The organism is Ruegeria sp. BHSC029, from assembly GCF_059613085.1.
Genome location: NZ_JBXWRU010000006.1, coordinates 52,429 through 163,283, shown reverse-complemented (window position 1 = coordinate 163,283; position 110,855 = coordinate 52,429). Strand labels below are relative to the sequence as shown.

Annotated in this window: 114 protein-coding genes (2 of these 114 only partly in view); 54 read left to right on the top strand and 60 right to left on the bottom strand. The window is 61.9% G+C overall.

The window, feature by feature from the left end:
- The 6 genes from AC2FML_RS15770 to AC2FML_RS15745 form a co-directional block, all read right to left on the bottom strand.
- On the bottom strand, positions 1–401 hold the 5' end (the start) of the coding sequence (locus AC2FML_RS15770; protein ID WP_170360083.1) for an EAL domain-containing protein. Its footprint begins 433 nt before the window's first position; only the first 401 of its 834 coding nucleotides appear in the window; it begins with the start codon at positions 399–401; the stop codon falls past the left edge of the window.
- A gap of 101 nt (positions 402–502) precedes the next feature.
- Positions 503–694, bottom strand: coding sequence for a hypothetical protein (locus tag AC2FML_RS15765; RefSeq protein WP_093963509.1), 192 nt, complete (start codon positions 692–694; stop codon positions 503–505).
- Positions 695–786: 92 nt separating this feature from the next.
- Positions 787–1,758, bottom strand: coding sequence for a sterol desaturase family protein (locus AC2FML_RS15760; RefSeq protein ID WP_170360087.1), 972 nt, complete (start codon positions 1,756–1,758; stop codon positions 787–789).
- Entirely contained in the window at positions 1,755–2,141 is a 387-nt protein-coding gene (locus AC2FML_RS15755) for a hypothetical protein (RefSeq protein WP_170391838.1), read from the bottom strand. The genes AC2FML_RS15760 and AC2FML_RS15755 overlap by 4 nt, the downstream gene beginning before the upstream one ends.
- A 59-nt stretch (positions 2,142–2,200) precedes the next feature.
- Entirely contained in the window at positions 2,201–2,530 is a 330-nt protein-coding gene (locus AC2FML_RS15750) for a hypothetical protein (protein ID WP_170360091.1), read from the bottom strand.
- A gap of 81 nt (positions 2,531–2,611) precedes the next feature.
- On the bottom strand, positions 2,612–3,178 hold the full coding sequence (locus AC2FML_RS15745) for a TlpA disulfide reductase family protein (RefSeq protein ID WP_170360092.1): 567 nt from the start codon (positions 3,176–3,178) through the stop codon (positions 2,612–2,614).
- 21 nt (positions 3,179–3,199) lie between these two features.
- Here AC2FML_RS15745 and argH point away from each other — a divergent pair, with 21 nt between their 5' ends.
- Positions 3,200–4,591: an argininosuccinate lyase gene (argH, locus tag AC2FML_RS15740; protein WP_496783821.1), complete on the top strand. Its 1,392-nt coding sequence runs from the start codon at positions 3,200–3,202 to the stop codon at positions 4,589–4,591.
- The gene (locus tag AC2FML_RS15735; protein WP_170360096.1) at positions 4,588–4,770 is read left to right on the top strand and encodes a hypothetical protein; all 183 of its coding nucleotides are present in this window, start codon (positions 4,588–4,590) and stop codon (positions 4,768–4,770) included. Before argH ends, AC2FML_RS15735 begins: the two co-directional genes overlap by 4 nt.
- Positions 4,771–5,012: 242 nt before the next feature.
- On the opposite strand, the gene AC2FML_RS15730 is transcribed toward AC2FML_RS15735, so the two are convergent.
- Both AC2FML_RS15730 and AC2FML_RS15725 read right to left on the bottom strand, forming a co-directional pair.
- Positions 5,013–5,399 carry a glycine zipper family protein gene (locus AC2FML_RS15730; protein ID WP_496783820.1) on the bottom strand — a complete coding sequence of 129 codons (387 nt, stop codon included), beginning with the start codon at positions 5,397–5,399 and terminating at the stop codon, positions 5,013–5,015.
- A 93-nt stretch (positions 5,400–5,492) separates the two neighbouring features.
- Positions 5,493–5,924, bottom strand: coding sequence for a DUF8051 family protein (locus AC2FML_RS15725; RefSeq protein WP_480771291.1), 432 nt, complete (start codon positions 5,922–5,924; stop codon positions 5,493–5,495).
- Positions 5,925–6,064: 140 nt separating this feature from the next.
- Between AC2FML_RS15725 and AC2FML_RS15720 the strand changes: the two genes are divergently transcribed.
- The 3 genes from AC2FML_RS15720 to AC2FML_RS15710 all read left to right on the top strand — a co-directional run bounded on the left by AC2FML_RS15720 (position 6,065) and on the right by AC2FML_RS15710 (position 10,596).
- Positions 6,065–6,652: a TetR/AcrR family transcriptional regulator gene (locus AC2FML_RS15720; protein ID WP_170342937.1), complete on the top strand. Its 588-nt coding sequence runs from the start codon at positions 6,065–6,067 to the stop codon at positions 6,650–6,652.
- Positions 6,653–6,750: 98 nt separating this feature from the next.
- A complete protein-coding gene (gene lysA / locus AC2FML_RS15715) occupies positions 6,751–8,016 on the top strand; it encodes a diaminopimelate decarboxylase (RefSeq protein WP_496783819.1) in 1,266 nt (421 codons plus the stop codon).
- A gap of 36 nt (positions 8,017–8,052) precedes the next feature.
- Entirely contained in the window at positions 8,053–10,596 is a 2,544-nt protein-coding gene (locus AC2FML_RS15710; protein ID WP_367646323.1) for a TIGR02302 family protein, read from the top strand.
- A gap of 9 nt (positions 10,597–10,605) precedes the next feature.
- Here AC2FML_RS15710 and AC2FML_RS15705 read toward each other — a convergent pair whose 3' ends face one another.
- Positions 10,606–11,379 (bottom strand): zinc-ribbon domain-containing protein, encoded by a 774-nt coding sequence (locus AC2FML_RS15705; protein WP_170391846.1) that lies wholly within the window; start codon positions 11,377–11,379, stop codon positions 10,606–10,608.
- Positions 11,380–11,560: 181 nt separating this feature from the next.
- Here AC2FML_RS15705 and AC2FML_RS15700 point away from each other — a divergent pair, with 181 nt between their 5' ends.
- The 4 genes from AC2FML_RS15700 to AC2FML_RS15685 are packed head-to-tail and all read left to right on the top strand — an operon-like array spanning position 11,561 to position 14,466.
- Positions 11,561–12,238: a cell division ATP-binding protein FtsE gene (locus tag AC2FML_RS15700; protein ID WP_170342228.1), complete on the top strand. Its 678-nt coding sequence runs from the start codon at positions 11,561–11,563 to the stop codon at positions 12,236–12,238.
- Positions 12,235–13,134: a cell division protein FtsX gene (locus AC2FML_RS15695; RefSeq protein ID WP_496734264.1), complete on the top strand. Its 900-nt coding sequence runs from the start codon at positions 12,235–12,237 to the stop codon at positions 13,132–13,134. Before AC2FML_RS15700 ends, AC2FML_RS15695 begins: the two co-directional genes overlap by 4 nt.
- The gene (locus AC2FML_RS15690) at positions 13,134–13,877 is read left to right on the top strand and encodes a lysophospholipid acyltransferase family protein (RefSeq protein WP_496783818.1); all 744 of its coding nucleotides are present in this window, start codon (positions 13,134–13,136) and stop codon (positions 13,875–13,877) included. The genes AC2FML_RS15695 and AC2FML_RS15690 overlap by 1 nt, the downstream gene beginning before the upstream one ends.
- The gene (locus AC2FML_RS15685) at positions 13,861–14,466 is read left to right on the top strand and encodes a pyridoxamine 5'-phosphate oxidase family protein (RefSeq protein WP_496783817.1); all 606 of its coding nucleotides are present in this window, start codon (positions 13,861–13,863) and stop codon (positions 14,464–14,466) included. The genes AC2FML_RS15690 and AC2FML_RS15685 overlap by 17 nt, the downstream gene beginning before the upstream one ends.
- Here AC2FML_RS15685 and AC2FML_RS15680 read toward each other — a convergent pair whose 3' ends face one another.
- The gene (locus tag AC2FML_RS15680) at positions 14,467–15,060 is read right to left on the bottom strand and encodes an NAD(P)H-dependent oxidoreductase (RefSeq protein ID WP_496783816.1); all 594 of its coding nucleotides are present in this window, start codon (positions 15,058–15,060) and stop codon (positions 14,467–14,469) included.
- A 102-nt stretch (positions 15,061–15,162) separates the two neighbouring features.
- Here AC2FML_RS15680 and AC2FML_RS15675 point away from each other — a divergent pair, with 102 nt between their 5' ends.
- The gene (locus tag AC2FML_RS15675; RefSeq protein WP_170436054.1) at positions 15,163–15,741 is read left to right on the top strand and encodes a TetR/AcrR family transcriptional regulator; all 579 of its coding nucleotides are present in this window, start codon (positions 15,163–15,165) and stop codon (positions 15,739–15,741) included.
- Positions 15,742–15,759: 18 nt separating this feature from the next.
- On the opposite strand, the gene lpdA is transcribed toward AC2FML_RS15675, so the two are convergent.
- From lpdA to sucC, 7 genes are all read right to left on the bottom strand, one after another.
- On the bottom strand, positions 15,760–17,148 hold the full coding sequence (gene lpdA / locus AC2FML_RS15670) for a dihydrolipoyl dehydrogenase (RefSeq protein WP_496783815.1): 1,389 nt from the start codon (positions 17,146–17,148) through the stop codon (positions 15,760–15,762).
- A 72-nt stretch (positions 17,149–17,220) separates the two neighbouring features.
- On the bottom strand, positions 17,221–17,490 hold the full coding sequence (locus AC2FML_RS15665) for a hypothetical protein (RefSeq protein WP_170342212.1): 270 nt from the start codon (positions 17,488–17,490) through the stop codon (positions 17,221–17,223).
- 2 nt (positions 17,491–17,492) lie between these two features.
- A complete protein-coding gene (gene odhB / locus AC2FML_RS15660) occupies positions 17,493–18,995 on the bottom strand; it encodes a 2-oxoglutarate dehydrogenase complex dihydrolipoyllysine-residue succinyltransferase (protein ID WP_496783814.1) in 1,503 nt (500 codons plus the stop codon).
- Between the two features lie 6 nt (positions 18,996–19,001).
- Entirely contained in the window at positions 19,002–21,956 is a 2,955-nt protein-coding gene (locus AC2FML_RS15655; protein ID WP_496783813.1) for a 2-oxoglutarate dehydrogenase E1 component, read from the bottom strand.
- On the bottom strand, positions 21,953–22,495 hold the full coding sequence (locus AC2FML_RS15650; protein WP_496783812.1) for a DUF805 domain-containing protein: 543 nt from the start codon (positions 22,493–22,495) through the stop codon (positions 21,953–21,955). The genes AC2FML_RS15655 and AC2FML_RS15650 overlap by 4 nt, the downstream gene beginning before the upstream one ends.
- Positions 22,496–22,539: 44 nt before the next feature.
- Complete coding sequence (gene sucD, locus AC2FML_RS15645; RefSeq protein ID WP_170360120.1) at positions 22,540–23,424, bottom strand: succinate--CoA ligase subunit alpha; 885 nt, start codon at positions 23,422–23,424, stop codon at positions 22,540–22,542.
- A gap of 84 nt (positions 23,425–23,508) precedes the next feature.
- On the bottom strand, positions 23,509–24,702 hold the full coding sequence (gene sucC / locus AC2FML_RS15640) for an ADP-forming succinate--CoA ligase subunit beta (protein ID WP_093963486.1): 1,194 nt from the start codon (positions 24,700–24,702) through the stop codon (positions 23,509–23,511).
- A 372-nt stretch (positions 24,703–25,074) separates the two neighbouring features.
- Between sucC and AC2FML_RS15635 the strand changes: the two genes are divergently transcribed.
- The gene (locus tag AC2FML_RS15635; RefSeq protein WP_496783811.1) at positions 25,075–26,067 is read left to right on the top strand and encodes a zinc transporter ZntB; all 993 of its coding nucleotides are present in this window, start codon (positions 25,075–25,077) and stop codon (positions 26,065–26,067) included.
- Between the two features lie 104 nt (positions 26,068–26,171).
- Here the strand turns inward: AC2FML_RS15635 and mdh are convergent, their stop codons facing one another.
- Positions 26,172–27,134 carry a malate dehydrogenase gene (mdh, locus tag AC2FML_RS15630; RefSeq protein ID WP_170342201.1) on the bottom strand — a complete coding sequence of 321 codons (963 nt, stop codon included), beginning with the start codon at positions 27,132–27,134 and terminating at the stop codon, positions 26,172–26,174.
- A gap of 160 nt (positions 27,135–27,294) precedes the next feature.
- On the opposite strand from mdh, the gene AC2FML_RS15625 reads away from it, so the two are divergent.
- Positions 27,295–28,050 (top strand): sulfite exporter TauE/SafE family protein, encoded by a 756-nt coding sequence (locus tag AC2FML_RS15625; protein WP_170342199.1) that lies wholly within the window; start codon positions 27,295–27,297, stop codon positions 28,048–28,050.
- 3 nt (positions 28,051–28,053) lie between these two features.
- On the opposite strand, the gene AC2FML_RS15620 is transcribed toward AC2FML_RS15625, so the two are convergent.
- Positions 28,054–28,359, bottom strand: a complete 306-nt coding sequence (locus tag AC2FML_RS15620) for a hypothetical protein (protein ID WP_496783810.1) — start codon at positions 28,357–28,359, stop codon at positions 28,054–28,056.
- 169 nt (positions 28,360–28,528) lie between these two features.
- Between AC2FML_RS15620 and AC2FML_RS15615 the strand changes: the two genes are divergently transcribed.
- The 12 genes from AC2FML_RS15615 to AC2FML_RS15560 all read left to right on the top strand — a co-directional run bounded on the left by AC2FML_RS15615 (position 28,529) and on the right by AC2FML_RS15560 (position 38,646).
- Positions 28,529–29,386 carry an HpcH/HpaI aldolase/citrate lyase family protein gene (locus tag AC2FML_RS15615; protein WP_496783809.1) on the top strand — a complete coding sequence of 286 codons (858 nt, stop codon included), beginning with the start codon at positions 28,529–28,531 and terminating at the stop codon, positions 29,384–29,386.
- A 6-nt stretch (positions 29,387–29,392) separates the two neighbouring features.
- The gene (locus AC2FML_RS15610; protein ID WP_496783808.1) at positions 29,393–29,947 is read left to right on the top strand and encodes an NnrU family protein; all 555 of its coding nucleotides are present in this window, start codon (positions 29,393–29,395) and stop codon (positions 29,945–29,947) included.
- Between the two features lie 12 nt (positions 29,948–29,959).
- The gene (locus AC2FML_RS15605) at positions 29,960–30,166 is read left to right on the top strand and encodes a DUF1737 domain-containing protein (RefSeq protein WP_170343327.1); all 207 of its coding nucleotides are present in this window, start codon (positions 29,960–29,962) and stop codon (positions 30,164–30,166) included.
- On the top strand, positions 30,166–31,194 hold the full coding sequence (locus tag AC2FML_RS15600) for a MaoC family dehydratase (protein WP_496783807.1): 1,029 nt from the start codon (positions 30,166–30,168) through the stop codon (positions 31,192–31,194). The genes AC2FML_RS15605 and AC2FML_RS15600 overlap by 1 nt, the downstream gene beginning before the upstream one ends.
- 60 nt (positions 31,195–31,254) lie before the next feature.
- Positions 31,255–31,917 (top strand): DUF1194 domain-containing protein, encoded by a 663-nt coding sequence (locus AC2FML_RS15595; RefSeq protein ID WP_496783806.1) that lies wholly within the window; start codon positions 31,255–31,257, stop codon positions 31,915–31,917.
- Positions 31,918–32,132: 215 nt separating this feature from the next.
- The gene (gene sdhC / locus AC2FML_RS15590; RefSeq protein ID WP_170343324.1) at positions 32,133–32,519 is read left to right on the top strand and encodes a succinate dehydrogenase, cytochrome b556 subunit; all 387 of its coding nucleotides are present in this window, start codon (positions 32,133–32,135) and stop codon (positions 32,517–32,519) included.
- An 11-nt stretch (positions 32,520–32,530) separates the two neighbouring features.
- Complete coding sequence (sdhD, locus tag AC2FML_RS15585; protein ID WP_093963475.1) at positions 32,531–32,902, top strand: succinate dehydrogenase, hydrophobic membrane anchor protein; 372 nt, start codon at positions 32,531–32,533, stop codon at positions 32,900–32,902.
- Between the two features lie 19 nt (positions 32,903–32,921).
- Complete coding sequence (gene sdhA, locus AC2FML_RS15580) at positions 32,922–34,727, top strand: succinate dehydrogenase flavoprotein subunit (protein ID WP_170391872.1); 1,806 nt, start codon at positions 32,922–32,924, stop codon at positions 34,725–34,727.
- A gap of 159 nt (positions 34,728–34,886) precedes the next feature.
- Positions 34,887–36,440 (top strand): sulfotransferase, encoded by a 1,554-nt coding sequence (locus tag AC2FML_RS15575; protein ID WP_496783805.1) that lies wholly within the window; start codon positions 34,887–34,889, stop codon positions 36,438–36,440.
- Positions 36,428–37,207 (top strand): succinate dehydrogenase iron-sulfur subunit, encoded by a 780-nt coding sequence (locus AC2FML_RS15570; RefSeq protein WP_170343321.1) that lies wholly within the window; start codon positions 36,428–36,430, stop codon positions 37,205–37,207. Before AC2FML_RS15575 ends, AC2FML_RS15570 begins: the two co-directional genes overlap by 13 nt.
- A gap of 136 nt (positions 37,208–37,343) precedes the next feature.
- Positions 37,344–37,484 carry a hypothetical protein gene (locus AC2FML_RS15565; RefSeq protein ID WP_170343320.1) on the top strand — a complete coding sequence of 47 codons (141 nt, stop codon included), beginning with the start codon at positions 37,344–37,346 and terminating at the stop codon, positions 37,482–37,484.
- Between the two features lie 316 nt (positions 37,485–37,800).
- Positions 37,801–38,646, top strand: coding sequence for an urea carboxylase-associated family protein (locus AC2FML_RS15560; RefSeq protein WP_496783804.1), 846 nt, complete (start codon positions 37,801–37,803; stop codon positions 38,644–38,646).
- A gap of 29 nt (positions 38,647–38,675) precedes the next feature.
- Here the strand turns inward: AC2FML_RS15560 and deoD are convergent, their stop codons facing one another.
- From deoD to AC2FML_RS15545, 3 genes are all read right to left on the bottom strand, one after another.
- Entirely contained in the window at positions 38,676–39,386 is a 711-nt protein-coding gene (deoD, locus tag AC2FML_RS15555) for a purine-nucleoside phosphorylase (RefSeq protein ID WP_496783803.1), read from the bottom strand.
- A gap of 17 nt (positions 39,387–39,403) precedes the next feature.
- Complete coding sequence (locus AC2FML_RS15550) at positions 39,404–39,721, bottom strand: H-NS histone family protein (protein ID WP_170342178.1); 318 nt, start codon at positions 39,719–39,721, stop codon at positions 39,404–39,406.
- A gap of 114 nt (positions 39,722–39,835) precedes the next feature.
- The gene (locus AC2FML_RS15545; protein WP_496783802.1) at positions 39,836–41,803 is read right to left on the bottom strand and encodes a protein meaA; all 1,968 of its coding nucleotides are present in this window, start codon (positions 41,801–41,803) and stop codon (positions 39,836–39,838) included.
- A 146-nt stretch (positions 41,804–41,949) separates the two neighbouring features.
- Between AC2FML_RS15545 and AC2FML_RS15540 the strand changes: the two genes are divergently transcribed.
- The 6 genes from AC2FML_RS15540 to AC2FML_RS15515 all read left to right on the top strand — a co-directional run bounded on the left by AC2FML_RS15540 (position 41,950) and on the right by AC2FML_RS15515 (position 48,846).
- Entirely contained in the window at positions 41,950–43,335 is a 1,386-nt protein-coding gene (locus tag AC2FML_RS15540; RefSeq protein ID WP_480637537.1) for a 1-acyl-sn-glycerol-3-phosphate acyltransferase, read from the top strand.
- Between the two features lie 112 nt (positions 43,336–43,447).
- Complete coding sequence (gene ccrA, locus AC2FML_RS15535) at positions 43,448–44,734, top strand: crotonyl-CoA carboxylase/reductase (RefSeq protein WP_170343314.1); 1,287 nt, start codon at positions 43,448–43,450, stop codon at positions 44,732–44,734.
- A 362-nt stretch (positions 44,735–45,096) separates the two neighbouring features.
- Positions 45,097–45,816 carry a helix-turn-helix transcriptional regulator gene (locus AC2FML_RS15530; protein ID WP_170436086.1) on the top strand — a complete coding sequence of 240 codons (720 nt, stop codon included), beginning with the start codon at positions 45,097–45,099 and terminating at the stop codon, positions 45,814–45,816.
- An 82-nt stretch (positions 45,817–45,898) separates the two neighbouring features.
- On the top strand, positions 45,899–46,537 hold the full coding sequence (locus tag AC2FML_RS15525; protein ID WP_170436089.1) for an acyl-homoserine-lactone synthase: 639 nt from the start codon (positions 45,899–45,901) through the stop codon (positions 46,535–46,537).
- A 51-nt stretch (positions 46,538–46,588) separates the two neighbouring features.
- Entirely contained in the window at positions 46,589–48,121 is a 1,533-nt protein-coding gene (locus AC2FML_RS15520) for an ATP-dependent DNA helicase (protein WP_496783801.1), read from the top strand.
- On the top strand, positions 48,118–48,846 hold the full coding sequence (locus AC2FML_RS15515) for an SDR family oxidoreductase (RefSeq protein WP_496783800.1): 729 nt from the start codon (positions 48,118–48,120) through the stop codon (positions 48,844–48,846). Before AC2FML_RS15520 ends, AC2FML_RS15515 begins: the two co-directional genes overlap by 4 nt.
- Before the next feature lie 3 nt (positions 48,847–48,849).
- Here AC2FML_RS15515 and AC2FML_RS15510 read toward each other — a convergent pair whose 3' ends face one another.
- From AC2FML_RS15510 to AC2FML_RS15445, 14 genes are all read right to left on the bottom strand, one after another.
- Positions 48,850–49,614, bottom strand: coding sequence for a TIGR02186 family protein (locus tag AC2FML_RS15510; protein WP_170360158.1), 765 nt, complete (start codon positions 49,612–49,614; stop codon positions 48,850–48,852).
- 1 nt (position 49,615) lies between these two features.
- On the bottom strand, positions 49,616–50,536 hold the full coding sequence (locus AC2FML_RS15505) for a sulfite exporter TauE/SafE family protein (RefSeq protein ID WP_170343309.1): 921 nt from the start codon (positions 50,534–50,536) through the stop codon (positions 49,616–49,618).
- A gap of 121 nt (positions 50,537–50,657) precedes the next feature.
- Complete coding sequence (locus AC2FML_RS15500) at positions 50,658–51,581, bottom strand: sulfite exporter TauE/SafE family protein (protein WP_170452267.1); 924 nt, start codon at positions 51,579–51,581, stop codon at positions 50,658–50,660.
- A gap of 90 nt (positions 51,582–51,671) precedes the next feature.
- A complete protein-coding gene (locus AC2FML_RS15495) occupies positions 51,672–52,640 on the bottom strand; it encodes an ABC transporter permease (RefSeq protein WP_170367643.1) in 969 nt (322 codons plus the stop codon).
- Complete coding sequence (locus AC2FML_RS15490) at positions 52,640–53,734, bottom strand: ABC transporter permease (protein WP_170365357.1); 1,095 nt, start codon at positions 53,732–53,734, stop codon at positions 52,640–52,642. Before AC2FML_RS15490 ends, AC2FML_RS15495 begins: the two co-directional genes overlap by 1 nt.
- A 1-nt stretch (position 53,735) precedes the next feature.
- Positions 53,736–55,265, bottom strand: coding sequence for an ABC transporter ATP-binding protein (locus tag AC2FML_RS15485; RefSeq protein ID WP_170391888.1), 1,530 nt, complete (start codon positions 55,263–55,265; stop codon positions 53,736–53,738).
- 112 nt (positions 55,266–55,377) lie between these two features.
- The gene (locus AC2FML_RS15480; RefSeq protein ID WP_093963454.1) at positions 55,378–56,376 is read right to left on the bottom strand and encodes a BMP family lipoprotein; all 999 of its coding nucleotides are present in this window, start codon (positions 56,374–56,376) and stop codon (positions 55,378–55,380) included.
- Between the two features lie 159 nt (positions 56,377–56,535).
- The gene (gene rimI, locus AC2FML_RS15475; protein WP_170360164.1) at positions 56,536–56,949 is read right to left on the bottom strand and encodes a ribosomal protein S18-alanine N-acetyltransferase; all 414 of its coding nucleotides are present in this window, start codon (positions 56,947–56,949) and stop codon (positions 56,536–56,538) included.
- The gene (gene tsaB, locus AC2FML_RS15470) at positions 56,946–57,536 is read right to left on the bottom strand and encodes a tRNA (adenosine(37)-N6)-threonylcarbamoyltransferase complex dimerization subunit type 1 TsaB (RefSeq protein WP_170360167.1); all 591 of its coding nucleotides are present in this window, start codon (positions 57,534–57,536) and stop codon (positions 56,946–56,948) included. Before tsaB ends, rimI begins: the two co-directional genes overlap by 4 nt.
- Positions 57,526–58,089, bottom strand: coding sequence for a NifU family protein (locus tag AC2FML_RS15465; protein WP_093963451.1), 564 nt, complete (start codon positions 58,087–58,089; stop codon positions 57,526–57,528). Before AC2FML_RS15465 ends, tsaB begins: the two co-directional genes overlap by 11 nt.
- A gap of 68 nt (positions 58,090–58,157) precedes the next feature.
- Positions 58,158–58,751: a 2-hydroxychromene-2-carboxylate isomerase gene (locus AC2FML_RS15460; protein ID WP_170360169.1), complete on the bottom strand. Its 594-nt coding sequence runs from the start codon at positions 58,749–58,751 to the stop codon at positions 58,158–58,160.
- Entirely contained in the window at positions 58,751–59,206 is a 456-nt protein-coding gene (locus tag AC2FML_RS15455) for a universal stress protein (protein ID WP_170342153.1), read from the bottom strand. Before AC2FML_RS15455 ends, AC2FML_RS15460 begins: the two co-directional genes overlap by 1 nt.
- A gap of 75 nt (positions 59,207–59,281) precedes the next feature.
- Positions 59,282–60,145: a branched-chain amino acid aminotransferase gene (locus tag AC2FML_RS15450; RefSeq protein WP_170360171.1), complete on the bottom strand. Its 864-nt coding sequence runs from the start codon at positions 60,143–60,145 to the stop codon at positions 59,282–59,284.
- A 58-nt stretch (positions 60,146–60,203) separates the two neighbouring features.
- Entirely contained in the window at positions 60,204–60,665 is a 462-nt protein-coding gene (locus AC2FML_RS15445; protein ID WP_170360173.1) for an Lrp/AsnC family transcriptional regulator, read from the bottom strand.
- Between the two features lie 129 nt (positions 60,666–60,794).
- Here AC2FML_RS15445 and AC2FML_RS15440 point away from each other — a divergent pair, with 129 nt between their 5' ends.
- Entirely contained in the window at positions 60,795–61,844 is a 1,050-nt protein-coding gene (locus tag AC2FML_RS15440) for a Glu/Leu/Phe/Val family dehydrogenase (protein WP_496783799.1), read from the top strand.
- 58 nt (positions 61,845–61,902) lie between these two features.
- Here AC2FML_RS15440 and trpS read toward each other — a convergent pair whose 3' ends face one another.
- Positions 61,903–62,931, bottom strand: a complete 1,029-nt coding sequence (gene trpS / locus AC2FML_RS15435) for a tryptophan--tRNA ligase (protein WP_496736759.1) — start codon at positions 62,929–62,931, stop codon at positions 61,903–61,905.
- Positions 62,932–63,017: 86 nt separating this feature from the next.
- Between trpS and AC2FML_RS15430 the strand changes: the two genes are divergently transcribed.
- Complete coding sequence (locus AC2FML_RS15430; protein WP_496783798.1) at positions 63,018–63,704, top strand: rhomboid family intramembrane serine protease; 687 nt, start codon at positions 63,018–63,020, stop codon at positions 63,702–63,704.
- A 5-nt stretch (positions 63,705–63,709) separates the two neighbouring features.
- Here AC2FML_RS15430 and murJ read toward each other — a convergent pair whose 3' ends face one another.
- The 3 genes from murJ to AC2FML_RS15415 are packed head-to-tail and all read right to left on the bottom strand — an operon-like array spanning position 63,710 to position 69,187.
- The gene (gene murJ, locus AC2FML_RS15425; protein WP_496783797.1) at positions 63,710–65,251 is read right to left on the bottom strand and encodes a murein biosynthesis integral membrane protein MurJ; all 1,542 of its coding nucleotides are present in this window, start codon (positions 65,249–65,251) and stop codon (positions 63,710–63,712) included.
- Positions 65,248–68,067, bottom strand: a complete 2,820-nt coding sequence (locus AC2FML_RS15420; protein ID WP_222457924.1) for a [protein-PII] uridylyltransferase — start codon at positions 68,065–68,067, stop codon at positions 65,248–65,250. Before AC2FML_RS15420 ends, murJ begins: the two co-directional genes overlap by 4 nt.
- Positions 68,027–69,187: a penicillin-binding protein activator gene (locus AC2FML_RS15415; RefSeq protein WP_170360183.1), complete on the bottom strand. Its 1,161-nt coding sequence runs from the start codon at positions 69,185–69,187 to the stop codon at positions 68,027–68,029. Before AC2FML_RS15415 ends, AC2FML_RS15420 begins: the two co-directional genes overlap by 41 nt.
- An 88-nt stretch (positions 69,188–69,275) precedes the next feature.
- Here AC2FML_RS15415 and rsmI point away from each other — a divergent pair, with 88 nt between their 5' ends.
- The 3 genes from rsmI (at position 69,276) to gshB (ending at position 71,500) form a co-directional block, all read left to right on the top strand.
- The gene (gene rsmI / locus AC2FML_RS15410) at positions 69,276–70,133 is read left to right on the top strand and encodes a 16S rRNA (cytidine(1402)-2'-O)-methyltransferase (protein ID WP_496736756.1); all 858 of its coding nucleotides are present in this window, start codon (positions 69,276–69,278) and stop codon (positions 70,131–70,133) included.
- Position 70,134: 1 nt separating this feature from the next.
- Positions 70,135–70,506 carry a YraN family protein gene (locus AC2FML_RS15405; RefSeq protein WP_496736754.1) on the top strand — a complete coding sequence of 124 codons (372 nt, stop codon included), beginning with the start codon at positions 70,135–70,137 and terminating at the stop codon, positions 70,504–70,506.
- 61 nt (positions 70,507–70,567) lie between these two features.
- Positions 70,568–71,500, top strand: a complete 933-nt coding sequence (gene gshB / locus AC2FML_RS15400; protein ID WP_170360189.1) for a glutathione synthase — start codon at positions 70,568–70,570, stop codon at positions 71,498–71,500.
- Here the strand turns inward: gshB and AC2FML_RS15395 are convergent.
- The 4 genes from AC2FML_RS15395 to cobU all read right to left on the bottom strand — a co-directional run bounded on the left by AC2FML_RS15395 (position 71,497) and on the right by cobU (position 75,109).
- The gene (locus tag AC2FML_RS15395) at positions 71,497–73,011 is read right to left on the bottom strand and encodes a YifB family Mg chelatase-like AAA ATPase (protein WP_496783796.1); all 1,515 of its coding nucleotides are present in this window, start codon (positions 73,009–73,011) and stop codon (positions 71,497–71,499) included. The two genes, gshB and AC2FML_RS15395, sit on opposite strands and share 4 nt — an antisense overlap.
- Positions 73,012–73,075: 64 nt before the next feature.
- On the bottom strand, positions 73,076–73,954 hold the full coding sequence (locus tag AC2FML_RS15390; protein WP_170460926.1) for a glutathione S-transferase: 879 nt from the start codon (positions 73,952–73,954) through the stop codon (positions 73,076–73,078).
- A gap of 58 nt (positions 73,955–74,012) precedes the next feature.
- Entirely contained in the window at positions 74,013–74,591 is a 579-nt protein-coding gene (locus tag AC2FML_RS15385) for a histidine phosphatase family protein (RefSeq protein WP_496783795.1), read from the bottom strand.
- Positions 74,588–75,109, bottom strand: coding sequence for a bifunctional adenosylcobinamide kinase/adenosylcobinamide-phosphate guanylyltransferase (cobU, locus tag AC2FML_RS15380; RefSeq protein ID WP_170360197.1), 522 nt, complete (start codon positions 75,107–75,109; stop codon positions 74,588–74,590). The genes AC2FML_RS15385 and cobU overlap by 4 nt, the downstream gene beginning before the upstream one ends.
- 101 nt (positions 75,110–75,210) lie before the next feature.
- Between cobU and AC2FML_RS15375 the strand changes: the two genes are divergently transcribed.
- The 6 genes from AC2FML_RS15375 to AC2FML_RS15350 all read left to right on the top strand — a co-directional run bounded on the left by AC2FML_RS15375 (position 75,211) and on the right by AC2FML_RS15350 (position 81,787).
- Positions 75,211–76,089 carry an RNA polymerase factor sigma-32 gene (locus AC2FML_RS15375; RefSeq protein WP_496783794.1) on the top strand — a complete coding sequence of 293 codons (879 nt, stop codon included), beginning with the start codon at positions 75,211–75,213 and terminating at the stop codon, positions 76,087–76,089.
- Positions 76,086–76,910, top strand: coding sequence for a ChaN family lipoprotein (locus tag AC2FML_RS15370; protein ID WP_170445625.1), 825 nt, complete (start codon positions 76,086–76,088; stop codon positions 76,908–76,910). Before AC2FML_RS15375 ends, AC2FML_RS15370 begins: the two co-directional genes overlap by 4 nt.
- A gap of 64 nt (positions 76,911–76,974) precedes the next feature.
- Positions 76,975–78,171 (top strand): bifunctional phosphopantothenoylcysteine decarboxylase/phosphopantothenate--cysteine ligase CoaBC, encoded by a 1,197-nt coding sequence (coaBC, locus tag AC2FML_RS15365; RefSeq protein ID WP_170342599.1) that lies wholly within the window; start codon positions 76,975–76,977, stop codon positions 78,169–78,171.
- A gap of 39 nt (positions 78,172–78,210) precedes the next feature.
- Positions 78,211–78,666, top strand: coding sequence for a dUTP diphosphatase (gene dut / locus AC2FML_RS15360; protein ID WP_170342597.1), 456 nt, complete (start codon positions 78,211–78,213; stop codon positions 78,664–78,666).
- Positions 78,666–79,712 (top strand): HesA/MoeB/ThiF family protein, encoded by a 1,047-nt coding sequence (locus AC2FML_RS15355; RefSeq protein ID WP_170438457.1) that lies wholly within the window; start codon positions 78,666–78,668, stop codon positions 79,710–79,712. Before dut ends, AC2FML_RS15355 begins: the two co-directional genes overlap by 1 nt.
- Before the next feature lie 59 nt (positions 79,713–79,771).
- Positions 79,772–81,787 (top strand): M3 family metallopeptidase, encoded by a 2,016-nt coding sequence (locus AC2FML_RS15350; protein WP_496783793.1) that lies wholly within the window; start codon positions 79,772–79,774, stop codon positions 81,785–81,787.
- Between the two features lie 47 nt (positions 81,788–81,834).
- Here the strand turns inward: AC2FML_RS15350 and AC2FML_RS15345 are convergent, their stop codons facing one another.
- From AC2FML_RS15345 to AC2FML_RS15320, 6 genes are all read right to left on the bottom strand, one after another.
- Entirely contained in the window at positions 81,835–82,767 is a 933-nt protein-coding gene (locus tag AC2FML_RS15345; RefSeq protein WP_496783792.1) for a 2-hydroxyacid dehydrogenase, read from the bottom strand.
- 15 nt (positions 82,768–82,782) lie between these two features.
- Positions 82,783–83,922, bottom strand: a complete 1,140-nt coding sequence (gene rodA, locus AC2FML_RS15340) for a rod shape-determining protein RodA (RefSeq protein WP_170460916.1) — start codon at positions 83,920–83,922, stop codon at positions 82,783–82,785.
- Entirely contained in the window at positions 83,919–85,865 is a 1,947-nt protein-coding gene (gene mrdA, locus AC2FML_RS15335; RefSeq protein ID WP_170360207.1) for a penicillin-binding protein 2, read from the bottom strand. The genes rodA and mrdA overlap by 4 nt, the downstream gene beginning before the upstream one ends.
- Complete coding sequence (locus AC2FML_RS15330) at positions 85,862–86,398, bottom strand: rod shape-determining protein MreD (protein WP_496783791.1); 537 nt, start codon at positions 86,396–86,398, stop codon at positions 85,862–85,864. Before AC2FML_RS15330 ends, mrdA begins: the two co-directional genes overlap by 4 nt.
- Positions 86,391–87,293 (bottom strand): rod shape-determining protein MreC, encoded by a 903-nt coding sequence (gene mreC, locus AC2FML_RS15325; RefSeq protein ID WP_170365324.1) that lies wholly within the window; start codon positions 87,291–87,293, stop codon positions 86,391–86,393. The genes AC2FML_RS15330 and mreC overlap by 8 nt, the downstream gene beginning before the upstream one ends.
- Positions 87,294–87,354: 61 nt before the next feature.
- On the bottom strand, positions 87,355–88,401 hold the full coding sequence (locus tag AC2FML_RS15320; RefSeq protein WP_093963423.1) for a rod shape-determining protein: 1,047 nt from the start codon (positions 88,399–88,401) through the stop codon (positions 87,355–87,357).
- Positions 88,402–88,557: 156 nt separating this feature from the next.
- Between AC2FML_RS15320 and AC2FML_RS15315 the strand changes: the two genes are divergently transcribed.
- Positions 88,558–89,343, top strand: coding sequence for a 23S rRNA (adenine(2030)-N(6))-methyltransferase RlmJ (locus AC2FML_RS15315; protein WP_496783790.1), 786 nt, complete (start codon positions 88,558–88,560; stop codon positions 89,341–89,343).
- A 170-nt stretch (positions 89,344–89,513) separates the two neighbouring features.
- Here the strand turns inward: AC2FML_RS15315 and AC2FML_RS15310 are convergent, their stop codons facing one another.
- Positions 89,514–91,085, bottom strand: a complete 1,572-nt coding sequence (locus tag AC2FML_RS15310; protein WP_480637492.1) for a 2-isopropylmalate synthase — start codon at positions 91,083–91,085, stop codon at positions 89,514–89,516.
- A 287-nt stretch (positions 91,086–91,372) separates the two neighbouring features.
- Here AC2FML_RS15310 and AC2FML_RS15305 point away from each other — a divergent pair, with 287 nt between their 5' ends.
- Positions 91,373–92,038, top strand: a complete 666-nt coding sequence (locus AC2FML_RS15305) for an SDR family NAD(P)-dependent oxidoreductase (RefSeq protein WP_496783789.1) — start codon at positions 91,373–91,375, stop codon at positions 92,036–92,038.
- Positions 92,039–92,042: 4 nt separating this feature from the next.
- Here AC2FML_RS15305 and AC2FML_RS15300 read toward each other — a convergent pair whose 3' ends face one another.
- Complete coding sequence (locus tag AC2FML_RS15300) at positions 92,043–93,515, bottom strand: MORN repeat-containing protein (protein WP_496783788.1); 1,473 nt, start codon at positions 93,513–93,515, stop codon at positions 92,043–92,045.
- A 156-nt stretch (positions 93,516–93,671) separates the two neighbouring features.
- Between AC2FML_RS15300 and AC2FML_RS15295 the strand changes: the two genes are divergently transcribed.
- The 3 genes from AC2FML_RS15295 to AC2FML_RS15285 all read left to right on the top strand — a co-directional run bounded on the left by AC2FML_RS15295 (position 93,672) and on the right by AC2FML_RS15285 (position 97,381).
- The gene (locus AC2FML_RS15295) at positions 93,672–95,330 is read left to right on the top strand and encodes an NAD+ synthase (protein ID WP_496783787.1); all 1,659 of its coding nucleotides are present in this window, start codon (positions 93,672–93,674) and stop codon (positions 95,328–95,330) included.
- Positions 95,331–95,629: 299 nt separating this feature from the next.
- On the top strand, positions 95,630–95,905 hold the full coding sequence (locus AC2FML_RS15290) for a hypothetical protein (protein WP_170343276.1): 276 nt from the start codon (positions 95,630–95,632) through the stop codon (positions 95,903–95,905).
- A gap of 144 nt (positions 95,906–96,049) precedes the next feature.
- Positions 96,050–97,381 carry an NAD(P)/FAD-dependent oxidoreductase gene (locus AC2FML_RS15285; RefSeq protein WP_496783786.1) on the top strand — a complete coding sequence of 444 codons (1,332 nt, stop codon included), beginning with the start codon at positions 96,050–96,052 and terminating at the stop codon, positions 97,379–97,381.
- Here AC2FML_RS15285 and AC2FML_RS15280 read toward each other — a convergent pair whose 3' ends face one another.
- Positions 97,382–98,314, bottom strand: a complete 933-nt coding sequence (locus AC2FML_RS15280; protein WP_170360223.1) for an MBL fold metallo-hydrolase — start codon at positions 98,312–98,314, stop codon at positions 97,382–97,384.
- A 115-nt stretch (positions 98,315–98,429) separates the two neighbouring features.
- On the opposite strand from AC2FML_RS15280, the gene AC2FML_RS15275 reads away from it, so the two are divergent.
- Both AC2FML_RS15275 and gltX read left to right on the top strand, forming a co-directional pair.
- On the top strand, positions 98,430–98,864 hold the full coding sequence (locus AC2FML_RS15275; protein ID WP_170343273.1) for a DUF1801 domain-containing protein: 435 nt from the start codon (positions 98,430–98,432) through the stop codon (positions 98,862–98,864).
- Between the two features lie 74 nt (positions 98,865–98,938).
- Positions 98,939–100,264, top strand: a complete 1,326-nt coding sequence (gltX, locus tag AC2FML_RS15270; protein ID WP_496783785.1) for a glutamate--tRNA ligase — start codon at positions 98,939–98,941, stop codon at positions 100,262–100,264.
- A 71-nt stretch (positions 100,265–100,335) separates the two neighbouring features.
- Here the strand turns inward: gltX and AC2FML_RS15265 are convergent, their stop codons facing one another.
- Positions 100,336–100,905, bottom strand: a complete 570-nt coding sequence (locus AC2FML_RS15265) for a gamma-glutamylcyclotransferase family protein (protein ID WP_496783784.1) — start codon at positions 100,903–100,905, stop codon at positions 100,336–100,338.
- A 97-nt stretch (positions 100,906–101,002) separates the two neighbouring features.
- Between AC2FML_RS15265 and AC2FML_RS15260 the strand changes: the two genes are divergently transcribed.
- Positions 101,003–101,449 carry an RrF2 family transcriptional regulator gene (locus tag AC2FML_RS15260; RefSeq protein ID WP_170360231.1) on the top strand — a complete coding sequence of 149 codons (447 nt, stop codon included), beginning with the start codon at positions 101,003–101,005 and terminating at the stop codon, positions 101,447–101,449.
- 2 nt (positions 101,450–101,451) lie between these two features.
- Here AC2FML_RS15260 and AC2FML_RS15255 read toward each other — a convergent pair whose 3' ends face one another.
- The gene (locus AC2FML_RS15255) at positions 101,452–103,977 is read right to left on the bottom strand and encodes an ABC transporter permease (RefSeq protein ID WP_496783783.1); all 2,526 of its coding nucleotides are present in this window, start codon (positions 103,975–103,977) and stop codon (positions 101,452–101,454) included.
- On the bottom strand, positions 103,974–104,669 hold the full coding sequence (locus tag AC2FML_RS15250; RefSeq protein WP_170360235.1) for an ABC transporter ATP-binding protein: 696 nt from the start codon (positions 104,667–104,669) through the stop codon (positions 103,974–103,976). Before AC2FML_RS15250 ends, AC2FML_RS15255 begins: the two co-directional genes overlap by 4 nt.
- Before the next feature lie 49 nt (positions 104,670–104,718).
- Between AC2FML_RS15250 and AC2FML_RS15245 the strand changes: the two genes are divergently transcribed.
- Both AC2FML_RS15245 and AC2FML_RS15240 read left to right on the top strand, forming a co-directional pair.
- The gene (locus AC2FML_RS15245; protein WP_254437125.1) at positions 104,719–105,360 is read left to right on the top strand and encodes an arylesterase; all 642 of its coding nucleotides are present in this window, start codon (positions 104,719–104,721) and stop codon (positions 105,358–105,360) included.
- A gap of 3 nt (positions 105,361–105,363) precedes the next feature.
- On the top strand, positions 105,364–105,978 hold the full coding sequence (locus AC2FML_RS15240) for an SOS response-associated peptidase (protein ID WP_170526039.1): 615 nt from the start codon (positions 105,364–105,366) through the stop codon (positions 105,976–105,978).
- A gap of 8 nt (positions 105,979–105,986) precedes the next feature.
- Here the strand turns inward: AC2FML_RS15240 and AC2FML_RS15235 are convergent, their stop codons facing one another.
- The 4 genes from AC2FML_RS15235 to ettA all read right to left on the bottom strand — a co-directional run bounded on the left by AC2FML_RS15235 (position 105,987) and on the right by ettA (position 109,486).
- Positions 105,987–106,547 (bottom strand): L,D-transpeptidase, encoded by a 561-nt coding sequence (locus AC2FML_RS15235; protein WP_496783782.1) that lies wholly within the window; start codon positions 106,545–106,547, stop codon positions 105,987–105,989.
- Positions 106,548–106,738: 191 nt separating this feature from the next.
- Positions 106,739–106,945, bottom strand: coding sequence for a cold-shock protein (locus AC2FML_RS15230; RefSeq protein WP_170360243.1), 207 nt, complete (start codon positions 106,943–106,945; stop codon positions 106,739–106,741).
- A 480-nt stretch (positions 106,946–107,425) separates the two neighbouring features.
- Entirely contained in the window at positions 107,426–107,734 is a 309-nt protein-coding gene (locus AC2FML_RS15225; RefSeq protein ID WP_496783781.1) for a hypothetical protein, read from the bottom strand.
- Positions 107,735–107,818: 84 nt separating this feature from the next.
- Complete coding sequence (ettA, locus tag AC2FML_RS15220; protein ID WP_480728289.1) at positions 107,819–109,486, bottom strand: energy-dependent translational throttle protein EttA; 1,668 nt, start codon at positions 109,484–109,486, stop codon at positions 107,819–107,821.
- A gap of 136 nt (positions 109,487–109,622) precedes the next feature.
- On the opposite strand from ettA, the gene AC2FML_RS15215 reads away from it, so the two are divergent.
- From AC2FML_RS15215 to dacB, 3 genes are all read left to right on the top strand, one after another.
- Positions 109,623–110,093 carry an MOSC domain-containing protein gene (locus tag AC2FML_RS15215; RefSeq protein ID WP_170365291.1) on the top strand — a complete coding sequence of 157 codons (471 nt, stop codon included), beginning with the start codon at positions 109,623–109,625 and terminating at the stop codon, positions 110,091–110,093.
- A 32-nt stretch (positions 110,094–110,125) separates the two neighbouring features.
- Entirely contained in the window at positions 110,126–110,728 is a 603-nt protein-coding gene (locus AC2FML_RS15210) for a nicotinate-nucleotide adenylyltransferase (RefSeq protein WP_170460865.1), read from the top strand.
- Positions 110,729–110,812: 84 nt separating this feature from the next.
- A protein-coding gene (gene dacB / locus AC2FML_RS15205) for a D-alanyl-D-alanine carboxypeptidase/D-alanyl-D-alanine endopeptidase (protein ID WP_496783780.1) crosses the window boundary here: on the top strand, positions 110,813–110,855 show its 5' end (the start). Its footprint extends 1,436 nt past the window's final position; the window shows 43 of its 1,479 coding nt (coding positions 1–43); it begins with the start codon at positions 110,813–110,815; the stop codon falls past the right edge of the window.

Sequence of the window (110,855 nt, the reverse complement as noted above, 5' to 3'; positions counted from 1 at the left end):
AGAAACCGGTCCAGGATCCGCGACCAGCGCGCGTATCCGATCGAGCGTGCGGACATGTTGACCGAAAGCCGGATTTCCGGATTGCGAGACAGGGCGCGCAATCCTTTTTCCAATGCTATGCAGTCCAATTCCCGGCCGATTGGTGTGTTTTCCACCTGCGGCATGAACTCCCGCGCGGGGATCACACGGCCGGTTTCGTCCAGCACGCGGATGAATGCCTCATAGAAGGCAACGCCGTGCGGGTCTCGTGCTTGCATGACGGGCTGGAACGCCAGGCGGCATTGCTGATGCTTGACAGCCTCGGTCGCCATTTGAACGGTCGAAGTATCTCGCGCGGCGACGGCCGAATTCAACGGGCTGTCCCCACCCTCTGGCAGATCTGCAAAGTCCTTTTTCCGCATCGACGCCGAATCCCCGTACGTGTCCGAAACCGGTCAGCACGTAGTTTCGGGTCGTACCGGTGAATTTGCGGTTAATGCGCGTCGGGAATCAGTCGGCGGGATCAGCGGGTCGTCTGGGCTGCGTGGCGCAATTCGACTACGGCGCCAATCACGGCGCCCAGGAAGCCTGTGCCCACCATAGCAACTCCAAGCATCATCACCGCCGGCGCAGGCTGCTGGCCAAGGGCGCTGAGCATCGCGATTACCAGGCCCAACAGACCGGTTGCGGTGAAGATGGCTGTAACGCGGGACATGGTGGAACTCCGAGCGAACAAACTTGTCACTTGTCCGGATATGGAGCACGCGCGCCGGAATTCAAGCGCCCGCCCGGCAGACGCCGCCAGTCTCAGGCCTGTTTTGCCTGTTGGTTGGGCAGGTTTTCGTCAAATTGCTCGAAACCGGGCGTTCCGCGATCTTCGGGGTGGCGGGCCAGGTGCTTGGACTTGATCTGCTCGGAGCTGTCGCGGCTGCCGTCATGGCTGTAGCCCGGCGGGGCAAAGCAATAGGCCAGCCGCTGTTTCAGGGTCAGGCCCGGCTGGGTCGCGTCGCGCCAGATGGCCACCCATTCGTGAAAGGCCACCCGCAGCGGGTTGAAGGTGCCGATATTGTGCACCAGGCCATAGTCGACCCGGTCGTGCTCCTGCTCGGGGACGAAGGTGCCGAACAGCTTGTCCCAGATGATGAACACCCCGGCATAGTTGCAATCCAGATAGCGCGCGTTGCGGCCGTGGTGGGCGCGGTGATGGCTGGGGGTGTTCATGACCGCCTCGAACCAGCGGGGCATCTTGCCGATGGCTTCGGTGTGGATCCAGAACTGGTAGATCAGGTTCAAGCCGCCGCAGAACAGCACCATCGCCGGGTGGAAGCCCAGCAGGATCAACGGCGCGCGCACAACCATCATGAAGGTGAAGGTATAGGTCCAGGTTTGCCGCAGGGCGGTTGTCAGGTTGTAGTGCTGCGAGCTGTGGTGGTTTACATGGCTGGCCCAGACCCAGCGGATGCGATGCCCGAACCGGTGCACCCAGTAGTATCGCAGGTCATCCAGCACAAAGCACAGGATGATCACCGGGATCGATGTGCCCAGATCCAATGGCGTAATCTTCCACAGCCACATGAAGAACCCATAGGCGATGAAGCCCAGCAGGAATCCGGACGCGATGTTGCCCGCTCCCATGATCAGCGAGGTCACGGCGTCGCGGGTTTCATACCGCCCGCCACGGCCCTTCATGGCGATCCACAGAAATTCGGCCAGGATTGCGGCGATAAAGAACGGCACGGCCCATTGGACGACATCGGGAAAGCTGATCTGGTCGGTCATGCGGGCTCCAGCAGGTGGCGCCAGTGGCGGCGCTCAGTTTCATCAAGGCGGACGGTGACGCCGGGGGTGGCGAAGTCGTGGAACTGGACCTCGATGCCCTCGGGGTGGTCGATCCAGTCGAAATCGCGCAGGTGGCGGGCCACTGTATCGGCGCCAAAGGACCACAACAGGCCCGGCCCGGTCTCGGTGCGCAGCAATGCGGCGTGTCCGTCATGGGCCAGGGTGACGTCGATGATGGTGTCGTCGGGGAAATGGCGCAGCCATTCGGCGCGCGCGACATCGGCGCTCAGCACGCGCTGGCGCGATTTGCCCGTCAGATGCAGCAGTGCGGTGATGCCGGCAATGCCACCGACCACCAGAACCAGCAGGATTTCCAGCGGCATGATGTCCTCCCGCGGTCAGAGTGCAAGCGGGGTCAGGCCCTGTCAAAGGTGGCGTTGCGTCAGGGGGTGTTGTGCGGCTCAAGCACTTCGTGCCGGACAACGCGCTCGACGAAGGGCACCAGCCCTTCGGGTCCCGAGGCGCGATCCTTGAGGTGAATGCAGATATCCGGCCGCCGCGCCGCGATGATGCCCACCAGTTCGCCGCGCACCTTGTCATCGAGGCCCGCGCCCATAATCGCGCAGGCGATGCGCGGTTCGGCGTCCAGTTGCCGCCGCACCTCGTCGGGATCATGCGCGCCCAGCCACCGGATCGGAAGATGCTCCAGTTGCCGCGCCACGTCGCCGATCACGTTGGGCAGCCGACCGATCAGTAAAACCACCGGTTTCATCTCAGCCTCCTGTCTGTTGCCAATGAAAAACCGGCCCTGTTCAGGCCGGTTCCAGTCTAGCACAAAAGGCCCGTCAGGTGGTCAGCTTTCGGGGTTCAGCAGGGCCGCGATGATCGCCTTGGCACTGTCCGAGTTCCATTCGGCATCGCCGATCAGCCGCGCGATTTCCTGGCCGTCGGGGTCGATGATTATGGTGATCGGAAGGCCGACGATGCCCATCTCGCGGGCGACGGCCTGCTTCGGGTCTTGGTGGCGGGGCAGGTTGGTGATGCCGTTTTCATCAAAGAACTTCTTGATCCCCGCGGGCGAGTTGCGCCCGGTGGCCAGCGTCAGAACCTCGAACTGGTCTCCGCCGAATTCCTCCTGCAACTCGGCGATCTGGGGCATCTCTTTTCGGCAGGGCGCGCACCAGGTGGCCCAAAAGTTCAGCAGAACGTATTTGCCGCGATAATCTGCCAGCGTGGCGGTGCCGCCGTCATCTTCCAGCAGGAATTCCGCGTCCGAGACCGGTTTCGGCTCGGAATGCAGGATCAGGCGTTTCAGGCTGCCGTCGCGCAGGTCGGCCAGGGCCTGCGTGTCGGCGGCCAAAGCGGCATTTGCACCCAGCGCAAGGGCCATATAAAGGGGGATCAGACGAAACAGGCGCATATCAACTCCGGGTTTTCCAGCATGACCGAACAATCCTCGAACCAGATGTGGGGCGGCCGCTTTGCCGCCGGACCAGACGCGATCATGGAGGCGATCAATGCCTCGATCGGGTTCGACCGACGGATGGCGGCCCAGGACATCGCGGGCTCGCGTGCCCATGCCGCCATGCTGGCCGCCACGGGCGTGATTAGTGATAGTGATGCCGAGGCCATTCGGGAAGGGCTGCTCACCGTTTTGTCAGAGATTGAACGTGGCGAGTTCCAGTTCTCGACCGCGCTGGAAGACATCCACATGAATGTCGAGGCGCGGCTGAAAGAGATCATCGGCGCGCCCGCAGGCCGCCTGCACACGGGCCGCAGCCGCAATGACCAGGTGGCGACCGATTTCAAACTGTGGGTCCGCGATCAGCTGGACGCCGCCGAATCCGGCCTGCTGGCCCTGATCCGCGCGCTTTTGGCGCAGGCCGAGGCCGGGGCCGATTGGGTCATGCCCGGATTCACCCACCTGCAGACCGCGCAGCCGGTGACCTGGGGCCACCACATGATGGCCTATGTCGAGATGTTCGGCCGCGACCTCAGCCGCGTGCGCGACGCGCGGGCGCGGATGAACGAATGCCCGCTGGGTGCTGCGGCGCTGGCCGGCACGTCCTTCCCGATCGACCGGCACATGACGGCGCAGGCGCTGGGCTTTGACCGGCCCGCCGCCAACTCGCTGGATGCGGTCAGCGATCGCGATTTCGCGCTGGAATTTTTGTCGGTGGCCTCGATCTGCGCGGTGCATCTGTCGCGGTTCGCCGAAGAACTGGTGATCTGGTCCTCGGCCCAGTTCCGCTTTGTCACCCTGTCCGACCGGTTCTCGACCGGATCGTCGATCATGCCGCAGAAAAAGAACCCCGACGCCGCCGAGCTGATCCGCGCCAAGGTGGGTCGGATCTTTGGCGCCAACACGGCGCTGATGATGGTGATGAAGGGCCTGCCGCTGGCCTATTCCAAGGACATGCAGGAAGACAAGGAACAGGTCTTTGACGCCGCCGACAACTGGATGCTGGCGCTGGCCGCGATGGAGGGCATGGTCAAGGACATGACCGCCAACCGCGACAGCCTGGCCGCTGCCGCCGGCTCGGGCTTTTCCACCGCGACCGATCTGGCCGACTGGTTGGTGCGGGTGCTGGGCCTGCCCTTCCGTGATGCGCACCACGTCACCGGATCGCTGGTCGCCATGGCCGAAAAGAAGGGCTGCGACCTGCCCGATCTGACGCTCGAGGACATGCAATCGGTCCACGCGGGCATCACGCAGGATGTCTATTCTGTCCTTGGCGTGGATAATTCGGTAAACTCGCGCCAGTCCTATGGCGGTACGGCCCCGGACCAGGTCCGGGCGCAGATCGCCCGCTGGAAGGAGATGCTGGAATGACAATCTTGCGTGTGATTGCCCTGATCGGGGCCGCCTTCACCTTGGCGGCCTGCGGCGCTGACGGAGAGCCCGTCCAGCCGACCCTGAACGCCAATGTGGGCGTTTCGACCAGTGGCACATATGTGAGCGGGGGCGTCGGCCTGCACCGAGGCCCCCTCAGCGTGTTTCTGGGGATCTGAACGCTCTGCGGTTGAAAGCGACGTGCCAGTCGCCATTTAGCAAGTGATCCAACAAATGAAGGCAGCGAAATGAAACCACTCGGCCTTATCCTGTCGCTTGCCATACTGGCGGCGTGTGAGACCACGAATCCGCCGCGTTCGCAGCCAGTAGAAGAGCCCGCGCGCTCGGGGGCTGGGGTGTCCGTATCCGGATACGCGCGGGCCGGGGTGTCGACGAATTTCTGAATGAGCCGTTGATGCGTTCAGCCGGCCACTGGGTGCCCGCGCTGCCGCAGACACTCGATCAGAATGTCACGCCGGGTGTTGCGCATCTCGGCGGCTCCGGCGACGGCACCTGCCGCTGATCCCACTGCTGCGCCGGCTATGGCGCCTTCTGTGTTTCCAACCGTGTCGTCCGAAATGCCTGCCAGTGCGCCGATCCCGGCGCCTATCAAGGCCTGTGTCCAGGTTTCCGGGTTCCACAGGTCCTGGGACTTGGCCAATGCGCGGCACTGATCCAGATCGGCGGCGTAAGCCGGGCCCGGCTCGGCAGACAGGACGGGTTGGTGTTGGGCCCCGGTGCCGCTGCATGCGGCTGTGACCAGGGCCAGCGGCAAGACGGTCAATGTGAATCGTTCCTTGAACAGCATGAGTTGTCTTTCCTTGTCGGTATTCCGGCGGGACCCGGAGCCACTTCCTTTTGCTGTGGCTTCGGCCCCTATACGAGGGCGTGCCGGGCGGGTTCAGATGTGGCCCAGGCCACGATGAGCCAAGGCCACGATGTAGAAAGCCAGGATGAAATCCAGAATCTCGATCAGTCCCAGCATCAGCGGAATTGAGTCGGGTGATGTGGGGAAGACGTGACCCAGGTCCAACAGGACCACGAAGATGTATCCCCAGGCCGCCACGATGGCGCCCCAGCTTGCCGTTGCCGAACCGCGCAGCATGGCCACCGCCGACCCCACGGCCAGCAGGGCAAGCGCGATCAGAAAGGCGTTGAAACCCCAGAATACCGTTCCGCCCAGTCCGGAAAAGTCGCGGGTCTCGATCGGGCCGCCGGGGACCAGCGTGACAAAGCTGGCAACGAGGACAAGCATCAGTTTGGCGGCTGTCGCCGTGGGTTGGGACGCCATAGGCCGCGTTGGGCCGGTGTTGATTTGTGACGAATGCACCATGACAGAATCCTTTTAATGACTTGCGGGTCATAAATGGAGATGGCGTTACTGACCGTCAAGTCATTAAAAGATTGAATTTGCGTGACGCCGCGTCCAATCTGCGTCAAGAGAGGCGCGCCGGAAGAAAATCGGGGGGCAAGATGCCGAAGATCGTCGATCGCGAAGAGATGCAGGGGCGGATATTGGATGCCGCCATGGCCTGCTTTCTGGATCAGGGCTATCACGCCACCAAGATGCAGGACGTGGCCCATCAGGCCGGGATGGCCAAGGGCACGTTGTATCTGTATTTCCAAAGCAAGGAGGCTTTGCTTCTGGCGTTGCTGCAGCGGTATTTCGAGGATATCCGCGCTCGCATCAACGACATCCCGGCCCCGCAGACGCTGGACCAGTTCATGACCGGGCTACGTCTGTCCATGCCCGCTGACCGTCTGGCGGCGACGCGGCTGTTCTTTGACGTGCTGGGCCCCGGATTTCAGGACCCGCGCGCGGCCGAGATCATCGGCGGGTTCTTCGCCTGGCTTGCCGATCATTATGCTGCTCAGTTCGCCCCATTGATCCGCGCGGGTGAAATCCGCGGCGATCTCAGTGCGCTGGCCGCCGCGCAGGCGGTGACGGCGATGCTGGATGGATTAGTAATCCATCTGGCGATCTTCGGGGGCGATGAAAGCGATTTTGAAGCGCGGCGCGACGCGACCCTTTCGTTGCTTGAGGCCGGCCTGCGCGGATAAGCCGTTGCGCCCGACTTCTGTGCGGTTCGCACCGGATTGCATGCCCGCGATGCAAATCCCGTTGATCCACAGGCCTGTTTTGGTCTAAGCGCGCAGATATGGATCACTTTCTCTACCGCGATGGCGTGTTGTGCGCCGAGGACGTCCCGGTCGCCGAGATCGCGGCTGCGGTCGGCACGCCGTTCTATGTCTATTCCACGGCGACGCTGCTGCGGCACTACAACCTGTTCGACGAGGCGTTGGCAGGTACCGACCACGTGGTCTGTTATGCGATGAAGGCCGCCAGCAACCAGGCCATTCTGAAAACGCTGGCGCAAGCCGGCGCGGGGATGGACGTGGTTTCGGGCGGCGAGTACCTGCGGGCCAAGGCAGCGGGTGTGCCGGGCGAAAAGATCGTGTTCTCGGGCGTCGGCAAAACGGCCGAGGAAATCCGCATCGCGCTGACCGGCGGGATTCGCCAGTTCAACGTCGAATCCGAGCCCGAGATGGAGGTGATCAACGCCGTCGCGCAGAACCTGGGCGTGATCGCGCCGATCACTGTTCGGGTGAATCCGGACGTCGACGCCAAGACGCACGCCAAGATCGCCACCGGTAAATCCGAAAACAAATTCGGCATCCCGATCGCCCGTGCACCCGAGGTCTATGCCCATGCGGCCAGCCTGCCCGGCCTCAAGGTGGTGGGCATCGACGTGCATATCGGCTCGCAACTGACCGATCTTGAGCCATTCCGCCTGGCCTACTCCAAAGTCGCCGAGCTGACCGAACAGCTGCGCGCACAGGGCCACGACATTCACCGTCTGGACCTGGGTGGCGGGCTGGGCATTCCCTATGCCCGCTCGAACGAAGCACCGCCGCTGCCGTTGGAATACGGTGCGATGATCAAGGAAACGCTGGGCCATCTGGGCTGCGAGATCGAGATCGAGCCGGGCCGTCTGATCGCGGGCAACGCGGGGCTGATGGTGTCGAAGGTGATCTATGTGAAGTCGGGAGAAGGGCGCGATTTCCTGATCCTCGACGGGGCGATGAACGATCTGATCCGCCCGGCCATGTACGACGCCTATCATGACATCGTTCCCGTCATCGAGCCCGCGCCGGGGGTCGAACAACGCCCCTATGACATTGTCGGGCCGGTCTGCGAGACCGGGGATACCTTTGCGAAACAAAGGGCGATGCCACCGCTGAACCCGGGGGATCTGGTCGCATTTCGCAGCGCCGGCGCCTATGGCGCGGTTATGTCCAGTGAATACAACACCCGGCCCCTGATCCCCGAAGTTCTGGTTCATGGCGATCAATTCGCGGTTATTCGTGAACGGCCAACCTTTGACGAAATCATAAACCGCGATACCATACCTGAGTGGCTGTGACGCGATAACCGCGCGGGCCCGACCCGGAGGCCTGACGTGACCGACACTCGCAACCTGCCGATCCCCAGACTGTCCCTGTTGCTGACGCGCACGGGGATGCTGGCCGAGCAGGTGATGCGCGCTTTTTGGCCGTTCCTGTCGATTGCGGCCCTGATCATGGCGGCCTTGCTGCTGGGCCTCCACGACCTCGTCGGCGTTGAAACCGTCTGGATCATCGGAGCCGCATCCATTCTGGCGTTTACGGTTGCATTGGTCTGGGGCGCGCGGAGGTTTCGGTTCCCTACCCGCACGCAGGCGCTTGTCCGACTGGACGAGACACTGCCGGGCCGTCCCATTCAGGCGTTGCTGGACGATCAGGCCATCGGGGCGATGGACGAAGATTCGCGCGCTTTGTGGCAGGCCCATCAGGCGCGCATGGCCGCCCGCGCCGCGCGGGCAGGACCGGTCAAGCCTGACCTGAACCTTGCCGCTCGTGACCCCTACGCGCTGCGCTATGCGGCGCTTTTGGCGCTGGTGGTCGGATTGCTGTTCGGATCGTTCTGGAAAGTTGGATCGGTCGCCCAGATGACACCCGGCACGGCCGTAGCCGGCCAAGGCCCCAGCTGGGAAGGCTGGGTCGAGCCACCTCGCTATACCGGCCTGCCGACGCTGTATCTGGCCGATCAATCCGGTCCGACGCTGACAGTGCCACAAGGCAGCCGCGTCACTTTGCGCTTCTATGGCGAGGTCGGCGCGCACAGCTTGACCGAAACCAGTTCCTCCGCTTCCACCACGACAGCAACCGATCCGGATCAGGAGTTTGTCGTCGAGCGTTCGGGCCGATTGTCGATCGAGGGCCCTGCAGGACGTGACTGGGGTGTCGAGGTCATTGTGGACGCGCCGCCGGTAATCGCCGTGGCCGAACCCGCCACCGCCGAGGCTGGTGGCCAGATGAAACTGCCGTTCTCGGCGCGTGACGATTATGGCATCCTGTCAGGCACCGCGTTGATCGAGTTGGACCTGTCTGCGGTCGATCGTCGCCATGGTCTGGCCGTTGAGCCCGAACCTCGCGACGCGGTCACCGTCGACCTGCCCATGCCGATCGCTGGTGACCGGAGCGATTTCACGGAAGATCTGATCGAGGACTTTTCGGAACACCCTTGGGCGCACCTGCCGGTCAAGATTACCCTTTCGGCCGTCGATGCCGCTGATCAGGTGTCGGAGTCGGATGTCTACCGAACCGACCTTCCTGCCCGCCGGTTCTTTGATCCGCTGGCTGCGGCGGTGATTGAACAGCGCCGCGATCTGCTGTGGTCGCGCGACAATGCCAAAAGGGTGGCTCAGCTATTGCGGGCTGTTTCGCACCGGCCCGAGGATGTCTTCCGTTCGGAAACCGCATATCTGCGACTGCGCTACATTCTACGCCGGTTGGAAACCTTTACGGAATTCGGCCTGGGCCCCGAACAGCAGACCGAGATCGCGCAAGCCTTGTGGGATCTGGCCATCCTGATCGAAGAAGGCACGCTCGCCGATGCGCTGGAGCGGATGCGTCGCGCTCAAGAACGTCTGACCGAAGCGATGCAGAACGGTGCCAGCGATGAGGAGATCGCCGAGTTGATGCAGGAACTGCGTGAAGCGACCGACGAGTATCTTCGTCAGCTGCAGCGGCTGGCGCAGGAAAACCCGGACGGCCAGCAGGGCCAGCAGAACCAATCCGGTGAATCCATGCAGATGACGCAGGATGACCTTCAGCGGATGATGGACCGGATCCAGGAACTGATGGAGCAGGGCCGCATGGCCGAGGCCCAGCAGGCGCTGGAGGAGTTCCAGCAGATGATGGAAAACATGCGGGTGACCCAGGGCCAGGGACAGGGGCAACAATCCGAAGGCCAGCAGGCCATGGAAGGATTGGCCGAAACCCTGCGTGAGCAGCAGGGCCTGAGCGACGAGGCCTTCCGTGACTTGCAGGAGCAATTCAATCCCGGCGCGCAGGCCGGTGAAAGCCAGGGCAATGAAGGCCGCTCGGGCGGTCAGGGGCGCGGCCAGAGCCATGAGGGTCAGGGCGGCCAGGGCCAAGGATCGGATCAGGCGGGCGAAGGCCAGCAAGGGCAAGGGACTCTGGCTGACCGCCAACAGGCGCTGCGCGATGAACTGAATCGCCAGCAGCAGAACCTGCCGGGCGCCGGAACACCCGAAGGCGACGCCGCACGCGAGTCGCTGGGGCGTGCAGGTCGTGCCATGGATGAGGCCGAAGATGCCCTGCGGAGCGACGACCTTGCCGAAGCGATCGACCGCCAGTCCGAAGCAATGGAAGCGTTGCGCGAAGGGATGCGCGAGCTGGGTGAGGCCATGGCCCAGAACCAGCAGAACCAGCCCGGTCAGGGTACGCAGGAAGGCGACATGCAGGCCAACAACCGCGATCCGCTGGGTCGGAATCCGGGCGCTGCGGGCTCGATCTCGACCGAGGAGAACCTGCTGCAGGGGGATGATGTGTACCGCCGTGCCCGCGAGTTGCTGGATGAAATCCGTCGCCGCACGGGCGAAACCGACAGGCCCAGGATCGAACTGGAATACCTCAAAAGGTTGCTCGAGCGGTTCTGACCGGCAGAGTTACTCGGTCGCGGAGCCAGCCTGCGATTCCAGCCAGATCCGGGCCTGATCGACCATCGAGACATACGACTGCAACACAGGCTCGGCCTGGGGAACTGCCTCGCTGATCTGGCGGGCGTTGCCGTAGATCAGGAATAGGATGACCCCGATGATCAGGATCAGCGCAAAGCCCCGCAGGAACCCGCCCGATTTCCGCGGCGGGGCTTCGGCGGGCTCTGCCGCGGTCGGGGCGTCGTCGCTGCGCAAAGTCGAATTGATGCTGTCCACATCCGGCAGCGCCTCTTTCTGACCGGTTCCCGAGGCGGTTTCGGTCGCCGCAGGAGGTTTGGGCTTGGGGGCCGGTTCCGGCTGCTGATCCAGGCCCAGATCCGGCTGGCTTTCCAGGCCGGACCCTTCCTTGGCGCGCAGTTCGGCCTCACGCGCGGCTTCCTCTCGCAGGATTGTCGCAACGGCCGGATCGACGTTGCCGGTCGGAGCGGCTGGCCGGGCTTCGTCCGTGGGTTCGGGATCGGGCTGTTCGGCTTCGACCTGTTCGTCTTCTGCCTGCTCCGGTTCCGGCGCAGCAGCTTCGGCGGCCGGCGGCTCAGACGTATCCGAGGGCGCGCTTTCGGCCGGCCCATCATCGGTTTCGGCCGCGACAGGCTCAGCCTCCGGGTGTTTGGGTTGGAACCAGGTCTGCTCGCAGCTCGAGCATTGCACGTCTCGGCCTTCTTCCGGAATGACCTCATCCGGAACCTCGTACTGGGCATTACAGTTCGGGCATGTTAGTCGCATACTGCCTCCCCGGCCGCCAGCGGCCTGTCGTCGTTTTTCCAAGAATGATAATCCGTTAAGGCGAAACAGCAAAGCGCGTTTTCGGCCCGGTGGATCAGGTGTCGCCAAATGGACTCGGTGCAGGCATTGAAACCGTGGTCGTGCTCGGGCAAGAAGGGCGCAAGCAATATTGAGGGCAGGCGTGATCGAGCTTGAAAATGTCAGCTACAGCTATGGCGGCGGTGAACTTCTGAGCAATGTCTCGGTCCAGTTGCAGCCGGGGTCGTTCCATTTTCTGACCGGCCCGTCCGGAGCGGGCAAAACGACCCTGTTGAAACTCTGCTATGGCGCGTTGCTGGCCAGTTCGGGGCGGATCAGCGCCTTTGACCAGGACATTGCCCGACTGGACCGGGACCAGATGGCCCTGCTGCGCCGCCGCATCGGTGTCGTTCATCAGGACTGCCGGTTTCTGGACCACATGACTCTGGCTGAGAATGTCGCCCTGCCACTGATGGTGTCGGGACGCTCTGTCGAGTCCGAGCAGGAAGATCTGACCGAACTCCTGTCCTGGGTCGGTCTTGGTGGCCGCCTGGACGCACTTCCGCCGGAGCTTTCGGGCGGCGAGCGGCAACGGGCTGCACTGGCGCGGGCGGTCATCCTGTCACCGGACGTGGTGTTGGCCGACGAACCCACCGGCAACGTCGACTGGGAGATGTCCCAGCGTCTGCTGCGTCTGCTGATCGAGCTGAACCACATGGGAAAGACCGTTGTGATCGCCACCCACGATCTGAGCTTGATCCGGGCGGCCAAAAGCCAGGTGCAGGCCCGGGTTCTTCGGATCTCACAGCGGCGGCTACAACTGGCGGGGGCGGATCTATGATTGCCGATGACATTCGCGCCCTGCTGCGCCGGGACGCCCGGGCCGACCGCGTGGTGCCGCCAACCGGATTTACGGCGCACCTGACCCTTTTCGTGTCAGGTGCGATGGCCTTTCTGACAGTATTCGCGCTGGCTCTGTCGCTGGCCTCGGGCCGGTTGGCCGATCGCTGGGCCTCGGAATTGGCCGGAGCAGCCACTCTGCGGATCAATGCGCCTGCTGAACAGCGTGCCGCGCAGACCGAGGCCGCTCTGGAGGTTCTGAAACAGACCTCAGGCGTGGCCTCGGCCCGCGCGCTCAGCGCCGAAGAACAGGCCGCGCTGCTGGCCCCCTGGTTCGGGCCCGATCTGCCGCTGGACACGCTGCCGGTGCCGCAGCTCATCGAAATCATCGAGGGCGAACCGGGGTTGGACACGATGGGCCTGCGCCTTCGGCTGGCGGCCGAGGTGCCAGGCGCGGTTCTGGATGACCATTCCCGCTGGCGCGAGCCGCTGGTCGATGCAGCCACCTCGTTGCGGCGGTTGGGCTGGATCTCGATCCTGCTGATCGGCGGGGCCACGGCGGCGATGATCACGCTTGCGGCCAATGCCTCGCTTGCGGCCAACGCCCAGATCATCGAGGTGCTGCGTCAGGTCGGTGCACGCGACCGTTTCATCGCCGGTGCTTTCGTGCGGCGCTTCACCTGGCGCGCGTTTTTCGGTGCCGTGGTGGGGACGGTTCTGGGCCTGACCGGGGTGCTGCTGCTGCCCGAGGCATCGGATGCGGGTGGTTTCCTGACGGGCCTTGGATTCCAGAGCGCCGACTGGTTGTTGCCCGCTGTGATCCCCGTTTTGGGCGCAGCCGTGGCCTTTGCCGCCACATGGTTGGCGGCCCGTCGCAAATTGAAGGAGCTTTCGTGATGGCAATGGCGGTCCAATGGGTGCGCTCGCTGATCTTCATGGTCACGATCTACGCATGGATGGCGGTTCTGGGCCTGGTGTTCGCGCCCTATGCGCTGTTCTCCAAGCGCGGGGCGCTGCGCGCCTGCAAGACCTATGCGCGCACGACCATATGGCTGGCGCGCTGGATGGTGGGCATTCGCGGCGAGGTGCGCGGCAACGCGCCCACGGGTGAAGTGGTGATCGCCGCCAAGCATCAATCCTTCTTCGACATCATCCTGATCTTCGACGCGATCCCCCATGGGAAGTTCATCATGAAGCGCGAACTGCTGTGGACCCCGATCATCGGCATGTATGCCCGTCGACTGGGTTGTATTCCGGTCAATCGCGGCAAGCGAGGCGCGGCAGTGGCCAAGATGGTCAAGGACGTTTCCAAAGAGTTTACCGAGCCCGGGCAACTGGTGATCTATCCGCAGGGCACCCGTGTGGCGCCGGGGGTCTACAAGCCCTACAAGGTCGGCACCGCCGTTCTGTACGAGGGGCTGGGCTTCCCCTGCGTGCCGGCGGCCACCAATGTCGGTGTCTTCTGGCCTCGGTCGGGGATTCTGCGCAAACCCGGCCATGCGATCGTCGAGTTCCTCGACCCGATCGAACCGGGCGTTGATCGCGACTCGTTCCTGGCCCGGCTGGAAGAGGTGATCGAGACGCGTTCGAACGCGCTGATGCGCGAAGTGGGGTTTGATCCGGATGCAGTACATCAATGACATCACCGCGCTCGAGGCGCTGTACGGCACCCCCGGCGCGGCCTCGATGCGGAAGGTTGCGCGGCAACTGACGCCGCTCTACCGCAAATGGATCATGGCGTCGCGGCTGTGCGTGCTGTCCACAGTGGGCCCCGAAGGCGTGGATGGCAGCCCCCGGGGCGATGACGGCCCGGTGGTCATGGAACTGGACCCCGGTACCCTGGCCTTGCCCGACTGGCGCGGCAACAACCGCCTGGACAGCCTGCGCAACATCGTGCGCGATCCGCGTGTGGCGCTGATGTTCATGGTGCCCGGCTCGAACAACGTGGTGCGGGTGAACGGTACCGCCCGGTTGACGGCCGACGCCGACCTGCGCGCCCGGTTCGAGAAAAAGGGCAAGCAACCGGCCACGGTGATCGTTATCGAAATCGGGGAAATCTACACGCAATGCGCCCGGGCCCTGATGCGGGCTGAAACCTGGACCGGCGGCGATCTCAGCGCCGGGTTGCCGACGGTGGGCGAGATTCTGGCCGAGGTGTCGCAGGGCGAAGAAGGCGGCGCACGCTATGATCGCGAATGGCGCGCGCGCGCCGCAAAGACGATGTGGTGATCACGCTGCCGCCGCGCCCAGCCGGGTGACCCGCGCGATCCATTTCTGAACGCTGTCCTGCTTGGGGTAGCTGGCACCGGAAAACCAGGTGAACCGCGTCGGCTTGAACCCGACGAACCCCAGAACCTGCCCGCGCATCTGGTGAATCAATGCCCTGCGGTAAACCAACCGCATGAACCAGCCCGGCGTGTCCGAGGTGATGATGACGCGCGCCGATCGGCCGTCGAGCATCGGCGCCGGAAATCCCAGTTTGTTGGGATTGCGGGTGTCGAACGTACGGCCCGGGATGAACATCCGGTCGATCAGCCCCTTGAGCTTGGCGGGCAGGCCGCCCCACCACATGGGCGTGGTCAGAACCAGGTGATCGCTCCATTCGAAATCCTGCAGAACCTGTTCCAGAACCGGCTCCAGCGGTTTGAAATCATGATAGTTGCCCTGTCCGAAATCGAAATCGAACTCCAGCTCGCTGAGGTGGACGATCTTTACGTCATGGCCCTTGGCGCGGGCGGCTTCGGCATAGGTGTCGGCAAAGGTGCGCGACAGGCTGCTTTCGGCGGGGTGACCGTCGAGGATGAGAATTTTCTTGGGCTGCATCGGGGTTCTCCTAAAATTGACCACGGTCAGTTTATAGAATCAAAAATTGACCACGGTCAATATTAAATTTGACCACGGTCAAAAAACATGCGAACAAGCCTAATGCAGAAGACGATTCAGAAACGAACCCTGAAGACCCGCGCCAAGCTGCTACAGGCGGCGGCGGACGTGGTGCAGAAAAACGGATACCAGGCGTTGCGCGTGGAAGAGGTGGTACAGGCCGCCGGTGTGGCCAAGGGCACCTTCTTTGCCCATTTCCACGACAAGGACGCGCTGATGGAGATCCTGATCGGCGAAAAACTGGACTCCTGTCTGGATCAGGCGCAGGCGTCGGAAACGCCGAATACCGTGCCGCAGATTATAGTGGCCCTGGCCCCTGTGCATGATTTCATGATGTCCGAACGCTATGTGTTCGACCTGCTGATCCGTTATTCCGGTGCCGCCGCGATCTCTGAAATCGGGCCGATCGCCTATTGCTTCGAGAAATACTTCCGGATCGTGATGATGTGGCTGGATCAGGCCGAGGTTAGACAGGACGTGTCGACTGACCTGCTGGCCGAGGGCGTGCAGGCCTTTGCCATCCAGGCCATGTCACTGAAATTCTGCGCCCTGCATTCGGCGACCACATTCACCGACCGGCTGGAAACCTATCTGCGGGCGTGGCTGACTCCGGCGGCCTGACCGCCGGAGCCGAACTCATCAGGCGTGGATCGGACCATCGCCGCAGGCCAGCGCCGCTTCGCGCACGGCCTCGGAATAGGTCGGGTGCGCGTGGCAGGTCAGCGCCAGATCCTCGGCCGAGGCGCCGAACTCCATCGCAACGCAGACCTCGTGGATCAGGTCGCCCGCGCCGGGGCCGATGATGTGGCAGCCCAGGATGCGGTCGGTCTCCTTGTCGGCCAGGATCTTTACGAACCCGTCGGCAGCAAAGTTCGCCTTGGCGCGGCCATTGCCCATGAAGCTGAACTTGCCCACCTTGTAGGCGCGGCCCTGCTCCTTGAGGGTGGCTTCGGTCTCGCCGACATTGGCGACCTCGGGCCAGGTGTAGATCACGCCCGGAATGACGCCATAGTTCACGTGCCCATGCTTGCCCGCGACCACTTCGGCGGCGGCCATGCCTTCGTCCTCGGCCTTGTGGGCCAGCATCGGGCCTTCGATCACGTCGCCGATGGCGTAGATGCCCGGCACGTTGGTCTGCCAGTCCTTGCCGACCTTGATCTGGCCGCGCGGAGTCAGCTCGACCCCCAGCGCCTCCAGACCCAGCCCGTCATGGAACGGCTTGCGCCCGGTGGCGACCAGAACGGTGTCGGCCTCGATCACGTGCTCGCTGTCATCCTTGCGCAGCTTGTAGGTCACCTTGGCCTTGGTCTTGGTGGCCTCGGTCTTTTGCACGGCGGCGCCCATGACGAAGTTCAGGCCCTGTTTTTTCAGGATGCGCTGGAAGGTCTTCTGCACCTCGGGGTCCATGCCCGGGGTGATGACGTCCAGATATTCGATCACCGTCACCTCGGCGCCCAGACGCTGATAGACCGAGCCCAGTTCCAGCCCGATCACGCCTGCGCCGATCACCACCAGCTTTTTCGGGATCTTGCCCAGCTCCAGCGCGCCGGTCGAGGTCACGACGACCTTTTCGTCGACCTCGACGCCGGGCAGCGACGCCGCCTCGGAGCCGGAGGCGATGATGATGTTCTTGGCCTCATGCACCTCATCACCGACCTTGACCTTGCCCGCCGCCGGGATCGAGCCCCAGCCCTTGAGCCAGTCGATCTTGTTCTTCTTGAACAGGAACTCGACGCCTTTGGTGTTGGTGTCGATCACGTCCTGCTTGTAGGCCAGCATCTGTTTCCAGTCGACCGAGGGGCTTTTGCCCTGGAGGCCCATCTTGGCAAAATTGTGCTCGGCCTCGTGCAGCTGATGGCTGGCATGCAGCAGCGCCTTGGACGGAATGCAGCCCACGTTCAGACAGGTGCCGCCCAGCGTCTCGCGCCCTTCGACGACGGCGGTTTTCAGGCCCAGCTGCGCGCAGCGGATGGCGCAGACATAGCCGCCGGGACCGGCGCCGATTACGATGACGTCATAGTTAGCCATTTTGTTCTCCCAAATCCGCGGAGTGTTCTTTTTGAAAAGGCGACCCACGGGGTGGATCGCCTGGGTGCCTGTTCAGACGGGTGTCAGAACCTTCACCTGAATATGTGCGACGCCGCCACGTTCATGGTGCATGGCCAGCTCTTCCGATTCGATGAAGCTCTGGGCCCGGTCCAGATCGGTAATCTCGAACAGGGCAACCGCATGATCGCGCTGTTCGGGGTCTTTCCAGACGTGCAGATCGACAATCCCGGCCGCCTTGCGCATCGGCTTGTCCTCGCGGAACACCTTCAGCCAGGCGTCGAAATCGGCCACGTCTGCCTGCCAGAGTACGTGCGTCGCCATGATCACAGATCCATCAGCAGACGGCGCGGGTCTTCCAGCGCCTCTTTCACGCGCACCAGGAAGGTGACCGCGCCCTTGCCGTCGACGATGCGGTGGTCATAGGACAGCGCCAGATACATCATCGGACGGATCTTGATCTCGCCATTGATGACCATCGGACGTTCCTGAATCTTGTGCATGCCCAGAATGCCCGACTGCGGGGGATTCAGGATCGGAGAGGACATCAGCGAGCCATAGACGCCGCCATTCGAGATGGTGAAGGTGCCGCCCTGCATTTCGGCCATGCTCAGCTTGCCGTCACGGGCGCGTTTGCCCTTCTCGGCGATGGCTTTCTCGATCTCGGCGAACGACATGCGGTCCGCATCGCGGATCACCGGAACCACGAGGCCCTGCGGAGTGCCGGCGGCCACGCCCATGTGGACGTAGTTCTTGTAGACGATGTCATTGCCGTCGATCTCGGCATTGACCTCGGGCACCTCTTTCAGGGCGTGGCAGCAGGCCTTGGTGAAGAAGGACATAAAGCCCAGGCGCACCCCGTGCTTCTTCTCGAACTGTTCCTTGTACTGATTGCGGAGGGCCATCACCTCGGTCATGTCCACCTCGTTGTAGGTGGTCAGGATCGCGGCAGTGTTCTGCGCGTCCTTCAAACGCTTGGCGATGGTCTGGCGCAGGCGCGTCATGCGCACGCGTTCCTCGCGGGCGGCGTCCTCGGCGGCGACGGGCGCGCGCGGGGCTGCGGCCGGTGCCGGTGCCGCCGCGGCAGGGGCAGCGGCGGTTGCGACGGCGCGGGCCACGTCTTCCTTCATGATGCGACCATCGCGGCCGGTGCCGGTGACCTGATCGGCCGACAGGCCGGCTTCGGCCATGGCCTTTTCGGCCGACGGCGCATTGGCCACGTCTTTGCCGGTTGCGGCTGCTGCGGGGGCAGGGGCTGCCGCGGCTTGCGCAGCCGGTGCGGCACCTGCTTCAGCGCCCGAGATCACGGCAAGCTTGGCGGTCGCGTCGACCGTCTCGCCCTCGGGGGCCACGATCTCCGCGAGTACACCCGCAGCCGGAGCCGGGACCTCAACCGAGACCTTGTCGGTCTCCAACTCGCACAGCATTTCGTCCTGTGCGACGGTATCGCCGACCTTCTTGAACCAGGTCGATACTGTCGCTTCGGTGACGGACTCACCCAGTGTCGGAACCATCACGTCGACGCTGCCGCCCGAGGCCGCAGGTGCCGCTGCCGGCGCGGCTTCAGCTTTTGGAGCGGGGGCCGCACCCTCACCGGCCTGGATCGTTGCCAACAGCGCATCAACGCCGACCGTCTCACCTTCGGCGGCTACGATCTCGCCCATCACGCCGGTTGCGGGCGACGGAACCTCGACGGTGACCTTGTCCGTCTCAAGCTCGCACAGCATCTCATCCACGGCGACGGCATCGCCGGGTTTCTTGAACCAGGTTGCGACCGTGGCTTCGGTGACGGACTCGCCCAGCGTGGGAACACGAACTTCAATCGTCATCGTTAATTATCCTTCAATGGTCAGCGCTTCGTTCACCAGCGCTTCTTGTTGGGCTTTGTGTTGGCTGGCCAGACCCGTCGCGGGCGAGGCCGAGGTGGCGCGGCCGGCATAGATCGGCCGGGTATGCTTGGCGCCGATGCGGGACAGGACCCATTCGATATTGGGTTCAATGAATCCCCAGGCACCCTGGTTCTTGGGCTCTTCCTGGCACCAGACCATCTCGGCCTGTTTGAACCGCTCAAGCTCGTTGATCAGCGAATGGGCCGGGAACGGATAGTATTGCTCGATCCGCAGCAGATAGACGTCGTCGATCCCGCGCGCATCGCGTTCTTCAAGCAGGTCGTAGTAGACCTTGCCCGAACACATCACCACGCGCTTGATCTTGTCGTCGGGCACCAGCTGGGTGTCCGAGTTGCCTTTTTGCGCGTCGTCCCACAGCACCCGGTGGAAGCTGGACCCGGTGGTGAAGTCCTCGGCATTGCTGATCGCCAGCTTGTGGCGCAGCAATGATTTGGGCGTCATCAGGATCAGCGGCTTGCGGAAAGTGCGGTGCAGCTGACGGCGCAGGATGTGGAAATAGTTCGCAGGCGTGGTGCAGTTGGCGACGATCCAGTTGTCCTGGCCGCACATCTGCAGGAACCGCTCCAGTCGCGCCGACGAGTGCTCGGGGCCTTGCCCCTCGAACCCGTGCGGCAGCAGGCAGACCAGACCGGACATGCGCAACCATTTGCTTTCGCCCGAGCTAATGAACTGGTCGAACATGATCTGCGCGCCGTTGGCGAAATCGCCGAACTGGGCCTCCCACAGAACCAGCGCGTTGGGCTCGGCCAGCGAATAGCCGTATTCGAAGCCCAGCACCGCGTACTCCGACAGCATCGAGTCGATCACTTCGTACTGCGACTGTCCGGCGCGGATGTGGTTCAGGGGATAGTAGCGCTCCTCGGTCTCCTGGTTGATGAAGCCCGAGTGGCGTTGGCTGAAAGTGCCGCGGGTAGCGTCCTGCCCCGACAGGCGTACCGGATAGCCCTCGGTCAGCAAAGACCCGAAGGCCAGCGCCTCGCCGGTGGCCCAGTCAAATCCCTGACCGGTTTCGAACATCTGTTTCTTGTGTTCAAGAAGGCGGCCCACCGTCTTGTGCAGTGCAAAGCCATCGGGCACCGTCACCAGCGCCTTACCGACCTCGGCCAGCGTATCCGGCGTGATTGCGGTGTCGCCGCGGACATATTCTTCCTTGTTCTTGTCCAGATGCGACCACCGGCCATCCAGCCAGTCGGCCTTGTTGGGTTTGTAGTCCTTACCGGCCTCGAACTCGTCGTTCAGATGCGCCTGGAAGGCGGCCTTCATGTCCTCGATCTCACCCTCAGGGATCAGACCGTCCATGACCAGCCGCTCGGTGTACAGCGACAGCGTGGTTTTGTGGGTCTTGATCTTCTTGTACATGATCGGGTTGGTGAACATGGGCTCATCGCCCTCGTTGTGACCGAACCGGCGGTAGCAGAAGATGTCGATGACCACGTCCTTGTGGAACTTCTGGCGGAACTCGGTCGCGACCTTGGCCGCGTGTACCACCGCCTCGGGGTCGTCGCCGTTCACGTGGAAGATCGGCGCCTCGACCATCAGCGCGATATCGGTCGGGTACGGGCTCGACCGCGAGAAATGCGGCGCAGTGGTAAAGCCGATCTGATTGTTCACCACGATATGCATGGTGCCGCCGGTCTTGTGACCGCGCAGACCAGACAGGCCAAAGCCTTCGGCCACGACACCCTGGCCGGCAAAAGCCGCGTCGCCGTGGAGAAGAATGCCCATGACCTTGCTGCGATCGGTGTCGCCAAGCTGGTCCTGCTTGGCGCGGACCTTGCCAAGAACAACCGGGTTCACGGCTTCGAGGTGGGACGGGTTCGCAGTCAGCGACAGGTGCACGGTGTTGCCGTCGAACTCACGGTCGCTGGACGCACCGAGGTGATATTTCACGTCGCCCGACCCATCCACGTCCTCGGGCTTGAAGCTACCGCCCTGGAACTCGTTGAAGATGGCGCGGTAGGGTTTGCCCATCACGTTGGCCAGGATGTTCAGACGTCCGCGGTGCGGCATGCCGATCACGATATCGCTCAGGCCCAGGGCGCCGCCACGCTTGATGATCTGTTCCATCGCGGGGATCAGCGCCTCGCCCCCGTCCAGACCGAACCGCTTGGTGCCCATGTATTTCACATGCAGGAACTTCTCAAAGCCCTCGGCCTCGACCATCTTGTTCAGGATCGCCTTGCGGCCTTCCCGCGTGAACGAGATTTCCTTGCCATAACCTTCGATCCGCTCTTTCAGCCAGGCGGCCTCCTCGGGGTTCGAGATGTGCATGTACTGCAGCGCGAAAGTGCCGCAATAGGTGCGCTTCACGATCTCGACGATCTGGCGCATGCTGGCCATCTGCAGACCCAGCACGTTGTCGATAAAGATCGGCCGGTCCATGTCGGCATCGGTAAAGCCATAGGTCTTGGGGTCCAACTCGGGATGGTTGGTCGCGGCGCGCATGCCAAGCGGGTCCAGATCAGCGGCCAGGTGACCCCGGATCCGATAGGCCCGGATCAGCATCAGCGCGCGGATCGAATCCAGCACGGCGCGCTTGATCTGTTCGTCACTGACATCAACCCCTGCCTTGGCGGCCTTTTCCTTGATCTTGTTGCCAGCTGCCTTGGCGTCGACCTCGATCCACTCGCCGGTCAGGGCGCCGGTCAGGTCATCATTCGGCATCGGTGGCCAGTCGGGGCGCGCCCACGACGGCCCTTCGGCCTCTTTCTGGACGTCCGGTGCCGCGTCTCCCATCTGCCGGAAAAACTCGGCCCAGGCCGCATCGATCGCGCCGGGATCCTTTGTGTACTGGGCGTATAGCTGCTCCAGGTACTCGGCATTGTGCCCCTGCATGAAGCTCGAGGCATGGAAGGCAGAATTGGGCGAGTGTTCGGTCATTGGGTTACCTCATATGGGTTGGGACCGTATTTGTTGGTGCCTGGCTGGCTGGGGCGGGACAGCCACCACAGAACCAGGAGGGGCGACACCAGAAGAACAAGCAGTGTCGGAATGACGATCAGCAGCGTGGCGCGCGTGAACAGGATGTCGAGGCTTCCGCCATGCTGGAAGCTTGAGGCGAGGCCGATGCCGAAGACCAGAACGGCAAAAGCCCCAAGGATCAAAAGGATCGGCAGCAGCGCGTAGAGACCGTTGCGCCCGGTGTCATGCATGCGCCGCCACGCCACGGTCAGATGCGGAAAGAACACGATCAGTGACACGATGCTCTGCACCGGCTGGCTGGATGTTGCGGTCACCTCGACCGAGCCTTCGGATTGCACGGTCGTGACCTGCCCGAAGAAATGCCAGTCGATCACCGTGGCGATTGCGCTCCAGACCAGAATGAACAGAAAAAAATACCAATACTCGGGGCGAGAGGCCCGCCCCGAGAATGTGAAGTATTTGGAGAAACACGTTTTGACGGCTTCGTTGAAGGTCATGTGTTTCGCTCCGCTGAGGCCAGCCCACGCAAGGGGCCGGCGGTTTACTTGCCGATTGCTTCCAGCACAGCCTCACCCAGCTGCGCCGGGCTTTCGGCCACGACGATGCCGGCGCTGCGCATGGCTTCGATCTTGTCCTCGGCACCTCCTTTGCCGCCGGCAACAATCGCGCCCGCGTGGCCCATGCGGCGGCCCGGAGGCGCCGTGCGGCCGGCGATGAAACCGGCAACGGGCTTCTTGCGGCCCCTCTTGGCCTCATCCGCCAGGAACTGCGCGGCTTCTTCCTCAGCCGAGCCGCCGATCTCGCCGATCATGATGATCGACTCGGTCTCGTCATCGGCCAGGAACCATTCCAGCACGTCGATATGCTCGGTGCCTTTGATTGGGTCGCCGCCTATGCCCACGCAGGTGGACTGGCCCAGACCCACATCGGTGGTCTGCTTGACCGCCTCATAGGTCAGGGTGCCGGAACGCGACACGACGCCGACCGAGCCACGCTTGTGGATGTGGCCGGGCATGATGCCGATTTTGCAGGCGTCGGGCGTGATGACGCCGGGACAGTTCGGGCCGATCAGGCGCGATTTGCTGCCTTCCAGCGCGCGCTTCACCTTCATCATGTCCAGAACCGGGATGCCTTCGGTGATGCAGACGATCACTTCCATCTCGGCGTCGATGGCTTCGAGGATCGAATCCGCGGCAAACGGAGGCGGCACATAGATCACGGTGGCGTTGGCTTCGGTCACGTGCTTGGCTTCGTGGACCGAGTTGAACACGGGCAGGCCCAGATGCTCCATCCCGCCTTTGCCCGGGGTCACACCGCCGACCATCTTGGTGCCATAGGCGATGGCCTGTTCAGAGTGGAATGTGCCCTGCGAGCCGGTAAAGCCCTGACAGATCACTTTGGTATTTTCGTCGATGAGGACTGCCATTTGGCGTTCTCCTGTTTTCGGCGGGATCTGACCCGCCAGCATTCATCGGAATGGCGGGCCGCGACCCGCCCTGATTTATCGGGTTCAGCCTTTGACTGCCTTCACGATCTTCTCGGCACCGTCTTTCAGGTTGTCCGCCGCGATCACGTCCAGGCCAGAGGTGTTGATGATCTCTTTGCCTTTTTCGACATTCGTGCCTTCCAGACGCACGACCAGCGGAACCTGCAGGCCGACCTCTTTCACCGCGGCGACCACGCCCTCGGCGATGACGTCACAGCGCATGATGCCGCCGAAGATGTTGACGAGGATGCCTTTGACGTTGGGATCAGACGTGATGATCTTGAACGCCTCGGTCACTTTCTCTTTGGTGGCGCCGCCGCCGACGTCGAGGAAGTTGGCAGGCTCCGCACCGTAAAGCTTGATGATGTCCATCGTCGCCATCGCCAGACCCGCACCGTTGACCATGCAGCCGATCTCGCCGTCCAGCGCGATGTAGTTCAGGTCGTATTTGCTGGCTTCCAGTTCCTTGGGGTCTTCCTCGGTGGTGTCGCGCAGTTCGGCGATGTCGGGGTGGCGGTAGACCGCGTTGCCGTCAAAGCTCAGCTTGGCATCCAGCACCTTGAGGTCGCCACCTTCGGCTACGATCAGCGGGTTGATCTCCAGCATCTCCATGTCCTTCTCGACGAAGGCCTTGTACAGGATGCCCATCAGACGCACGCATTGCTTGACCTGCGCGCCTTCCAGACCCAGCGAGAAGGCGATGCGCCGGCCGTGATACGGCTGGTACCCAGTGGCCGGGTCAACCGAGAAGGACAGGATTTTCTCGGGCGTCGCTGCGGCTACTTCTTCGATGTCCATACCGCCTTCGGTCGAGCACACGAACGAGATGCGGCTGGTCTGGCGGTCCACCAGCAGGGCCAGGTACAGCTCGCGCTCGATGCCCGATCCGGCCTCGATGTAAACGCGGTTGACCTGCTTGCCTACGGGGCCGGTCTGGTGGGTGACCAGCGTGCGGCCCAGCATCTTCTTGGCTTCTTCGGCGGCTTCTTCCACCGATTTGGTCAGACGGACACCGCCTTTTTCACCGGCATCGGCCTCTTTGAAGTGACCTTTGCCGCGGCCGCCCGCGTGGATCTGTGCCTTGACCACCCAAAGGGGGCCGTCCAGTTCACCGGCGGCTGTTTTGGCTTCCTCGGCGCGCAGAACTGCACGTCCGTCGGAGACCGGAGCGCCATAGCTGCGAAGAAGAGCCTTGGCCTGATATTCGTGAATGTTCATCGAAACTGTCCCGTCTGACTGCGATTAGATCGTTATAGGGGTGTCTAGTGGTAAAAATTAAAGGGTTTTCTGTCTGGATCGGGTTATTTGCTGAAGATTTTCAGCATTTGTGATCACACATTTTCGGGGTGTGATCACAAACAAACCGGTGCCAAAAAATGATTCGAGCGAGTCAGAATAGGCTTTGAAAACATATTCGAAGACCGTGTTCGCACCCCGTTTGCGCCAACATTTCCGGTAGCGTTCGAAGCGGCGGGACCGGACCTGTCAGGCTTTCGGGGCTTGGCGCATTCTCGCAGGCTGGCTAATCTGACCGGGCCTGTGTGGGTCCGGTTGGGTCGGGCAGGTCAAACATGAACAAGCTCCGAGCAGATGACAGTGCCGAACCCAGATTTCCCCGATGTCATGACCTGGATCTTCGACGGATCCGGCAAAGCTGTGTCACTGGACGCCGATGAATTTGCCAGCTGGATACCGACCGGACCGGAGGGGCGGTTCGCTTGGCAACACCTGAGGCTGGAAGCGTCTGGCACGGTTCCGCTTCTACGCGCCGGCGGGCTTGATGAGTTCGTGATCGACGCTCTGACGGCGGACGAGACCCGGCCCCGCTGTACCGTCCATGGCGATGGTGTAATCCTGAACCTGCGCGGAGTGAACCTGCAAGAAGGGCAACCGCCCGAAGACATGATCTCGGTTAGGCTGTGGTTGACGGAGAACAAGATCATCGGTGTCTGGCGCCGCCCCTTGGATGCGGTTGCGGACATGCTGGCGGCAATCGACCGCGGGCAGGCACCGAAATCGCCGGGTGACTTCGTCGCGCGTTTGGCCTTGCGGCTGGCAGATAGGGCCGAACCTGCGATCACCGATCTGAACGAACGTGTGGATGACCTCGAGGAGGCGCTTCTTGAGGCGAATGCCGAGATTTCCCGGGCCGAGCTGGCGGCGATCCGCAGGTCCTCCATCGTTCTGCGCCGGTATCTGGTCCCTCAGCGCGACGCGCTGACGACGCTCGAGATCGAAGACGTGCCGTGGCTGCAGGCTCACGACCGGTCGCGGTTGCGCGAAGCCTCGGAGCGCATCTACCGGATCGGCGAGGATCTGGCGGCTGTACGGGAACGGGTTCAGATCATACACGATCAGCTGATGGATGAACGGGCCGAACGTATGAACAACCGTATGCTCGTGCTGTCAGTGGTCAGCGCTGTCTTTCTGCCGCTGGGCCTGGTGGCGGGTGTTCTGGGGATCAATGTCGGTGGCATTCCCGGCGCCGAAAGTCCGCATGCGTTCTGGGTCGTTTGCGCCTTGCTGGTCGCACTTGGCGGGATGCTTCTGGGAGTAGCCAGGTGGCTTGGGATGTTCCGATAGAGCTCGAGGGCTCAAAAGGAATGCCCCGCCGGTTGGAGCCAGCGGGGCAGGGTGTCATGCCTTTGGCCGGATCTTTGGTGGGGTCCAAAGATCCGATCAATGTATCAGGCCAATGAGCTGTCGATGCCCTTGCAGGCCTCGATCAGACCTTTCACGGCGTTGACCGAATTGTCGAAACCGGCCTGCTCTTCTTCATTGAGCTGGATGTTGACGACCTTTTCGATTCCGCCGGCGCCGATCACGGTCGGGACGCCCACATACATGCCCTTCACGCCCAACTCGCCATCGCAATAGGCGGCGCAGGGCAGAACGCGCTTCTGATCCTTCAGATAGGCTTCGGCCATCTCGATCGCCGAGGTTGCAGGCGCGTAATAGGCCGAGCCGGTCTTCAGCAGGCCGACGATCTCGGCGCCGCCGTCACGGGTGCGCTGTACGATGGCGTCCAGCTTCTCTTGCGTGGTCCAGCCCATCTTGACCAGATCGGGCAGCGGGATGCCCGCAACGGTCGAATAACGAACCGACGGTACCATCGTGTCGCCATGGCCGCCCAGAACGAAGGCGGTGACGTCTTTCATCGATACGTCGAACTCTTCGGCCAGGAAGTGGCGGAAGCGGGCCGAGTCCAGCACGCCGGCCATGCCGCAGACCTTGTTGTGGGGCAGGCCCGAGAATTCGCGCAGCGCCCAGACCATCGCGTCCAGCGGGTTGGTGATGCAGATGACGAAGGCGTCGGGTGCATTGGCGGCGATGCCTTCACCGACCGACTTCATGACCTTCAGGTTGATGCCCAGCAGGTCGTCGCGGCTCATGCCCGGTTTGCGCGGCACACCGGCGGTCACGATGCAGACATCGGCACCGGCGATGTCCTCGTAGGATTGGGTGCCTTTCAGCTTGGCGTCAAAGCCCTCGGACGGGCCGGATTCGGCGATGTCCAGCGCCTTGCCTTCCGGGATGCCCTCGGCGATGTCGAACAGAACGACATCCCCCAGTTCCTTCATTGCTGCGAGGTGGGCAAGCGTGCCCCCGATCTGACCTGCGCCGATCAGCGCGATCTTGGGTCTGGCCATTTGGATTGTCTCCGGTCGGTTTTGAAATCGCGGTTTTGCTAGTCGCTAAAACGCCGTTGCGCAAGGGTTCTGCGGCGCGGCATGCGACCGCATACCGTTTGCCTGCCCCCCGCCGGTTGCGCTAAACCACCCGCAGGACAAGCCGTTTCGGGGCCGCCGCATGGTTGAATTGAACCTGATGTTTTTTGCCGTGGCGATCCCGGCAGTGATCTTTGCGGGCATTTCCAAGGGCGGCTTCGGCTCGGGCGTGGCTTTTGCGTCGTCGTCGATTCTGGCGTTGATCCTTGATCCGGGGCAGGCGCTGGCGCTGATGTTGCCGATCCTGATGGTGATCGACCTGGCCACCCTGCGCCCCTACTGGAAACGGTGGAACTGGCCCGACGCGCGTCTGCTGATGCTGGGGGCAGTGCCGGGTGTGGCGCTGGGCGCACTGCTGTACCGGGCGACCGACGAAGACCTGCTGCGCCTGCTGATCGGGGGCATCTCGGTGGGCTTCGTGGTCTGGCATGTGGCGCAATCCCGCGGCTGGGTGCGCGGTTTCGCCAACCGCCTGCCGCCTCCGGCCGGGCTGTTCGCCGGGCTGGTCGCTGGCTTCACCAGCTTTGTCAGCCACGCCGGCGGCCCGCCCGCCGCCGTCTACCTGCTGTCGCAACGCCTGACGAAAACCGAGTTCCAGGCCACCACCGTGCTGGTCTTCTGGGTCATCAACATCGCCAAGTTCGTCCCCTACGCCTATCTGGGCATGTTCACCCTGCAGACCGCCTGGGCCGACCTGCTGCTGACCCCCTTTGCCATCCTTGGCGCCTGGCTGGGCGTGCGTGCCCATTGGATGATGTCCGAGCGGCTGTTCTTCGGCATCGCCTATGTTCTGCTGACCCTGACCGGGTCAAAGCTGATCTGGGACGCGCTGACCTGATCCTCAGGTGTTCGGCGGCAGAGCTTCGGCCAGCACCTCATAGGCCTCGCCCGCGGCCACCAGGCAGGTCAGCCCGTTGGGCAGGGTCACCGTGATCGTCCAGGTGCCGGTGTCGTCCGAGGCAAAGACCTCCATCACCGCACCCTGCCGCGCCATGCCGATGCCGCGCCGGGTCTCGCCATAGGTCTCGGCCAGCCGCTGCAGCACGTCCGGCCGGGGCGCACAGTTCGGCGTCTGCGCCTGTACCTGCTGTGCCGCCAGCGCCATGATGCCCAGCCCCATCGTCATCTGAAACAACCGCTGATTCATTTTCCGACCCCATTTGCCTGTTGACCGGATCAAGGCTGCCGGAACCCTCTGCAATTGCTGTAAAACCACCGCGCGTTGCGTCACATGCTGCAATGCGGCGATTTTGGTCTTGAAGTTTCCGGCAAAAAATGCCCCATTCTGCGCAACTTTATTTCAACGAGAGGTTCCCATGGACCCCCGCCAGCGCCCCTACCGCTCTGTTCTGTACATTCCCGGCTCCAAAGAGCGGGCGCTCGACAAGGCGCGTACGCTGCCGGTCGATGCCATCATCTTCGATCTGGAAGACGCGGTTGCCGCCGATGAAAAAGAGAACGCACGCGAAACGCTAAAGGCCGCGCTGGCGACGGGCGGATACGGCCCACGCGTCAAGATCGTTCGAATCAACGGCCTCGACACCGACTGGGGCCGTGCCGATGCCGAGGCCGTGCGCGAGATGGATGCCGACGTGGTGCTGCTGCCCAAGGTCAACTCGGCCGCCGACGTGGATGCGCTGGCCGCGATCACCGGCGATCTGCCGATCTGGGCGATGATGGAAACCCCGCGCGGCATGCTGAACGCGGCCGAGATCGCGGCGCATCCGCTGATGGCAGGCTTTGTCATGGGCACCAACGATCTGGCGAAGGAACTGCAGACCCGCTTCCGCCCCGACCGCCTGCCGCTGATGACCTCGCTGGGCCTGTGCCTGCTGGCCGCCAAGGCCGAGGGGCTGGTGATCGTCGACGGCGTCTACAACGCCTTCAAGGATACCGAAGGTCTGGCTGCCGAATGTGCACAGGGCCGCGACATGGGCTTTGACGGCAAGACCCTGATCCACCCCGCGCAGGTCGAGACCGCCAACACCGCCTTTGCCCCGTCCGAGGCCGAGATCGACCAGGCCCGCCGCCAGATCGCGGCCTTCGAAGAGGTCGAGGCAAAGGGACAGGGCGTTGCCGTGGTCGATGGCAAGATCGTGGAAAACCTGCACGTTGTAACTGCCCGCGAAATTCTGGCAAAAGCAGAGGCGATATCAGCTTTGCAAGCGGGGTAAGCCAGCATGGGCTTCGTTCTTCTTATTCTCGGTGTGGCGCTTTGGTGGACCGCGCATCTGTTCAAACGCCTGATGCCCGCGCGCCGTGCGGCCATGGGCGACGCCGGAAAGGGCGCCGTCGCGGGCGCGCTGGTCGTGTCGATCCTGCTGATGATCTTCGGCTATCGCATGACCGATTTCATCCATGTCTGGGTGCCGCCCAGCTTCATGATCCACATCAACAACCTGCTGGTGCTGATCGCGATCTGGATGATGAGCCCGGCCGGAACCAAGGGCCGACTGCTGAACAAGGTGCGTCATCCGATGCTGGGCGGGTTCAAGCTCTGGGCCTTTGCGCATCTGCTGGTCAATGGTGATCTGGCGTCGATCATCTTGTTCGGCGGCCTGTTGGCCTGGGCCGTGGTCGAAGTGATCGTCATCAACAAATCCGAGCCCGACTGGACCCCGGGCGAGCCCGGAACGCTGGGCAAGGACGCGATGTTCTTCGTGGCCTCGATCGTGCTGCTGGGCATCATCGGCTACATTCATGGGCTGGTCGGCCCGTCTCCGTTCCCGGGCTAGGCAGGTGATGTGATGGCAAAACTTTATCGACTGCTGACTGAAGAGGACACCTCGGACTTCTGCCACAAGGTGTCCGAGGCGCTGGCCAAAGGGTGGGAGCTGCACGGCTCTCCGGCCTATGCGTTCGATCCGTCCACCAGCAAGATGCGCTGTGCGCAGGCCGTGACCAAGGAGGTCGCGGCCGACTATTCCCCCGACATGAAACTGGGACAGCAATAATGGCAAAGACCAATCCGGGCCGCTTTTTCGAGGATTACTCCATCGGGCAGGTGCTGCACCACGCGGTGCCCCGCACCGTGACGGTGGGCGAGCGCGCGCTCTATCATGCGCTCTATCCCGCGCGCCACGCGCTCTATTCCTCGGACGAGTTCGCCCGGAGCTGCGGCCTGCCGCAAAGCCCGATCGACGATCTGGCGGCGTTCCATGTGGTGTTCGGCAAGACGGTCCCGGACATCTCGCTGAACGCGGTCGCGAACTTGGGCTATGCCGAGGGGCGCTGGCTGCAGCCGGTCTATCCCGGTGACACCCTGCGGTCGGAAACCGAGGTCATCGGGCTGAAACAGAACTCGAACGGCAAGACCGGCGTGGTCTGGGTGCGCACGCGCGGCCTGAATCAGCGCGACGAAGTGGTGATCGAATATGTGCGCTGGGTGATGGTGCGGAAATCGAACCTGGATGCGCCGGCACCCGAAACCGTGGTGCCGGACCTGAAAAAGGCGCTGGCGCCCGGCGACCTCGTGGTGCCGAGCGGGCTGGATTTCAGCAAATACGACTTTGCTCTGGCCGGTGAACCGCACCGCTGGGGAGACTACCAGATCGGCGAAACCATCGACCATGTCGACGGCGTGACCGTGGAAGAGGCCGAGCACATGCTGGCCACCCGCTTGTGGCAGAACACTGCCAAGGTGCATTTCGACCTGACCTTCCGCCCCGACGGCCGGCTGATCTATGGCGGCCATGTGATCTCGATGGCGCGCGCGCTGTCGTTCAACGGGCTGGCCAATGCGCAGATGATCGTCGGTCTGAACGGCGGCGCCCATGCCAACCCCTGTTTCGCCGGAGACACCGTCAAGGCGTGGTCCGAGGTGCTGGACAAGGCCGAAACCGGCGTGCCCGGCGTGGGTGCGATCCGGTTGCGACTGGTGGCGACCAAGGGCGGCGAGGCCTTTGCGCTGCGCGGCTCGGATGGAAAATACAGCCCCGACGCCCTGCTGGATCTGGACTATTGGGCGCTGATGCCGATCTGAACGGGCTGACCCCCACAGTCTTGTGATCCCGACCGGGCCGAACCGTGCTAGGTTCGGCTCATGTCTTGTCTGCGTATCCTTGCTGCCGCGCTCTGCCTTGCCCGCCCGGCGTCGGCCTGCGAACTGGCGCTGGCGCTGGCCGTAGATGTGTCCGGCTCGGTCGACAGTTCGGAATACCGCATCCAGATGGATGGCCTGGCGGCCGGACTGCGTGATGCGGTCGTGTCCGAGGCGCTGGTGCGCGGCCAGGCCCGGTTGATGCTGGTGCAATGGACCGGGACCTCGCGGCAGCGGATCACCATCCCCTGGACCAAAATTGACGGGTTCGACGCACTGGATGCGTTTGCAGCAAAAGTGTCGGCCGATCCGCGTGTCTGGCGCAATTTCTCGACCGCGATCGGTGAGGCGCTGGAAATGACCGTGAACAGCTTTCTCGAGGTGCCCGAGTGCAAGCGTCATCTGATCGACATCTCGGGAGACGGCGTCTCGAACGAAGGGGTTGAACCCACCGAGATCCGGGACCTTTTGCGCCGTCAGGGGATTACGGTGAACGCAATTGCTATCGAGGAGAGCGAACCAGACCTGACGGCCTATTTCTTTGAAAACGTCATAGTCGGCGAAGGGGCCTTCGTCGTATCGGCTGCCGGGTTCAAGGACTATCCCGAACGGATCCGGAAAAAACTTCTGCGTGAAGTCACGCGGCAGACTGCCGATCTGCGCTGAGCGCAGAAAGATTCGTGATCACATTGCTTGACCCTTGAAAACGCTAACATTGGAGGGTTGGAATGCATTTTGTGATCACGAGAATATTTTGTGTGATCACGTTTCCGAATTATCGGCCGAATTGCGGGTGATTTGATCTTTTTTGCACGCGCAGCGCGTGACAGGGTCGCAAAATGGAGTAAAAACTTCGGTAGCCAACCTCAAAAGGAGCCGCCATGGCCGATGTCAATCGGGGGAACCGCCCGCTATCGCCGCATCTGTCGATCTATCGTCCGCAGTTGACCTCTGTCACTTCCATCCTGACCCGGATCACCGGCAACGCCATGTTGGTGGCCGCGCTGTTGATCGTCTGGTGGTTCCTGGCCGCAGCCACGTCGCCCGAAGCCTTTGATCGCGCCAATGGTGTGATCACGTCGCTCCTCGGGGACTTGGTCATGGCACTGTCGCTTTGGGGTCTTTGGTACCACACGCTGGCCGGCATCCGGCACCTGATCTGGGACAACGCGATCGGACTGGATATCCCGACAGCCTACAAGCTGGGCTGGGCGGTCGTGATCGGCTCTTTCGTGCTGACTTTTCTGACACTGTTGATCGTTGCCTGAGGGAGGCTGACATGCGTTATCTTACCGACCGCAAACGCGCCGTAGGCCTGGGATCGGCCAAGTCGGGTACCGAACACTTTTGGGCGATGAAGGTCAGCTCGGTTGCGCTGCTGATCCTTGTCCCGCTTTTCGTCTTCACATTCGGCCCCACGCTGGGACAGCCCTTTGACGTGGTGCTGGACTATTACTCGCGGCCATTCCCGGCGATCGTGGCGGCCCTGACGCTGGCCGTCGGGTTCAAGCATTTCGCTGATGGTGCCCAGGTGATGATCGAGGACTATGTGCACGGCACAATGGAAAAGGTTCTGATCATTCTCGTGAAGTGTCTCTCATATGGCGCCGCGGCCGCAGGTATCTTCGCCGTCGCCCGAATTGCCCTCTAACACCCCGGAGCTGGATGAAATGGCTGCTTACGAATACGAAACGCACGAATATGACGTGGTCGTGGTCGGCGCCGGTGGGGCCGGTCTGCGTGCCACGCTCGGCATGGCCGAACAAGGTCTGCGCACCGCTTGTGTAACCAAGGTTTTTCCGACCCGTTCGCACACCGTTGCGGCGCAGGGTGGCATTGCGGCGTCGCTGTCGAACATGGGCCCCGACCATTGGCAGTGGCACATGTATGACACCGTCAAGGGCTCGGACTGGCTGGGTGACACCGACGCGATGGAATACCTGGCGCGCGAGGCACCCAAGGCCGTCTATGAGTTGGAGCATTACGGTGTGCCGTTCTCGCGCACCGAAGAAGGCAAGATCTATCAGCGTCCCTTTGGTGGCCACACGACCGAATTCGGTGAGGGCCCCGCAGTTCAGCGCACCTGTGCTGCTGCCGACCGGACCGGTCACGCGATTCTGCACACATTGTACGGGCAGTCACTGAAGAACAACGCGGAATTCTACATCGAATATTTCGCCATTGACCTGATCATGTCCGAAGACGGCCAGTGCCAAGGCGTTGTCTGCTGGAAGCTAGACGACGGCACCATGCATGTCTTCAACGCCAAGATGGTGGTTCTGGCCACGGGCGGTTACGGCCGCGCCTATTTCAGCGCGACCTCGGCCCACACCTGCACCGGCGACGGCGGCGGCATGGTGGCCCGTGCCGGCCTGGCCTTGCAGGACATGGAATTCGTGCAGTTTCACCCGACCGGCATCTACGGCTCGGGCTGCCTGATCACCGAAGGCGCCCGCGGCGAAGGTGGATATCTGACCAACTCGGAAGGTGAACGGTTCATGGAGCGCTACGCGCCCCAATACAAGGACCTCGCACCGCGCGACTATGTCTCGCGTTCGATGACAATGGAAATCCGCGAAGGGCGCGGCGTCGGTCCCGAAGGCGACCATATTCACCTGAACCTGAGCCATCTACCTGCCGAAGCCCTGCATGAGCGTTTGCCGGGCATCTCGGAAAGCGCAAAGATCTTCGCCGGCGTGGATGTCACCAAGGAACCGATCCCGGTTCTTCCGACCGTGCACTACAACATGGGCGGTATTCCGACCAACTATTGGGGCGAGGTGTTGAACCCGACCGCCGACGATCCGAACGCCGTCGTGCCCGGCCTCATGGCCGTCGGCGAAGCCGGTTGCGCGTCGGTTCACGGAGCGAACCGGTTGGGGTCGAACTCGTTGATCGACCTCGTGGTCTTTGGCCGCGCGGCGGCGATCCGGGCAGGCAAGGTCGTCGACCCCGAAACGCCCAACCCGGTCCTGAACCAGGCCTCGGTCGACAAGGCGTTTGATCGGTTCGATGCGGTGCGCAATGCCAGCGGTGCAATCCCGACGGCCGATCTGCGGCTTGAGATGCAGAAAACCATGCAGGCGGATGCTGCGGTGTTCCGGACGGCCAAGACCCTGGCCGAAGGGGTCGAGAAGATGACTGCAATCGCGGCCAAGATGGAGGACATCAAGGTCACGGATCGCAGCCTGATCTGGAACAGCGACTTGATGGAGACGCTGGAACTGACCAACCTGATGCCCAACGCGCTTGCCACAATCGTCGGCGCCGAAGCGCGGAAGGAATCCCGCGGCGCTCATGCACACGAAGACTTCACCGAGCGCGATGACGAAAACTGGCGTGTTCACACCGTGTCCCGGGTTGACGGGAACAGGGTCGAACTCAGCTATCGCCCGGTCATCGTCGATCCGCTGAGCACCGAGGCTGAAGGCGGTATCAGCCTTGAAAAGATCGCGCCCAAGGCGCGCACCTTCTAAGGAGCGTCGAACCCAGTCCCGTTGAAACCGAAGAGCTGACATGCCTGCCAACTTGACCCGGATAGACAAAAAACGTGGTGCTTTGAAGCACCCGTTTGTCTGCGTGGCCACAGACCTGCGCCGAGTTGTTGGTGCAGGCATCACCGTCGGGGAATGGTGATGGGCGGGCGGGCCACAAAGGTTTTCGGGATCGGTCTTCCAAAGACGGCCACCACGTCTTTGGAGATCGGTTTCGAAACATTGGGCTACCGAAAGATGGGCTACTCACTCGATGCTCTGCACGAGTATTTGAGCAACGGCTATTCTCAACGGATCAGGGAGATGATCGCCAGTCATGATGCCTTTGCGGACTGGCCTTGGTCGCTGATGTATGTCGATCTGTTCCAGGACTTCGGGCGAGACGCCAAGTACATCTTGACCCGTCGGAGCTCGGCTGAGGTTTGGGTAAACTCGATGAAGCGCCACTCGGTTACGACACAGACAGCCGAGATCAGGCAAAGCGTATATGGTGTGAAATGCCCGCATGGCTATGAGGCACATCTGATCTCGCAATACGAGCATCACAATCGCAGCGTGATCGCCTTTTTTGAGCAGCAGGACGCTTTGGATTGTCTGCTCGATCTTCGCATCGGGTCCGACAATGATTGGCGGGACTTTACCGCGTTTCTTGAGCACCGGCCTTCTGATGGCGGGTTTCAGCACAGCAACCGCAGCGAAAACCGAGAGCCGGAACCGCATACAGTCTTTCACAATCTAAACCTGATCAACCAGGCACAGCGTGGGTTGGAAAAGCCCGAACTGACCTTGGACGAGGCCTTGTTGAATGTTCCGGCGCCGGCGCGCCGAAATTCTTATCAGGGGCAGGCAATCCGCATGCACGCGAAAACCGCGCTGGATGCCGATCAGATCAGCAGACGCCGCCAGAGACGGATCGCGCGCGCGGATCGTTACAGTCCGCTGTTGCGGACTCTGATCGTGCCGTCCCAAGAAGCGCATCTTGACGCGCTGCGCGCTGCGATTTCCCCTTACGTAGGTTTCTCGGTCAACGCGATTAAGTCCTACGGGCTGTATGGAACAACGGCAACGCGCGATTGGAAGGCCGTCGAAGCCGACATGCTGGAGGCGGTTTTGCAGGAGGTTGTTCAAGGCCGGCTGCTGCCGAACATCCTCATACCCCAGCGCCATTCCGAGTTCTGTCTTCTGCAACGTGTTCTCTTCGATTGCGAACAGCTGCCCGAAACCACGGAAAAGCCACCGAACGGGATCTGTTTGCATGTTTTCCGAGGCCAGATCGGGTTCGCCGTGCATCCTGGACAGGATGGAGTTCCGCTGGCCATCTATGATCATCAATTGCGCCCGGTACAGGGCTTTGACAGTCATTTCCCTGAGGGCATCGCAATGCGCGACGTCGACCGAGAAGCAATTTGCAGGTCAGCAGCGAATGCTGCGGGCGACGCAGAATATGCCCAGGTTCTCTATTGCTCGGCCGTGCGTGCAGATGCCGTCGATCAATTCCAGCGCCTTCCGTCAACGGCGAGCTATATGGCATTTGAGCATGCAGTCGACGTGAAGCTGGGCAGCATGTGGCCAGAAGACAGCCTTTTGCGCAAAGGGCTGGACAGTGTTACCGATTGGAAAATCGGTGCGCCTGGCATTCCAAAAGACAATCTTCAGCGCGCAGCCAAAACAGAGGTAGTCTCATGGTCCAACTGACCCTCCCTACGAATTCCCGGATTACGACGGGCAAGACTTGGCCGAAACCGGAAGGCGCGAGCAACGTGCGTAAGTTCCAGATCTACCGCTGGAATCCGGATGACGGGCAGAACCCTCGGGTCGACACCTATTTCGTCGACATGGACGATTGCGGGCCGATGGTTCTGGATGCGCTGATCTACATCAAGAACAAGGTCGACCCGACCCTGACCTTCCGCCGGTCGTGCCGCGAGGGGATCTGCGGTTCCTGCGCGATGAACATCGACGGGATCAACACGTTGGCCTGCATCTACGGCATGGACGAGATCAAGGGCGACGTGAAGATCTACCCGCTGCCGCACATGCCGGTGGTCAAGGACCTGATCCCGGATCTGACACATTTCTATGCGCAGCACGCTTCGATCATGCCGTGGCTGGAGACCAAGACCAACCGCCCTGCAAAAGAATGGAAGCAGTCGATCGAAGACCGAAAAAAACTGGATGGTCTGTACGAATGCGTCATGTGCGCCAGCTGCTCGACCTCGTGCCCCAGCTATTGGTGGAATGGCGACCGGTACCTTGGTCCCGCCGCGCTGCTGCATGCCTATCGCTGGATTATCGACAGCCGCGACGAGGCCACCGGCGAGCGTCTGGATCAGCTTGAGGATCCGTTCAAGCTGTATCGGTGCCATACGATCATGAACTGCGCAAAGACCTGCCCCAAGGGTCTGAACCCGGCCAAGGCGATTGCCGAGATCAAGAAGATGATGGTCGAACGCGCAGTTTGACGGATGACGACCAACGTGCTTGCCGCGTTGCGGCAAGTGCATGGCCCACATGCGAAATCATTGGATGTGGGCCGCCCCGGCCAAGACTATGTTTGGTATCGGGGAGGAGTGACGGATTGGAAACAGGATCACTCCGATGAAGAACGAATCCAAAAAAACAGACGCAGCCAAAGCCTTGGAGTATCTTGAGCAAGCCTGGGCCTACTACGAGCCCGAGCCGGTCAAGCCCGCAAAAGATGCAGAGCCTGAGCTGTTTGAATACGCCAACGCGGCCTGAGTTTTCCAAGCCAAGTCTTGAGTCCCGGAGCATATTGCGCGAAGCAGGGGAATGCCTGTTCTTCTGCTTCTGCTCGGCGCCGGCGTGTTCGCCTATTTCGTCTGGCGTTCACGCACGTCTTCTTTGACCCGGGACTGCCGGTGGCGGCAGCACAGGCAAGCCGGCACGTGGAGTTGTGCGTATTGCGGGGCGGTTTCCGTCTCCGAGACGCAGCCCACGCGATGCGAACGGAAATAAGCCTTTTTACCTAAGGGAAACGGGGTTTTCCCAAAGCTCGTTCTGGGTCAATCTGCGCAAAACAGCGGAAAGATGCAGAATGCCAAATCCTCCTTCGGATGCCGCCACCCGCCGCGGGATCGCTCCGGTCATTTGCTACCCAAATGACACCCTGCCCAGCGTTGACCTTGACCTGCTGCTGGACGCCCGAAAGAGCGCGCGAAAGACAGCCGAAGTTCTGGTGCCGCCACGTGATGCCCGTTGCTTTGAGGTGCCGGCCGGACACTTCTTTCGGATCACCTCAGTCGAAGGCCCGCAGGTCGGCGACCTGAACCTGTGGAACCTGCACGACCTGAACGAACGTTTCTATTCGGGCAAGACGCGTGCATTGCATGGCACCCATGTCACGACCGGCGAGCGGCTATGGTCCAGCTTTCCCTATCTGCGCCCGATGGCCACGATCGTTGCGGACACCTTGGACTGGTACGGAATCGATCAATATGGCGGGTCGGTGCATGACGTGATCGGAACGCGTTGCGATCCCTATACCGGAAACTTGCTGTCGGGCACTCAATACCATCATTGCTGCCACTCCAACCTGACCCGGGCGCTGGCTGACCATACTGGTCTGGAAATTCCGGTAGCCGAGCGTTTGGTGCACGACGTGTTGAACGTATTCATGTGCACTGGCTTTACCCGCGATACGGGGCAGTATTTCATGAAGGCTTCACCGGTTCGACCGGGTGACTACTTGGAGTTCTTCGCGGAAGTCGACCTACTGGGTGACCTCAGCGCCTGTCCGGGTGGGGATTGCTCGTCCGAGCACTCGTCGGATACCGCCGCCTGTCACCCGCTGTTGGTCGAGGTTTTCGAACCTGTCGAAGGCACGCTGAGCGGATGGCAAAGTCCGGCGCCCAATGGCTATGACCGTACGCATGGGCGCTGAGGCCCGGGGGTGACCCGGGCCGGTTTGTGTCAGGCGTTCGGGAAGGCGGCCTGCAGTGCGATTTCCACCATGTCACCAAAGCTGCTCTGGCGCTCGGACGAGGGCAGGGCCTCGCCGGTCAGAAGGTGATCGGACACGGTCAGAACCGCCAAGGCCCGGCATTTGTGCCGCGCGGCCAGGATATACAACTCGGCTGCCTCCATTTCGACACCCAGGATTCCGTGACGCACCATCTGTTCGTTCAGGTCGGGGCGTTCGTCATAGAAAACGTCAGACGAGTAGATGCCGCCGATATGGGTTGCCGTGCCCTTGGCCTCGGCTGCTTTGGCGGCAGCCTGCAGCAGGCCCCAATCTGCACAAGGCGCAAAGTTGAGCTCTTTCATGATGCCCCGGGACGGGGTGCTGAGCGTCGTTGACGTCATGGCCAGGATAACATCCCGGACCTTCACGTTTTCCTGCATGCCGCCGCAAGACCCGATGCGGATCAGGGTTTTTGCACCGTAGTCCCGGATCAGTTCATTTACGTAAATGGACAGCGACGGCATTCCCATTCCGCTGCCCTGAATGGTGACCGGGTTTCCTTTCCATTCGCCGGTGAAACCCAGCATCCCGCGGACATCGTTGATTTGCCGCACATTGTTCAGAAAAGTTTCGGCGGCCCATTTCGCACGATACGGATCACCCGGCAAAAGCACGGTCTCGGCGATTTCGCCTCTTTCGGCGCCAATGTGAATTGTCATTTTGATACTTTTCCCGTTCAGATTTCCAGATCGGAAATATCTGCCCCGGCTTTCAGCGCTTCGTGGACCCATTTCGGTTTTCGCCCACGCCCCGTCCAGGTTTGCGCCGGATCGGCCGGATTGCGATATTTTGCTTTGGCTTTCGATCCCTTGCCGGACCGTGTGGGCTGAGATGCCAAGTCGGACAAGGAAAACCCGTAAGCGGCAGCTGCTTTTTCAGCGGCCATCAATGCTTCCTGACGCTCTCTGGCCTCAGCGTTTTCCAGCGCCTTGTCGACCTGATCGCGCAATTCAAGCAATTCCTTACGCGACAGCTTGTCCAGATTTATGCCCATTGTCGTTCTCCGTACCCACCTGATTCATTTTTTACTCATCAGGCAACGTTACGGAGAATCCCAATCAATGGCCATTCTTTAAACGAAATGGGCAATGGAATTAATTTTGGGCGATTATTCCGCGGCCAGCGTTTTTGGATCGGCCAGCAAAACGATATCCCCCATTATGGCATTCAGCTCGAAATTCTTGGGCGTATAGACCTTGGCAACACCCATTGATCTGAGACGATCCGCGTCTTCGTCGGGAATGATGCCCCCGACGACAACGGGAACATCACCCAAGCCAGCTTCGCGCAGGCGGGTCATGACGTCCTGTACCAACGGCAGGTGGCTACCGGACAGGATCGACAGGCCGATCACATGAGCTTGCTGCTCGATGGCCGACTTCACGATTTCCTCGGGGGTTAGGCGGATGCCGTCATAAGTAATGTCCATGCCGCAGTCGCGGGCGCGGAACGCGATCTGTTCGGCGCCGTTGGAATGGCCGTCCAGCCCCGGCTTGCCGACCAGGAATTTCAGACGACGCCCCAGGCGGTCGCTGACCGCATCCACCGCCGCGCGCAGATCGTCCAGACCCTCGGTCTTGTTCGAGACCGACCCCGAAACGCCCGTCGGACCGCGATAGGTGCCAAAGACGCGGCGCATCTCTTCTGCCCATTCGCCGGTGGTGACACCGGCCTTGGCCGCGGCGATCGACGGCTCCATGATGTTGGCGCCCGATTGCGCGGCGGCGCGCAGATCGGCCAGAGCCGCGGCCACGGCGGCCTCGTCGCGGGCGCCACGCCAGTCGTTCAGGCGCGCGATCTGTTCCTGTTCGACCGCCGGATCGACGACCATGATCCCGCCATCCTCGGTCTGCAGGGGCGAGGGTTCGCCCTCGGTCCAGCGGTTCACGCCGACGACGATGGTTTCATTGCGCTCGATCCGGTTGAGACGCTCGGCGTTGGAATCCACCAGCCGCGATTTCATGTAGTCGATCGCCGCAACCGCACCACCCATCGAGTCCAGATTGGCCAGTTCGGCCCGGGCGCCCTGCTTCAGTTCCTCGACCTTGGCGTCGACCACCGGGTTGCCATCGAACAGGTCGTCGTATTCCAGCAGGTCGGTCTCATAAGCCAGGATCTGCTGCATCCGCATCGACCATTGCTGGTCCCAGGGGCGCGGCAGGCCCAAGGCCTCATTCCACGCTGGCAGTTGCACCGCCCGGGCACGCGCCTTTTTCGACAGGGTCACGGCCAGCATTTCGATCAGGATGCGATAGACGTTGTTCTCGGGCTGCTGCTCGGTCAGGCCCAGAGAGTTGACCTGAACACCATAGCGGAATCGGCGGAACTTGGGGTTTTCCACGCCATAGCGCTGTTGCAGGATTTCATCCCAAAGATCGACGAAAGCCCGCATTTTGCACATTTCGGTGACAAACCGGATGCCCGCATTCACGAAAAACGAGATGCGGCCGCACAGCGCCGGAAAGTCCTCGGCCGGAACGCGGGGGCGCAGCTCGTCCAGTACCGCGATGGCGGTGGCCAGCGCATAGGCCAGCTCCTGCTCGGGCGTCGCGCCGGCCTCTTGCAGGTGGTAGGAACACACGTTCATCGGGTTCCATTTCGGTACGTTCGAATAACAATACTCGGCCACGTCCGCGATCATCTTCAGTGAAGGTTTGGGCGGGCAGACATAGGTGCCGCGGCTCAGGTATTCCTTGATCAGGTCGTTCTGCACCGTGCCCTGCAGCTTGGACACATCGGCGCCCTGTTCCTCGGCCACCGCGATATACAGCGCCAGCAGCCAGGGGGCCGTGGCGTTGATCGTCATCGAGGTGTTCATCTGCTCCAGCGGGATCTGGTCGAACAGCACCCGCATGTCGCCCAGGTGGCAGACGGGCACCCCGACCTTGCCGACCTCGCCCCGGGCCAGGGTGTGATCGCTGTCATATCCGGTCTGCGTCGGCAGATCGAAGGCCACTGACAGACCGGTCTGCCCTTTGGCCAGGTTGGACCGGTACAGCGCGTTCGAGGCTTTGGCCGTGGAATGACCGGCATAGGTTCGGATGAGCCAGGGGCGGTCTTTCTGCGTCTGCGTCATGGTCAGAGCCTCATGCGTCGATGGGTAACAATATTTCTCTCATGGGTTCTAAAGCGCAATTTTCAGCACATGTCAATTCGCTGCGTTGCGGCATGTCAGGCGTGCTGCCGATTGTGACAGCGGCGGTTTGATGGCACTGTGCGGGCATGACGCAGACCGTTGAGTTACCGATTTGGCTGTTTGTTCTGATCGTGGTGTTTGCCGCGGTCACTTTTGCTTCGCATTTCCTGTTCCCGTCGGTGCGCTGGTTCTTTCGCCGTCGGCTTGAACGGGCTGTTGAACGGTTGAACCAGCGCCTGCAACGACCGATCCAGCCGTTCAAGCTGGCCGAGCGTCATGACATGATCCAACGCCTGATCTATGACCCGCAGGTTGGTCAGGCTGTTCAGCACCACGCCGAAGAACATGGAATCCCCGAAGCCGTCGCGTTCGAGCAGGCCCGGCGCTACGCCCGGGAAATCGTCCCGTCGTTTTCGGCCTTTATGTATTTCAGCTTTGCCATTCGGTTGGCTCGATGGTTGAGCAACGCGTTCTACAATGTCCGCCTCAGCCACGAGGACGAGGCCGCATTGAAGGAGATCGATCCCAAAGCAACCGTGGTCTTTGTGATGAATCACCGGAGCAACATGGATTATGTTCTTGTGACCTATTTGGCCGCGCAACAGTCGGCGCTGTCCTATGCGGTGGGCGAGTGGGCACGGGTCTGGCCGCTCAGCCGGTTGATCCGCGCGATGGGGGCCTATTTCATCCGGCGCAAGTCCGGCAGCGAACTCTACCGGCAGGTTCTGGCCAGCTATGTGCGCCTGGCCACCAATGCCGGTGTGACTCAGGCGATGTTCCCCGAGGGCGGTCTGAGCCTCACCGGGTCTTTGGGACGACCCAAACTGGGACTGCTGAAATACATCATCGACGGCACCAGTCCCGATGGTCGCGACGTCGTGTTCGTACCGGTTGCGCTGAACTATGACCGGGTGCTGGAGGATACGATTCTGACCGCCGCCGCCTTGGGCAGCGAACGGCGGTTCCGCGCGCGGATCGGCGTGATCACAAGGTGGAGCCTGAAACAGATATGGCGCCGTATCATCGGGCGTTACAAACGGTTCGGTCTTGCCTCGGTCCGATACGGCCTGCCCATTTCGCTGCAGGAGTTTCGCGAACAAGCCGGCCCGGACCTGATGACGGATCTGGCTCGAGAGTTGATGCGCCGGATTGGCCGGGCGATTCCTTTGGTTCCAGCGCCTGCCGCGTGCTGGCTCGTTCGCGAAAACGGCACCATCTCCGAGTCTGACGTTCAGTCACGGATCGTCGAGCTGATGCGGCGCGAGGGCGCCACGGACGAAGACCTGAAGGCCATCCCGCCAGCGATCGAACAACTGGTCGAACGGCGAATACTGAGCAGAAACAACGGTATGCTGTCGCCATCGGTCGAGCGGCTGGATCTGATGAAGTATTATGCGGCCTCAGCGCCCATCAGCGAAGACCCGGATGGTTCTGCGACTGCAAAAGAAATTTCTGCGGCCGCTGGGTCATAAAATTTCAATAATGATCCGAAATGGGTTGCAAAATTACTCATGGGCCAATATTCCAGCCTATGAAGCGCGCGATTCTGCGTCGCGGCGAACATGTTTGACAGAGGAGGCCACAATGGCTTTGGACACCGACGGCGGCATCGCGTCCTACGAGGCACCGGAAAAAGACCTCTATGAGATGGGTGAAATCCCTCCGATGGGATATGTGCCCAAACAGATGTATGCGTGGGCCATCCGCAAAGAGCGCCACGGCGAGCCCGACACTGCGATGCAGTTGGAGGTGGTCGATGTGCCCAAGCTGGACAGCCACGAAGTGCTGGTTCTGGTGATGGCGGCGGGCGTCAACTACAACGGTGTTTGGGCCTCGCTCGGCAAACCGATCAGCCCCTTTGATGGCCACAAGGCCCCGTATCACATCGCGGGCTCGGATGCGTCGGGCATCGTCTGGGCGGTGGGCGACAAGGTGAAACGCTGGAAGGTCGGCGACGAGGTCGTGATCCACTGCAACCAGGACGACGGCGACGATGAAGAGTGCAACGGCGGCGATCCGATGTATTCGCCCAGCCAGCGCATCTGGGGCTATGAAACGCCCGATGGGTCATTTGCGCAATTCACCAACGTGCAGGCGCAACAGCTGATGCCGCGCCCCAAGCACCTGACCTGGGAAGAAAGTGCCTGCTATACGCTTACGCTGGCCACTGCCTATCGGATGCTGTTCGGACACGAGCCGCATGATCTGAAGCCGGGCCAGAACGTTCTGGTCTGGGGCGCGTCGGGGGGTCTGGGCTCCTACGCGATCCAGCTGATCAACACGGCCGGCGCCAACGCAATCGGCGTGATCTCGGACGAAAGCAAGCGGGACTTCGTGATGGGGCTGGGCGCCAAGGGCGTCATCAACCGCAAGGACTTCAACTGCTGGGGCCAGTTGCCTACGGTCAACACGCCTGAATATGCCGAGTGGTTCAAAGAGGCCCGCAAGTTCGGCAAGGCGATCTGGGACATCACGGGCAAGGGCGTGAACGTCGACATGGTGTTCGAACACCCCGGCGAAAGTACCTTCCCGGTCTCGACCTTTGTCGTCAAAAAAGGCGGCATGGTCGTGATCTGCGCCGGGACCACCGGCTACAACCTGACCTTTGACGTTCGGTACATGTGGATGCACCAGAAGCGTCTGCAGGGTTCGCATTTCGCGCATCTCAAGCAGGCGTCTGCTGCAAACCGGCTGATGCTGGAGCGGCGTCTCGATCCCTGCATGTCCGAAGTGTTCACTTGGAAAGAACTGCCCGAGGCGCACATGAAAATGATGCGGAACGAGCACAAGCCGGGCAACATGTCTGTCTTGGTTCAGGCCCCGCGCACGGGCATGCGGACCTTGGAAGAGGTTCTGGACGCCCGCGGTTGATCACCGCGCTTTGAAAGCAAGCGCCCGCGAATCGTTCAGACGGTTCGCGGGCGTTTTGCGTTCAGAAGATGGGATATTGTTTTTCAATGCCATGCAAATTCGGGACCCGCTGTTTTTGGGGAGTAGAAAGCAGTGAATAGGCAAGAAAACAGCGTACATGTTATGGTTGTGTTAACCCTTCGTTAACTGTTTCGGAGAGACCATGATGGCGCGAAATGAGTGGATACTGGACGTATTGTCGGACCTCAACGCCTTCGCCGTTGCGAATGGGTTGACCGCGCTGGCCGAGCAGCTTGACGACACCAGGCTGATCGCCGCGGCCGAAATTGCGTCCCTGAACGATGAGGCAAAAGCGCCGTCGAATGGGAACACAGTTCGATTTGAGCCAGGTCCTGGAGGATTTGGAAAACACCAGCACGCTTGACGAGCTGGGTGCGGTTGCTGTCCGCATCAGGGACAAACTGAAGGTCGATCACATCGTCTATCACTGGGTCGATGGCGCCGGCGATCAATATGGCTACACCACCTATCCGGATGCCTGGGCCGACCGATACCGTGAACGCAACTATCACCGAATAGATCCCGTAATCCTGGGCTGCTTCCAGCGGTTTCATCCGGTCAACTGGAAATCTCTGATCTGGTCCGGCAAGGTCGCAAAAGCCTTTCTGCAAGATGCTTTGGATCATGGTGTCGGCAATCAGGGCTATTCGATCCCAATTCGTGGGCCGAATGGCCAGTTCGCGCTTTTTACGGTCAATCATAGTTGCAGCGACGAGGCTTGGGGAGCCTTCATCGTGACCTACAGCCGCGAGTTGATACTGCTCGCCCACTACTTCAACCGCAAAGCTTTGGATTTCGAGCAGGACCGCAGACCTGAATCCGCGCGCGGCCTCTCTCCGCGCGAGATCGACGCGATGACGCTGCTGGCCTTGGGCTACAGCCGGGCGCAGGTCGCGCACTCCCTGTCTATTTCCGAGCACACATTGCGTGTCTATATCGAAAGCGCCCGGTCCAAGCTGGGCGCTCTGAATACAACCCATGCCATCGCCACTGCCCTCAGCAGAGGATTAATAGTGGTTTAAGGCCCGCGCGAGGGCCACACGGTAAATTAACCACGACTTTGTACCCCCTTCGTTCCAGTACTGGACGACAAGGGGAAAAGTCATGCTGCGTTATGTTTACGCTGACGAGCTTCATAAATTTCCAAATTTGGCCGAGGGGATGTTTCGCGACCGCGCCGATCAATTCAAAACCCGCCTCGGATGGGATGTTCATGTCAATTCCAAAGGAGAGGAACGGGATCAGTATGATGATCTGAACCCGCTGTATGTCATCTGGGAAGAGCCGGACGGCAGTCACGGCGGATCGATGCGGGTATTGCCCACGACTGGCCCTGTCATGGTAAATGAGGTGTTCGGGCATCTGACCGGCGGCAGCCCAATCCGCAGCCCGCTGATCTGGGAAGTGACGCGGTTCTGCCTGTCCCGCACCGCTCATCCACACACGGCCGGGGCAATCATGCTGAGCGGGGGGGAGATCATGGAAGGCTTCGGTCTGACCCACATCGCCGGGGTCTTTGATGCAAGGATGATCCGTATCTATCGGCTAATCGGTTCCTCGCCGGTGGTCTTGGGCTCGGAGGGGGCGGGCCGTGACCAGATTTCGGTCGGTCTTTGGCCCTATTCCGCTGACGATTGCAACCGCGTGGCCGAGCGGGCGGGCATCCCGCGCGAGCTGTCGCGATTGTGGTTCAAGACGGCGTTCGGGTCCGCCGCGCGGCATCGGTTCGCACTGTCTGCCTGACGTTGAATTCCGCATCTGGCGCAGGTTGGCGCGGCCCTGTAGGGTCGCGCCATGTCTCTGCCCAAGGTTACTTTTTCCGAAGATCAGGCCGCCGCGTTCGACAGCATAGCCCAGATGCTGAAAACCGCAGGCGTGGACCTGGAAGATGATGCGCTGCTCAAACTGCCCGGCCAGGGCGAATCGGGGGTCATGGCGGTGATCGGCAAGGCCGGATCGGGCAAGACCCTGCTGTTGGCCGAACTCTTCAAGGCACTGGCCGAGACCGGAGTTCAGATCGTCTCGGGCGACTATGAAAGCCGCAAATCGAAGGACAAGCGCAGCCTTGCCATTTTGGCCCCGACCAACAAGGCCGCCAGCGTGTTGCGGTTGCGCGGTGTTCCGGCCACCACCATTCACCGCATTCTGTACACGCCGGTCTATGATCCGGAATACGAACGGATCGCCGAGTGGCTGGCGGGCAACGACGACCGCCCCGAGGTCGAAGGCCTGACCGACGAGGCGCTGGACCGCGCGGCCGCGTTTTACGCCAACAACAAATCCATCCCCGGTGCCTTGGCCGCCGCTGGCCTGCGCGGATCGGATTTCATCACCGGCTGGAAACGGCGCGACGAGCCGTTGGATATCGGGTTCGTCGATGAGGCCTCGATGCTGGACGACCGCCAGTTCGAGGATCTCAAGGAGATCTTTCCCACCTTGCTGCTGTTCGGCGATCCGGCGCAGTTGGCACCGGTGAACCAGTCCGGGTCGATGGTGTTCGATGCTTTGCCCGAACCGCGCAAGCTGATCCTGCACCGGGTGCACCGGCAAGAGGCCGACAACCCCATTCTGGATCTGGCCCATGCGCTGGCCGATCCGGCCATGGGGTTCGAGGATTTCGAACGCCTTGTCGAGCAGACCGCCCGCACGGATGACCGCGTGGTTTGGGGCCAGCGGGTCGAGGTCGATCTAATGGCACGAAGCCCGGTTCTGGTCTGGCGGAATGCGACGCGTATCCGGCTGATCCAGGCCTTCCGTCAGGTGCATGGTGCGCCCGAGACCGAATTGTTGGAAGGCGAACCGCTGATCTGCGACGGGATCGAGCTGCCGCTGAAGCACCGCAAGAAGCGGCTCGACCTCGAGGCGCGCGGGCTGATCAAGGGCGCGCAGGTGATCTATCTGGGACCGGGGCGCAAGCCGGGATTCTCGCGGCTGCATGTCATGGGGGCCGAAGATCCGCAGGTCAGCGCCGCGTCGATCGTGCAGATCGAAAAACCGGACGAAGAAGAGCCCTTCATCCCCTTTGCCGCGCGCATGGGGGCCACGTTTCTGCATGGGGCCGCCGTGACGATCCACAAGGCGCAGGGCTCGCAGTGGGACACGGTGCAGGTTTTTGCCCCTGACCTTTATGCCGCCGCCCGCATGGGCCGGACCGAGGCCGGGCAACCCCTGTGGAAACGGCTGGCCTATGTGGCCATCACCCGGGCGCAAGAGCGGCTGATCTGGGTGGTGCGCAACCGGCTGTCCAAACCAAGCCACCCGCTGCGGGTTGACGACCTGCGCGCGGTCCCGGCCGCAAAACTTACGCTGGAGGCGGAGGAGACGTGAAGACGATCATTGTAACCGGGGCAAGTTCGGGCATCGGGCGAGCCACCGCCGAGCTGTTTCTGGATCAGGGCTGGAAGGTCGGCCTGTTGGCACGCAGTGCGGACAAGCTGAGCCAGTTTGCCGCGACGCGCGAAAACGCCATTCCACTGGTGGCCGACGTGACCGACCCTCAAGCGGTGTCGGCGGCGTTCGATGAATTTCAGGCGCAGGCTGGACGGTTGGATGTTCTGTTCAACAACGCGGGGATCTTTGCCCCTGCCGGGACGATCGACGAGATCGCGCTGGACGACTGGTATCGGAGCGTCAACGTGAACCTGAACGGGATGTTTCTGTGTGCCCGCGCGGCCTTTGGCTTGATGCGCAGGCAGGTGCCCCAGGGGGGCCGCATCATCAACAACGGCTCGATCGCGGCGCATGTACCGCGCCCGAATTCGGTTCACTACACCGCCACAAAACACGCGATTACCGGGCTGACACGAAGCCTGTCGCTTGACGGCCGCGCTCATGGGATCGCCTGTGGGCAGATCGACATCGGAAATGCCAGAACCCAGATGGTGCAGAACCTGGTCGATACGGCGGTTGCTGAAGGGCGAGAGCCTGATCCGACGATGGAGGTCGAAGACGCCGCGCGCTCGGTCCTGCACATGGCCAGCCTGCCGCCCGAAGCCAACGTTCAGTTCATGACCGTGATGGCAACGACGATGCCGTATATCGGGCGCGGGTAGCGGTCAGTTTTCGCGCAACAGTCGGAAAGCCGTCGAAGCGCCCCAGCCTGCGGCGATGGCAATGACGAGGGACATCAACCCGTACCAGACCGGCTGTTGACGCGACATGTTGTAGAGAAACCGCTCGAGCCCGACTTTCCGAACGTCGATAACCGTCTCGAACTGCGAAATGACTTCGCCGTTCCGCATCAGGAAGATGCGGGTCAGGTAGTCGCCTTCGGTCAAGTCGGCCGGCATCTCGATGGAGGTGCGGAATAGCGTTTGCTCATCCACGGCAACCGTGTTCTCCCGGATCGAGTACAGGCCCTCATCCTCGCGGATCCTGACGACGGCCCGGGCGAAATCCTGAGCCTCCCGAATATGCATGGCTGCCCCGACGGACCGGATCGCGCGCCGGATCGAGATGCGATAGCGCAGATCTTCGGTGTCGGTGATGATGTCCGTGAACGGTGCGCTTGTGGCGACTGCGTAGAAGCTGGGTGCGGAATCGACCAGAACGCTGTCGGTATTCACCCAGATGCCGAATTTCTTTTCCTTGCGCCGCACCATGACCGGCTCGGACGGGCCTGCGACTGCCACGATCACCTCCAGCGGAGGGCCGGGCGGGATCGGCGCTTCGCGCTTGACGGCGCCAAAGATCAGAATCTCGGATCCGTCGAAATCGGCGGTGATGGCCACGCGATCCTGGCTGAGGCCAAGAACGACCTGCTCATCCGCGGCATGGACGGGGAGGGTCAGGAACACAAGGGCGATGAACCAGCGCAACACGTCAATGCCCCCCATCGGTGCCAAGCGAGTACAGCTCGGCCGGTTGCAACAACAGATCCAGGGCCAGCTTTCCGCAAACCGCCAAGACAAGAGCGGCTAGCAGGACGCGCAGCTGCTCGGCCGGGATGCGTGCCCCCAGCACGGTCCCGATCTGAGCCCCGATCACCCCGCCAACCAACAGTAGGACAGCCAGCACGATATCGACCGTAAAGTTGGTCGTGGCGTGCAGCATGGTGGTGAAGCCAGTGACGAAAATAATCTGGAAAAGGGATGTCCCCACAACCACTTTGGTTGGCATTCCCAGCAGATAGATCATGGCGGGCACCATGATGAACCCGCCGCCCACACCCATGATCGCCGACAACACGCCGACGAACAGCCCGACAAGCACCGGCGGAATGACCGAGATATACAGCCCCGAGGTCCGGAACCGCATCTTGAACGGCAGGGCGTGGATCCACCCCCTCTGGCGCCGTTTGACAGGGACCCCACCGGCCTTGCGGGACCTGCGCAGCGCATTGAGGCTTTCAAAGAACATCAGCCCGCCAATGACGCCCAGAAAGACGACATAGCAGAGCTTGACCAGCAGATCGACCTGACCCAGGCTTTTGAGATAGTTGAAGAAGACAACGCCCACGGCGGCGCCGATCAGACCACCCACAAGAAGGACCGTGCCCATCTTAAGGTCGACCGTCTTTCTTCGGAAATGCGCCAGCACTCCCGAGAATGACGAGGCAACGATCTGGTTCGCCTCGGTTGCCACGGCAACGGCGGGTGGGATGCCGATAAAGAACAGCAGCGGGGTCATCAAAAAGCCGCCACCGACACCGAACATGCCGGACAGGATTCCCACCATGCCGCCGAGGCCAAGCAGCAGAAAGGCGTTTACGGAAACTTCGGCGATAGGCAGGTAGATATGCATGTGGTCTAGCCGATCCGTACTGCGGTGGACTGGTAAAAACGATCAAAGGCGGGCGCGTTGCGTTGGGCGAAGAAACGGACTGGTGGGTACATGGCGGTTTCGAAGGATAAACTGGTCACGATCAAACCCCCGCCAATTCAGAAAGCGAATAGAATTCTGTCGGAGCCACGATCAGTTCCAGCCCGACTTTTCCGGCCACGATCATGACCAGTACCGCCAGCAAAACCCGCAGCTGCTCAGCCTTCAGCCGGGCGCCGACCATGCTGCCGAACTGGGCCCCAACGACACCTCCGATCAACAGGAACAAGGCCAGCACGATGTCCACGCTGAAGTTGGTCGAAGCGTGAATCATCGTCGTAAACCCGGCCACGAAAATGATCTGAAACAGCGAGGTTCCGATCACCACCTTTGTCGGCATTCCCAGGATATAGATCATTGCCGGAACCATGATGAACCCGCCGCCAACGCCCATGATGGCCGACAGGATTCCGACGCCAAAGCCGACCAGGATGGGTGGAATGACCGAGATGTACAGGTTTGACTCGCGGAACCGCATTTTGAACGGCAGTGCATGAACCCAGGTGCGTTGGCGGCGTGCGGTCGGTGCGGTGCCGCCCGCTGCCCGTGACCGGCGAATTGCACGCAGGCTCTCAATGAACATCAAGGTGCCGATGAGGCCTAGAAACACGACGTAACACAGCTGGACCGCCAGATCGACCTGCCCCAATTGCTTGAGATAGTTGAAGACGAGCATTCCCAGCGTCGCGCCCAGCAGGCCGCCGCCCAGCAGAACCGATCCCATCTTCAGGTCTACGGTCCTGCGCTTGAGATGTGCCATCAGCCCGGAAAACGAGGATGCCACCACCTGGTTGGCCGATGTCGCCACGGCGACTGCAGGTGGAATGCCAATCAGAAACAGCAGTGGCGTGATCAGAAAGCCGCCTCCCACTCCGAACATGCCGGACAGAACGCCCACGGAAACACCAATCGCCAGCAGGACAAACGGGCTAACGGATACTTCGGCTATGGGAAGGTAGACGTGCATACCCTCTTAGAGCGCTTGCGGCATGCAAAATCAACTCTGCATGCCGCTTTGCAGCAAACAGGACTGAAAAGCAGTCCTGAACTGGCCTTATCAACGCTCTTTCACATAAGGCTCGCCACCGGCCCTTGGCGGGACCGCTTTGCCGACGAAACCTGCCAGGATCACCACGGTCAGGATATAGGGCAGCGCGTCCATGACCTGAACGGGGATTATGATGCCGCCCAGGTCGATATTCTGGAACCGCAGAGCGACAGCCTGCAGCAGCCCGAACAGTAAACACGCCCACATGGCGTGCCATGGCCGCCACTTGGCAAAGATCAGTGCGGCCAGTGCGATGAAGCCCCGGCCGGCCGTCATGTCTTTGACGAACCCTGCCTGCAACGCAGTAGCCAAATAGGCCCCGGCGATGCCACACAGCACGCCACAGATGGCGACGGCTGCGTAGCGAAGCCCCACCACCGAGACGCCCGCAGTGTCCACTGCCGCCGGGTTTTCACCCACGGCGCGCAGGCGCAGGCCAAAGCGGGTGCGGAACAGCACCCACCAGGTGGCGGGCACCATCAGGAACGCCACGTAGACAAGAATCGAGTGGCCTGAGAGCAGTTCGGCGTAGATGGGACCGATGATCGGCACACCGCTCAAAGCTTCTGCGAAGGGGAAGTTGATCGGTTCGAACCGGCCACCCCCGAACAACGACGGAGTGCGGCCGCCTTGCTGGAACCAGTCCTGGGCCACCAGCACGGTCAAGCCGGCAGCCAGGAAGTTGATGGCGACACCGGAAATCAGCTGGTTGCCCCGGAACGTGATCGAAGCAAGCCCGTGTAGGCCAGACAGCACCAAGGACGATGCGATGCCGGCCAGCAGGCCCAGCCATACCGACCCGGTGACGGCGGCAACGGCGGCCGAGAAGAATGCGGCCATCAGCATCTTGCCTTCCAGGCCGATGTCGAAAATGCCAGCGCGTTCCGAATACAAGCCGGCCAGACAGGCCAGAAGCAGCGGCGTGGCCAGGCGAATGGTCGAGTCCAGAACCTGGACGATCGTCAGGAACAACTCCATCAGTTCGCCTCCTTCCGCAGAGCCAGGAACAGCTTTTCAAGCGGCATGCGGACCATGTTGTCCAGCGCTCCGGTGAACAGGATCACCAGCGCCTGGATCACCACGATCAGCTCGCGCGGGATCGACGTCCACAGGGCCAGTTCCGCGCCCCCCTGATAGAGGAAACCAAACAGGATGGCCGCCAGGAACACGCCGAACGGGTGCGAGCGGCCCATCAGGGCCACCGCGATGCCGATAAAACCCGCGCCCTCGGTCGAGTTAAGAACCAGCCGCTCGGCCTCACCCATGACGTTGTTGATAGCCATCAGGCCCGCCAAAGCGCCCGAGATCAGCATCGCCACGATGGTGATACGCACAGGCGAGATACCGGCATAGACCGCACCGGTTTCCGAATGCCCATAGGCCCGGATTTCATAGCCCAGGCGGGTGCGCCAGATCAGCGCCCAGACGACGATGCAGGCGATGACCGCGATGATCAGCGAGATGTTGGCCGGAGCCGCCTTGGAGAAGGTGATCCCGATCGGGGCCAGCATCTCGTGCAGGGTGGGCAGATGTACCGCCTCGGCAAAGCGGGCGGTGGCCGGGTCTTGCGAGCCGGCCGGTCGCATCACGTTGACCAGCATGTAGTTCAGCAGCGCCGCGGCGATGAAGTTGAACATGATCGTGGTGATCACGATATGGCTGCCGCGCTTGGCCTGAAGATAGGCCGGTATCGCCGCCCAGGCCGCGCCGAACAGCATGCCGGCGGCCATCGCAGCCAGCAGAGCGATGCTCCAATGCGGCCAAGGCACATAGAGGCACACCATGGCAACGCCCAGTCCGCCCAACATGGCCTGACCTTCGCCGCCGATGTTGAACAGACGGGCGTGGAAGGCCACCGCGACCGCCAAACCGGTGAACATGAAGTTGGTGGCATAATACAGGGTGTAGCCCCAGCCATAGGTCGACCCCAGCGCGCCGGTGACCATCAGGTTCACCGCCTCGACCGGGTTTTCGCCAATCGCCAGAATGACCAGTGTCGACAGGATTGCGGCCAGGATCAGACTGATGAGCGGGATCAGAATGACGTCGGCCCATTTGGGCATCTTATCCATGTTACGCGGCCTCCCCCGCAACACCGGCCATCAACAGGCCCAGTTCTTTTTCATCCGTTTCATGGGGCAGACGCTCGCCCATGATATGTCCGTCGAACATCACTGCAATCCGGTCGGATAGAGAGAAGATCTCTTCCAACTCGACCGAGACCAGCAGGATCGCCTTGCCCTGATCGCGCAGGGCGACGATCTGCTTGTGAATGAATTCGATCGCGCCGATGTCCACGCCGCGGGTCGGCTGGCCAACCAACAGCAATTCGGGGTTCCGCTCGATTTCGCGCGCCACGACGATCTTCTGCTGGTTCCCGCCCGAGAAATTCTTGGCCGACAGCCAGCCATTCGGCGGACGCACGTCGAATTTCTCGATCTTGCGTTCTGTGTCGGCGCGCAGGGCGGCGTTGTTCATGAAAATCCCGCGCTGATAGGCGGGGTCTCGGTGATAGCCGAAGGCCACGTTTTCCCAGGCGTGGAAGTCCATGATCAGACCTTCGCGTTGCCGGTCTTCGGGCACATGGGCGATGCCTTGGGCGCGCCGCGCCTGACCGTCGGCCTCGGGTCCGCTGAGCGCCAGAGGCGTACCATTAAGTTTGATCACGCCTGATCCTGAGCGCATGCCGCCCAATACTTCGAGCAGCTCGGACTGCCCGTTGCCGGCGACGCCCGCGATGCCCACGATCTCGCCCGCGCGGACGGTCAGGTCGATACCTTTGACGCGCTCGACGCCCGCCGAATCCGTCACCCGCAGGTTCTCGATTTCAAGGATGGGCTTGCCGGGTTTGGCCGGCACCTTGTCGACGCGCAGCAGAACCTTGCGCCCGACCATCAGCTCGGCCAACTCCTCGGGGTTGGTCTCGGCGGTCTTGACCGTGGCAGTCATCTGGCCGCGGCGCATCACCGACACGGTGTCGGTGGCTTCCATGATCTCGCGCAGCTTGTGGGTGATCAGGATGATGGTCTTGCCCTCGGCGCGCAGCCGGTCGAGGATGCGGAACAGCTGGTCGGCCTCGGCCGGGGTCAGCACCCCGGTGGGTTCGTCCAGAATCAGGATTTCCGCCTTCCGGTACAGCGCCTTGAGGATTTCGACCCGCTGCTGCATGCCCACGCCGATCTCGTCGATGCGCTTGTCGGGGTCCACGAACAGCTCGTATTCTTCCTCGAGCTCTTTCAGCTCTTTCCGAGCCTTGGCCAGCGAGGGGGCCAGCAGCCCGCCATCTTCGGCGCCCAGAACGATGTTTTCCAGAACGGTGAAATTCTCGACCAGCTTGAAATGCTGAAAGACCATGCCGATACCCGCGGCGATCGCGGCCTGGCTATCGGGGATGTCGGTCTTTTTGCCGTTGATCCAGATTTCACCTTTGTCGGCCTTGTAGAAGCCGTACAGAATGCTCATCAGCGTGGATTTGCCCGCACCGTTTTCACCGATGATCCCGTGGATCGTGCCGGGGGCGACGCTGATCGAGATGTCCTTGTTCGCTTGAACTGGCCCAAAGGCTTTGGAAATCCCTTTGAGCTCGATGGCGGGGACTGTCATGTCTTGTCCTCGATTGCCGTAGAAGCTGCGCTGATTTCGCGATCATTCTGTCGTGGCGAAACAGCGGCATGAGTGGATGCGGGACGGGAGGTCTCCCCCGCCCCGCGCGATATCAGAACTGCAGTGCCGGGCAGCTGTCGTTCTCGTAGTAGCTGACGACGGTGACATTGCCGTCGATGATGTCGCGGCGTGCCTTTTCGACGGCGGCCTTCATCTCGTCGCTCACCAGCGAGGCGTTGTTTTCATCCATGGCAACGCCGACACCGTCCTGTGCCAGACCCATGGTGAACTTGCCGGTTTCGACATCTTCGCCTGCTTTCATGGCGTCATAAACGGCCACGTCCACGCGCTTGAGCATCGAGGTCAGAACCTTGCCCGGGTGCAGGTGGTTCTGGTTGCTGTCCACGCCGATCGACAGGATGCCTTCGTCGGCCGCGGTCTGCAGAACACCGACGCCGGTACCGCCTGCGGCAGCGTAGATCACGTCAGCGCCTTGGCTGATCTGAGCTTTGGTCAGCTCCGAGCCCTTCACCGGGTCGTTCCAAGCGGCCGGGGTGGTGCCGGTCATGTTGGCTACGACGTTGATGTCAGGGTTCACGGCCTTCGCGCCCTGGGCGTAGCCGCAGCCAAAGTGCCGGATCAGCGGAATGTCCATGCCACCGATGAATCCGACCGTACCCGACTTGGATGCCATCGCGGCCATCATGCCGACCAGGTACGAACCTTCATGCTCGGCAAACGAGACCTGGCGGATGTTAGGCGCGTCCAGCCAGCTGACGTCGACGGCAACGAACTTGGTGTCGGGATAGTCAGGTGCGACGGCGGCCAGCGGATCAGCCATGGCAAAGCCCATGGTGATGATCGGGTTTGCACCGGCTTCAGCGAAGCGACGCAGGGCTTGTTCGCGCTGCGCTTCCGACTGCAGCTCGATTTCGCGATAGGATTTGCCGGTCTGGTCGGCCCAGCGCTTGGCGCCGTTATGGGCTGCTTCGTTGAACGATTTGTCGAACTTGCCGCCCAGATCGAAGATGATCGCCGGTTCGGCCAGCGCCGCACCTGCGGTCAGTGCAAACGCGGCGGCCGCGCCCATCAAGGATTTCATCAGGGTCATCATATACTCCCGTTGTTTTTTATGGCTTCGGGGCAGGGGCTTTTGCCCAGCCCCGCTCAGAGCGAGCAGAACTGCTGTGATAGCGGCAATTAAGGCCGTCTGAAACAGCCATGGTCAACCGCTTTTTGACCATTTGGTCTCAGAAATGCCCGGCTTTCGTCAGGGTAGCGCGCGCTCCATCAAGATTGCATCTACTTTGTCAGCCTTGCCGCGCCGGTAATATCCCGGCCGAAGACCGCAGCGCGCATAGCCGCAACTTTGGTAGAGTGCAATGGCGGCCGCGTTGTCCGATGCCACCTCAAGAAACGCCCGGCGCGCACCCAGATCGTGAGCCTTGTCATGCCAAGCCTGCATGCAGGCGCGGCCCAGACCCTGCCGCTGATGATCGGGATGCGTCGCGATGGTCAGCAGCTCGGCCTCGTCGCCGATGACCTGGATCAGGGCAAATGCTGTTTTGTTTCCAACGACATGGGTGAAGCGGCTGGCAAGCAGATCAGCGAATTCATCATTAGTCCAGGGGCGGGACTGGGTGAAAGCCGCGCCGTGGGTCTCGGCCATTTCCTGTGGGGTCATGGGTCCAGCAAAGGCGGCGGCGTATCGCGCGACGGGGCGGCGTCTGCGGCACGAACGTACAGGGGGGCCGGGGGACCTGACACAAGGTCAACACGTTCGGATGCAATCCGGGCGATGGCCCGGACGACTGCATTCGCATCGTCGCACAAAAACAGGGCGCCAAGTGATTCTGCCTGTTCCTGCGTCATCAGCTGCGGCGTCCCGTCGGGCGCTTGCAGGTAAACATGTTCCCGGGGGGCTGGAATGGCTGGGGTCCGCCCTTCAGGTGCCAAAGCCGCAAGGGCTTCAAGGCCCGAAACGCCGATTGCCGGTTTGTTCAATCCAAGCGCCAGCCCCCGGGCGGCAGAGACCGAGATGCGAATTCCAGTGAAATTGCCCGGACCCGTCCCGACACCGATCGCGTCGATATCCGCCCAAGAAACTCCGCCTTCTGCCAGGATGTCCTGAAGCAAAGGCATCAGGCGTTCCGCCTGGCCGCGGGTCATGGTTTCGGCGCGGCTCACGACGATGTCTGGCCCGCGCAGCAAAGCGGCCGCGCAATGCGCGGCCGATGTGTCAAATGCCAGAATTGTCTGATCAGACGGCAACAGGGCGAACCTCGGTCACCTCGGGGATGTAATGGCGGAGCAGGTTCTCGATCCCCATTTTCAGGGTCAGCGTCGAGGACGGGCAGCCTGCGCAGGCCCCTTGCATATGCAGGTAGACGACGCCGCGGTCAAAGCCGTGGAAGGTGATGTCACCGCCGTCCTGCGCCACGGCGGGGCGTACGCGGCTGTCCAGCAATTCCTTGATCTGGTTGACGATTTCCGAGTCCTCACCCGAATGTTCAGCATGGCCGGACGCGGTTTCCACCCCGGCCCCCATCACCGGCTGGCCGGACTGGTAGTGCTCCATCACAGCGCCCAGGATGGCGGGTTTGATGTGGTCCCACTGCACGCCGTCGTCTTTGGTGACGGTTACGAAGTCATTGCCGAAGAAAACTCCGGTCACACCGCTGACCGCAAAGATGCGCTGCGCCAGCGGCGAGTTCTGCGCGGCTTCGGCGGTCGGGAAATCCGCTGTACCGGCCTCGAGCACGGTCTGACCGGGCAGGAATTTCAGCGTGGCCGGGTTGGGTGTGGATTCGGTCTGGATGAACATGGCGCGCTCCGTATCAGTTGGCTCTGATATGCGCGTCAGCGGCCGGGAAGTCAAGATTTGGAACGGTTCTAAATCGCTGCAGCCTGTCGGATGGCCATGTCCAGTCGGTCATCGCCCCAGTAAAGCTCCTCATCCACGACAAAACTGGGGGCGCCGAAGATCCCCAGCGATTTGGCGCGGGCAACCTGGTCGAACAGAGCACTCTTGATGTCAGAGTCTGCGGTTCGGTCGATCATGTCCTCGGGGAGGCCGGCGGCGGACAGGGCGCTGCGCAGGACTGGCTCTACCGAAATGTTCAGGCCTTGGCCAAACTGCGCGGCAAAAACGGCGCAGGAGAATGCAGCGCGCGCTTCACGTTGAGGGATGGCGAGCGCAAGGCGTGCGGCCTTCAGGCTGTTTTGCGGAAACTCGGCAGGTCGGGTCAGGGGCAGGCCATGCTGCCGGCAAAGCCGTTCCATGTCGCGCCACATGTACCGCCCCTTGGCTGGATAGATGTTGAACGGTGAGGTTTTCCACCCCTGCTCGGCAAAAATGGGACCCAGAAGGAATGGCTGCCAGTCCACCTGCACGCCGCAGGCTGCCGCGTCCCGTTCGACCCGCATGGCGCTGAGGTAGGAATAGGTCGAGGCGAAATCGAACCAGAAGTGCAGGGTGGCGGGCATCAGGTGATCTCTTCGAGCTTCTCCTTGCTCAGGTCGCCCGGAACGATGGTAATCGGAATCGGCAAGCTGCCGGAATTCCGCGTCAACTGAGTGACCAGTGGACCGGGGCCCTTCTTGTCAGTACCTGCACCCAGAACAAGGACGCCGATTTCGGGATCCGAGCGGACATGCTCGATGATCTGCGGAACTGGTTCACCCTCGCGGATCGCCAGTTCAGGCTCGATCCCCTGCTTGTCGCGCATCCATTTGGCAAACACCTCGAAATGCGCATGGATACGTTCGCGGGCTTCTTCCCGCATCACTTCGGCCACGCCGATCCAGTGGTTGAACTCGTCCGGAGGAATGACCGAGAGGATGGTCACCCCCCCGCCGGTATGCGCAGCACGCATCGCGGCGAAACGCATGGCGTTCAGGCACTCGCGGCTGTCGTCAAGAACTACAAGGAACTTGCGCATGAATGTCCTCTTCGGTTTTCGGGATCATGCCCGAGCATTCGGTGTCTGGCAACTCGGGCCGCGACGGACCGTTGCTTATTGGTTGCTGGCTGCCCAGTCCCAGTAGAGCGCGCGCGTGCGGCGCGTGATAGGGCCAATCTGATATTGCGTGTCGTCCAGTGCGGTCACGGGCGTGACCTTGTTCATGTTGCCGGACATGAACACTTCGTCCGCGTCGTGGAAATCGTCGAAGGTCAGAACAGTTTCGTGAACCGTCACCCCGTCGCGACGCAGGTTGTCGATGTGCCGCGCGCGCGTGATGCCTGCAAGGAAGGTTCCGTTCGGTGCCGGAGTAAACACCTCTCCATCCTTGGCCATGAAGATGTTGGCCGTTGCGGTTTCTGCCACGTTGCCCATGGCGTCGGTCACCAATGCGTTTGAAAACCCCTTGGATCGCGCCTCCGCCAGCATTCGGGCGTTATTTGGATACAGGCACCCGGCCTTGGCGTTGACGACCGCGCTTTCCAGAACCGGGCGGCGGAAGCGGGTGGTCGTCAGAGTGACCGAGGCCGCCTCGGGTGCCATTGGGATCTCTTCGAGGCAGATGGCGAAACCTGTGCTGTCACCCTGCGGTACGATCGCGGTCGCGTCGCCGTCGATCCCCCAGTACATCGGGCGAATGTAGACGGCGGCCTCGGTCGGGTATGCTTCCAGACCTTCGCGGATCAGTTCGACCATTTGTTCGGTGGTCACGGTCGGAGTGAGCATCAGCGCCTCGGCCGAGCGGTTCACCCGGTCGCAATGCGCGGCCAGATCAGGGGTCATGCCATCAAATCGGCGGGCCCCGTCAAACACCGACGAACCCAACCAGGCCCCGTGGTCCGCAGCCCGCATGATCGGGGCATCGCCATCGTGCCATTTGCCATCGAAATAAGTGCGGATATTCTTGCCGACTGCCATTGTGCCCTCCGTCAATTCCGCCGAACCGTAGGAGCGCGCGCGCCCGAGGTCCAGCAGATTATCCGGCCGACGATGGCAACACGTCGCGCTTGACCATCGCGCGCAGGGCGAAGTTGGAGCGCAGGTTGCGGATGCCCGGAATCTGCATCAGCCGGTTTTCCAGAAACGCATCAAAGGCGGTCAGGTCACGCGCCACGACGCGCAGCAGGATGTCGCGCGAGCCTGTCATGAGGTAGCACTCCATAACCTCATCGCAGCGCAGGATGGCGCGTTCGAAGGCGTCGATGGCGTGGCGGTCCTGTTTCTCCAGTTCGACCGACACGAAAATCGTGACGCCAAAGCCCAGCTTCTCAGGGTCGACCTGGGCCGAATATCCGGTGATCACCCCGTCGCGGCGCAGGCGGTCCAGCCGCCGCGCGCAGGGTGTGGGCGACAGGCCCACCTTTTCGGCCAGGTCCAGAACGGTCATGCGCCCGTCCTGCTGCAGCGCGCGCACGATCTTGCGGTCGATCTGGTCCATGGAGAGAATCCCTAATATGATCGGATCAGATTACTATTATCTCCAAGAGAGATAAGTTGACCAGCATGTATTGGCGAAAATCGCTCGGTCGGATGTGGCAGAATCCATCTGTCTTTCCGGAGGAGCAAAATGGAAATAACCACGATTGACGCGCCAGATCACGAGCGTGTGGTCGAATTCAAAGACGCCGCCAGCGGGCTTTCGGGCTTTGTGGCAATCCACTCCACGCAGTTGGGGCCTGCAGCGGGCGGCGTGCGGATGCGCACCTATGGCCACCCGTCCGAGGCGCTGGACGATGCGCTGCGCCTGTCGCGGGGCATGACCTACAAGAACGCGGCGGCCGATCTGCCGCTGGGCGGGGGCAAGGCCGTGATCATCGGCGACCCGAACGCGGACAAGACGCCTCGGTTGCTGCAGGCCTTCGGGCGCGTGATTCAAAGCCTTGGTGGCCGGTACTGGACGGCCGAGGACATGGGGATGACCCCGGCCGACATGGCCCAGATCGGCACCGAAACCGAATATGTCGCCGGTCTGCCCGACGGCCCGTTCGCCAGCGGCGACCCGTCGCCGGTCACCGCCCGCGGGATCTTCAACGCCATCCGCATCACCGCGCGGCATCGGTTCGGGTCCGGGGATCTGAGCGGCAAGACCGTCTCGGTGCAGGGGCTGGGCCATGTGGGCGAACATCTGTGTGCGTTGTTGCATGACGCTGGGGCAAAACTGGTGATCACCGACATCGATGCGGGCCAGACCGCCCGGCTGGCGGACCGGTTCGCAGCGCAGGCCGTCGCGCCCGATGCGATCTATGCGGCCGAGGCGGATATTTTCGCGCCCTGCGCCATCGGCGGCATCCTGAACGAAACCAGCATTCCGCTTCTGAAGGTCAGCGCGGTGGCCGGAGGGGCCAACAACCAGTTGGCAACTGATGCCGACGCGCAGCGCCTGCATGACCGCGGCATCCTCTATGCTCCGGATTTCGTGGCCAATGGCGGCGGGATCGTGAACGTCGCAACCGAGATCCTGAAGATCAGGGATCGCGAAGCCTGGGTCGGTCAGCGGCTCGAGGCGCTGGAGCGGACGATGGACCGCATCCTGACCCGCGCCAAGGTCGATGGCGTCAGCCCCAATGCGGTGGCCGAATCCATCGTCGAGGAAAAACTGCACCCGCAGGCCGCCTGACCTGCAACGAAAAACGCCGCCCCGGATCAGGGGCGGCGCTGAAGTTTCTGTCTGGGTCTCAGGCGCGGCCGGCGCCCACCATCCCCACGATCTCGTAGGTGCGGCTGAGGATCGGAGCCGCGATTTCCCGCGCCCGTTCCGCGCCACGGTCCAGGATCCTGTCGATCTCGGCCTGATCGCCCATCAGCCGCGCCATCTCGGTCGAGATCGGCGACAGCTTTGCGACCGCCAGATCGGCCAGCATCGGCTTGAATTCACCGAACTGCTTGCCCCCGACCTCGGCCAGAACCTGCTCGACCGTCTGATCGCTGAGCGCGGCATAGATGTTGACCAGGTTGCGCGCCTCGGGGCGGCCTTCCAGCCCGTCCACCTCCGAGGGTAGGGCATCGGGGTCGGTCTTGGCCTTGCGGATCTTCTTGGCGATGGTGTCGGCATCGTCGGTCATGTTGATCCGGCTCATGTCGGACGGGTCCGACTTGGACATCTTCTTGGCCCCGTCGCGCAGGCTCATCACGCGCGTCGCCGCGCCCTCGATCACCGGCTCGGTGATCGGGAAGAAATCGACGCCATAGTCGTGGTTGAACTTGATGGCGATGTCGCGGGTCAGCTCAAGATGCTGTTTCTGGTCGTCGCCCACCGGGACATGGGTCGCGTGATAGACCAGAATGTCGGCGGCCATCAGCGAGGGATAGGCGAAAAGGCCCAGCGAGGCGTTCTGCTGGTTCTTGCCCGCCTTGTCCTTCCACTGGGTCATGCGCTGCATCCAGCCCATGCGCGCAACACAGTTGAAGATCCAGGCCAGTTGCGCGTGCTCGGGCACCTGCGACTGGTTGAACAGGATCGACTGCTCCGGGTCGATGCCGGCGGCGATGAAGCCCGCGCACAGCTCGCGCGTGGAATGAGCCAGTTCTTTGGGGTCCTGCCAGACGGTGACCGCGTGAAGATCGACCATGCAGTACACGGTCTCCATCTCCGGCCCCTGCATATCCACAAAACGCTTGAGCGCACCAAGGTAGTTGCCAAGATGCAGGTTTCCCGAGGGCTGAATGCCGGAAAACACGCGCGGCGTGAACTTGGTTTCGGTCATGGAAGGGAACTCCCGTCTGGAAAAATAAGCCTCCGTCGCTTACCCATGAGGCAAAGGGACGTCAACAGCCGCGAAAGGCCCGCCCAATGAGCAGCGAGCATTACACACCCCCCGTGAACCCCCTGCCGCCCGTGGTGGTGGCGCTGGTCTTGTTCATCATAGGGATCGAACTTGCCTTCACCCTCGGCACGCGCGGCTTGGTCGGCGGACCGGGCGCGGTGGGCTGGCGGCTGGAGGCGATCCAGCGCTATTCCTTCTCGGCCGACATCTTCGACTGGATGGTGATGAACGGGCGTTGGCCGGTCGAGCATGTGATCCGGTTCTTCACCTACCCCTTCGTGTCAGGCAGCTTTACCCAGGCGCTTTTTGTCTGCGTCTTTGTTTTGGCGATGGGCAAGATGGTGGGCGAGGTCTTTGGCGGTTTTACGATGCTGGTGATCTTCGTGCTGTCCGGCGTGGGCGGGGCGCTGGCCTATGCGGTGCTGCTGGACCCGCGCTATCCGCTGGTCGGGGGCTTTCCGCCGGTATACGGCCTGATCGGCGCCTTCACCTGGTTGCTGTGGCGCAGGCTGTCGCTGGTCGGCGAAAACCAGGCGCGGGCGTTCCAGTTGATCGCGGTGCTGATGGGCATCCAACTGCTGTTCGGGCTGATCTTCGGCGGCACCTCGGATTGGGTGGCCGATTTGGGTGGCTTCGCGACCGGATTCGGGCTGTCGTTTTTCGTGTCGCCGGGCGGATGGGCGCGGCTGGTGGGGCGTATCCGGCGGGACTGAGGCGGTCAGGACCTTCGCAGGGCGGACCGGAACTCGGAGAGACGGAATGCGCCCAGCAGGTGGCCCAGAAGGAAGTAAGATACCGCGGCGACCACGATCAGGCCCAGCAAGGCCAGATAGCGCCAGCCCGGAACTTCGAACGTCCAACCGAACAGCTGTATCGCCGCGATCAGCACCACACCCATTCCAATTGAAGCGGCCAATATCCTGGGCGCGCGGCGCTTGAATCGGTCGTCGAAACGGGCCTCGTCGCCCATGCGTCTTGCACCCAGTGCCAACAGCACCACCATGCCCCAACCGGCGGCCGAGGCCGCGATAGCCGGGGCAATCCAGCCGGCGATCGGGTACAGCCCAAAGGCCAGCACGGCGTTGATGACCATCGCCACAACGGCATACCGGAAGGGCGCGCGGGTATCCTCGCGCGCGAAGAACAGCGGTTGCAGCAGTTTTTGCAGCATGAAGGCCGGTAGGCCGATGCCATAGACCGCCACGGCCAGAGCGGTGGCAGCCGTGTCTTCGGGGGTGAACTGTCCGCGTTCGAACAGGACCGAGACCAGCGGCACCGGGATGAGCACGAAAGCCACGGTGGCCGGAATGGTCAGCAACAAGGTGAACTCTCCGGCGCGGGAAAAGGCGTTGCGCGCGCCATCGCCGTCCCCCGCGCGCAGGCGGCGCGACAGGTCGGGCAACAGCACGATGCCCACGGCGATGCCGACCACGCCCAGCGGCAGCTGATACAGCCGGTCGGCGGCAAAGAGCCAGCTGATGGCCTTTTCGGTCTTTGACGCGACCAGTTGCCCGACTACGAGATTGACCTGCGTCACACCCATGGCAAGTGCCGCAGGTACCGCGATCCGAACCATGTTGCGCATTTCAGGGCTGAGCTTCGGTCGGCCGAACCGGATGCGAATTCCGGCGCGTTCGGTGGCGACCCAAACCAGCGCCAGTTGAGCGACCCCGGCAATGGGTATGAGGGCGATGAGCCAACGGATGACCTCGCCTCCGGTTGCCGCGCCTACGATCAGTGCCGTGCAGGCGAAGATGTTCAGCAGGACCGGAGCCGCTGCAGCGGCGGCGAATCGACCGGTGGCATTGAGAACCCCGGAAAACAGCGCGGCCAGAGACATGAACAGGATGTAGGGAAAGACGACATACCCGTAACCGACCGCCAGATCGAAACGTTCGTCGCCATAAAACCCTTCGGCCGTCAGCCAGACCAGCCCCGGCATGAACACCATGGCCAGCCCGACCAGCGCCAGAACGGCCGCCGCCAGCAGGTTGAACGCATCCTGCGCAAACCCCTGCGCGTCTTCGCCGCCTTCCAGCCGTTTCGAGAACATCGGAACGAAGGCTGCGTTGAAAGCGCCCTCGGCGAAGAACCGGCGGAACATGTTGGGCAGGCGGAAGGCTGCGACGAAAGCGTCCATGACCGGCCCCGGCCCGATATAGGCTGTCAGCAGGATTTCCCGCAAAAAGCCCAGAATACGGCTGGCAAGGGTCCAGAACCCGACCGTGAACAGGCCCGAGAACAGGCGGATCTGCTTCATGAGGCCGCCCGTTCGGCGCCTTCGGTGATCGCGGTGCGCAGCTTGGCTTCCAGCGTCCTCTGCTTGGCCTCCGAGTGGTACTTGAGCCCGAACATGTCCTTGACGTAGAACGTATCCACCACCTGCTCGCCATAGGTCGCGATCACGGCATTGGCGATATAGACATTGGCGGCGGCAAGTGTCCGGGCCAGATCATAGAGCAGGCCCGGCCGGTCGCGGGTGTCGACTTCGATGATCGTGTATATCTCGGACCCTTCATTGTCGAAGGTGATGTGCGTCGGGACGTTGAACGCCTTTTCCCGCTTCTTGATCTTGTCGCGGGACTTGAGCGCCTCGCGGGCCACCACCTCGCCCTTGAGGGTGCGCTGAATCATCTGGGTCAGGCGCGGCAGACGCGACAGTTCGAACGGGTGGCCGTCAGCGTCCTGAATCCAGAACGCGTCAGTCACGTAGCCGTCCTTGGTGGTATAGCTGCGGGCATCGACCACGTTTGCGCCCACAAGCGCCAGCGCACCGGCAATCCGGGAAAAGATACCGGGGTGGTCGGCCATGGCAAAGCAGGCCCGCGTCGCATCCCGGTCTTCGTCAGGGTGCAGCCGGATTTCCATCGCCGCCGGATCCGCGCTTTTTTCCAGCGCGCGCAGCATTTCGGCGAACTCGACATGGGTCGAGAGGTTGAGTCCCTGCCAATACGGATCGTAGTGCCGACCGGTTTCCGTTTTGAGGTCGGCCTTGGACCAGGCTGACAACGCGTCACGCAGCGCTTTCTTGGCCTCGGCGCCACGATTGGCACGGTTGAGGTCCTCCATGCCGGTTTCCAGCGCGCGCTTGGTTTCCGCGTGCAAGGCCCGTAGCAGGGTGGCCTTCCAGTTGTTCCAGGTGTTCGGCCCAACGCCGCGGATGTCGCAGACTGTCAGGACCGTCAGCAGATCCAGCCGTTTGACGGTCTGAACCGCCTTGGCGAAGTCGCGCACCGTGCGCGGGTCCGAGATGTCACGCTTCTGCGCCATGTCCGACATCAGCAGGTGATACCGCACCAGCCATTCGACGGTTTCGCATTCTTTCTTGTTCAACCCCAGCCGAGGCGCGACCGTCCGTGCGATCTTGGCCCCCAGGATCGAGTGATCCTCGGGGCGGCCCTTGGCGATGTCGTGCAACAGCAGAGCGACGTAAAGCACACGCCGGTTCACTCCGCCCTCGAGGATCGACGAGGCCAGCGGCAGCGCTTCGACAAGTTCGCCCCGTTCGATCTGCGCCAGGTTGATGATACACTGGATCGTGTGCTCGTCCACCGTGTAGCTGTGGTACATATTGAACTGCATCATCGCCACGATGGGCTCGAACTCGGGGATGAAGGCCGACAAAACGCCCAACTCGTTCATGCGGCGCAGCGCGCGTTCGGGATTGCCGTGTTTCAGCATCAGATCCAGAAAGATGCGCCTCGCCTCTTTGTCGTTGCGCATTTCGTCATCGATCAGGTGCAGGTTGGCCGTGACCAGCCGCATCGCATCGGGATGGATCAGCATACCCGTGCGCAGACCTTCCTCGAACAGACGCAGTAGATTCAGCTTGTCGGACAAAAAGCTTTTGGGGTCGGCCACGTCCAGCCGGCCATGAACAACCCTATAGCCCGGCTTGACCCGTGGCTTGCGGCTGAAGATGCGTTCCAGCAACGGCGCGTTCTTCATATGTGACGCTTCAAGCTTGGTCAGGAAGATCCGTGTCAGTTCTCCCACCTTCGTGGCTTCTCGGAAGTACCGCTGCATGAAGATTTCGACGGCCCGGCGGCCCGCTCGGTCTTCGTAACCCATGCGGTCGGCCACCTCGACCTGCAGATCAAAGGTCAGCTGTTCGGTTGCGCGCCGTGTCACCAGATGAAGATGCGAACGTACGGCCCAAAGGAAGTCTTCGGCCTGCACGAACGTGTTGAATTCGTCCTGGGTGAACAACCCCAGCGGGACAAGTTCAGCCACGTCGTGAACGCCGTAGATGTATTTGGCGATCCAATACAGGGACTGCAGGTCACGAAGGCCGCCTTTGCCTTCTTTCACGTTCGGTTCGACCATGTAACGCTCGCCCTGCTTGTGGTGGCGTTCGTCGCGTTCATGCAGTTTGGCTTCGATGAATTCGCGTTCGGTTCCTTTGAACAGCTCGGATTTCAGCCGGCTTTCCAGCTCATCGGCCAGGTCCCGATCACCGGCCAGATAGCGCTGTTCCAGCATCGCTGTCCGGATCGTGAAATCCTCGTCTCCAAGACGCAGGCAATCACGGATCGTGCGCGAGGAATGCCCGACTTTCAGCCGTAGATCCCACAGGATGTACAGCATCGACTCGATCACGCTCTCGGCCCAGGCGGTGATCTTGTAGGGAGTCAGAAACAGCAGATCGACATCCGAAAACGGCGCCATCTCGCCGCGCCCATAGCCGCCCACCGCCAAAACCGCCATCTTCTCGCCCTGGGTCGGGTTGGCCAATGGATGCAGATGCTGTCCGGCCACGGTCATCGCGGCGCAGACCAGCCCATCGGTCAGATAGGTGTAGGATCGCGTCAAAGGCCGAGCGTCAAAGGGTCGGGCGGCGAACGCCTCCTCGATGACCTGACGCCCGGATTTCTGTGCGTCCCGCAGGATCCGGACGGCCTCGTTTCGGGCTGCGGCCGTTTCCGGAATGTCTTTCAGGGCCTTCGACAGCAGCGCGTTGACCTTTTCGCCATCGAAGATTTCGCTGGCGTCGCAGATCAATGCGCCAGCCGGCGCGGGGATCGTCACAAGCTGATCAGAAACCGGCGCCAGAGAAGCTTTGCGGGGCAGGGTCAATCACAACTACCTGTTTGTTCTGGATCGTGGCCACGGCCAGACCTCGTTCGTTCGTACCGTTCGGGCGCAGACGGAAAATACCGCCAACACCCTGGAAACCGGCATTCTGGGTCAGGGCCGCGGCCGAGAGGGCATTGGACTTCCCTTGGCTGGCCAGAGCGCCGATGGCGGCGATCCCGTCATAGGCCAGGCCGCTGATCGGATGCGGTGCCTCGCCATAGGTCGCGTTGTAGCGTACGCGATAGGCCTGGGCCTTGGCAGGGTCAGGCAAGGCAAACCATCCGCCTTGGACCCCGGGCAGTTCCAGCGTCTGGGCCGGAATGTCCCAGCGGGTCAGGCCAATATATTGCACGGTTGCCGGTGAGACACCGGCCTCGGGCAGCAACTGGCTGAAGAGCGGCAGCGCGCCGGCGGTCGTGGCGGTCAAAAAGAGTGAATCCGCCCCCGTCGAGTCCACCGTCGCCTTGATTGCAGGGATGGCGTCGATCACACCCTGCTGAGATCGATCAAAACCGACCACACCCGCATTCGCAACACGGCTGTTGCCAAGTGCGTTCGAGATTGCCGCCTGGCCCAATTGGCCTGCCGCATCGTTGCTGTGCACGATGACGGTGCTTTTCTTTCCCTGTTTGCCGGCGTAGCTGACAAGCCGGTTGGCCGTGTTGTCGAAGGTCGGGCCAAGGACAAAGACGTTTCCGCCGGCAATGCTTGTATTATTCGAGAAGGACAGAACGTTCACGTTCTTGCTCAGAACCGCAAGGCCCGCAGCATTTGCAGCCTGCGCGTAGACCGGCCCCAGGATGACCTTTGCGCCGTCGGCAACGGCCTGCTGCGCAACGGCGGCTGCCGTGTTCGGATTGCCGGCAGTGTCATAGACGCGAAGATCGATCTTGACGTTGTTCAGATCGGCCATGGCCAGCCGGGCAGCGTTCTCAAGGCTTTGCGCCAACGCGGCGTCGCCCGATTTGGGCACCAGCAGGGCTACGGGGATCGGCTCTGACGTGTCTATCGACGGTCCGCGCCCGGTGGCGCCGGGTTCGCAGGCGGCCAAAAATGCCGCCGCGGTCAGGCCGATGGCGAATTTCGCCAGTTTGCGAACGGGCTTGCAAACGGTAAACATCTAAATGAAAACTCCCTGATCCGGCGGCAAAGAACGCTGCTGTTCTATCACGCCGCGATAATAAACGTCACGCTGCGAGGGTCCAGCTTTGAATTTCCAAAAGGTAAGATTGGCTGGGGGGCTTTATTTTGTTGCCACTCCGATCGGAACGGCGCGCGACATTACGCTCAGGGCGCTGGACGTTCTGGCCTCGGCTGATGTGATCGCGGCGGAAGATACACGCAGCCTGCGCAGACTGATGGAGATTCACGGTGTACCCCTCGAAGGGCGGCGCATTCTGGCCTATCACGACCACAGCGGCACGGCTGCGCGTGAAAAACTGATTGCCGAACTGTCCCAGGGCAAGTCCGTGGCTTACGCGTCCGAGGCCGGCATGCCCCTGATCGCCGACCCGGGTTATGACCTGGGCAAGCAGGCGGCCGAGGCCGGGTTCAGCGTGACCTGCGCCCCTGGAGCGTCAGCCGTCGTGACGGCGCTGACCCTGGCGGGCCTGCCGACGGACGCCTTCTTTTTCGCCGGGTTTCTGCCGAATGCGTCCGGCGCCCGCCGAACTCGGATCGAGGCGCTGCGGGATGTTCCCGGGACGCTGGTGTTCTACGAATCCCCCAAGCGTTTGGGGGCGTGCCTGTCGGATCTGGCGCAGGTTCTGGGTGGCGAGCGTCAGGCCGCGGTCTGTCGTGAGCTGACCAAGAAGTTCGAAGAAGTCCGGCGGGCCAGCCTTGCAGAGCTGTCCGAACAGTATCGAGATGCCACTGTGAAGGGCGAGATCGTCTTGCTGGTGGACCGTGCCCATTCACAAGCCGTTAAGGATGCCGATGTAGAAGAGGCGTTGAGACGGGCTCTGGAAACGCACTCGGTGCGGGATGCGGCGGATCTGGTGTCCAGGATGTATGATTTGCCAAGGCGGCCGATTTACCAAAAGGCCCTGCAACTGGGAAAGGGATGACATGGCGCGACGGTCGGTCCAGGGCTCGGTTTCCTATCACGCCGGGCACGCGGCCGAGCACAGCGTCGCTGCCGATTACGAAAGCCGAGGGTTCAAGGTCTGTCACAGGCGTTGGCGCGGCGCGGGTGGCGAGATTGACCTGATCGTCCGGGATGCGCAGGGCCTTGTGTTCGTCGAGGTCAAGAAAAGCCAAACCTTTGACAGCGCCGCCGCGCGGATCAGCAAGCGGCAGATCGACCGGATATGCGCCTCGGCGGCGCAGTATTTGGCGCAGGAACCGGGCGGGCAGCTGACCAATGTCCGGTTCGACGCGGCTCTGGTGGATGCAACGGGCGCAGTACAAATCGTCGAAAACGCCTTTGGTCAGGGCTGATCGCCATTGAACACCCGTCCCCGCTGGGCCATGTATCTGGCGTGACTACGAGGGACACGCCATGAAAATCGCTTTTCAGATGGACCCGATCGGGGCCGTGGACATCAATGCAGACAGCTCGTTCCGGCTGGCCGAAGAAGCCCAGGCCCGTGGGCACCAACTGTTTTACTACGGACCCGATCAGCTGGCCTATCAAGAGGGGCGCATCACCGCCCGCGGTCACGACATGACGGTGCAGCGGGTTGCGGACCAGCCGGCGGTTCTGGGGCCTGAGCGCGAGGTTGATCTGGCGGATTTCGATGTCGTCTGGCTGCGGCAGGACCCGCCGTTCGACATGCACTATATCACGTCCACCCATCTGCTGGATCGGTTGCGTGGGCAGGCTCTTGTGGTGAATGATCCGTTCTGGGTGCGCAACTATCCGGAAAAACTGCTGGTTCTGGATTTTCCCGACCTGACTCCGCCCACCACGATCGCCCGCGATCTGCAGACGATCAAGGCGTTCAAGGAAAAGCACGGCGACATCATCCTCAAGCCGCTCTATGGCAATGGCGGGGCCGGCGTGTTCCGGCTGGATGCCGATGACCGCAACCTGACTTCGTTGCATGAGTTGTTCACCGGTTTCTCGCGCGAGCCGCTGATCGTTCAGAAATTCCTGCCGGATGTGCGCAACGGCGACAAGCGGGTGATCCTGGTCGATGGCGAACCGGTCGGCGCGATCAACCGCGTTCCGGCCGAGGGTGAGACCCGGTCGAACATGCATGTGGGTGGCCGTCCCGAAAAGATCGGGCTGACCGACCGCGATCTTGAGATCTGCGCGGCCATCGGTCCGCTGCTGAAGGAAAAGGGCCAGATCTTTGTAGGTATCGACGTTATCGGCGACTATCTGACCGAAATCAACGTGACCTCGCCCACCGGAATCCAGGAATTGGAGCGGTTCAACGGAACCAATATCGCCGAAAAGATCTGGCAGGCGATCGAGGCCAAGGTCTAGGCCGCAACCCGGGCGCTGATCCTATAGCTCAGCGCCTCGGCCACGTGGGGGCGACGCACATCGGGCGCGCCCTCCAGATCGGCAATGGTGCGGGCCACGCGCAGAATGCGGTGGTAGGCCCGTGCCGACAGGCTGAACCGCTCGGCCGCCTTGACCAGCAGGTCCTTGCCCTCGGCGTCAGGTGCGGCGACCTCTTCCAGCAGATTGCCCTCGATATCGGCGTTCTGGCGAATCCCGGGCGTGTCCTGAAAGCGCCGGGCCTGAACAACGCGCGCCTGTTGCACTCGCGCGGCGACGGTGGTCGAGCTGTCTCCGGATGGCGGCAGGTCGAGGTCGGTAAAGCCCACGGGCGGCACCTCGATCCGTAGATCGAACCGGTCCATCAACGGCCCCGATATGCGGCCCAGATAGTCCTCGCCGCAGATCGGCGCGCGCGAGCAGGCGCGGGACGGATCGCTGAGATATCCGCATTTGCAGGGGTTCGCCGCCGCCACCAGCATGAACCGGCAGGGGTATTTTACGTGGGCGTTGGCGCGGGCGACCATGACCTCGCCAGTCTCGATGGGCTGGCGCAGGGTTTCCAGAACCGTTCGCGGAAACTCGGGAAATTCGTCCATGAACAGGACGCCGTTGTGGGCCAGGGAAATCTCGCCGGGTTTCGCGCCTTTTCCGCCGCCCACGATCGCCGCCATCGACGCCGTGTGATGCGGTTCGCGGAACGGGCGGGTCCGGCTGATGCCGCCTTCGTCCAGCATGCCGCACAGCGATTGGATCATCGAGGTCTCGAGCGCCTCGGTGGGCGTCAACGGCGGCAATATGCCGGGCAGGCGGGCGGCGAGCATGGATTTGCCTGACCCCGGCGTGCCGATCATGATCATGTGGTGACGGCCGGCCGCTGCGATTTCCAGCGCGCGTTTTGCCCGTTCCTGCCCTTTGACGTCGCGCAGATCGCGGGTCGAGGGCTCCAACCTGACCTCACCGGGTTGCGCGACCGGCAGGGGCGCCTGGCCGGTGAAATGGCGCACGACGTCGGCCAGGGACGCGGCCCCGATCACCTGGGTCGCGTCGACCCAGGCCGCCTCGGCACCTGACGCGCGCGGACACAGCAGCGTGCGGCCCTCGGCCGCGGCGGTCATTGCGGCGGGCAGGGCGCCGGCCACGGGCACCAATGAGCCGTCCAGCGAAAGTTCGCCCAGAGCCATGGTGCCTTCGGCGGCGTCGGCGGACAGGATGTCTATCGCACAGAGCAGGGCCAGCGCGATCGGCAGGTCGAAATGGCTGCCTTCCTTGGGCAGGTCGGCGGGCGACAGGTTGATCGTGATGCGTTTGGAGGGCAGCGCAATGGCCATCGCGCCAAGCGCGCTGCGCACGCGTTCGCGGGCCTCGGACACGGCCTTGTCCGGCAGGCCGACGATCGAAAAGGCGGGCAACCCGGGGGAAACGGCGCATTGCACCTCGACCGGGCGGGCCTCGACCCCCTGAAAGGCAACGGTATGAGCGCGGGCGACCATGGCGATCCTGTTCTTGGTTAACAGGACCTTGCTGCCATGGCGTCGGTTTAGGAATGGTTAACGGTCACACCGTTTGCCGGATCATTTGCGTGAATTTCGGCCACGCTCCGGGGTCGGCCACGGTTTTGTCGCGGCAGAAGGTGTTGCAGAAGCCCCATCGATTTCCATCCAGCTCCAGAAATGCGGTCACCGGCTTGCCGGAATAAGGGCAGAGGTCATTGACCGATGACGCCGCCTCAACTGCGCGGGCCGTCGAGGCTCCGCCGATCGGCCAGGGCTCGGCGTCGAGCGGCTGGTCATAGGGGAACGGGTCGTAGTCGACCGTCAGCCCCATCGCGCGCCATTGCCGAACCGCCGGGTCTGACAACAATTCCATGCAATAGTCGTGGTTCTGCGCGGACACGGGCAGACCGTAGCCGATGATCCGGGCTGCGACCGGCGTATAGAACACATCGGCCAGGGAATAGCTGCCGAACAATGGGCCGGTCTCCGTGCCTGAGATTTTGCGCGCATGCGCCCACAGGGTCTCGATCCGGGTCAGATCGGCGCGGGTTTCGTTGGTCGGCTCGAACCCTTTCCAGCGGTGTTTGAGTTGCATGGGGCAGGCCGACCGCAGCGCGTGGAACCCGGCGACCATCTCGGCACACAGCCAACGGGCGGTTGCGCGGGCGGCGGCGTTCCGCGGCCAAAGCCCCGCATCGGGGTGGCGTTCGGCGAGCGTCTCGGCCATGGCGAGGCTTTCACCGACCACCGTGCCGTCGGGCAGGCGCAGCGCGGGGACCAGACGGGCCGGGACCAGCGGCTGCATGTCCCGGGCCATCGTGCCCGAATACAGGCCGATCATGTGGGTCGTGTAGGGCAGGCCGAATTTTTCCAGTATCAGCCAGCCGCGCATGGACCAGCTGGAAAACAGGCGGTCCCCGATGAAAAGGTCATAGGTCATGGCCCGAGGATGGCCGAACTTCTGGAATCAGTAAAACGCCGATTTGTGCGTGTTGCGTTCACGGAAGATGATTGATCCGGCCGGCCGACCAAGTTCTGCCGTCAAAGGCCAGCTCGGTCACCGACAGGTTGTCGATGCGATGGGCAAAGGTCCGTTGCGCGTCCATGTCAAGGGCGCGCTGTACCTGGGTCAGGATTACGCCGAAATGGGCCACGATGATCAGATCGGCGCCTGTATGCATACCGATCAACCCGTCGATCGCCGCGTCGACCCGCGCGCGGACCGCGTTCCAGCTTTCGCCGTTGGGCGGGCGTACGTCGCCGGGGCTGTCCCAATAGGCAAAGGCCAATTCGGGGTCTTCGGCCTCGATCTCGGCGAATGCGCGCATCTCCCACGTGCCGAAATGGATCTCGCGCAGGTCGGGATGGTGCGGCAGCCGATGGCGCGTGCCCTGAATGGCCGTGGCCGTATCCGCGGCGCGCGACAGGTCCGACGAAATGACCAGCGCATCCGGCGGCAGGTGGTCATGCAGGCGCGCGAGGGCAACGTGGTCGCTCAGGTCGGCGGGAATATCGGACCAGCCCACCATCGTTTTGGCATGGGTAGGGCCGTGGCGGACGAGGTGCAACCGGGTCACGGCAACTGGCCTTTCAAAACCTGCGGTAGTCCCGCGATGACCTGAACCACAAGGCCGGCTTGGGCGGCGAGGGCTATGTTCAACCGCCCCTGCGCCTCGCGGAACTTGCGGGCCAGCGCATTGTCGGGGACGATACCGTGCCCCACTTCGTTCGAGACGATAATGACCTGCGCGGGGCAGGTCCGTAGCGCGGCCAGAAGGGCGGCCTGTTCCTGTTCAAGATCGCTGTCGGCCAGCAGGTGATTGCTGAGCCACATCGTGGCGCAATCGATAAGACAGACCTGATCCCGGCTCAGCCCCGCCAGCGCCGGGCGCAGATCCATCGGGGCTTCGATCGTGGCCCAGCCGTCGCCTCTTTGGTCCACATGGCGCCTGATTTTTAGGCGCATCTCATCATCAAACACTTGTGATGTTGCCAGGTAGACGCGGGTTTTTCCTGTTGAAACAACGAGTTGCTCGGCAAATGCAGATTTTCCCGATGCCGCGCCACCCAGGACAAAGGTTAAATCGGGATGCATTTTTTACTACCTTTACAGTGATCCACCCGGTGCGCCCTTGCGTATCGACCATACGTCGGCAAGGCAAGACCGGCGGCGCCTACGACAGATGGGAGAGCTGCATGGCACTGGATAACCCGAACGACTTCTCGATGTCCCGGCAGGCTATGAAAGCCGAATTGCTGGATGCGGAAACCGAATTGCGCCTGGCTTATGCCTGGCGAGACGAGCGCGACGAACAGGCCCTTCACCGGTTGATAACGGCCTATATGCGTCTGGCCATTTCAATGGCGGCCAAGTTCAAACGTTATGGCGCGCCGATGAACGACCTGATCCAAGAGGCCGGGCTGGGCCTGATGAAGGCCGCTGACAAATTCGACCCGGATCGCGGGGTCCGGTTTTCGACCTATGCGGTGTGGTGGATCAAGGCCAGCATTCAGGATTACGTGATGCGCAACTGGTCGATGGTACGGACCGGTTCGACATCATCCCAGAAATCCCTGTTTTTCAACATGCGGCGCGTGCAGGCCCGCCTGGAGCGCGAAGCCGCGACCGATGGCGTCGAATTGGACCGCCATCAGCTGCACCAGATGATTGCGGCCGAGATCGGTGTACCGCTGCGTGATGTGGAAATGATGCACGGCCGGTTGGCCGGCTCAGACTTTTCCCTGAACGCCGTTCAATCGGCTGACGAGGATGGTCGCGAGTGGATCGACGCGTTGGAGGATGATCGCGAGCAGGCTTCGGAAACTGTCGAGAACAGCCACGATACCCGCCAGTTGCGCGAATGGTTGATCACGGCGATGCAAGCGCTCAACGACCGGGAACGTTTCATCGTGCGTGAGCGTAAGCTGCGTGAGCCGGCGCGCACATTGGAAAGCCTGGGTCAGGAACTGGGTTTGTCCAAGGAACGCGTGCGGCAGCTCGAGGCAGCGGCGTTCGTGAAGATGCGCAAGAACCTTGAAGCTCAATCGCGCGAGGTGCAACACTTCTTCGCATGAGACATCTTGCGATTCTGACGACGGCCGTGCTGTCGCTGACACTTTTGACCCGGCCAGTTCTGGCCGGGGAGCTTATCCCCGACGATATTTTGGCGCAGATGAGGGACGCCGATGTAGTGATCCTTGGTGAGGTTCACGACAACCCCCTACACCACCTGGTCCAGACCGAAGCGATTGCGGACATTGACCCGTCTGCAATGGTCTGGGAAATGGTAACCGAGGAAGGGGCTCAGAGACTGGCGCAGACTGCCGCCTCGAATCCCGAGGAGTTGTCACGCATCCTGAGATGGGCCGAAACGGGATGGCCGCCGCTCAGCATGTATTACCCTGTTTTCCAAGCATCAGAGGCTCCGGTATACGGAGCGATGGTGCCGCGCGCGGCTGCGCGAGCTGCGATGGAACGCGGTGCCGCAACGACCCTGGGCGCGGATGCGGCGCGATATGGGTTGAACATTCCGTTGGCGCCCGAGGATCAGGCGGCGCGCGAGGCCGAGCAATTGGCAGCGCATTGCAACGCAGTTCCCGCCGAGGCCTTGCCGCAACTAGTGGCGATCCAGCGTCTGCGCGATGCTGTTCTGACCCGGGCCATTCTGCGTGCAATTGATGAAACTGGCGGTCCGGTGGCGGTGATTACCGGAAACGGGCACGCGCGCAAGGATCAGGGCATTCCGACCTTTCTGTCGCGCCTGCGTCCGGGCCTTAAGGTCTTTGTTCTCGGTCAGGCCGAAGACGGTGTCGTGACCGGTGAATTTGACGCGGTGATTGACAGCCCCGCGGCCGAACGCGAAGACCCCTGCAAGGCCTTCGAGTCTCAGAATTAAGCGCTGGAACTCGGGACATGGGTTGCATAGTGTCGAGGCCGAGCACGACCGGGAAGGGCTGAACATGCTGGCATCCAAACGGATCCTCCTGATCCTTGGCGGTGGGATCGCGGCCTACAAATCGCTGGATCTGATCCGAAGGTTGAAGGAGCGCGGGGCGGCGGTGACCCCGGTCCTGACCCGCGCTGCCGAGGAATTCGTGACCCCCTTGTCCGTGTCTGCTCTGGCCGGTGAAAAAGCTTATCGTGATCTGTTCGACCTGACGGACGAGGCCGAGATGGGACATATCCAGCTGTCACGTTCGGCTGATCTGATCGTCGTGGCCCCGGCGACCGCGGATTTGATGGGAAAGATGGCCGGGGGTCTGGCCAATGATCTAGCATCGACGCTGTTGATGGCCACCGATACCCCTGTTTTATGTGCGCCGGCGATGAACGTGCGGATGTGGAACCATCCGGCAACGCGCCGGAACCACAAGCAGCTGATCGCGGACGGCGTCCGGTTTGTCGGACCCAATGACGGTGACATGGCTTGTGGCGAGTTCGGCCCCGGCCGCATGTCAGAACCTCTCGAAATCGTGGCGGCGGTCGAGTCTGCCTTGTCGGATGGCCCACTGAAGGGTAAGCGGATTCTCGTGACGTCGGGGCCGACGCATGAGCCGATTGATCCGGTTCGGTACATCGCAAACCGATCCTCGGGGGCGCAGGGGACGGCGATTGCCAACGCTTTGGCGGCCCTGGGGGCCGAAGTCGTTTTCGTAACCGGCCCCGCGGATGTGCCACCACCCCAGGGCGTCCAGGTTGTGCAGGTTGAGACTGCGCAACAAATGTCGGATGCGGTGGACGCGGCTCTGCCGGTGGATGCGGGCGTGTTTGCCGCAGCCGTGGCCGATTGGCGGGTAGACGGGGCATCAGACCGCAAGTTGAAGAAAAGCCGCGACGGAATGCCTGCACTGCAATTTGCCGAAAACCCGGACATCCTCAAACGGATTTCGCATCTGGAGACCGGCCGACCTAGCTTGGTCGTGGGTTTCGCCGCCGAGACGGATGATGTGATCGCCCACGCAACCGCCAAGCGGGCGCGCAAAGGGTGCGATTGGATTCTGGCCAATGATGTCAGTCCGGTGACCGGCATCATGGGTGGGGCCGAAAATGCGGTCGTGCTGATATCGGATGCGGGTGCCGAGGAGTGGCCGCGCATGGGCAAGGACGCAGTGGCCGTAAGGCTGGCGGAAAAGATCGCGGCCGCGCTGGCGCTGTGATGCGGTTGTTTGACAGAAGATGAAGGTTGGGATGCGCTGATGGTGGCAATCCGGGTGATCCGAGAAGACGGGGCCGATCCGGCCATTGCATTGCCGTCCTATGAAACGGCCGGGGCAGCCGGCGCGGATGTGCGGGCCAACCTGCCTGATCGAGGATCGATCACCCTTCAACCCGGTGAGCGCGCCTTGGTTCCGACCGGCCTGCGGGTAGAGATTCCGGATGGATATGAGATCCAGGTGCGTCCGCGCTCGGGACTTGCGTTGAAACACGGGATCACGCTGCCGAACGCACCGGGCACGATCGACAGCGACTATCGCGGTCCCTTGGGGGTGATCGTGCTGAATGCGGGTCAGGAAGCCTTTGAAATCGGACATGGCGACAGAATTGCGCAGCTTGTCGTGGCCCCGGTGATCCAGGCGCGGTTCGAGATGGCGGACAGCCTGCAGGAGTCGCAGCGCGGTTCCGGTGGGTTCGGATCCACGGGGCGCGCCTGATGGTTCTGGTACTGGCACTGGCAGCGGGGCTGTGGGGGCTTGGCTACCTCGCTGGTGCCTCGCGTACTGCCCGTTGGGTGTCGGTTTTGGTGTTGCTGGCAGGTGTGGTTCTGTCTCATCTGGTTTTGCCCGACGGGAACCCACTGCGCGAGGCCACAGGCGGCTCGGCCGCGATGTGGCTGATCCTGGGTGGCTTCGTTCTGCTGGCCATGGGTTATGGCGCTGTGGTGAAAGCCCTGAGGCGCCGGGCCAATCCACCGTCGGATATTCGACCGCACAGCCCATCTGACCAGTTCAGCGAAGCCGAACTGGAGCGCTATGCCCGTCACATCGTCCTGCGCGAGCTTGGTGGACCCGGGCAGAAACGGATGAAGACCGCTCGTGTATTGGTGATCGGGGCAGGTGGATTGGGCGCACCGGCGCTGCAGTACCTTGCCGCCGCCGGCGTGGGCACGATTGGCGTCATTGATGATGACGTCGTCGAGAATGCCAATCTGCAGCGGCAGGTCATCCATCGGGATGCAGACATCGGAATGCCCAAAGTCTTTTCTGCGCAGCAAGCAATGGAGGCGCAGAACCCCAATGTCATCGTTCGCCCCTATCACCGCCGCCTGACGGACGACATCGCGGCCGACCTGTTCGCGGATTATGACCTTATCCTCGACGGCACCGACAATTTCGAAACCCGGTATCTGACCAACCGCACCGCGGTGGCTTTGGGCAAGCCCCTGATCTCAGGCGCGCTGTCCCAATGGGAAGGCCAACTGAGCGTGTTTGACCCCGCCAACAACGCTCCCTGCTACCAATGCATTTTTCCCGAAGCGCCTGCGCCGGGTCTGGCGCCCTCCTGCGCCGAGGCCGGGGTGGTCGGGCCACTGCCGGGCGTGGTGGGGGCGATGATGGCGGTCGAGGCGGTCAAGGTAGTCACGGGGGCAGGTCAGGCCTTGCGTGGCGAGATGCTGATCTATGACGCGCTTTATGGCGAAAGCCGCAAGATCACCCTGTCCCGGCGGGACGATTGCCCGGTTTGCGGTCAACCCGTTTGATCGCGGCCACTGGACGATCTTGCCCGGCATTCCTAGCTTGACGCTTGAAGGAGACCCCAATGACCAATCCGATCCTGTCCGACTGGACGATCCCGTTCGAAATCGCGCCCTTTGCCGAAATCTCGGATGACGATTTTGCCCCTGCACTGGAAGCTGCTCTGCAGACCCATGCCGACGAGATCGACACCATCGCGACGAATACTCAGCCCGCGAGTTTTGCCAACACGATCGAAGCGCTGGAAGCGGCGGGCGAGGCCTTGAACAAGGTTCTGTCGGTGTTCTTCACGGTCGCTGGCGCAGACAGCAACCCGGAGCGCGAGGCGTTGCAACGGGAGTTTTCGCCCAAGCTTGCAGCGCATTTCGCCGCAATTTCCTCGAACAAGGCGCTGTTCCAGCGTGTGGACGACCTTTGGGCGAAACGAGATACGCTGGAACTGACCGAGGAACAGGATCGGGTTTTGATGCTCACCCATCGCGGGTTCGTCCGCTCGGGTGCAGCGCTGCACGGGGCGGAAGATGCCCGGATGCAGGAGATCAAGGCGCGTCTGGCGTCATTGGGCACCGCGTTCACGCAAAACCTGCTGGCAGACGAGCGTGGCTGGTTCATGGAGCTGACCGAAGATGATCTGGCGGGACTGCCGGGTTTCGTTGTCGATGCGGCTCACGCGGCCGGTCGGGAAAAAGGGGCCAAGGGGCCGGCTGTCACGTTGTCACGGTCTCTGATCGTGCCGTTCCTGCAGTTCTCGCCTCGTCGCGACTTGCGCGAAAAGGCTTACCGCGCCTGGGCGTCACGCGGGGCAAACGGAGGCGAGACCGACAACCGCGCGATTGCCGCCGAAATCCTTCAGCTGCGCGAGGAACGGGCCAAGCTGCTGGGCTATGACAGCTTTGCGGCCTTCAAGCTCGAGACCGAGATGGCCCGAACCCCCGAACGGGTGCGCGACTTGCTGATGCAGGTCTGGGCACCCGCCAAGGCCCGGGCCGAGGCCGACGCGGAGATCCTGACGCGGATGATGCAGGAGGATGGCGTCAACGGTCCGCTCGAACCCTGGGACTGGCGGTACTATGCCGCAAAACGGCGCAAGGCCGAGCATAATCTGGATGAGGCAGAACTCAAACCCTACCTGCAGCTGGAGCGCATGATCGAGGCTGCCTTTACCTGCGCCAACCGCTTGTTCGGGTTGGAGTTCGCGCCGTTGGACGTGCCGCTGTACCATCCGGATTGCCGAGCCTGGGAGGTGACCCGGCGTGGCAAACACGTTGCCGTATTCATCGGAGACTATTTTGCGCGTGGATCGAAACGGTCGGGTGCGTGGTGCAGCGCGATGCGGGCGCAGGCCAAGTTTCCCAAGGTCCAGACGCCAATCGTCATCAATGTTTGCAACTTCGCCAAGGGCGATCCGGCGCTGCTGTCATATGACGACGCACGGACCCTGTTTCATGAATTCGGGCACGCACTGCACCAGATGCTGTCGGATGTGACCTATGACAGCATCTCGGGGACCAGCGTTGCGCGGGATTTCGTGGAGCTGCCCAGCCAACTGTATGAGCATTGGCTGGAAGTACCGGAGGTTCTGGCCGAGTTCGCAACTCATGCCGAAACTGGAGCTCCGATGCCACCGCAACTGCTGGACAAAGTTCTGGGTGCCGCCAATTTCGATCAGGGTTTTCAGACGGTCGAATATGTCGCCTCGGCGCTGGTCGACCTGGCCTTTCACGACGGTCCGGCCCCGGCGGACCCCATGGCGAAGCAGGCTGAGGTTCTGGCCGAGATCGGGATGCCGCTTGCCATCGGTATGCGCCACGCGACGCCGCATTTCGCTCATGTATTTGCGGGTGATGGCTACAGCTCGGGTTACTACAGCTACATGTGGTCCGAAGTGATGGATGCCGACGCATTTGCTGCCTTCGAAGAGGCAGGAGGCGCGTTTGATCCCGAGCGGGCGCAGGCTCTGGAGGACAACATTCTGTCCAAAGGAGGCTCGAAGGAGGCCGAAGATCTCTATATGGCGTTCCGAGGCCGGTTGCCGGGTGTCGAAGCCCTGCTGAAAGGTCGGGGACTGGTGGACGCGTAGCGGTCGAATAGCGCTCGGCAAGACGGGGGCAGCGGCCCCCGATGGCCTTAGTACCCGAGTGCGCGGTCGACGAGATGCAGCAGCGGCCGTCCGGATTCGCTGCGTTGGATGTTTTCGCAAATCACCTGCGCAGCCGTTTCGGGCCGGGTTTCCGACGCGATATGCGGCGTGACAGTCACATTTGGATGCGCCCAGTACGGATGATCGGGGGGCAGCGGCTCGGCGCGGAACACATCCAGCGTGGCATGCCCCACTTGGCCGGTGTTCAGCGCCAGCAACAGCGCTTCGTCGTCAATCAGCGGGCCTCGGCCGGGGTTCAGTATGCGCGCACCTTTTGGCAGAAGTGCCAGAGTGTCCGCGTTCAGAGTGTTCTCCGTGGCTACCGTTTCAGGCAGCAGCAGGACGAGTATCTCGGCCTGGCTCAGGGCCACGCGCAGCCCGTCTGGTCCGTGCAGGCACGTGACACCAGACACGTCCTTGGCCGAACGGCTCCACCCTGTCACGTTGAAGCTCAACGCCGCCAGCGCCTGTGCCGCAGCCTGCCCCAGGGCGCCAAGTCCCAGAACGCAGACCGATCGCTGTGTGGCAAGCGGAGGCGGATCCGGGGCCCATTCCCCATCCTGGACCGTGATGTGTCGATCCATGCCCAGATGGTAGCGCAGAACGTGCCCCACGACCCATTCGGTCATGCCCTGGGTAAGACCGTGATCGACCATCCGGGCCAACGGCACGGTCAGCGTGTCGTTCGAGGCTATCTTCTCGACACCGGCCCATAGGCTGAGCACGGCCTTTGCGCGCGTGTAGGACGTGAAATCAAGCAGCCCGCCATTGGGTGCATAGACGATGTAATCCACCTGATCGGGCGGCAGGTCGGTTGCGATAGTGGCTTTGATCCCTGCATCGGCCAGCCCGGTGTTCAGCAAGGGCTCGTAAACCGGCCAAAGTGCCGGGCGGGCGGAAAACAGGACGTTCACGGACATGGTCGGCCTTTCGGATCAACGAGGACGGTGAATATGCGCGCTTTGCACGATGCCGAAGGCGGCCATCAGAACCAACATGGCCGAGCCCCCATAGCTGACCATCGGCAACGGAACACCGACCACCGGCGCCAGCCCCATGACCATCGACATGTTGACGGCGAAAAACAGGAAGAAGTTCAGCGAAATGCCCAGTGTCACCAACGATGAGTACCTGTCCTTGGTCGACAGCGCTGTGACGAGGCAGAAGATCAGGATCAGTCCGTAAAGCAGCAACAAGGTTGTGCCCCCGACAAAACCGAACTCTTCGGCCAGTGTCGTGAAGATGAAGTCGGTGTGCTTTTCGGGCAGGAAGTTCAGGCGTGACTGGGTGCCTTGCATGAAGCCTCGACCGTTCCAGCCGCCGGATCCCAGGGCAATCTTGGACTGGGTGATGTGATACCCCGCGCCCAACGGATCGGTCGAGGGGTCAAGGAATGTGTCGATGCGCCGGAACTGATAGTCCTTAAGCAACTGCCAATCGGTGCCACGGCTTTTGAACACCGTTGAAACCAAGCCGACACCCGCCGCGATGACCGCTGCGAAATAGGCCCAATGCACGCCCGCCAGAAACATCAGGCCTCCTCCGGCCGCCAACAGCAGGATTGCAGTTCCCAGGTCGGGCTGGCGCAGCACCATGAAGGTCGGGATCAGGATCAGGACAACCGGGATCAAGACCCAAATCGGGCGCGAGGTTTTGTAGGAGGGAAGCCAATCGTAGTAGGCCGCCAGCAACATGACCAAAGTCACCTTTGCCAGTTCGGAGGGCTGCAGGCGCATGAACCCCAGGTCGATCCAGCGTTGCGCGCCCATGCCGATGGTGCCGAACAGTTCGACGAACAGCAGAAGCCCCAAAGAAACAAGATAGGCGACGACGGACATGTTGCGCCAGAACCAGATCGGAACCAATGCGACGATAAACATGACCGTCAGGCCCAGGCCAAACCGTTCCATCTGTGGTTCCGCCCACGGCGACCACGAGCCGCCGGCCACCGAATACAGCATCAGAAAACCGGCACTTGCGACGCTGATCAGCAAAAGCGTCAGCGGCCAGTTCATGTACAGAACCTTGCGGATCCCCGTCGGCGTGGTCTTGACCGCATATTCAAGATAGCTCATGCGCGGTCCTTTTCGTCAGGGCGCGCTTTCGGGCGGCGATCACCTTCCAGACGTTTCTGCTGTTCCTTGATGCGGTCGCGGTCGGCCACGGGATATGCTTCCAGCGGCGGGGTGCCGTTGTACAGAGCCTGCAGCATCACGTCCCGGGCCACGGGGGCTGCAGCCTTCGAACCGCCGCCGCCATGTTCGACCACGACGGCCACCGCATATTTCGGATTGTCGTAAGGGGCAAAGCTGACATAAAGCGCGTGGTCCCGCCGTTCCCAGGGCAGGTCTTCGTTGCGGATGACCCCGGCGGCCCGTTCGGCCTTGGTGATGTTGCGCACCTGGCTGGTGCCCGTCTTGCCGGCCATGCGGAATTCGTCTGCGATGATCCGGCTGCGATAAGCGGTGCCGCGACGGTCGTTCGAGACCTTGTACATCGCGTTGCGCACCTGTTCCAAGTTGGCCGGATTGACGTCCAGCGGCTCGCCCGCGCCCGTAGGCTGTTCGACCCCGTCGACACTGCGGATCAGACGCGGTGTCACCGATCGGCCGGTCGCGATGCGTGCAGTCATGACGGCCAGTTGCATCGGCGAGGCCAACATGAAGCCCTGCCCAATCGAGGCATTTGCCGTGTCGCCGACCAGCCAGTCCTGTCCGTGGGTGGTCTGTTTCCATTCCTGGTTCGGCGCAAGGCCAGCCGCCACGGCGGACATCGGCAGGTCGTGTTTGATGCCGAGGCCGAATTTGCGCGCCATGTCCGAAATCTTGTCGATCCCGACCCGCAGGGCGACGTCGTAATAGTAGACGTCGCAACTGCGCTTCAACGAGGTCTCCAGATCGACCATCCCGTGTCCGCCGCGCTTCCAGCAGTGGAATCGACGGCTGCCCACCTTCAGGTAGCCGGGACAATAGACGGTGTTGCCCGGACCGACGACGCCGGCCTCGAGCGCGGCCAGCGCGGTGATCATCTTGAAGGTCGAACCGGGCGGGTAGGTGCCCTGAACCGTCTTGTTGGCCAGCGGGCGGTGGTTGTCCTGGGTCAGAGCCTGGTAATCCGCGACCGATATCCCTCGCACGAACAGATTGGGGTCGAAGCTGGGGGTCGAGCTGATGGCCCGCAGATCGCCCGTCTCACAGTCGATCACGACCACGGCGGCGCTTTCTCCGGCCAGCCGGGCCTGTGCGTATTCCTGCAGGTCGGCGTCGATGGTCAATTGCAGGTCGGCGCCGGGCTGGCCCTCGCGGCGGTCAAGTTCCCGCATCACCCGGCCGGTCGCGTTGACCTCGACGCGCTTGGCGCCCGCCTTGCCGCGCAGCAGGTCTTCCTTCTTGGCCTCAAGCCCGACCTTGCCGATCTGAAAGCGCGGGATCATCAGAACCGGCTCGGGGTCTTCCATCTTGCTCAGGTCATAGTCGCTGACAGGTCCGACATACCCGACCACATGGGCGAAATCCTCGTAGCGGGGATATTGGCGGGTCAGTCCGACCTCGGGCGTGACGCCGGGAAGGGCGGGGGCATTGATCGCCACCTTCGAGATATCTTCCCAGGTGACTTGGTCGGCCAGCGTAACCGGCAGAAACGGCGCCGTGCGTTTCATCTCGGCTTTGGCCCGCTCGATCTCGTCTTCGTTCAGCGGGATCAGCTGTGACAGTTTGGCAATGACCTTGTCGACGTCGCCGGCATCCTCGCGCACGATCACGATGCGGTAGGACGGCGCATTCTGCCCGATGATCTGACCATTGCGGTCATAAATGCGCCCTCGGGTCGGCGGAATGAGCCGGATGTTGATGCGGTTTTCTTCGGCCAACAGGCGATATTGGTCGGCCTGATCGACCTGCATGTAACGCATGCGGGCCGCCAGGCCGCCGACGAATGCGAATTGCATGCCACCCAGCACCAGCGCGCGCCGGGTCAGCCTTTTGTATGCGGCACCTTGTGTTTTGGGTGTGCGTTTCATGAGCGTGTTCCCACAGTGGCAACATCTACCGCAGATGGCCTGCGGACGCCAAATATGGTTTGGCTGAATGCAACGACAAGCGGGTAGGCGAGGACCGTGAAGACCACTTGGACAAATACCGGGCCAATGCTGGCCTGACTGACGGACAGCAGCGCCAGAACTGTCCGGTTGAAGGCAAAGATTGCCGCGATGACGACGCCCACCGTCGTCCACTCGCCCACGAATCCGACGTCGCGCATTCCGGGGCCTGCCGATCGCAGATAGGCAGAACCGATGACGACGGATGCCGCCAGCAGTCCCGGCGGCCGTTGCAGCAACAGGTCGGCCATCAGCATGACCGCAGCTATGCTGAGTGTCGGTACATATTCCGGCCGCCTGAGGACCCATGCAAAGGTCAGGCAGATCAGGAAGTCAGGAAAGGGCAGACGACCCGGTTGCGTGTTCAGAGGCAACAGGTGAAAGAACATCACCGTCAGAGCGAGGAACAGGTACAGGCCCCGCATCAGCCATGGACGTGACGCGGCGCTATCCATCGGCGGCCTCCTCGGTCGGGAGAAGAGCCTCGGGGCGCGGAGGTCCGACGATGCCGCCCGGGTCTCGGATCGGGGCGGCCGAGTGGTAGCGCAGGACGCGCAGGAATTCCAAACGCTCGAAATCCGCGGACAGTCGGACGCGCAGACGCCCCCCTGGATCGGCGGCGATCTGGCCGATCAGAAGGCCCGCAGGAAATACGCCGCCGTCGCCTGAGGTCACCACACGGTCGCCGGGTCGCACCAGTTCACGGCTTTCAAGAAACTCGACGGCTGGGGCAGGGGTATTGTCACCGGTAATCAGCGCGGTCTGGCCCGAGGGCTGGATCGTGGCGGGAATCGCGCTCGAGGCGTCGGTCAACAGGATGACCCGCGCGGTATCCGGGCCAACGCCAGAAATCCGGCCCACCAGCCCGATGCCGTCCATTGCGGCCCAGCCGTCGACGATCCCGTCACGCTCGCCGACGTTCAGTAAGACAGATTGCCGAAATGGCGAGCCGCTGTCGGCCATGACGACCCCGGTAATATAAGTCAGACGCGGATCCAGTCGAACGTTGTTCAGGTCCAGAAGCCGCGCGTTTTCCTGCTCCAGCTGCAGGGCCGCCTCTTTCCAGGCGCGCATGCGGCGCAGTTCACTGCGCAGTTCCTGGTTCTGCTCGCTCAGCCTTTGGTAGCTTTGGAAATCCCGTACGAGGTTAATCGCGGCCGTGACCGGAACCATCGCCCATTCCATCGAGGGCACAACGGCATCCACCACTTGGGCTCGGAACCTTTCGACCCGCGGGCTGTCGATGCGCCAAATCAGGAATATGCCCAGCAGACACAGAACAAGGATCCCCATGAACAAGCGGCGCAAGGGGGTGGTGTAGTCGTCGCGCTGTGCTCGGTCTTTTGCCACAGGACTCCTTCCCGTGCTGCTCGTGCCCGATCTTGAACCCTCAGATCAGAGGGTGCGCGCCTTAGCTTTCGTAGTCAATCGCGTGGCGCAGCTGTTTTTCGTATTCCAGTGCCTTGCCGGTGCCCAAAGCCACACAATTCAGGCTTTCGTCGGCAATCGACACGGCCAATCCGGTCTGTTCGCGCAGGGCCAGGTCCAGATCACCCAGCAGCGCGCCGCCACCGGTCAGCATCACGCCCCGGTCCACGATGTCCGCGGCCAGATCCGGCGGGGTGGTTTCTAGCGCGGTCATCACCGCCTCGCAGATCTGCTGGACGGGTTCCGACAGCGCCTCGGCCACCTGGGCCTGGCTGATCTCGATTTCTTTGGGAACACCGTTCAGAAGGTCGCGCCCGCGGATGTGCATCGACTGCCCGCGCCCGTCATCGGGCATCCGGGCGGTGCCGATGGTGGTCTTGATCCGCTCGGCGGTGGATTCGCCCACCAGCAGGTTCTGCTGACGACGCAGGTACGAGATGATCGCCTCGTCCATGCGGTCGCCCCCCACGCGGACTGAGCGAGCATAGACGATGTCTCCCAGCGACAGGACAGCCACTTCGGTGGTTCCGCCGCCGATATCCACGACCATGTTGCCGGTGGGATCGGTGATCGGCATCCCGGCTCCGATGGCGGCGGCAATCGGCTCGGCGATCAGACCCGCGCGCCGCGCGCCTGCTGACAGAACCGATTGACGGATTGCGCGTTTTTCAACCGGCGTTGCCCCATGGGGAACGCAGACGATGATCTTGGGCTTCGAGAAGGTCGAACGCTTGTGCACCTTGCGGATGAAGTGCTTGATCATCTCCTCCGCGGTGTCGAAATCGGCGATCACCCCTTCGCGCATGGGGCGGATGGCCTCGATCGAGCCGGGGGTGCGGCCCAGCATCAGCTTGGCGTCCTCGCCCACGGCCAGAACCTTCTTGACCCCATCCTTGACATGGTAGGCAACAACCGAGGGTTCCGACAGGATCACACCACGCCCCTTGACGTAGACCAGCGTGTTGGCCGTCCCGAGGTCGATGGCCATATCCGCTGTGAACAGGCCGCCCAAACTGTCAAAGATCCCCATATTCCCCTGATCCTGTCTGTCAGATGTTTTCTACTGCCCGCGACTCGACGGTTCCGGGACGGATGACTTATAGGGTGCCATGACGCCCGGTTAAAGGCCTGATTCCGCGTGAATCAGCACCTTTCCGCCTCTTTGACAGGGACTTTAGAAGGCAACATGCTCTCATATCAACACATTTACCACGCGGGAAATCTGGCGGACGTGCAAAAGCACGCTTTGTTGGCATGGATGCTGGACTACATGACCCGCAAGGACAAGCCGATCAGCTATCTAGAGACCCATTCGGGGCGTGGTCTGTACCACCTCGATGCGGCCGAGGCCGTGCAGACCGGAGAGGCGGCGGCAGGGATCGGGCGCGCGCTGAGCAACGGGTGGTTTGCCGACGATCACCCGCTGGCACGCGCGTTGCACGCGGTCCAGGCGCAGTTTGGCGAAACGGCCTACCCGGGCTCGCCGATGATTGCGGCAAGCCTGCTGCGTCCGCAGGACAGTCTGCATTTCGCCGAGCTTCATCCGCAGGAATACGCAGCGTCGAAAAATGCGCTGACCGGGCGCGGTGCCAAGACCTACAGACAGGACGGGTTCGAGCTGGCTCAGTCGGTTCTGCCGCCCACGCCTCGGCGCGGGATGATGCTGATTGACCCTAGCTACGAGGTAAAGGCGGACTATGGCCGCCTGCCGGGGCTGATCGCCAAGTATCACCGCAAGTGGAACGTGGGTCTCATTACCCTGTGGTACCCGATACTGACGGACGATCGCCACGTTCCTATGGTGTCGGCACTGAAAGGCTTGGATCTTCCCAAGACGTTCGTGCACGAAGTTCGGTTTCCGCCCGCGCGTGAGGGTCACCGGATGATCGGTTCGGGCATGTTCGTGGTCAACGCGCCCTTCGGGATCGAAGACGAAGCGGCGCGTCTTTCCGACCTGTTCGCAAAGATCTGACGGCGCTTCGGGGGCGCGAAGGCCTCCCGCCCCGTCTGACAGCATCAAAGATGCCGCCAAACGTGTTGGGCCCGGCACCGCGCCTTGGCGCGGTGCCGGGCCCAAGTCCGTCAGGCTGCGCGGCGAAGCCGGGCTGCCGCGGGCGCGGGAGCCCTGCCTGCCATGTCTGATCAGGTCAGATCCTTGTAGCTGATCTCGCGCGCATCCGCGCCCGGGCCGGCCTTTTCGCGGCGCATGATCAGACGGTTCAGCGCGCTGATATAGGCCTTGGCCGACGCCACCACGGTATCCGTGTTCGCGGATTGGCCCGTGGCGATCATGCCGTCTTCCTCCAGGCGTACGGAAACAGTGGCCTGTGCGTCGGTGCCCTCGGTGACGGCATGCACCTGGTAGAGCTGCAGATGCGCCTTGTTCGGGTGGATGGCCCGGATCGCCTTGAAGGTCGCGTCGACCGGTCCGTCGCCGTGCTCGGTGGCGATGACATCCTTGCCGTCGACCTCCAGTTCGACCGTCGCTTCGGCCTGACCGCCGGTGCCGCAGGTGACTTTCATCGAGACCAGCTGCAGGTGGTCGTTGGCCTCGTCATCTGCACTCATCAGCGCGATCAGGTCGTCGTCGAACACCTCTTTCTTGCGGTCGGCCAGATCCTTGAACCGCACGAAGATGTCCTTGAGCTGGTTGTCCCCGATCTCATAGCCGAGTGTCTCCAGTTTGTCGCGCAGCGCGGCCCGGCCGGAATGCTTGCCCAACGGAAGCGAGGTGCCTGAAAGGCCGATATCCTCGGGGCGCATGATCTCGAAATTCTCGCGGTTCTTCAGCATGCCATCCTGATGGATGCCGCTTTCATGTGCGAAGGCGTTCTTGCCGACGATAGCCTTGTTGAACTGCACCGGAAAGCCCGAAACCGTCGCCACCCGACGCGAGATGTGCATGATCTTGGTGGTGTCGATGCCCGTCTTCCACGGCATGATGTCGTTGCGGGTGCGCAGGGCCATCACGACCTCTTCCAGCGCAGTATTGCCCGCGCGTTCGCCCAGGCCGTTGATCGTGCATTCGATCTGCCGGGCCCCGCCTGCAACGGCGGCCAGAGAGTTGGCGGTCGCCATTCCAAGGTCGTTGTGGCAATGGGTGGCGAAAACCACTTCGTCCGCGCCCGGAACGGTTTCGATCAGACGTTTGATCAGGTCCGCGCTTTCAATCGGCGCGGTGTAGCCTACCGTATCGGGAATGTTGATCGTGGTCGCGCCGGCCTTGATCGCAATCTCGATCACGCGGCACAGGTAATCCCATTCGGTCCGGGTCGCATCCATCGGCGACCATTGCACGTCTTCGCAAAGATTGCGGGCGTGGCTGACGGTCTCGTGGATCTTTTCGGCCATCTCGTCCTGCGTCAGGTTCGGAATGGCGCGGTGCAGCGGCGAGGTGCCGATGAAGGTGTGGATCCGGTTCTTTTCGGCGTGTTTCACCGCCTCCCAGCAGCGGTCGATATCGGCGAAATTGGCGCGCGCCAGGCCGCAGATGCGGGCGTTCTTGGACCGCTGCGCGATTTCCGAAACGGCCTTGAAATCACCCTCAGAGGCGATCGGAAAGCCGGCCTCGATGATGTCGACGCCCATGTCATCCAGAAGCTCGGCGATTTCCAGCTTTTCGTCATGGGTCATGGTGGCGCCGGGGCTTTGCTCGCCGTCGCGCAAAGTGGTGTCAAAGATCAAGACGCGGTCTTGGTCGGTCACGTTGGTCATGGGAGTCACTTTCTTGTCTGTCCTAAAGCCATTGGCGCGCAGGCGTCCTCCTCTGAGCGGGCGCGCCGGATGGCACGCTCAGAGGCGGATTAGGATCAGTAGGCCACGCAGAGCAGCGCCGGCGGAAGCGGCGAAAGCAAAAGGGATATCTGCGCGGTTGATCATGGGTCCGAGGTTATACACCCCGAACCGGGAATGAAAAGAAGGAAAATGCGCGGCCGTCTGATTTCGCGAAGGGATCGGAAACGGGGATTGATTGCGTGGGCAACTCCGCTAGCTGGAGGGCGATGAGAAATGCTTTGGTCATAGGTTCAAGCGGCGGGATAGGCCGGGCCGTCTGCAACGAGCTTCTGTCGCGGTCGGTCCATGTTGTTGGTCTGTCGCGGTCGGAAAACGGGCTGGATCTGATGCAGCCGGAACTGGTCGACGAGATGCTGGGCCGGATCAAGGGGCCGTTCGACCTTGTTCTGGTCGCGTCCGGCGCGCTCGAGATCGACGGGGCGGAACCGGAAAAGACCATTCGGGCGGTTTCGGCCAACGCCATGATGGATCAGTTCGCCCTGAACGCAGTGGGACCGGCGCTGGTTCTGAAACACGCGCATCGCCTGTTGCCGCGCAATGGCCGGGCGGTGTTTGCGGTGCTGTCGGCGCGCGTGGGCTCGATCGGGGACAACCGTCTGGGCGGCTGGGTCAGCTATCGCGCGGCCAAGGCGGCGGTGAACCAGATCGTGCACACGGCCGCAATTGAACTGGCCCGAACCCACAAGGATGCGATCTGCGTCGCCCTGCACCCCGGAACGGTCAAGACCCCGTTCACGCAGAAATACCTGGGCCGCCATCCCGCGGTCGAGCCGAGTGACGCCGCCCAAAACCTTCTGCGGGTTGTGGATGGTCTGACGGCTGATCAGACCGGCCAGTTCTTCGACTGGGCCGGCCAACCGGTTCCCTGGTAGCGGGCTATCCGTCCGATGGGGTGACTTCCGGGTCCTGTTCGGCCTCAGGCGCCTGCGGCTCGTTGCCCGATGGTTGTGCCGCGCCTGCTTCCGACAGAGCGCCGTTTTCCCACGTGCCGCTTTCCTCTTCGCCATTTGCATAGCGCATTGTTCCAGAGCCCTGGCGTTTGCCGTTCACGAAGTTGCCTTCATAGACATCGCCATTTGCATATGTCGCGACACCTGAGCCGGTGATTTTGCCGTCGGTCCACTGGCCGGAATACTTGAAGCCATTCGCCATCACGACCTCGCCCTCGCCATGGCGCTGACCGTTCTGGAAGTCACCTGTGTAGACCGTTCCATCCGCGTAGGTGGCGGTGCCCTTGCCTTGACGCACGCCGTCTACCCATTCGCCATCGTAGCGAGACCCGTCGGCACGGGTCAGAACGCCGGTGCCGTGCGTTCGGGCATTCTTGAACTGTCCTTTGTAGATCGTGCCGTTCGTGTAGGTCGCGGTGCCCTGACCTTCGATCACCCCCGCAACCCAGTCGCCGTCATAGGACGACCCGTCGGGATAGGTGATCCGGCCTTTGCCATCGGCGAGGTCCGCCTTGAAGTCACCGACATAGACCGAGCCGTCGGGATAGGTCAGTTCGCCCAACCCTTCGATCTGACCGTTTTTCCAATCTCCGGTGTAGACATAGCCGTCGGTGCCAGTGAACGTACCCTTGCCGTGTCGGCGGTCGTCGACGAAATCGCCTTCGTAGGTATCGCCGTTCGCGTAGGTCGCCTTTCCCTTGCCCTGCCGGCGCCCGTCCACCAGGGCGCCTTCGTAAACATCACCGTTGGCCTGTTTCAGTACGCCGGTTCCGGTGATCCGGTCCTCGGTCCATTCGCCGGAATAGATCATGCCGTCGGGCAAGGTCAGCGATCCGTTGCCCTGACGCTGGCCGGCAACGATATCGCCTTCGTATACCGCGCCGTCCGCATAGGTGATCTTGGCTTTGCCCTGGCGAACGCCGTCCACCCAGTCGCCATCATAGACATAGCCGCCGGGGTCGGTCATGACGCCCTTGCCGTCATGCTGGGCATTCTTGAAGCCACCTTCGTAACGCATTCCGTTCGCGTATTGCGCGATGCCGGTTCCGTTTATGGCGCCGTCGGTCCAGTCGCCCTCGTAGGTGCCGCCGTCGGCAAAGGTGATCTTGCCTTTGCCGTGCGGGCGACCTTTGACGAAATCGCCCTCGTAGACCGATCCATTGGCGTAACGTGCCACGCCTTTGCCCTGAATTTCTCCTTCGACCCACTCACCGGTGTATTCAAAGCCGTCGGGTAGGCGATAGGTGCCGGTTCCGTGACGCAGCCCGTTTTCAAAGGTGCCTTCGTAGACCCCGCCCACATCGTCATCTGCGGTGATGATCTGGCCCTGCTGCGCGGACGCGTTCTGTGCGGCGATGCCCATTGCGGCAACGGCAATCGTTGTACGAAAAGCGTTCATGGTAGTCCCTGCCTGCCCGATTGTCCCGTGGTGCATTGGTTCGTGCAAAACTATGACACTGATGAAGGTCGGGCAACGGGTTTTGCCGCATTGGCCTTTCACTTGCGGCCTGATCTGCTAAATGCCTTTTCAGGTGACGAGGGCAAGAGGGCAAAGATGGCCGACCATTTCCGCATCACGCTGGCGCAGCTGAACCCGACGGTGGGCGACATTGCAGGCAACGCCGCAAAAGCCCGTTCCGCATGGGAGCAGGGCCGCGCTGCGGGGGCCGATCTGGTGGCTCTGCCAGAGATGTTCGTCACCGGTTACAACACTCAGGACCTGGTTCTGAAGCCGTCGTTTCACATGGCTGCCATGGCGGCTGTGCAGCAGTTGGCGGAATCCTGCGCGGATGGACCGGCGATGGCCATTGGTGGGCCTTGGGTCGAAGGTGGCAATCTCTACAACGCCTATCTGATCCTCAGCCGGGGGCGGATCGTCAGCAAGGTGTTGAAACACCATTTGCCCAACGAAACTGTGTTCGACGAGGTTCGGTTGTTCGACGCCGGGCCGTTGGGTGGTCCCTATGCGGTGGGCAACACACGCATCGGCAGTCCGATCTGCGAGGATGGTTGGCACGAGGATGTTGCCGAGACGTTGCAGGAGACGGGCGCCGAGTTTCTTCTGATCCCCAACGGATCACCCTATTTCCGCGACAAGCACGATGTGCGCCTGAACCAGATGGTGGCCCGTGTGGTCGAAACCGGGCTGCCGGTGATCTACCTCAACATGGTGGGCGGGCAGGATGATCAGGTTTTCGATGGCGGGACATTTGGCCTGAATCCCGGCGGCGAACTGGCCTTTCGAATGCCAATCTTCGACGAGGCGGTGATGCAGATCGATCTGCGGCGCGGTGATGAAGGATGGGCCATCGTCCCCGCCGAAATCGCCGAGCAGCCTGACGCGTGGGAGCAGGACTATCGCGCCATGGTGCAGGCGTTGCGCGACTATATGGGCAAGACCGGATTTTCCAAAGCACTGCTGGGACTGTCCGGAGGGGTCGATTCCGCGCTTGTTGCGGCCATCGCGGTTGACGCTCTCGGGGCCGAAAATGTGCGTTGCGTGATGCTGCCGTCGGAATACACCAGCGCCGAGTCGCTGGAGGATGCCGAAGCCGTCGCCAAGGCGCTGGGTGTGCGATACGACTATGTTCCGATCAGCCAGTCCCGCGCCGCCGTCACCGAGACCCTGGCGCCGCTGTTTGATGGTCTTCAGGCCGACATTACCGAGGAGAACATCCAGTCCCGTCTGCGCGGTCTGCTGTTGATGGCGATGTCCAACAAGTTTGGCGAGATGCTGCTGACCACCGGCAACAAATCCGAAGTGGCAGTCGGGTATGCCACGATCTATGGCGACATGAATGGCGGCTACAACCCGATCAAGGATCTGTACAAGACCCGGGTGTTCGAAACCTGCCGCTGGCGCAATGCCAATCACCGCGACTGGATGAAAGGACCCGCCGGCGAGGTCATTCGCCCCTCGGTCATCGACAAACCACCCAGTGCCGAGCTGCGCGAGGATCAGAAAGACAGCGACAGCCTTCCCGATTACCCGGTCCTGGACGGTATTCTCGACATCCTTGTTGATCAGGACGGCTCGATCGCGGATTGTGTGGCAGCCGGGTACAACGAGGCTGATGCCCGACGTGTCGAGCATCTGATCTATATCAGCGAATACAAGCGCTTTCAGTCCGCGCCGGGCACGCGCCTGACACCTCGAGCCTTCTGGTTGGACCGGCGCTATCCGATCGTGAATCGCTGGCGCGATCCGAGCTGACGGAAACTGCGGCTGAGCGCCCCGTGCCCGGGTCCGGGTGTTTGTTTACAAATTGGTAGCAATGAGGGGGCTACATGCTTACTGTTCTGCAGGTGGGGCGGTATTGCTGACAGCGCTTGGCCGCATCCTTGTTTTTTGGACATTTTTTTGCCATAGTTTAGGACCGATCTTGCCACATATTTTGAAAGATCGGCACGCGGGGGCCGGGCATTGATCTGTCGGCCGAAGCGCAGTTGAAGACCAAGTTTTCTGGTGACGCATCCGTGGTGGGGTGCCGGTTATTAGGTTTAGGTGGTCCGATGGTTGATGGATATGACAAACCGCTGCATGCGCCGTTGAGGTACAAGACAATGGAGACGCCGGCGCGCGAATTGGATGAGGCGCGTCTGGAAGCGGCAATCGCTGGTGTGTTGGCCGAGGCTGACGCAGAGAGCGAGGAGCCGTCCGAGGAGTTTTCAGCCAAACACCCGGAATTGCCCGAGCTTCAACCCGAAGAGACCGAGACAGAGACCCAAAACTCGGGTGTCGCAGCTTTGTTGCGTCAGAAATGGGCCGAGTTCTCGGGCGCGGCCTGAACCGGGTGCCGGTCTAATTGCATTGTGGCGTTTGCATCGACGCCACACAGCCGAACAAAGTGATGCTTTTTCCGTTATTCAGGATTGCCGGATGACGTTTGCCAAGGCTCGATGAAGCTCGTGTCTGACTAACAAGATCCGTTGATGCCCGGCCCCAAGCCCAACCCTGTAGAATCCGATCTTTGCCTGCCCAAATCCGTTGACGTCGTGATCGTCGGCGGAGGGATTATCGGTGTCTCAACCGCGCTGGAACTGGCGGAACGTGGCAATTCCGTCCTCTTGTGTGAAAAGGGCCAGATCGGCGCTGAACAGAGTTCACGGAATTGGGGCTGGGTTCGCCTGGGGCTGCGCGACCCGCGCGAAATACCGTTGATGACCGAATCGCTCAGGATCTGGCAATCGCTTGATGAGCGGATCGGGCGCAAAACCGGCTATGTGCAATCCGGCATTCTGTTCGGTGCGCGGACCGACCGGTCCGCAGCTGATATGGAACGCTGGTTGCGAAACCTCGAAGGCTACCAGACCGGCGCGCGCATGGTTTCCGGACCCGAGTTGGAACAGCACATGCCCGGCCTCAAGACCAAGCTGAAGGCCGCGCTTTTCACGCCGCAGGACGGGCGGGCCGAGCCGCAATGGGTTGCTCCGGCGTTGGCCGAGGCGGCGCGTGACCAAGGCGCGGTCATCATGACAAATTGCGCGGTACGCTGCCTCGACCTGAAAGCTGGTCGTGTAGCCGGGGTTTACACGGAACGGGGGCGGGTCGCTTGCGATCAAGTGGTTCTGGCCGGGGGGGCTTGGTCTCGGTTGTTTGCCGGTAACGAAGGAATCGCCCTGCCACAGCTGAAGGTGCTGAACACGGTTCTGCGGACCTCGCCTGTGGAGCCGGGTCCGGAAACAGCTCTATGGTCGGATGATTTTGCCATTCGCAAACGCGCCGACGGCGGGTACACGATCGCCTCGGGCCATGAAAACACGGTGGATATCGTTCCTGACAGTTTTCGGTTGGCCGCGAAATTCCTGCCGGCATTCGCGCAGGAATGGAAATCGCTCAGATTCCGCCTGTCGCACCGCTGGACCATTGAGGCGCGTCAGCGCCGGTCATGGGCGCCCACCGACGTAACCCCGTTCGAACTCTGTCGGATACTGGACCCGGAGCCGTCGCAGAAGGCGCTCCGCAAGTCATGGGCCAAGGCCCGTCAGGCGCTTCCGGCACTGGTTGGTGCCGAAATCGTGCAGAGCTGGGCAGGGATGATCGATGTGACCCCGGATGCAATCCCGGTCATCTCAAACGTGCAGGAAATCCCGGGACTGGTGATCGCAACCGGATTTTCGGGACATGGATTTGGTATAGGCCCCGGTGCTGGCCGCCTGGTGGCCGATCTGGTGATGAACACAGCGCCTTGTGTGGACCCGGCCGCCTTTCGACTGTCGCGGTTTTCGGACGGTACGAAAGTACGGCCGGACCCGGGGTATTGATCAGCCCATCATCTGATAGCTGACAGGCACAAATCGGAAGCCTCCGCCGCGCGGCTCGACATAGCCGGCGGCCGGGAAAGGCATGTGGTACCCGATCATCGGGACCTTGTCCGCGGCCAGCATACCCAACACGTTCCGACGCGATGCGGTGGCCGCTGCCTTGTCCATGTCAAACCGGACTTCCCATTCCGGATGCGCGAAGGACCATACATAGTGATTGGCAAGATCGGCGGTCAGGATCAGCCGCTGACCGTTGCTTTCGAGATGATAGACCATATGGCCAGGCGTATGCCCGAAGGCCGCCATGGCGGTCACGCCGGATGCGACCTCGCCACCGTCTTCGATGAACGACATCTTTTCGGCCATCGGAGTGACCTTGGCTGCCACAAGATCGCCGACGCGGTTGCCGGCCTCCTGTGCTGACCAGAAATCATACTCGGCCGCGGCGGTCACATAGCGTGCGTTCGGAAAGGTCGCGGCATCGTTGGTCGTCATGCCGCCAATGTGGTCGGGGTGCATGTGGGTCAGTACGACAACGTTGATCGCCTCGGGGCCAACGCCCGCATCGGCCAGAGCCTTCTGGATACCGCCTTGGCCCAATCCCGTGTCAAAGAGGATCAGTTCGGATCCGGTATTGACGAGCGTTGGCGTGAAGAAAAACTGGGCAATGTCGGGCGAGATGAAATTGTCGGCCGATACCTTGGCAAACTCCTCGTCTGACGCGCCACCGCCGAAAATCTCTTGGGCGCCGTCTCGCGGCAAGCTGCCATCCAACAGGGTCGTGACCGTGAAATCGCCCAGTTGAAAGCTGCGGGCGACGGTCGAGTTGGCCTTGGTTTCGGCCCCGGCAGCCAGTGACTGTGTCGCGATAGATGCAAAAGGTAGCGCAACGGCCGTGCCCAAAGCGGCCCGGCGGGTCAGTTTCATGGTCATTTCAAAGTCTCCCTGTCAGATTACGTGCGACGAATTAGAACGCTTTCGGATAATTGCCACTTTCCACTCTACCATATGGGCTGCGCGCTGGCCGATCGCATGTTAAATCTTGTTCATGTCCCGCTCAGGAAACAAAACCGTTCCGACGGATCAAAGCGTCCAGGAATTCTTGGCGGCGATCCTGCCGGCCGCGCGCGCTACGGAGGCGCAGAGGCTGAACACCCTGTTTGAAACCGTCACCGGGTTTCGGCCAGTCATGTGGGGGCCATCCATCGTTGGATACGGGCGGTATGACTACCGCTACAAGTCCGGGCGGGAAGGCACGTTTCTTGCCACCGGGTTTTCCCCACGCAAGGCCGCGTTTTCGATCTATATCATGCCGGGCTACTCCGATTTCGGCAGTATTCTGGCGCGCCTGGGCAAGCACAAGACCGGCAAATCATGTCTGTACGTGAACAAGCTGTCGGACATTGACGAGGACGTGTTGGCCGAATTGATCCGCGCAGGGTTGGATGATCTGTCATCACGTTGGCCCATCAAGTCCGAGTAAACGGCAAGCATTCGCACCGCCTTCTGGACAAAAACGCGCTCATGTGACATGAGCCGCGCCAACAGGAGACATCCATGACAACCACCCGTTTTGCCCCTTCGCCCACCGGTTATATTCATGTGGGCAACCTGCGCACCGCGCTGATGAACTATCTGATCGCCCGCAAGGCCGGCGGCACGTTCATCCTGCGTATCGACGACACCGACCCCGAGCGGTCGAAGGAGGAATATGTTGATGCGATCAAGCAGGATCTCGAGTGGCTGGGTCTGCACTGGGATCGGGTCGAACGGCAGTCGGACCGGCTGGACCGCTATGCGGAAGCCGCCGACAAGCTGCGCGAGATCGGCCGGTTCTACGAAGCCTTTGAGACCCCGACCGAGCTGGACCTCAAGCGCAAGAAGCAGCTGAACATGGGCAAGCCGCCGGTTTATGATCGGGCCGCCCTGAACCTGTCGGAGGCCGAGAAAGAGGCGCTGCGAGCCGAACGTGGCAACGGTGTATGGCGGTTCAAGCTGGATCATGAGCGCATCGAGTGGACGGACGGCATTCTGGGTGACGTGTCGATCGATGCGGCCTCGGTGTCGGATCCGGTGCTGATCCGTGGCGACGGGCAGGTGCTGTACACGCTGGCCTCGGTCGTGGACGACACCGAGATGGGCGTGACCGACGTGGTGCGCGGCGCCGACCACGTGACCAACACAGCGACCCAGATTCAGATCATCAAGGCGCTGGGCGGAACCGTCCCGCGTTTTGCCCATCACTCGTTGCTGACCGGCCCGCAGGGTGAGGCGCTGTCCAAGCGTCTTGGCACGCTGGCGCTGCGCGATCTGCGCGAGCAGGGCGTGCAGCCGATGGCGCTGTTGAGCCTGATGGCGCGGTTGGGCTCGTCCGACCCGGTGGAACTGCGCAGCGACATGGCCGAGTTGATCGAAGGTTTCGACGTCACCCGGTTCGGGTCGGCGCCGACCAAGTTCGACGTGCAGGACCTGTTCCCGCTCACGGCCCGATATCTTCAGACGCTGCCGCTCGAGAAGGTTTCCGACGCGGTGGCCGCGGCCGGTGTACCCGATGAACTGGCCGAGCCGTTCTGGATGATGGCGCGCGAGAACATCACCACGCTGAACGACCTGAAGGGCTGGTGGGAACTGTGCCGCGATGGGGCCGAGCCGCTGATCGACGACGAAGACCGCGAATTCGTCGCGCAGGCGATGGAACTGCTGCCGGAGGGGCCGTTTGACGGCGAGACCTGGGGCAAGTGGACGGCGATCGTGAAAGAGGCGACCGGCCGCAAGGGCAAGGGCCTGTTCATGCCGTTGCGCAAGGCGCTGACCGGGATGGAGCGTGGCCCCGAGATGGCGACCTTTCTGCCGTTGCTGCAGGTCGTGCGGGCGCGAAAATAAGACACCACGGGGCGGTGTCGCCTTTGATCTGAACAAGAACCAGAGGCGGGTGCTGCAGGCGCCCGCCTTCTTCACGCGGTTTGAACGATCCGGGCCGAAACCCGGGACAGGTGCTCATCGACCAAGGCTGTTTCGTCGGGGTGAAGCTGTTGGTGGCGCGGATAACGCGGCGCGTTCCGGTCATTCAGGATCGGCGCGTCCCACCCCTCGGTCGTGGCGAAGAAACGCTCGACACCCGGCAAGCCGAATGCGCGCAAATACCCCTGCACCACAACGTCTATATAGCTGAGCAAAACCGGGTGGCTGTGTGTCGGGTCCTTGCGGTGCTGTTCCGGAACCGCATAGACCGCAATCTCGACCTCTTTCTTCAGAGGATGAGTTATGGCGTGGGTGGCGGGGATCCGATCATAGGCCCACTCCCGTTCATCCAGTGCCGCCCAGTCGTTTTTGGGGACATGTGCGATCATGCCGTCGATCTCGCAGGCGGGATCCGGCACCGCGGTCAAGAAGGCGACCGGGCGCAGATCGGTATGCCGCCACGCCCGGCGCCAGCCCTTGAGTCGCGCCGGGCGCGGGTCGGGAAAGTCATGCGTGGCAAGGTTTACGAGGCTGCCATAGCCAAAGAAATAGGGCTCTGCCATGTCGCGTGCTGTCCTTCTTGACGATTGATGTATGTCAAACCGTTTTTTTGCGGTCTGTGCAATAAGGCTGCATCTTGAAATTCGGGGGGAGGATCTGATGCGGATCACCAAACGAACAAATATCGCCGTGCGGCTGTTGATGTATTGCGCTGCACATCCGGATCGGCTCGTGACGAAATCCGAGATTGCGGATGTCTGCAACATCTCGGAAAACCACCTGGCCCAAGTCATCAACCAGCTGGGTCAGCTGGGGTATCTGAGCACGCAGCGCGGTCGCAACGGCGGCATGACTCTGGGTCGGCCGGCGGACCAGATCCGGATCGGATCCGTCTTTCGCCATGTCGAGGGCAGTTTGCCGATCGCCGAGTGTTTTGCGGATGCCGACAACACCTGTCCGTTGACCGATGCCTGCCGCCTGCGTCTGGCGCTGCAGGACGCGGCCGAGGTCTTCTTTGCGTCGCTGGATGAAATATCGTTGGATGCTTTGGTTTGTGACAACGATCCGCTGCTGAAAATTCTGCAACCCGTTACCTGCGTGCGTTGAATTCAATCGCTGGCCCGCAGGACGCGGGCTGGGCTGACGGATAGGGGGCGGAGGGCGAAGAACAGCCCTGCCAGCAGCGTGACGGCCAGCCCGGCAGCGACGATACCCAATGCCGAAGGCCATATCACCGCAAAGCTGGTATCGAAAATGAATGTCGCCACCGCCCAGCCGCCAAGGATGCCGGCCAGCAGCGCCACGCAGCCGGCGGCCGCACCCAGAAGCGCCGAGCGCAAGCCAAAGCTGAGAAGTATCCGTCGGCGATCTGCGCCGATCGTCTTGAGGATTGCGGCCTCGTAGCGACGTGCGGGCTCTCCCGCGGCCGCTGCGCCGATCAGGACCAGAAAACCGGTCAGCAAAGAGACACCGGCGCCGTAGGAGGTGGCCGAGGCCAAACCGGCAAGCAGGCCCGAGACACGGTCGATCGCGTCCCGAACCCGGATCGCGGTGATGTTGGGGAACTGGGTCGCCAGGTCTTGAAGGATAGCTGCCTCGGCCTCTTCCTCGGCGTAAACCGTTGCAATGAAACTATGAGGCGCGCCGGCCAGTGCGGACGGATTCATCGACATGATGAATCCCATGCCCGCGTTCGAGAAATCCACCTCGCGCAGCGATGTTATGGTCGCGGTGATATCACGCCCGAGAATGTTCACAGTCAGTTCGTCACCAAGCTTGAGACCCATTTCCTCGGCCTCTTCCGCGGCGAAGCTGATCTGAGGCGGGCCTGAATAGTCCTCTGGCCACCATTCCCCGGCGGTGATGCGGGCGTTTTGTGGCGCGTTGTCCGAATAGGTCACGCCGCGATCGCCTTCCAGAACCCAATGATCGCCCGCAACCTGATGTGCTGGCTGGCCGTTGATCTGCGAGATGATTCCGCGCAGCATTGGTGCGCTTTCTACACGTGTGACACCGGGGTCGTTTTCAAGCCGGCTGCTGAAGCCGGGCATCTGGTCTTTTTGAATGTCCACGAAAAAGTACGACGGCGCCACGTCCGGCAGGTTCCCGGATATCGCATTGCGCAGAGTGCCGTCGATCTGTCCGACCGCAGCCAGAACCGACAGGCCCAATCCCAGAGACAGGACCACCGATGCGGCACCTTCACGGGGACCGGAAATTGCGGCAAGTGCCCAACGCAACGCCGGGCGGCCACGGGCGCGTGTGGCGGCCCTTTTTGCCACATAGCGGATGCCTTGGGCCGACAGCGCCAACAGCACCAATGCGCCGACAAATCCACCTCCGGTCCAGAGGGTCAGCCAGGGGGATCCGCTGAACCAAGCGGCGGTGGCGATCAGTGTCGCGAGGGCAAGGCCCGTCGCCAACAGGTAAGCGGCGCGGGGCAACCTGCGGGCACTGCTCAGCGCATCGCGGAACAGGGTCGCTGCCCGGACGTCCTCCGCCCGGGCAAGGGGCCACAGGGTGAAAAGCAAGGCGGTCAGCAGGCCATACAATGCCGCCTCGAACAGCGGTTGCGGATAGACAGAGAAAACGGCCGGTACGGGAAGCCGGCTTTCAATCAGGGGTGCCAGGAGAATCGGGGCCAGCCCGCCAAGGGCTACACCAGCGGCGATCCCGACAACCGAAAGAACGCCGATCTGGATCAGATAGGTCTGAAAGATCGTGGCGCGGTCAGCGCCCAGCGTACGCAATGTGGCGATGGTTTCGGTCTTTCGCGCGAGATAGGCGCGTACGGCCGCGGACACGCCGATGCCGCCCACAGCCAGACCCGAGAGACCCACCAGCACCAGGAACGCGCCGAGGCGCGAGACGAATTCGGCAATTCCGGGTGCGCCGTTGCGCGCATCGGTCCAGCGCAGCCCTGAGCCTTGCAGAACGCTCTCGGCCTGTTGCGAGAGTTCTGCGAGGTCGGCCTCGACCGGCAGGTCCATACGGTATTTGGTCGAAAACAGCGTGCCGGGCTGCAATAGGCCCGAGTCTTTCAGATCGGCTGTGCGAACCAATGTGCGCGGGCCCAAGGTGAATCCATCTCCGGCCGCGTCGGGCTCGGATATCAAGGCGGCGGCCAGCACAAAGTCCTGCGTGCCCAGTGCAAGACTGTCGCCGATGTCCAGCCCCAGACGCTCGATCAGAACCGGGTCCATCACTGCCCCGGGAAGAGTGGCATTTCCGTCCAACGCCTCGGACAGCGAGATTTCGGGGTCCAGTTGGACGGTGCCGATCAGAGGATAGGCGTCATCGATGGCCTTGACCTGAGTAAGTCCGCGTTGCGGTGCGTCGCTGCGGGTCACGGCCATCGAGCGGAAATCGACGACTTCGGACACGCGATCGGCGTTCTGCTCCATCCATGCGGTTTCTGCTTCGTTTGCGAAGCGGTAGGTCAGCTCGATCTGGGCATCGCCGCCCAGCAAGGCTGCGCCCTCTTGCGCAAGGCCGGTCATGATTGCTTGCCGCACCGATCCAACCGCAGCAATGGCGGCAACCCCCAGGGTCAGACAGGCCAGAAAAACCCGAAAGCCGCGTAAGCCGCCCCTGAGTTCACGTCGGGCCAGGCGCGTCGCCAGGCGCAAGCTCATTCCGCTGCCTCTTGGCTGGCCTCTTCGGTGATGCGGCCGTCGCGCAATCGGACGACCCGGTCGCATCTGCGGGCCAGCGAGTGGCTGTGTGTGACCAGAACTAGCGTTGCCCCGTGCCGGTCACGCAGGCCGAACAGCAAATCAACGATGGCCGCGCCATTCGCCTCATCCAGATTGCCGGTCGGTTCGTCCGCCAACAGGATCCGAGGCCGCGGGGCCGAAGCGCGGGCCAGCGCGACCCGCTGTTGTTCGCCGCCCGACAGTTGAGCCGGGTAGTGATCACGCCGATGCGAAAGCCCCACCGCCGCCAATTCGGCCTCGGCCCGCTCGAAGGCATCGCGGTGACCGGCCAGTTCCAGCGGGGTGGCCACGTTTTCAAGCGCCGTCATCGTTGGGATCAGATGGAAATTCTGGAAAACGACGCCCATCGCATCACGACGAAAGCGGGCAAGCGCGTCCTCACTCATCAAGGTCAGGTCCTGCCCCAGTGCGGTGATGCGACCCGCGGTCGTCTGCTCCAGCCCACCCATCAGCATCAACAGCGAGGATTTGCCCGAACCGGATGGGCCGACGAGGCCCAGCGTCTCTCCCTCTTTGACGGTCAGATTGATGTCCCGCAAGATTTCAACGGGTCCGGCATTGCCATCCAGCGACAAAGCGGCATTTTGGAGTGTCAGAACGGGTTCAGTCATAAGTCTTTCCGAAAGGGGCAGTCATTTGGGATATGGAGCGGTCAGGAATTTGCGCAAGGCTCTGGCGGCGGGGCTGTTGTCGCTCTGCGGCATTGCTGCCACAGCCGAGCCGGTGGTCCTGGCCGCTCTCGGAGACTCGCTGACTCAAGGCTACGGCCTTGTTGAGAAGGATGGGTTCGTCCCTCAACTGAACCGGTGGCTGGATGCGCAAGGCGTCGAGGTGAAGATAATCAACGCCGGTGTTTCCGGGGACACAACGGCCGGTGGTGCGGCGCGTGTGGGCTGGACCCTGACACCAGAGGTGGACGGGATGATCGTGGCGCTGGGCGGAAACGACGTTCTTCGTGGGATCGACCCGGCGGTCTCGAAGTCGAATCTGGAAAAAATTCTGACCGAGGCGCAAACGGCCAAGGTTCCGGTTCTGCTGATCGGCATGCAGGCTCCGGGCAATTATGGCGCGGACTACAAACAGGCGTTTGATGCGATGTATCCGGATTTGGCCACCCAGTTCGGCACACTTTATTCCCCCAGCTTTTTTTCCGGGTTGCAGGCGGGTGGCGACCCCGGAGCCGTGCAGACCTACATGCAACCTGACGGGATCCACCCCAATGCGCGCGGCGTTGCGCTGATCGTGGATGATCTTGGACCTGCTGTCCTTGATCTGATCGCCGCCGCAAAACAGCGGCCGTAAACCGTGCCCGGGCGGTTCTTTCTGACGCGGCCGTTTTCCCAGATTTCCGAATTCCTGGGTCGAGAAACTGCTTGGCCGGATGAACAGCCGCGCCAGAACATACAACCCGGTCAGGAAGTGATCGTTCTGACTGCTGAAGGCGTCGGGCCCATGCGGTGGGGCATGATTCCCGTAGGGCGCGTCAATGCCCGGGGGCGACCGGTCATGGAAACGATCATCAATGCGCGGTCGGAAACGGTTTTTGACAAATCTGCTTTTCTAGGTGTCGGTCGCGCGGTTGTTCCGGTTGATGGCTGGTACGAGTGGACCGGCGAAAAGCGCCGCAAAACCGCGTGGCGGATTGAATCCGCCGACGGAATCCCCTTGTTGTTTGCCGCGATTACGGACAGATGGATCGCGCCCGGTGGTCAGCATGTCGATCAGTTCGCTGCTGTGACCTGCGAGCCGAACGATGATCTGCGGCCGATCCACCACCGCATGGGTGTCCTGTTGCGGCCCGAAGACGTCCGGACCTGGCTGAACGGATCGGACAGGCAAGCGGCAAGCCTTTGTGTCCCGTGGCCAAACGGAAGACTGAAGATTGAAAAAGCCGAAGGGGTGGATTGGTCGGGGCCTTGACCGCTGCCTTAGACGACGGTGACGACCGTTCCGATCGGGACGCGGTTGTACAGGTCGATCACGTGCTCATTCAGCATTCTGATGCACCCGTTCGACACGGCTCGTCCGATGGTCTGCGGCTGGGTCGTTCCATGGATGCGGAAATACGTGTCGACGCCGTTCTGAAACAGATACAAGGCACGGGCGCCCAGCGGGTTGTCTCCTCCACCGGGCTGGACATAGTCATTGTCCTTGAATTTGGCATAGGCAACGGGGTCCCGCTCGATCATCTCTTCGGTCGGGCGCCAGGTGGGCCATTCCTTTTTCACGTCGATCGTCGCAGTTCCGGTAAATTCCAGCCCGGCCTTGCCGACGCCACAGCCATAACGGATGGCTTTGCGGGGCTCGGTCACGAAATACAGGTAGAACGAACGTGGCGCGACCAACAATTGCACGGGCAAAAACTGCTTCTTGATCCGAACGATTTGCGGAGTCGGGTCGTACTCGACCGGCTTCTTCTGCGCGTGGGCCGTGCCAGGCACGGCGCTGATAGCGGCAGCGGAGATCAGAAAATTGCGGCGTGAGAACATGGCAATACTCGGCTAATCAACAATGAAAACAGGGTAGCAGTCTGTTCAGAATAGCCGATCCGGTCAATTCCCGCGCGGGTTTCACCGGAAAGTGATGTTGTTTTCCTGCCCCACTGGGGCTGGAAAGCGCGATCAGAAACCGCGCAAAAAAATGGGGGCGACGGTCATCCGTCGCCCCCAAGAGACTTGGTTTAGGCCAGTTCGATGTTGTCGGCGCTTTCGCGACCGTCACGACCCGAACGCAGTTCGTAAGTGACTTTCTGGTTGTCGGCCAGGCCGGTCAGGCCCGAACGCTCGACGGACGAAATGTGCACAAACACGTCTTTGCCGCCCTCTTCGGGTGCGATGAAGCCGTAGCCTTTGGTGGTGTTGAACCATTTTACGGTGCCTGCGGGCATATCCGTATCTCCTGTTTTTAGTGCTGCCCACGGAATTGCGGCAGCCCGGCGTCGTTGTCTGGATCGATAGACTGAACGCCGAAAACGGAGACAGTAGGTCGAAGTAGAAAAACGTAAGCTCTTTGCATATGGCACTGAGAACGCCATGTGGCAAGGGCTGGTTGGGCAGAATGTGCTGCGCTTTCAGGGGTCAACGGGCGTTGTGAACGTAAATCCGCCGAACTGAATTCGAACCTGCCTCGGGCTTTTTTGTTGTCAGATTATCGCGCCCTACGCGGGCCGAACGGGCGCGGGGCCAGCAGCGGCACAACTAAGAAAGAGGATCGGTCACCTGTCTGATAGTCGACCCCATTCAATGGCATTCGGACGCCCGAAAGCCTCGATAGGCACAAGCAATCACCCGGATGCCGGGATGTCGTTTTCTAAATGAGTGCCGAGATGATGTCGAAAATCGCGAATGCAGCGACCCAAAGGAACACGTTAAAAAATCAAGGTCGCAAATGCCAGTAGGAGCATGCGAAAAAGGTTGCGATTTGGAGTGGTTTTGAGTGCACCCGGTGCAGGTGACTCGTACTCCCAATCAATCTTAAAGAAATAGCTGTTAGCCCTGTAAACCGTCAGAAGCAGACGAAGACGGGTGGGCGGTGCGCCGCTTACCCTCAACAGATACTCGGTATACTCTTTCTTGAAGTTGAAGAATGGAAACACAGACGCCAAAATCAGCGAAGACACCCACACCGAAATGCTTGCGATCATAAAGAAACCAAGCAACGGTAGCGCTTCCGCCATACCGTTCTCCAACTGTCCATCATCCCGTTGATAGTATGGGCTTATTTCTGCCCACACTATCCATCCGGAGATGCGTCAGGAGTGTTATCGCGCAAATTTCTTGTGCTTCAGCCGCTTGGGTTCCAGCGCGTCCGGTCCCAGGCGGCGCTTCTTGTCTTCTTCGTAGTCTTCGAAGTTGCCCTCGAACCATTCCACATGTGCATCACCTTCGAAGGCCAGGATGTGCGTACAGATCCGGTCGAGGAAGAAACGGTCGTGCGAGATGACCACGGCGCAGCCGGCGAAATCGACCAGCGCGTCTTCCAGCGCGCGCAGGGTTTCGACGTCAAGATCGTTGGTCGGTTCGTCCAGCAGCAGGACGTTGCCGCCCTCTTTCAGCAAGCGGGCCATATGGACGCGGTTGCGCTCACCCCCTGACAGCAGCGAGACCTTCTTCTGCTGGTCGCCGCCCTTGAAGTTGAAGGACGAGCAATAGGCGCGGGAATTGACCTGCGCGTCACCCAGTTGGATGATCTCGGCGCCGCCGGTGATCGCCTCCCACACGGAGTCGTTGTCGTTGAGGTCGTCGCGCGACTGATCGACATAGGACAGTTGCACCGTGTCGCCGTATTCGATGGTGCCGGCATCAGGTTTTTCCTGGCCGGTGAGCATTTTGAACAGGGTCGATTTACCGGCGCCGTTGGGGCCGATCACACCGACGATGCCGCCCGGCGGCAGGCTGAAGGACAGGTTCTCGATCAGTTGCTTGTCGCCCATATGCTTGGCCAGACCGTTGACCTCGATCACCTTGCTGCCCAGGCGCGGGCCGTTGGGGATGACGATCTGGGCGCGGGTCAGCTTCTCGCGCTCGGACTGTTCCGCCAACTCGTTGTAGGCGTTGATCCGGGCCTTGGATTTGGCCTGACGGGCCTTTTGACCCTGACGCATCCATTCCAGTTCGCGTTGCAGGGTCTTCTGCTTGGATTTGTCCTCGCGGGCTTCCTGCTCAAGCCGCTTGGCTTTCTGCTCCAGCCACGAGGAATAGTTGCCCTCGTACGGGATGCCACGGCCGCGGTCCAACTCGAGGATCCAGCCGGTGATGTCATCCAGGAAGTAGCGGTCGTGCGTGACGATCAGGATCGTGCCCTTGTAGTCGATCAGGTGCTGTTGCAGCCAGGCGATGGTCTCGGCGTCCAGGTGGTTGGTCGGTTCGTCCAAGAGCAGCATGTCGGGCGCTTCCAGCAGCAGCTTGCAGAGCGCCACGCGGCGTTTCTCGCCGCCCGAGAGGTTGCCGATGTTGGCATCGTCCGGCGGGCAGCGCAGCGCCTCCATCGAAACGTCGATCTGGCTGTCGAGGTCCCACAGGTTTTCCGCGTCGATCGCGTCCTGCAGGGCGGTCATCTCTTCCATCAACTCGTCCGAGTAGTTCTCGGCAATCTCCATCGCGATCTCGTTGAAACGGTCGACCTTGGCCTTTTTCTCGGCCACGCCCAGCATGACGTTTTCACGGACGGTCAGGGATTCGTCCAACTGAGGTTCCTGTGGCAGATAGCCGACCTTTGCGCCCTCGGCGGCCCACGCCTCGCCTGTGAAATCGGTATCGAGGCCGGCCATGATCTTCATCAGGGTCGACTTACCGGCGCCGTTCACGCCGACGACACCGATCTTTACGCCGGGCAGAAAGCTCAGGTGAATGTTTTCAAAGCACTTCTTGCCACCGGGATAGGTCTTTGAGACACCCTGCATGTGGTAGACATATTGATAGGCGGCCATGTCGCGTCCTCTGGGTCGGGGAATTCAGGTTGACCCGCTTGATAGCCAAGCGGGACGGGCGGGGCAAGCTGGTGCTTTGGCGAATTTCTGGCTGGCCTTATGCGCCGGCCTGACCGGACTGGGAAGGATGCTGGGAATGCCGGAACTTGCGCAATTGGTATCAGGTTGGGCCAAGGCCGGGCGGATCGAATGGATCGGCGTCAGACCGGGGCGGCGATTGGATATGATCGCACTGGGTCAGGCCATGATCCGGGAAGACGGGGTTGAGGGCGATCGCGGTCGCTCGGGGAAGCGTGCGGTGACCCTGGTTCAGCACGAGCATCTTGCCGCGATCGGCAGCTATTTGGGGCAAGGTCCGGTCGCACCGGACGTGCTGCGGCGCAATCTGGTGGTTTCCGGCATCAATCTGGGCGCTCTCAAAGGGCGCGAGGTTCAGGTCGGCACCGCCATCTTGCGGATCACGGTTATCTGCGCGCCTTGCAGCAGGATGGAAGAGGCGTTGGGCAACGGGGGGTACTCTGCCGTGCGTGGGCATGGCGGCTGGTGTGCCGAAGTGGTGCGATCGGGGGCGGTCGGTTTGGGCGATGCTGTGCAACCTGTTGATTGACAAGGCCGGCAAGTTCTGGACTACAGCAGGGGATGTTGCGAAGCGCGATACCATATGCGCGGCCCGGTCAGGTCGTGGGACTGTTCGGGGGATCGTTCGATCCACCGCATCAGGGGCATGTGCACGTTACACTGGAGGCGATGAAGGCTTTTGGATTGGATCGGGTCTGGTGGTTGGTGTCGCCGGGGAACCCGCTGAAGTCTCGCGGCCCGGCTCCGATCGATCAGCGAGTTGAGGCCGCACGGTCCATCATGCAGCATCCCAAGGTTGAGGTGACTGACATTGAGGATCTGACCGGTACCCGCGCCACGGCTGACACACTTGCTGCCTTGCGGCGGCTCTATCCGCAGGTTCGGTTCGTTTGGCTGATGGGTGCTGACAACCTGGCCCAGTTTCACAAATGGAAGGACTGGCGGTTGATCATGGACACCGTTCCTGTGGGCGTGGTGGCGCGCCCCGGAGATCGGATTTCAGCCCGCATGTCACCGGCGGCGCGTGTCTATGCCAAATACCGGATTGACGGAACTGCGCGGCATCTTTTGGGTCGGGCCGATGCGCCGGCCTGGTGTTTCGTGAACGTGCCGATGGTCGATGTCAGCTCGACTCAGATACGCTCCAAAGGCGGCTGGACCTGACAGGTGTTGCCTGAACAGCCCCGATGGGCACATAATTCAGGTGCATGGTTGTTTGCCTGTGATCTCTGGGATTTTATTTGACCCATGACTGATCGTATTTCGAGACGTTTCTTTCTGGCCGGCGCCG

Excerpts from the sequence above, each read along its gene's own strand:
- AC2FML_RS15765 (WP_093963509.1), bottom strand. The coding sequence starts at position 694 with ATGTCCCGCGTTACAGCCATCTTCACCGCAACCGGTCTGTTGGGCCTG.
- AC2FML_RS15760 (WP_170360087.1), bottom strand. The coding sequence starts at position 1,758 with ATGACCGACCAGATCAGCTTTCCCGATGTCGTCCAATGGGCCGTGCCG.
- AC2FML_RS15755 (WP_170391838.1), bottom strand. The coding sequence starts at position 2,141 with ATGCCGCTGGAAATCCTGCTGGTTCTGGTGGTCGGTGGCATTGCCGGC.
- AC2FML_RS15750 (WP_170360091.1), bottom strand. The coding sequence starts at position 2,530 with ATGAAACCGGTGGTTTTACTGATCGGTCGGCTGCCCAACGTGATCGGC.
- AC2FML_RS15745 (WP_170360092.1), bottom strand. The coding sequence starts at position 3,178 with ATGCGCCTGTTTCGTCTGATCCCCCTTTATATGGCCCTTGCGCTGGGT.
- argH (WP_496783821.1), top strand. The coding sequence starts at position 3,200 with ATGACCGAACAATCCTCGAACCAGATGTGGGGCGGCCGCTTTGCCGCC.
- AC2FML_RS15735 (WP_170360096.1), top strand. The coding sequence starts at position 4,588 with ATGACAATCTTGCGTGTGATTGCCCTGATCGGGGCCGCCTTCACCTTG.
- AC2FML_RS15730 (WP_496783820.1), bottom strand. The coding sequence starts at position 5,399 with ATGCTGTTCAAGGAACGATTCACATTGACCGTCTTGCCGCTGGCCCTG.
- AC2FML_RS15725 (WP_480771291.1), bottom strand. The coding sequence starts at position 5,924 with ATGGTGCATTCGTCACAAATCAACACCGGCCCAACGCGGCCTATGGCG.
- AC2FML_RS15720 (WP_170342937.1), top strand. The coding sequence starts at position 6,065 with ATGCCGAAGATCGTCGATCGCGAAGAGATGCAGGGGCGGATATTGGAT.
- lysA (WP_496783819.1), top strand. The coding sequence starts at position 6,751 with ATGGATCACTTTCTCTACCGCGATGGCGTGTTGTGCGCCGAGGACGTC.
- AC2FML_RS15705 (WP_170391846.1), bottom strand. The coding sequence starts at position 11,379 with ATGCGACTAACATGCCCGAACTGTAATGCCCAGTACGAGGTTCCGGAT.
- AC2FML_RS15695 (WP_496734264.1), top strand. The coding sequence starts at position 12,235 with ATGATTGCCGATGACATTCGCGCCCTGCTGCGCCGGGACGCCCGGGCC.
- AC2FML_RS15690 (WP_496783818.1), top strand. The coding sequence starts at position 13,134 with ATGGCAATGGCGGTCCAATGGGTGCGCTCGCTGATCTTCATGGTCACG.
- AC2FML_RS15685 (WP_496783817.1), top strand. The coding sequence starts at position 13,861 with ATGCAGTACATCAATGACATCACCGCGCTCGAGGCGCTGTACGGCACC.
- AC2FML_RS15680 (WP_496783816.1), bottom strand. The coding sequence starts at position 15,060 with ATGCAGCCCAAGAAAATTCTCATCCTCGACGGTCACCCCGCCGAAAGC.
- AC2FML_RS15675 (WP_170436054.1), top strand. The coding sequence starts at position 15,163 with ATGCAGAAGACGATTCAGAAACGAACCCTGAAGACCCGCGCCAAGCTG.
- lpdA (WP_496783815.1), bottom strand. The coding sequence starts at position 17,148 with ATGGCTAACTATGACGTCATCGTAATCGGCGCCGGTCCCGGCGGCTAT.
- AC2FML_RS15665 (WP_170342212.1), bottom strand. The coding sequence starts at position 17,490 with ATGGCGACGCACGTACTCTGGCAGGCAGACGTGGCCGATTTCGACGCC.
- odhB (WP_496783814.1), bottom strand. The coding sequence starts at position 18,995 with ATGACGATTGAAGTTCGTGTTCCCACGCTGGGCGAGTCCGTCACCGAA.
- AC2FML_RS15655 (WP_496783813.1), bottom strand. The coding sequence starts at position 21,956 with ATGACCGAACACTCGCCCAATTCTGCCTTCCATGCCTCGAGCTTCATG.
- AC2FML_RS15650 (WP_496783812.1), bottom strand. The coding sequence starts at position 22,495 with ATGACCTTCAACGAAGCCGTCAAAACGTGTTTCTCCAAATACTTCACA.
- sucD (WP_170360120.1), bottom strand. The coding sequence starts at position 23,424 with ATGGCAGTCCTCATCGACGAAAATACCAAAGTGATCTGTCAGGGCTTT.
- sucC (WP_093963486.1), bottom strand. The coding sequence starts at position 24,702 with ATGAACATTCACGAATATCAGGCCAAGGCTCTTCTTCGCAGCTATGGC.
- AC2FML_RS15635 (WP_496783811.1), top strand. The coding sequence starts at position 25,075 with ATGACAGTGCCGAACCCAGATTTCCCCGATGTCATGACCTGGATCTTC.
- mdh (WP_170342201.1), bottom strand. The coding sequence starts at position 27,134 with ATGGCCAGACCCAAGATCGCGCTGATCGGCGCAGGTCAGATCGGGGGC.
- AC2FML_RS15625 (WP_170342199.1), top strand. The coding sequence starts at position 27,295 with ATGGTTGAATTGAACCTGATGTTTTTTGCCGTGGCGATCCCGGCAGTG.
- AC2FML_RS15620 (WP_496783810.1), bottom strand. The coding sequence starts at position 28,359 with ATGAATCAGCGGTTGTTTCAGATGACGATGGGGCTGGGCATCATGGCG.
- AC2FML_RS15615 (WP_496783809.1), top strand. The coding sequence starts at position 28,529 with ATGGACCCCCGCCAGCGCCCCTACCGCTCTGTTCTGTACATTCCCGGC.
- AC2FML_RS15610 (WP_496783808.1), top strand. The coding sequence starts at position 29,393 with ATGGGCTTCGTTCTTCTTATTCTCGGTGTGGCGCTTTGGTGGACCGCG.
- AC2FML_RS15605 (WP_170343327.1), top strand. The coding sequence starts at position 29,960 with ATGGCAAAACTTTATCGACTGCTGACTGAAGAGGACACCTCGGACTTC.
- AC2FML_RS15600 (WP_496783807.1), top strand. The coding sequence starts at position 30,166 with ATGGCAAAGACCAATCCGGGCCGCTTTTTCGAGGATTACTCCATCGGG.
- AC2FML_RS15595 (WP_496783806.1), top strand. The coding sequence starts at position 31,255 with ATGTCTTGTCTGCGTATCCTTGCTGCCGCGCTCTGCCTTGCCCGCCCG.
- sdhC (WP_170343324.1), top strand. The coding sequence starts at position 32,133 with ATGGCCGATGTCAATCGGGGGAACCGCCCGCTATCGCCGCATCTGTCG.
- sdhD (WP_093963475.1), top strand. The coding sequence starts at position 32,531 with ATGCGTTATCTTACCGACCGCAAACGCGCCGTAGGCCTGGGATCGGCC.
- sdhA (WP_170391872.1), top strand. The coding sequence starts at position 32,922 with ATGGCTGCTTACGAATACGAAACGCACGAATATGACGTGGTCGTGGTC.
- AC2FML_RS15575 (WP_496783805.1), top strand. The coding sequence starts at position 34,887 with ATGGGCGGGCGGGCCACAAAGGTTTTCGGGATCGGTCTTCCAAAGACG.
- AC2FML_RS15570 (WP_170343321.1), top strand. The coding sequence starts at position 36,428 with ATGGTCCAACTGACCCTCCCTACGAATTCCCGGATTACGACGGGCAAG.
- AC2FML_RS15565 (WP_170343320.1), top strand. The coding sequence starts at position 37,344 with ATGAAGAACGAATCCAAAAAAACAGACGCAGCCAAAGCCTTGGAGTAT.
- AC2FML_RS15560 (WP_496783804.1), top strand. The coding sequence starts at position 37,801 with ATGCCAAATCCTCCTTCGGATGCCGCCACCCGCCGCGGGATCGCTCCG.
- deoD (WP_496783803.1), bottom strand. The coding sequence starts at position 39,386 with ATGACAATTCACATTGGCGCCGAAAGAGGCGAAATCGCCGAGACCGTG.
- AC2FML_RS15550 (WP_170342178.1), bottom strand. The coding sequence starts at position 39,721 with ATGGGCATAAATCTGGACAAGCTGTCGCGTAAGGAATTGCTTGAATTG.
- AC2FML_RS15545 (WP_496783802.1), bottom strand. The coding sequence starts at position 41,803 with ATGACGCAGACGCAGAAAGACCGCCCCTGGCTCATCCGAACCTATGCC.
- AC2FML_RS15540 (WP_480637537.1), top strand. The coding sequence starts at position 41,950 with ATGACGCAGACCGTTGAGTTACCGATTTGGCTGTTTGTTCTGATCGTG.
- ccrA (WP_170343314.1), top strand. The coding sequence starts at position 43,448 with ATGGCTTTGGACACCGACGGCGGCATCGCGTCCTACGAGGCACCGGAA.
- AC2FML_RS15530 (WP_170436086.1), top strand. The coding sequence starts at position 45,097 with ATGGGAACACAGTTCGATTTGAGCCAGGTCCTGGAGGATTTGGAAAAC.
- AC2FML_RS15525 (WP_170436089.1), top strand. The coding sequence starts at position 45,899 with ATGCTGCGTTATGTTTACGCTGACGAGCTTCATAAATTTCCAAATTTG.
- AC2FML_RS15520 (WP_496783801.1), top strand. The coding sequence starts at position 46,589 with ATGTCTCTGCCCAAGGTTACTTTTTCCGAAGATCAGGCCGCCGCGTTC.
- AC2FML_RS15505 (WP_170343309.1), bottom strand. The coding sequence starts at position 50,536 with ATGCATATCTACCTGCCTATCGCCGAAGTTTCCGTAAACGCCTTTCTG.
- AC2FML_RS15500 (WP_170452267.1), bottom strand. The coding sequence starts at position 51,581 with ATGCACGTCTACCTTCCCATAGCCGAAGTATCCGTTAGCCCGTTTGTC.
- AC2FML_RS15495 (WP_170367643.1), bottom strand. The coding sequence starts at position 52,640 with ATGGAGTTGTTCCTGACGATCGTCCAGGTTCTGGACTCGACCATTCGC.
- AC2FML_RS15490 (WP_170365357.1), bottom strand. The coding sequence starts at position 53,734 with ATGGATAAGATGCCCAAATGGGCCGACGTCATTCTGATCCCGCTCATC.
- AC2FML_RS15485 (WP_170391888.1), bottom strand. The coding sequence starts at position 55,265 with ATGACAGTCCCCGCCATCGAGCTCAAAGGGATTTCCAAAGCCTTTGGG.
- AC2FML_RS15480 (WP_093963454.1), bottom strand. The coding sequence starts at position 56,376 with ATGACCCTGATGAAATCCTTGATGGGCGCGGCCGCCGCGTTTGCACTG.
- rimI (WP_170360164.1), bottom strand. The coding sequence starts at position 56,949 with ATGACCCCACAGGAAATGGCCGAGACCCACGGCGCGGCTTTCACCCAG.
- AC2FML_RS15465 (WP_093963451.1), bottom strand. The coding sequence starts at position 58,089 with ATGTTCATCCAGACCGAATCCACACCCAACCCGGCCACGCTGAAATTC.
- AC2FML_RS15460 (WP_170360169.1), bottom strand. The coding sequence starts at position 58,751 with ATGCCCGCCACCCTGCACTTCTGGTTCGATTTCGCCTCGACCTATTCC.
- AC2FML_RS15455 (WP_170342153.1), bottom strand. The coding sequence starts at position 59,206 with ATGCGCAAGTTCCTTGTAGTTCTTGACGACAGCCGCGAGTGCCTGAAC.
- AC2FML_RS15450 (WP_170360171.1), bottom strand. The coding sequence starts at position 60,145 with ATGGCAGTCGGCAAGAATATCCGCACTTATTTCGATGGCAAATGGCAC.
- AC2FML_RS15445 (WP_170360173.1), bottom strand. The coding sequence starts at position 60,665 with ATGGACCAGATCGACCGCAAGATCGTGCGCGCGCTGCAGCAGGACGGG.
- AC2FML_RS15440 (WP_496783799.1), top strand. The coding sequence starts at position 60,795 with ATGGAAATAACCACGATTGACGCGCCAGATCACGAGCGTGTGGTCGAA.
- trpS (WP_496736759.1), bottom strand. The coding sequence starts at position 62,931 with ATGACCGAAACCAAGTTCACGCCGCGCGTGTTTTCCGGCATTCAGCCC.
- AC2FML_RS15430 (WP_496783798.1), top strand. The coding sequence starts at position 63,018 with ATGAGCAGCGAGCATTACACACCCCCCGTGAACCCCCTGCCGCCCGTG.
- murJ (WP_496783797.1), bottom strand. The coding sequence starts at position 65,251 with ATGAAGCAGATCCGCCTGTTCTCGGGCCTGTTCACGGTCGGGTTCTGG.
- AC2FML_RS15415 (WP_170360183.1), bottom strand. The coding sequence starts at position 69,187 with ATGTTTACCGTTTGCAAGCCCGTTCGCAAACTGGCGAAATTCGCCATC.
- AC2FML_RS15405 (WP_496736754.1), top strand. The coding sequence starts at position 70,135 with ATGGCGCGACGGTCGGTCCAGGGCTCGGTTTCCTATCACGCCGGGCAC.
- gshB (WP_170360189.1), top strand. The coding sequence starts at position 70,568 with ATGAAAATCGCTTTTCAGATGGACCCGATCGGGGCCGTGGACATCAAT.
- AC2FML_RS15395 (WP_496783796.1), bottom strand. The coding sequence starts at position 73,011 with ATGGTCGCCCGCGCTCATACCGTTGCCTTTCAGGGGGTCGAGGCCCGC.
- AC2FML_RS15390 (WP_170460926.1), bottom strand. The coding sequence starts at position 73,954 with ATGACCTATGACCTTTTCATCGGGGACCGCCTGTTTTCCAGCTGGTCC.
- cobU (WP_170360197.1), bottom strand. The coding sequence starts at position 75,109 with ATGCATCCCGATTTAACCTTTGTCCTGGGTGGCGCGGCATCGGGAAAA.
- AC2FML_RS15375 (WP_496783794.1), top strand. The coding sequence starts at position 75,211 with ATGGCACTGGATAACCCGAACGACTTCTCGATGTCCCGGCAGGCTATG.
- AC2FML_RS15370 (WP_170445625.1), top strand. The coding sequence starts at position 76,086 with ATGAGACATCTTGCGATTCTGACGACGGCCGTGCTGTCGCTGACACTT.
- coaBC (WP_170342599.1), top strand. The coding sequence starts at position 76,975 with ATGCTGGCATCCAAACGGATCCTCCTGATCCTTGGCGGTGGGATCGCG.
- dut (WP_170342597.1), top strand. The coding sequence starts at position 78,211 with ATGGTGGCAATCCGGGTGATCCGAGAAGACGGGGCCGATCCGGCCATT.
- AC2FML_RS15355 (WP_170438457.1), top strand. The coding sequence starts at position 78,666 with ATGGTTCTGGTACTGGCACTGGCAGCGGGGCTGTGGGGGCTTGGCTAC.
- AC2FML_RS15350 (WP_496783793.1), top strand. The coding sequence starts at position 79,772 with ATGACCAATCCGATCCTGTCCGACTGGACGATCCCGTTCGAAATCGCG.
- AC2FML_RS15345 (WP_496783792.1), bottom strand. The coding sequence starts at position 82,767 with ATGTCCGTGAACGTCCTGTTTTCCGCCCGCCCGGCACTTTGGCCGGTT.
- rodA (WP_170460916.1), bottom strand. The coding sequence starts at position 83,922 with ATGAGCTATCTTGAATATGCGGTCAAGACCACGCCGACGGGGATCCGC.
- mrdA (WP_170360207.1), bottom strand. The coding sequence starts at position 85,865 with ATGAAACGCACACCCAAAACACAAGGTGCCGCATACAAAAGGCTGACC.
- AC2FML_RS15330 (WP_496783791.1), bottom strand. The coding sequence starts at position 86,398 with ATGGATAGCGCCGCGTCACGTCCATGGCTGATGCGGGGCCTGTACCTG.
- AC2FML_RS15320 (WP_093963423.1), bottom strand. The coding sequence starts at position 88,401 with ATGGGGATCTTTGACAGTTTGGGCGGCCTGTTCACAGCGGATATGGCC.
- AC2FML_RS15315 (WP_496783790.1), top strand. The coding sequence starts at position 88,558 with ATGCTCTCATATCAACACATTTACCACGCGGGAAATCTGGCGGACGTG.
- AC2FML_RS15310 (WP_480637492.1), bottom strand. The coding sequence starts at position 91,085 with ATGACCAACGTGACCGACCAAGACCGCGTCTTGATCTTTGACACCACT.
- AC2FML_RS15305 (WP_496783789.1), top strand. The coding sequence starts at position 91,373 with ATGAGAAATGCTTTGGTCATAGGTTCAAGCGGCGGGATAGGCCGGGCC.
- AC2FML_RS15300 (WP_496783788.1), bottom strand. The coding sequence starts at position 93,515 with ATGAACGCTTTTCGTACAACGATTGCCGTTGCCGCAATGGGCATCGCC.
- AC2FML_RS15295 (WP_496783787.1), top strand. The coding sequence starts at position 93,672 with ATGGCCGACCATTTCCGCATCACGCTGGCGCAGCTGAACCCGACGGTG.
- AC2FML_RS15290 (WP_170343276.1), top strand. The coding sequence starts at position 95,630 with ATGGTTGATGGATATGACAAACCGCTGCATGCGCCGTTGAGGTACAAG.
- AC2FML_RS15285 (WP_496783786.1), top strand. The coding sequence starts at position 96,050 with ATGCCCGGCCCCAAGCCCAACCCTGTAGAATCCGATCTTTGCCTGCCC.
- AC2FML_RS15280 (WP_170360223.1), bottom strand. The coding sequence starts at position 98,314 with ATGACCATGAAACTGACCCGCCGGGCCGCTTTGGGCACGGCCGTTGCG.
- AC2FML_RS15275 (WP_170343273.1), top strand. The coding sequence starts at position 98,430 with ATGTCCCGCTCAGGAAACAAAACCGTTCCGACGGATCAAAGCGTCCAG.
- gltX (WP_496783785.1), top strand. The coding sequence starts at position 98,939 with ATGACAACCACCCGTTTTGCCCCTTCGCCCACCGGTTATATTCATGTG.
- AC2FML_RS15265 (WP_496783784.1), bottom strand. The coding sequence starts at position 100,905 with ATGGCAGAGCCCTATTTCTTTGGCTATGGCAGCCTCGTAAACCTTGCC.
- AC2FML_RS15260 (WP_170360231.1), top strand. The coding sequence starts at position 101,003 with ATGCGGATCACCAAACGAACAAATATCGCCGTGCGGCTGTTGATGTAT.
- AC2FML_RS15255 (WP_496783783.1), bottom strand. The coding sequence starts at position 103,977 with ATGAGCTTGCGCCTGGCGACGCGCCTGGCCCGACGTGAACTCAGGGGC.
- AC2FML_RS15250 (WP_170360235.1), bottom strand. The coding sequence starts at position 104,669 with ATGACTGAACCCGTTCTGACACTCCAAAATGCCGCTTTGTCGCTGGAT.
- AC2FML_RS15235 (WP_496783782.1), bottom strand. The coding sequence starts at position 106,547 with ATGTTCTCACGCCGCAATTTTCTGATCTCCGCTGCCGCTATCAGCGCC.
- AC2FML_RS15230 (WP_170360243.1), bottom strand. The coding sequence starts at position 106,945 with ATGCCCGCAGGCACCGTAAAATGGTTCAACACCACCAAAGGCTACGGC.
- AC2FML_RS15225 (WP_496783781.1), bottom strand. The coding sequence starts at position 107,734 with ATGGCGGAAGCGCTACCGTTGCTTGGTTTCTTTATGATCGCAAGCATT.
- ettA (WP_480728289.1), bottom strand. The coding sequence starts at position 109,486 with ATGGCCGCCTATCAATATGTCTACCACATGCAGGGTGTCTCAAAGACC.
- AC2FML_RS15215 (WP_170365291.1), top strand. The coding sequence starts at position 109,623 with ATGCCGGAACTTGCGCAATTGGTATCAGGTTGGGCCAAGGCCGGGCGG.
- AC2FML_RS15210 (WP_170460865.1), top strand. The coding sequence starts at position 110,126 with ATGTTGCGAAGCGCGATACCATATGCGCGGCCCGGTCAGGTCGTGGGA.